The sequence below is a fragment of the Porphyromonas sp. COT-108 OH2963 genome (assembly GCF_000768895.1).
Taxonomy (GTDB): Bacteria; Bacteroidota; Bacteroidia; order Bacteroidales; family Porphyromonadaceae; genus Porphyromonas_A; species Porphyromonas_A canoris.
In genome coordinates, this window is the sequence record NZ_JRAP01000007.1 from 57,672 (window position 1) to 173,014 (window position 115,343).

At 42.8% G+C, this 115,343-nt stretch carries 96 protein-coding genes and 3 tRNA genes (2 of these 99 cut by a window edge); 42 read left to right on the forward strand and 57 right to left on the reverse strand.

The window, feature by feature from the left end:
* Window positions 1-296: the 5' portion of a diaminopimelate dehydrogenase gene (locus HQ39_RS03060; RefSeq protein ID WP_036788935.1), read on the reverse strand. It extends 607 nt beyond the left edge of the window; only the first 296 of its 903 coding nucleotides appear in the window; its start codon is at window positions 294-296; its stop codon lies off the left edge, out of view.
* A 3-nt stretch (window positions 297-299) separates the two neighbouring features.
* Window positions 300-893 (reverse strand): nitroreductase family protein, encoded by a 594-nt coding sequence (locus HQ39_RS03065; RefSeq protein ID WP_036863647.1) that lies wholly within the window; start codon window positions 891-893, stop codon window positions 300-302.
* 146 nt (window positions 894-1,039) lie between these two features.
* Between HQ39_RS03065 and HQ39_RS03070 the strand changes: the two genes are divergently transcribed.
* The 7 genes from HQ39_RS03070 (at window position 1,040) to rimM (ending at window position 8,982) form a co-directional block, all read left to right on the forward strand.
* Window positions 1,040-2,122, forward strand: a complete 1,083-nt coding sequence (locus HQ39_RS03070) for a hypothetical protein (protein WP_036863650.1) — start codon at window positions 1,040-1,042, stop codon at window positions 2,120-2,122.
* A gap of 269 nt (window positions 2,123-2,391) precedes the next feature.
* On the forward strand, window positions 2,392-3,915 hold the full coding sequence (gene lysS / locus HQ39_RS03075; protein ID WP_036788929.1) for a lysine--tRNA ligase: 1,524 nt from the start codon (window positions 2,392-2,394) through the stop codon (window positions 3,913-3,915).
* Between the two features lie 53 nt (window positions 3,916-3,968).
* The gene (locus HQ39_RS03080; protein WP_081964515.1) at window positions 3,969-5,030 is read left to right on the forward strand and encodes an NAD(P)H-dependent glycerol-3-phosphate dehydrogenase; all 1,062 of its coding nucleotides are present in this window, start codon (window positions 3,969-3,971) and stop codon (window positions 5,028-5,030) included.
* A 46-nt stretch (window positions 5,031-5,076) separates the two neighbouring features.
* Window positions 5,077-6,420: a glucose-6-phosphate isomerase gene (locus tag HQ39_RS03085; RefSeq protein WP_036863652.1), complete on the forward strand. Its 1,344-nt coding sequence runs from the start codon at window positions 5,077-5,079 to the stop codon at window positions 6,418-6,420.
* 6 nt (window positions 6,421-6,426) lie between these two features.
* Window positions 6,427-7,044 carry a DUF4290 domain-containing protein gene (locus HQ39_RS03090; protein WP_052079389.1) on the forward strand — a complete coding sequence of 206 codons (618 nt, stop codon included), beginning with the start codon at window positions 6,427-6,429 and terminating at the stop codon, window positions 7,042-7,044.
* 72 nt (window positions 7,045-7,116) lie between these two features.
* Window positions 7,117-8,421: a UDP-N-acetylglucosamine 1-carboxyvinyltransferase gene (gene murA, locus HQ39_RS03095; protein ID WP_036846229.1), complete on the forward strand. Its 1,305-nt coding sequence runs from the start codon at window positions 7,117-7,119 to the stop codon at window positions 8,419-8,421.
* A 6-nt stretch (window positions 8,422-8,427) separates the two neighbouring features.
* On the forward strand, window positions 8,428-8,982 hold the full coding sequence (rimM, locus tag HQ39_RS03100; RefSeq protein ID WP_036863655.1) for a ribosome maturation factor RimM: 555 nt from the start codon (window positions 8,428-8,430) through the stop codon (window positions 8,980-8,982).
* A 1,070-nt stretch (window positions 8,983-10,052) separates the two neighbouring features.
* Here the strand turns inward: rimM and HQ39_RS03105 are convergent.
* From HQ39_RS03105 to HQ39_RS03140, 8 genes are read right to left on the reverse strand one after another with little or no spacing between them, the layout of a single operon-like run.
* Entirely contained in the window at window positions 10,053-11,285 is a 1,233-nt protein-coding gene (locus tag HQ39_RS03105; protein WP_036863656.1) for a THUMP-like domain-containing protein, read from the reverse strand.
* A complete protein-coding gene (locus HQ39_RS03110; protein WP_052079390.1) occupies window positions 11,260-12,453 on the reverse strand; it encodes a DNA recombination protein RmuC in 1,194 nt (397 codons plus the stop codon). Before HQ39_RS03110 ends, HQ39_RS03105 begins: the two co-directional genes overlap by 26 nt.
* A 9-nt stretch (window positions 12,454-12,462) precedes the next feature.
* Window positions 12,463-13,221 (reverse strand): RsmE family RNA methyltransferase, encoded by a 759-nt coding sequence (locus tag HQ39_RS03115; RefSeq protein ID WP_052079391.1) that lies wholly within the window; start codon window positions 13,219-13,221, stop codon window positions 12,463-12,465.
* Window positions 13,222-13,236: 15 nt separating this feature from the next.
* Entirely contained in the window at window positions 13,237-14,073 is an 837-nt protein-coding gene (locus HQ39_RS03120; RefSeq protein WP_036846219.1) for a DUF151 domain-containing protein, read from the reverse strand.
* 7 nt (window positions 14,074-14,080) lie between these two features.
* Window positions 14,081-14,659, reverse strand: coding sequence for an FHA domain-containing protein (locus tag HQ39_RS03125; protein WP_052079392.1), 579 nt, complete (start codon window positions 14,657-14,659; stop codon window positions 14,081-14,083).
* A 39-nt stretch (window positions 14,660-14,698) separates the two neighbouring features.
* Window positions 14,699-15,193 carry a GAF domain-containing protein gene (locus HQ39_RS03130; RefSeq protein WP_052079393.1) on the reverse strand — a complete coding sequence of 165 codons (495 nt, stop codon included), beginning with the start codon at window positions 15,191-15,193 and terminating at the stop codon, window positions 14,699-14,701.
* Window positions 15,194-15,243: 50 nt separating this feature from the next.
* Window positions 15,244-17,043 carry a hypothetical protein gene (locus tag HQ39_RS03135; protein WP_036863657.1) on the reverse strand — a complete coding sequence of 600 codons (1,800 nt, stop codon included), beginning with the start codon at window positions 17,041-17,043 and terminating at the stop codon, window positions 15,244-15,246.
* Between the two features lie 23 nt (window positions 17,044-17,066).
* Complete coding sequence (locus tag HQ39_RS03140; RefSeq protein WP_036863659.1) at window positions 17,067-20,087, reverse strand: tetratricopeptide repeat protein; 3,021 nt, start codon at window positions 20,085-20,087, stop codon at window positions 17,067-17,069.
* A gap of 330 nt (window positions 20,088-20,417) precedes the next feature.
* Between HQ39_RS03140 and HQ39_RS03145 the strand changes: the two genes are divergently transcribed.
* Window positions 20,418-20,684, forward strand: coding sequence for an HU family DNA-binding protein (locus tag HQ39_RS03145; protein ID WP_036846209.1), 267 nt, complete (start codon window positions 20,418-20,420; stop codon window positions 20,682-20,684).
* A gap of 606 nt (window positions 20,685-21,290) precedes the next feature.
* On the opposite strand, the gene HQ39_RS03150 is transcribed toward HQ39_RS03145, so the two are convergent.
* Entirely contained in the window at window positions 21,291-25,322 is a 4,032-nt protein-coding gene (locus HQ39_RS03150) for a glycoside hydrolase family 2 TIM barrel-domain containing protein (protein WP_036863661.1), read from the reverse strand.
* A gap of 262 nt (window positions 25,323-25,584) precedes the next feature.
* Here HQ39_RS03150 and HQ39_RS03155 point away from each other — a divergent pair, with 262 nt between their 5' ends.
* The 5 genes from HQ39_RS03155 (at window position 25,585) to HQ39_RS03180 (ending at window position 32,815) form a co-directional block, all read left to right on the forward strand.
* Window positions 25,585-30,027, forward strand: a complete 4,443-nt coding sequence (locus HQ39_RS03155; protein ID WP_036863664.1) for a cobaltochelatase subunit CobN — start codon at window positions 25,585-25,587, stop codon at window positions 30,025-30,027.
* Between the two features lie 15 nt (window positions 30,028-30,042).
* Complete coding sequence (locus HQ39_RS03160; RefSeq protein ID WP_036863667.1) at window positions 30,043-30,753, forward strand: hypothetical protein; 711 nt, start codon at window positions 30,043-30,045, stop codon at window positions 30,751-30,753.
* Between the two features lie 28 nt (window positions 30,754-30,781).
* On the forward strand, window positions 30,782-31,375 hold the full coding sequence (locus HQ39_RS03165; RefSeq protein ID WP_036788908.1) for a MotA/TolQ/ExbB proton channel family protein: 594 nt from the start codon (window positions 30,782-30,784) through the stop codon (window positions 31,373-31,375).
* Window positions 31,372-31,710 carry a DUF2149 domain-containing protein gene (locus HQ39_RS03170; RefSeq protein WP_036846200.1) on the forward strand — a complete coding sequence of 113 codons (339 nt, stop codon included), beginning with the start codon at window positions 31,372-31,374 and terminating at the stop codon, window positions 31,708-31,710. The genes HQ39_RS03165 and HQ39_RS03170 overlap by 4 nt, the downstream gene beginning before the upstream one ends.
* A 430-nt stretch (window positions 31,711-32,140) precedes the next feature.
* Window positions 32,141-32,815, forward strand: coding sequence for a response regulator transcription factor (locus HQ39_RS03180; protein WP_036788902.1), 675 nt, complete (start codon window positions 32,141-32,143; stop codon window positions 32,813-32,815).
* Between the two features lie 21 nt (window positions 32,816-32,836).
* On the opposite strand, the gene HQ39_RS03185 is transcribed toward HQ39_RS03180, so the two are convergent.
* The 6 genes from HQ39_RS03185 to HQ39_RS03210 all read right to left on the reverse strand — a co-directional run bounded on the left by HQ39_RS03185 (window position 32,837) and on the right by HQ39_RS03210 (window position 42,892).
* Window positions 32,837-33,703 carry a hypothetical protein gene (locus tag HQ39_RS03185; RefSeq protein ID WP_036863674.1) on the reverse strand — a complete coding sequence of 289 codons (867 nt, stop codon included), beginning with the start codon at window positions 33,701-33,703 and terminating at the stop codon, window positions 32,837-32,839.
* On the reverse strand, window positions 33,700-35,196 hold the full coding sequence (locus HQ39_RS03190; RefSeq protein ID WP_036863866.1) for a lipopolysaccharide biosynthesis protein: 1,497 nt from the start codon (window positions 35,194-35,196) through the stop codon (window positions 33,700-33,702). The genes HQ39_RS03185 and HQ39_RS03190 overlap by 4 nt, the downstream gene beginning before the upstream one ends.
* A gap of 16 nt (window positions 35,197-35,212) precedes the next feature.
* Window positions 35,213-36,364, reverse strand: a complete 1,152-nt coding sequence (locus HQ39_RS09155) for a DNA/RNA non-specific endonuclease (protein WP_052079395.1) — start codon at window positions 36,362-36,364, stop codon at window positions 35,213-35,215.
* Between the two features lie 42 nt (window positions 36,365-36,406).
* The gene (locus HQ39_RS03200; RefSeq protein ID WP_036863678.1) at window positions 36,407-38,860 is read right to left on the reverse strand and encodes a TonB-dependent receptor; all 2,454 of its coding nucleotides are present in this window, start codon (window positions 38,858-38,860) and stop codon (window positions 36,407-36,409) included.
* A gap of 871 nt (window positions 38,861-39,731) precedes the next feature.
* Window positions 39,732-41,954 (reverse strand): beta-N-acetylglucosaminidase, encoded by a 2,223-nt coding sequence (locus HQ39_RS03205; RefSeq protein ID WP_036863681.1) that lies wholly within the window; start codon window positions 41,952-41,954, stop codon window positions 39,732-39,734.
* A complete protein-coding gene (locus HQ39_RS03210; RefSeq protein ID WP_036863684.1) occupies window positions 41,951-42,892 on the reverse strand; it encodes an NAD(P)H-dependent flavin oxidoreductase in 942 nt (313 codons plus the stop codon). Before HQ39_RS03210 ends, HQ39_RS03205 begins: the two co-directional genes overlap by 4 nt.
* Before the next feature lie 297 nt (window positions 42,893-43,189).
* On the opposite strand from HQ39_RS03210, the gene HQ39_RS03215 reads away from it, so the two are divergent.
* The 4 genes from HQ39_RS03215 (at window position 43,190) to HQ39_RS03230 (ending at window position 47,799) form a co-directional block, all read left to right on the forward strand.
* A complete protein-coding gene (locus HQ39_RS03215) occupies window positions 43,190-44,929 on the forward strand; it encodes an Omp28-related outer membrane protein (RefSeq protein WP_081965366.1) in 1,740 nt (579 codons plus the stop codon).
* A gap of 91 nt (window positions 44,930-45,020) precedes the next feature.
* Window positions 45,021-45,491, forward strand: coding sequence for a TlpA family protein disulfide reductase (locus HQ39_RS03220; RefSeq protein ID WP_052079396.1), 471 nt, complete (start codon window positions 45,021-45,023; stop codon window positions 45,489-45,491).
* 34 nt (window positions 45,492-45,525) lie between these two features.
* Window positions 45,526-47,115 carry a DUF6029 family protein gene (locus tag HQ39_RS03225; protein ID WP_036863686.1) on the forward strand — a complete coding sequence of 530 codons (1,590 nt, stop codon included), beginning with the start codon at window positions 45,526-45,528 and terminating at the stop codon, window positions 47,113-47,115.
* 429 nt (window positions 47,116-47,544) lie between these two features.
* A complete protein-coding gene (locus HQ39_RS03230; protein WP_036863688.1) occupies window positions 47,545-47,799 on the forward strand; it encodes a hypothetical protein in 255 nt (84 codons plus the stop codon).
* A 126-nt stretch (window positions 47,800-47,925) separates the two neighbouring features.
* On the opposite strand, the gene HQ39_RS03235 is transcribed toward HQ39_RS03230, so the two are convergent.
* The 5 genes from HQ39_RS03235 to HQ39_RS03255 all read right to left on the reverse strand — a co-directional run bounded on the left by HQ39_RS03235 (window position 47,926) and on the right by HQ39_RS03255 (window position 54,630).
* On the reverse strand, window positions 47,926-49,101 hold the full coding sequence (locus HQ39_RS03235) for an OmpA family protein (RefSeq protein WP_036863689.1): 1,176 nt from the start codon (window positions 49,099-49,101) through the stop codon (window positions 47,926-47,928).
* 40 nt (window positions 49,102-49,141) lie between these two features.
* Complete coding sequence (locus tag HQ39_RS09645; protein WP_052079397.1) at window positions 49,142-49,576, reverse strand: hypothetical protein; 435 nt, start codon at window positions 49,574-49,576, stop codon at window positions 49,142-49,144.
* A gap of 1,402 nt (window positions 49,577-50,978) precedes the next feature.
* Window positions 50,979-53,159, reverse strand: coding sequence for a TonB-dependent receptor (locus HQ39_RS03245; RefSeq protein WP_036863692.1), 2,181 nt, complete (start codon window positions 53,157-53,159; stop codon window positions 50,979-50,981).
* 125 nt (window positions 53,160-53,284) lie between these two features.
* Entirely contained in the window at window positions 53,285-53,938 is a 654-nt protein-coding gene (locus HQ39_RS09170) for an HmuY family protein (RefSeq protein ID WP_052079399.1), read from the reverse strand.
* A 194-nt stretch (window positions 53,939-54,132) separates the two neighbouring features.
* Window positions 54,133-54,630 (reverse strand): hypothetical protein, encoded by a 498-nt coding sequence (locus tag HQ39_RS03255; RefSeq protein ID WP_036863694.1) that lies wholly within the window; start codon window positions 54,628-54,630, stop codon window positions 54,133-54,135.
* Window positions 54,631-54,998: 368 nt separating this feature from the next.
* On the opposite strand from HQ39_RS03255, the gene HQ39_RS03265 reads away from it, so the two are divergent.
* The 7 genes from HQ39_RS03265 (at window position 54,999) to HQ39_RS03295 (ending at window position 61,671) form a co-directional block, all read left to right on the forward strand.
* Window positions 54,999-55,724: a succinate dehydrogenase gene (locus HQ39_RS03265; protein WP_036863698.1), complete on the forward strand. Its 726-nt coding sequence runs from the start codon at window positions 54,999-55,001 to the stop codon at window positions 55,722-55,724.
* 30 nt (window positions 55,725-55,754) lie between these two features.
* Window positions 55,755-57,701 (forward strand): fumarate reductase/succinate dehydrogenase flavoprotein subunit, encoded by a 1,947-nt coding sequence (locus HQ39_RS03270; RefSeq protein WP_036788875.1) that lies wholly within the window; start codon window positions 55,755-55,757, stop codon window positions 57,699-57,701.
* A 40-nt stretch (window positions 57,702-57,741) separates the two neighbouring features.
* Complete coding sequence (locus HQ39_RS03275) at window positions 57,742-58,497, forward strand: succinate dehydrogenase/fumarate reductase iron-sulfur subunit (RefSeq protein ID WP_036788873.1); 756 nt, start codon at window positions 57,742-57,744, stop codon at window positions 58,495-58,497.
* Between the two features lie 132 nt (window positions 58,498-58,629).
* Window positions 58,630-59,028 (forward strand): DUF1573 domain-containing protein, encoded by a 399-nt coding sequence (locus HQ39_RS03280; protein WP_036788871.1) that lies wholly within the window; start codon window positions 58,630-58,632, stop codon window positions 59,026-59,028.
* A 101-nt stretch (window positions 59,029-59,129) separates the two neighbouring features.
* Window positions 59,130-59,672 carry a DUF4199 domain-containing protein gene (locus tag HQ39_RS03285; RefSeq protein ID WP_036788869.1) on the forward strand — a complete coding sequence of 181 codons (543 nt, stop codon included), beginning with the start codon at window positions 59,130-59,132 and terminating at the stop codon, window positions 59,670-59,672.
* 19 nt (window positions 59,673-59,691) lie between these two features.
* Complete coding sequence (locus HQ39_RS03290; protein WP_036789086.1) at window positions 59,692-60,639, forward strand: glycosyltransferase family 2 protein; 948 nt, start codon at window positions 59,692-59,694, stop codon at window positions 60,637-60,639.
* A 15-nt stretch (window positions 60,640-60,654) separates the two neighbouring features.
* A complete protein-coding gene (locus tag HQ39_RS03295) occupies window positions 60,655-61,671 on the forward strand; it encodes an FAD:protein FMN transferase (protein ID WP_036863701.1) in 1,017 nt (338 codons plus the stop codon).
* 769 nt (window positions 61,672-62,440) lie between these two features.
* Here HQ39_RS03295 and HQ39_RS03300 read toward each other — a convergent pair.
* Together HQ39_RS03300 and HQ39_RS03305 are read right to left on the reverse strand one after the other, a co-directional pair.
* Complete coding sequence (locus HQ39_RS03300; RefSeq protein WP_152565495.1) at window positions 62,441-62,854, reverse strand: hypothetical protein; 414 nt, start codon at window positions 62,852-62,854, stop codon at window positions 62,441-62,443.
* A 115-nt stretch (window positions 62,855-62,969) separates the two neighbouring features.
* Window positions 62,970-64,112 carry a porin gene (locus tag HQ39_RS03305; RefSeq protein WP_036863708.1) on the reverse strand — a complete coding sequence of 381 codons (1,143 nt, stop codon included), beginning with the start codon at window positions 64,110-64,112 and terminating at the stop codon, window positions 62,970-62,972.
* Window positions 64,113-64,310: 198 nt separating this feature from the next.
* On the opposite strand from HQ39_RS03305, the gene HQ39_RS03310 reads away from it, so the two are divergent.
* Genes HQ39_RS03310 through HQ39_RS03350 form a run of 9 tightly spaced genes read left to right on the forward strand, consistent with a single transcriptional unit; the run spans window position 64,311 to window position 71,709 of the window.
* Window positions 64,311-65,192, forward strand: coding sequence for a cell division protein FtsX (locus tag HQ39_RS03310; RefSeq protein ID WP_036863711.1), 882 nt, complete (start codon window positions 64,311-64,313; stop codon window positions 65,190-65,192).
* A 54-nt stretch (window positions 65,193-65,246) separates the two neighbouring features.
* Window positions 65,247-65,486 (forward strand): DUF3098 domain-containing protein, encoded by a 240-nt coding sequence (locus HQ39_RS03315; protein WP_036789084.1) that lies wholly within the window; start codon window positions 65,247-65,249, stop codon window positions 65,484-65,486.
* The gene (uppP, locus tag HQ39_RS03320; RefSeq protein ID WP_036863713.1) at window positions 65,479-66,315 is read left to right on the forward strand and encodes an undecaprenyl-diphosphatase UppP; all 837 of its coding nucleotides are present in this window, start codon (window positions 65,479-65,481) and stop codon (window positions 66,313-66,315) included. The genes HQ39_RS03315 and uppP overlap by 8 nt, the downstream gene beginning before the upstream one ends.
* Window positions 66,316-66,319: 4 nt before the next feature.
* Window positions 66,320-67,039: a tRNA pseudouridine(55) synthase TruB gene (truB, locus tag HQ39_RS03325; RefSeq protein WP_036863716.1), complete on the forward strand. Its 720-nt coding sequence runs from the start codon at window positions 66,320-66,322 to the stop codon at window positions 67,037-67,039.
* The gene (queA, locus tag HQ39_RS03330; protein ID WP_036863718.1) at window positions 67,036-68,085 is read left to right on the forward strand and encodes a tRNA preQ1(34) S-adenosylmethionine ribosyltransferase-isomerase QueA; all 1,050 of its coding nucleotides are present in this window, start codon (window positions 67,036-67,038) and stop codon (window positions 68,083-68,085) included. Before truB ends, queA begins: the two co-directional genes overlap by 4 nt.
* A 16-nt stretch (window positions 68,086-68,101) precedes the next feature.
* A complete protein-coding gene (gene folK, locus HQ39_RS03335; protein ID WP_036863720.1) occupies window positions 68,102-68,596 on the forward strand; it encodes a 2-amino-4-hydroxy-6-hydroxymethyldihydropteridine diphosphokinase in 495 nt (164 codons plus the stop codon).
* An 11-nt stretch (window positions 68,597-68,607) separates the two neighbouring features.
* Window positions 68,608-69,039, forward strand: a complete 432-nt coding sequence (gene ruvX / locus HQ39_RS03340; protein WP_036863723.1) for a Holliday junction resolvase RuvX — start codon at window positions 68,608-68,610, stop codon at window positions 69,037-69,039.
* Window positions 69,040-69,077: 38 nt separating this feature from the next.
* Complete coding sequence (def, locus tag HQ39_RS03345; protein WP_036863724.1) at window positions 69,078-69,629, forward strand: peptide deformylase; 552 nt, start codon at window positions 69,078-69,080, stop codon at window positions 69,627-69,629.
* A gap of 40 nt (window positions 69,630-69,669) precedes the next feature.
* Window positions 69,670-71,709: a tetratricopeptide repeat protein gene (locus HQ39_RS03350; RefSeq protein ID WP_036863727.1), complete on the forward strand. Its 2,040-nt coding sequence runs from the start codon at window positions 69,670-69,672 to the stop codon at window positions 71,707-71,709.
* A gap of 163 nt (window positions 71,710-71,872) precedes the next feature.
* Here HQ39_RS03350 and HQ39_RS03355 read toward each other — a convergent pair whose 3' ends face one another.
* The 9 genes from HQ39_RS03355 to HQ39_RS03395 all read right to left on the reverse strand — a co-directional run bounded on the left by HQ39_RS03355 (window position 71,873) and on the right by HQ39_RS03395 (window position 80,808).
* Window positions 71,873-73,363, reverse strand: a complete 1,491-nt coding sequence (locus HQ39_RS03355) for a CCA tRNA nucleotidyltransferase (protein WP_081965368.1) — start codon at window positions 73,361-73,363, stop codon at window positions 71,873-71,875.
* Entirely contained in the window at window positions 73,335-74,585 is a 1,251-nt protein-coding gene (gene hflX / locus HQ39_RS03360; protein ID WP_036863730.1) for a GTPase HflX, read from the reverse strand. The genes HQ39_RS03355 and hflX overlap by 29 nt, the downstream gene beginning before the upstream one ends.
* 20 nt (window positions 74,586-74,605) lie before the next feature.
* Window positions 74,606-75,232, reverse strand: a complete 627-nt coding sequence (udk, locus tag HQ39_RS03365) for a uridine kinase (protein WP_369794002.1) — start codon at window positions 75,230-75,232, stop codon at window positions 74,606-74,608.
* 461 nt (window positions 75,233-75,693) lie between these two features.
* Window positions 75,694-75,776 (reverse strand) — tRNA-Tyr (locus tag HQ39_RS03370).
* A 72-nt stretch (window positions 75,777-75,848) separates the two neighbouring features.
* Window positions 75,849-76,331 (reverse strand): 6,7-dimethyl-8-ribityllumazine synthase, encoded by a 483-nt coding sequence (gene ribH, locus HQ39_RS03375; RefSeq protein WP_036863733.1) that lies wholly within the window; start codon window positions 76,329-76,331, stop codon window positions 75,849-75,851.
* A gap of 204 nt (window positions 76,332-76,535) precedes the next feature.
* Window positions 76,536-77,120, reverse strand: coding sequence for a superoxide dismutase (locus tag HQ39_RS03380; RefSeq protein WP_036863874.1), 585 nt, complete (start codon window positions 77,118-77,120; stop codon window positions 76,536-76,538).
* Window positions 77,121-77,446: 326 nt separating this feature from the next.
* Entirely contained in the window at window positions 77,447-79,924 is a 2,478-nt protein-coding gene (locus tag HQ39_RS03385; RefSeq protein WP_036863735.1) for a TonB-dependent receptor, read from the reverse strand.
* A gap of 175 nt (window positions 79,925-80,099) precedes the next feature.
* A tRNA-Met gene (locus tag HQ39_RS03390) sits at window positions 80,100-80,171 on the reverse strand.
* A gap of 52 nt (window positions 80,172-80,223) precedes the next feature.
* A complete protein-coding gene (locus tag HQ39_RS03395; protein WP_052079401.1) occupies window positions 80,224-80,808 on the reverse strand; it encodes an anthranilate synthase component II in 585 nt (194 codons plus the stop codon).
* A gap of 60 nt (window positions 80,809-80,868) precedes the next feature.
* On the opposite strand from HQ39_RS03395, the gene HQ39_RS03400 reads away from it, so the two are divergent.
* Entirely contained in the window at window positions 80,869-81,846 is a 978-nt protein-coding gene (locus tag HQ39_RS03400; protein WP_036863879.1) for an aminodeoxychorismate synthase component I, read from the forward strand.
* Window positions 81,839-82,465 carry an aminotransferase class IV gene (locus tag HQ39_RS03405; RefSeq protein ID WP_036788837.1) on the forward strand — a complete coding sequence of 209 codons (627 nt, stop codon included), beginning with the start codon at window positions 81,839-81,841 and terminating at the stop codon, window positions 82,463-82,465. Before HQ39_RS03400 ends, HQ39_RS03405 begins: the two co-directional genes overlap by 8 nt.
* Before the next feature lie 147 nt (window positions 82,466-82,612).
* Here HQ39_RS03405 and HQ39_RS03410 read toward each other — a convergent pair whose 3' ends face one another.
* The 4 genes from HQ39_RS03410 to HQ39_RS09385 all read right to left on the reverse strand — a co-directional run bounded on the left by HQ39_RS03410 (window position 82,613) and on the right by HQ39_RS09385 (window position 85,599).
* Window positions 82,613-83,158, reverse strand: coding sequence for a 2-oxoacid:acceptor oxidoreductase family protein (locus tag HQ39_RS03410; protein WP_036788835.1), 546 nt, complete (start codon window positions 83,156-83,158; stop codon window positions 82,613-82,615).
* Window positions 83,159-83,209: 51 nt separating this feature from the next.
* On the reverse strand, window positions 83,210-83,971 hold the full coding sequence (locus tag HQ39_RS03415) for a thiamine pyrophosphate-dependent enzyme (RefSeq protein ID WP_036788833.1): 762 nt from the start codon (window positions 83,969-83,971) through the stop codon (window positions 83,210-83,212).
* A gap of 237 nt (window positions 83,972-84,208) precedes the next feature.
* On the reverse strand, window positions 84,209-85,294 hold the full coding sequence (locus tag HQ39_RS03420) for a 3-methyl-2-oxobutanoate dehydrogenase subunit VorB (RefSeq protein ID WP_036863738.1): 1,086 nt from the start codon (window positions 85,292-85,294) through the stop codon (window positions 84,209-84,211).
* Window positions 85,295-85,365: 71 nt separating this feature from the next.
* Window positions 85,366-85,599 carry a 4Fe-4S binding protein gene (locus HQ39_RS09385; RefSeq protein WP_081964510.1) on the reverse strand — a complete coding sequence of 78 codons (234 nt, stop codon included), beginning with the start codon at window positions 85,597-85,599 and terminating at the stop codon, window positions 85,366-85,368.
* A gap of 376 nt (window positions 85,600-85,975) precedes the next feature.
* Here HQ39_RS09385 and HQ39_RS09390 point away from each other — a divergent pair, with 376 nt between their 5' ends.
* A complete protein-coding gene (locus HQ39_RS09390) occupies window positions 85,976-86,143 on the forward strand; it encodes a DUF362 domain-containing protein (RefSeq protein ID WP_081964509.1) in 168 nt (55 codons plus the stop codon).
* 274 nt (window positions 86,144-86,417) lie between these two features.
* Window positions 86,418-87,563 (forward strand): radical SAM family heme chaperone HemW, encoded by a 1,146-nt coding sequence (gene hemW, locus HQ39_RS03425; protein ID WP_036863741.1) that lies wholly within the window; start codon window positions 86,418-86,420, stop codon window positions 87,561-87,563.
* 86 nt (window positions 87,564-87,649) lie between these two features.
* On the opposite strand, the gene HQ39_RS03430 is transcribed toward hemW, so the two are convergent.
* The 10 genes from HQ39_RS03430 to HQ39_RS03475 all read right to left on the reverse strand — a co-directional run bounded on the left by HQ39_RS03430 (window position 87,650) and on the right by HQ39_RS03475 (window position 96,812).
* A tRNA-Leu gene (locus tag HQ39_RS03430) sits at window positions 87,650-87,733 on the reverse strand.
* Window positions 87,734-87,819: 86 nt separating this feature from the next.
* On the reverse strand, window positions 87,820-88,311 hold the full coding sequence (locus tag HQ39_RS03435; RefSeq protein ID WP_036863744.1) for a low molecular weight protein-tyrosine-phosphatase: 492 nt from the start codon (window positions 88,309-88,311) through the stop codon (window positions 87,820-87,822).
* Between the two features lie 17 nt (window positions 88,312-88,328).
* Window positions 88,329-90,572: a primosomal protein N' gene (gene priA / locus HQ39_RS03440; RefSeq protein ID WP_036863746.1), complete on the reverse strand. Its 2,244-nt coding sequence runs from the start codon at window positions 90,570-90,572 to the stop codon at window positions 88,329-88,331.
* 9 nt (window positions 90,573-90,581) lie between these two features.
* A complete protein-coding gene (locus HQ39_RS03445) occupies window positions 90,582-91,682 on the reverse strand; it encodes an LptF/LptG family permease (RefSeq protein WP_036846084.1) in 1,101 nt (366 codons plus the stop codon).
* 12 nt (window positions 91,683-91,694) lie between these two features.
* Window positions 91,695-92,825: a tRNA guanosine(34) transglycosylase Tgt gene (gene tgt, locus HQ39_RS03450; RefSeq protein ID WP_036863749.1), complete on the reverse strand. Its 1,131-nt coding sequence runs from the start codon at window positions 92,823-92,825 to the stop codon at window positions 91,695-91,697.
* 47 nt (window positions 92,826-92,872) lie between these two features.
* Complete coding sequence (locus tag HQ39_RS03455; RefSeq protein WP_036788820.1) at window positions 92,873-93,295, reverse strand: RNA-binding S4 domain-containing protein; 423 nt, start codon at window positions 93,293-93,295, stop codon at window positions 92,873-92,875.
* Window positions 93,259-93,876, reverse strand: coding sequence for an aminoacyl-tRNA hydrolase (gene pth / locus HQ39_RS03460; protein ID WP_052079402.1), 618 nt, complete (start codon window positions 93,874-93,876; stop codon window positions 93,259-93,261). The genes HQ39_RS03455 and pth overlap by 37 nt, the downstream gene beginning before the upstream one ends.
* A gap of 2 nt (window positions 93,877-93,878) precedes the next feature.
* Window positions 93,879-94,475, reverse strand: a complete 597-nt coding sequence (locus HQ39_RS03465) for a DUF3109 family protein (protein ID WP_036863751.1) — start codon at window positions 94,473-94,475, stop codon at window positions 93,879-93,881.
* A 119-nt stretch (window positions 94,476-94,594) separates the two neighbouring features.
* Window positions 94,595-95,170 carry a 50S ribosomal protein L25/general stress protein Ctc gene (locus HQ39_RS03470; protein ID WP_036863755.1) on the reverse strand — a complete coding sequence of 192 codons (576 nt, stop codon included), beginning with the start codon at window positions 95,168-95,170 and terminating at the stop codon, window positions 94,595-94,597.
* Between the two features lie 418 nt (window positions 95,171-95,588).
* On the reverse strand, window positions 95,589-96,812 hold the full coding sequence (locus HQ39_RS03475; RefSeq protein ID WP_081965369.1) for a CapA family protein: 1,224 nt from the start codon (window positions 96,810-96,812) through the stop codon (window positions 95,589-95,591).
* A gap of 275 nt (window positions 96,813-97,087) precedes the next feature.
* Here HQ39_RS03475 and mfd point away from each other — a divergent pair, with 275 nt between their 5' ends.
* Window positions 97,088-100,354 (forward strand): transcription-repair coupling factor, encoded by a 3,267-nt coding sequence (gene mfd, locus HQ39_RS03480; protein WP_235317637.1) that lies wholly within the window; start codon window positions 97,088-97,090, stop codon window positions 100,352-100,354.
* A gap of 276 nt (window positions 100,355-100,630) precedes the next feature.
* Here the strand turns inward: mfd and glmM are convergent, their stop codons facing one another.
* The 10 genes from glmM to HQ39_RS03530 all read right to left on the reverse strand — a co-directional run bounded on the left by glmM (window position 100,631) and on the right by HQ39_RS03530 (window position 111,255).
* Window positions 100,631-102,022 carry a phosphoglucosamine mutase gene (glmM, locus tag HQ39_RS03485; protein WP_036863758.1) on the reverse strand — a complete coding sequence of 464 codons (1,392 nt, stop codon included), beginning with the start codon at window positions 102,020-102,022 and terminating at the stop codon, window positions 100,631-100,633.
* A 64-nt stretch (window positions 102,023-102,086) separates the two neighbouring features.
* A complete protein-coding gene (locus HQ39_RS03490) occupies window positions 102,087-102,695 on the reverse strand; it encodes a DUF4827 family protein (protein ID WP_036863762.1) in 609 nt (202 codons plus the stop codon).
* A 67-nt stretch (window positions 102,696-102,762) separates the two neighbouring features.
* Window positions 102,763-103,785, reverse strand: coding sequence for a DHH family phosphoesterase (locus HQ39_RS03495; protein WP_036863763.1), 1,023 nt, complete (start codon window positions 103,783-103,785; stop codon window positions 102,763-102,765).
* The gene (locus HQ39_RS03500; RefSeq protein WP_052079404.1) at window positions 103,712-105,058 is read right to left on the reverse strand and encodes a DEAD/DEAH box helicase; all 1,347 of its coding nucleotides are present in this window, start codon (window positions 105,056-105,058) and stop codon (window positions 103,712-103,714) included. Before HQ39_RS03500 ends, HQ39_RS03495 begins: the two co-directional genes overlap by 74 nt.
* Window positions 105,059-105,073: 15 nt before the next feature.
* Window positions 105,074-105,919 (reverse strand): transporter substrate-binding domain-containing protein, encoded by an 846-nt coding sequence (locus tag HQ39_RS03505; RefSeq protein ID WP_036863764.1) that lies wholly within the window; start codon window positions 105,917-105,919, stop codon window positions 105,074-105,076.
* An 18-nt stretch (window positions 105,920-105,937) separates the two neighbouring features.
* Window positions 105,938-107,884, reverse strand: coding sequence for a putative porin (locus tag HQ39_RS03510; RefSeq protein WP_160216104.1), 1,947 nt, complete (start codon window positions 107,882-107,884; stop codon window positions 105,938-105,940).
* A gap of 117 nt (window positions 107,885-108,001) precedes the next feature.
* Window positions 108,002-108,778: a polyprenol monophosphomannose synthase gene (locus HQ39_RS03515; protein ID WP_036863892.1), complete on the reverse strand. Its 777-nt coding sequence runs from the start codon at window positions 108,776-108,778 to the stop codon at window positions 108,002-108,004.
* A gap of 365 nt (window positions 108,779-109,143) precedes the next feature.
* Window positions 109,144-109,860, reverse strand: a complete 717-nt coding sequence (locus HQ39_RS03520) for a ComF family protein (RefSeq protein WP_052079405.1) — start codon at window positions 109,858-109,860, stop codon at window positions 109,144-109,146.
* On the reverse strand, window positions 109,841-110,362 hold the full coding sequence (locus tag HQ39_RS03525) for a regulatory protein RecX (protein ID WP_052079406.1): 522 nt from the start codon (window positions 110,360-110,362) through the stop codon (window positions 109,841-109,843). Before HQ39_RS03525 ends, HQ39_RS03520 begins: the two co-directional genes overlap by 20 nt.
* The gene (locus tag HQ39_RS03530; protein ID WP_081965370.1) at window positions 110,359-111,255 is read right to left on the reverse strand and encodes a N5-glutamine methyltransferase family protein; all 897 of its coding nucleotides are present in this window, start codon (window positions 111,253-111,255) and stop codon (window positions 110,359-110,361) included. The genes HQ39_RS03525 and HQ39_RS03530 overlap by 4 nt, the downstream gene beginning before the upstream one ends.
* A 35-nt stretch (window positions 111,256-111,290) precedes the next feature.
* Between HQ39_RS03530 and ribD the strand changes: the two genes are divergently transcribed.
* The 4 genes from ribD to dxs all read left to right on the forward strand — a co-directional run.
* Window positions 111,291-112,352, forward strand: coding sequence for a bifunctional diaminohydroxyphosphoribosylaminopyrimidine deaminase/5-amino-6-(5-phosphoribosylamino)uracil reductase RibD (ribD, locus tag HQ39_RS03535; protein ID WP_036863769.1), 1,062 nt, complete (start codon window positions 111,291-111,293; stop codon window positions 112,350-112,352).
* Window positions 112,353-112,504: 152 nt separating this feature from the next.
* Entirely contained in the window at window positions 112,505-113,467 is a 963-nt protein-coding gene (locus HQ39_RS03540) for an NAD-dependent epimerase/dehydratase family protein (protein ID WP_036863773.1), read from the forward strand.
* Window positions 113,468-113,489: 22 nt separating this feature from the next.
* Window positions 113,490-115,061: a sialidase family protein gene (locus tag HQ39_RS03545; protein ID WP_052079409.1), complete on the forward strand. Its 1,572-nt coding sequence runs from the start codon at window positions 113,490-113,492 to the stop codon at window positions 115,059-115,061.
* A gap of 134 nt (window positions 115,062-115,195) precedes the next feature.
* Window positions 115,196-115,343: the start of a 1-deoxy-D-xylulose-5-phosphate synthase gene (gene dxs, locus HQ39_RS03550; protein ID WP_036863777.1), read on the forward strand. It continues 1,775 nt past the right edge of the window; only the first 148 of its 1,923 coding nucleotides appear in the window; it begins with the start codon at window positions 115,196-115,198; its stop codon lies off the right edge, out of view.

Sequence of the window (115,343 nt, forward strand, 5' to 3'; positions counted from 1 at the left end):
ACGATCTCCCCATGGATGTCAAAGCTGTCTACGGTAGATATACCCAGCTCCAATGCTTTTCTGGCAGCCTGTTCTACCAAGCGTGTGGGCGAAGCAAGCAGAGCGACATCTACGTTTGAAAGCTGCTCCAAAGAAGCAACGACACTATAAGAGCGTAGCTCTTCCGGGACATCATTCGGGTTGCGTCTTACCACCCCTCGCAGTTCACAATCCGGAGAAGCCTTTATAGCTTCCAACGCATAACGCCCGATATTGCCATAGCCTACTATTGCTACTCCAATCTTTTCGCTCTTCATCTTTCAATATTTCTTATCCGGTGCCTTGTATATCAGCTCCGAAAGCTTTCTTTTAGGCACTATGTGCCTTCTCTTTTCATCTCTGTAATATTTGATGCACTCGCCCGGCTCTATGTCTTTTATTATAACCTCCTCGATGGGTTTGCCTACCGCCACTACGGACATTAGCTTCAACCCTTCGGGCAAGCCCAGCATCTCGGTTATGGTGGCAGCATTGTAGCTCTGGAATATACAGCATCCATAACCGGCTTCGACGGCAGAGAGCGTTATGGCAGACAGCTGCAAACCATCATCCAACCGTACCGTAGAGGTTAGAGTGGTATCCAATAGCTGCGCGACATAAGCCGTAGGTCTCTCTCCCACTTCAGGTCCATCCCATTCCGGTAAGTAGCCTGCCCATTTCACTGTTGCGGTAAGCGCATTACAAAGCTCTGCATCGGTTACGATGATATACTTGATCGGCTGAAGATTTCTCCCCGATGCACAGAATCGAGCAGACTCAATCCATTTTGAAATCTCTGCTTCATCAATCTTCTCCGATTCGTCGAAACGTCTGTAAGATCTGTTTCGGCGGAATAGTTCTTTTAAGTCTTCCATGAGAACAAAGGTACAAAAAGGATATTCTTTTTTATACCTTATCCTTTTCTATAATCAATAAAAATGTAAATTTGTCACATGTGAGGAATCACACGAATCCGACACAAACATAGAACCACAATCTACCACTTAAACTATCAACATTTATGAAGCATCACAAAGATTTTTTTCTGACCCTGCTTTTCCTTTTATCTCCTGCCATTTGGGGAGGTTGTTCAGACAATGGCGAAGAGAAAACAGTAGATCCGAATTATGAAAAAACAGGATATTACGGGAATGTAAAATTCGTGAAAAGCACTTTATTTTACATCAACAGTGATTCTGTATGGATCTCTCAGTCGGATTATGAATTCAGTGAATTTGATCAAAAAGGACAGCTCATGGCTGAAGGGTTCAGGAGCAGTAATGATCTTCCAAGAGATGAATACAGCTACCAATATAATGAGAATGGCAAAAAAACAGGCTATACTCATCTTCTTGCAGGGGGGATCAAATATACAGGGACCTACAAGTATGATCCAAAGACGGGATTGCTGATGGAGGAGCTGTGCGTTGAACAGAAAATAAATGACGATTTCGATGCGGAAGGTGGTGACGAACCTACCTTTGAGGAGTCTGTCTATAAGAAAGAAACTTATCTCTATGACGATAAAAACAATCTTATAGAGAAGCATTGTCATGAGACTCCCGATAGTAATCCAAACTATCAAAAGTACGCTTACACTTATGATGAGCAAAATAGAGTGCTGGAAGAAATCACTTTTGTAAAAAAGAGCAAAACGGAACCGGACAGCAAAAAGAGCTACAAATATGACAGTAAAGGCAGAGTAATAGAGGAGATTGAAGAGCTATTTCTAAGTAAGTTGGACAGATCTCCGGAAAAGATCCGAGTCAGCAGAAAATTTGACAACAAAGGAAATCTTGTAGAAGAGGTCAAAGAAGAGAAAGGCAAGAAGCATATAACAACTTACACTTATACCTACAAGAAAGGCAAACTGATAGAAGAGACAACCGAAACAAGTGCAGGTGAGAAAACCGTTATCACCCACGAAGACAATGGCAATACTATTACCATAAACTACAAAGACAATAAGATGACAACGAAATCTGTTACAGAACATGATAAATATGGCAACCCACAGAAGACCATAACGTATCATGTCAACGAAACTACCGGACAGCTCGAAGCCCAATATATGCTCCTCTATGAGATTGTGTACCATGAGTAGTTCATGCAAACTCCATGAGAGTTTTTATTATTCTTGCCACCTTAATACCCTCATTTCGTTTTTAAGGTAAATAACACCGGTAAGGTTTGAGTATTATTGTCTATCTTTGTACTCAGAGTATGGAAAACATAGAGACGGACGGATACCTTAAAATGGTTATCTGCTTCGTTCTCTTGTTTGTTTCCGTATCGTATCTATTGGTTGACTCTTTCCTTTTGGATGATGATCCCAAAAACACAAGAGTAGAAATATAAAAACGTAACAGATATATGGAGATAAAAGACCTAAAAGAACAGGAAAGAATCCGGAGAGAAAGTCTTCAACAAATCATAGACTTGGGTATAGACCCCTATCCGGCAGAAGAATTCCCCGTAAATGCCTATGCTGAAGAGATAAAAAGTTCTTTCAAAGACGAGCCGGAAGATGCGCCTAAACGTATGGTATACGTGGCAGGACGCGTTATGGGACGTAGAATTATGGGGAAGGCAGCTTTCTGTGAACTTCAAGATTCTACAGGTCGAATCCAACTTTATATCACAAGAGACGACATCTGTCCGGGTGAAGACAAAGAGTTGTACAATACGCTATTCAAAAAGCTATTGGATATCGGAGACTTCATTGGGGTTTATGGCTATGTTTTTCGCACAAAAATGGGAGAAATATCCATTCATGTGCAAGAGTTGAAGCTGCTTTCCAAGAGCCTGCGTCCACTTCCTGTGGTGAAGACAAAAGACGATCAGGTATTCGATAGCTTCAGTGATCCGGAACAACGTTACCGTCAGCGTTATGTGGATCTTGTGGTTAATGCCGGCGTGAAAGAGATCTTTATCAAGCGGACAAAGATATTCAATGCTATGCGAGACTTCTTCAATGCTCGTGGTTGGCTGGAAGTAGATACTCCTGTACTCCAACCAATACCGGGAGGAGCCGCGGCAAGACCATTCATCACCCACCATAATACTCTCGATATTCCACTCTATCTTCGTATAGCAAACGAGCTGTATCTGAAAAGACTTATCGTTGGTGGCTTTGACGGAGTATATGAGTTCTCCCGTAATTTCCGTAATGAGGGTATGGACCGTACACACAACCCGGAATTTACAGCTATGGAGATCTATGTGGCTTACAAGGACTACAACTGGATGATGAACATGACCGAACAACTCCTTGAATATGTGGCAACAGAAGTGTTGGGTACAACTAAAACGACTATCGGATCTACTGAAATAGATTTCAAAGCTCCTTATAAAAGGATCTCCATGAGAGATGCCATATTAGAACATACGGGATTCGACATTTACAACAAAAATGAAGACGAAATCCGTCAGGCTTGTAAGGATATGCACATAGAGGTGGACAACACTATGGGCAAAGGGAAAATGATTGATGAAATCTTTGGCGAAAAGTGTGAAAAGCACTACATCCAACCAACTTTCATCACAGACTACCCGATAGAGATGTCTCCTCTTACTAAGAAGCACAGAAGTATTCCCGGCGTTACGGAACGATTTGAACTGATGGTCAATGGGAAAGAAATAGCGAATGCTTACAGTGAGTTGAACGATCCGATAGACCAGTTGGAAAGATTCGAAGATCAGCTCAAACTTTCTCAAAAAGGTGATGACGAGGCGATGTTTATAGACAAAGATTTTGTTCGTGCCTTGGAATATGGAATGCCTCCGACAAGTGGAATGGGAATAGGAATGGATCGTCTGGTAATGTTTCTCACCGGACAGGAGAGTATACAAGAGGTACTGTTCTTCCCACAAATGCGTCCGAGAAAGGACATCTAAACGACAATAGTAATGACTATATCCGAAAGGGTATCAAAATATAGAGATATTGTATGGCACAAGCCCTATCTGATGCAGATGATAGAGTAGCTAAGGCTACTAATCTTGAAGATTCTTCCTGGTCTCCCGGTCGTATAGGCTTGTTGGGTAGTGGAAGCTGGGCAACGGCTTTGGCTAAAATATTGCTCCAAAATGCAGATGAGATAAATTGGTATTTCAGATTTAAGGATACTGTAAAGCAGTTTATTCAAGGGGGGCATAACCCCGGTTATCTCTCGAGTGTCAATTTTGAAACTGATAGAATAAACTTCTATACGGATGTTGAGGAGTTGATAGAAAACTCCGACACAATTATCCTGATAACACCATCCCCCTACGTTCGAAATCTTTTGAGTAAAATCAAAAAAGCCAACACAAAAGGGAAGTTTTTTCTCAATGCCATCAAGGGCATTGTTCCGGAAGATAACGTGCTTATTTCGGACTATCTACATGACAATCTTAAGATTCCGGTAGATTACATTGGAGCAATAGGCGGACCTTGTCATGCCGAAGAGGTGGCAATGGATAGGCTTTCGTATCTAACCATAGCTTGTAGCGACAAACAGAAAGCTGAGCAACTAAAGAACTGTGTGGCGAGCAAAAATATTCGTTGCTCAATAAATACGGATGTTGTCGGCGTTGAGTATGCAAGCGTTTTGAAGAATGTCTATGCGATAGCTTCAGGAATATGTAGCGGCATGAAGTATGGGGACAATTTTCAAGCCGTATTGATTTCCAATGCTGTTAGAGAGATGAAGGACTTCGTTGATATGGTACAAAAAGAGGAGAGAGAGATAGCAGACTCTGTATATCTTGGAGACCTCTTGGTTACAGCCTATTCTCGTTTTAGTCGAAACAGAACATTCGGATCCATGATCGGGAAAGGTTACTCCGTCAAACAAGCCCAATTGGAGATGGAGATGGTGGCGGAGGGTTACTATGGAGCGAAGTGTGTGCATGAAGTGTCTAAACGTTTCAAAGCAAACCTACCTATAATGGAGGCTGTATATAAGATCCTTTACGAAAAAGTCTCTCCCAAGGAAGCTATTGCAGACCTTACCAAGCAATTTATTTAAGATTGACAAACAACTATTATACCGTATATATAATATATAACAAAAGATGAAGATTGAGATAGCAGGAGCATTGTATAGTGCAGATATAGAGAACAGATATAAAGAGCTGATTCCTTTGGCGCAGGCTGCCAACGAGTCTCTCGAAAATGAAACCGGAAAAGGGAATGACTTTCTGGGATGGCTTTCTCTACCCAAGGATATTTCGGAACAAGACCTAAACCATATACAATCTGTTGCAGATCTGCTTCGCAAAGACTGTGAGTTTGTTGTAACTATTGGTATCGGAGGCTCATATCTCGGAGCAAAAGCAGTTGTAGAAGCCCTTCAAGATAGTTTTGCCCCTTTTAAGACTAAGAAAGAAGCAACTCTTCTCTATGCCGGGAATCATATCTCGGAAGATTATTTATATGAACTTATAGAGCTTCTTAAAGGACATAAGTTTGGAATAATCAATATTTCCAAGAGTGGTACAACAACCGAACCAGCCATTGCTTTTCGTCTTCTGAAAGAGCTCCTTGAGGCACAAGAAGGAAAGGATTTTGCCACCAAGCACACTATTGCCATAACAGATAGCAGCAAGGGCGCTCTTCGTAAACTTGCAGATGAAGAGGGATATACAAGCTTTATTATTCCGGACAATGTTGGTGGCAGATTTTCTGTCTTAACTCCTTGTGGATTGCTACCAATAGCTGTTGCAGGATTTGATATTAAGGAGTTGGTACGCGGAGCTAAAGAGATGATGCTTCAGACATCTGCTCAAGTAACCGGGGAGGAAAACATATCCATTCAGTATGCTGCTGTCAGAAATGCTCTCTATCAGAGCGGAAAGAAAATAGAAATCCTTGCAAACTATCACCCTAAAATGCACTTTATTGGCGAGTGGTGGAAACAGCTTTTTGGGGAAAGCGAGGGCAAAGAGTTCAAAGGGATCTTCAATGCAGCTGTGGACTTGACCACCGATCTTCACTCCATGGGACAGTGGATACAGGAAGGTGAAAGAATAATCTTTGAGACCGTACTAAGTACAGCAACGCCTAAGTATGAGGTTAAAATCCCAACAGATAAAGAAAACCTCGATGGTCTTAACTACATTGCAGGAAAACGTGTAGATGAAGTAAATAAGAAAGCGGAAGAGGGAACGATCTTAGCTCATAAGGATGGCGGTGTTCCTGTCATAAGAATTGAGCTTCCGGCTTTGAATGAGTTCTCTTTAGGACAACTCTTTTATTTCTTTGAAAGAGCGGTTGGAATAAGCGGATATCTTCTTGGGGTTAATCCTTTTGATCAGCCCGGAGTGGAAGCGTATAAAAATAATATGTTTGCTCTGCTGAATAAGCCAGGCTATGAGGAAGCTTCCGTAGCCATTCAAAACAGACTTAACAAGAAATAAATAGAAATGAACAGACCTAATATCCCTTATAATACAGCTCTTAAAAAGTTAACTATCCCGGAATATGGAAGAGCCATTCAAGATATGCTGGATATCTGTATGGGCTTATCCAACAGGGTAGAAAGACTAAAATGTGCCGAGTACATTATCTCGCTCATGGCGAGAAAGAGCGGAGTGAAAACGGACGACATAGAGAATGTCAAAGTATTGTGGGATCACTTGTACGCAATGTCTGATTTCAAATTAGACATTGACTTTCCTGTGGATGTGCGGAGTGAAGAAGATGCTAAATTTAATCCGGATAAGATCCCTTATCATTATAATCTTCCAAGATACCGCCACTATGGACATGGGATAGAAAAGATGATACAGATATCCATGGCAACAGAAGATCCCGATCTTCGCAAGCAGAGAGAGTGTATCACAGCGATACAGATGAAAAAGGCATACGTCACTTGGAATAAAGGAGAGGTTCAAAATGAAAAGATCTTCAAGGATCTGCACGAGATGTCTGATGGCAAAATATACTTGGACGAGTTCGACTGCCTGCTTCCTGATGTAAGTCCCATGCCTGTTTCAGACAAACACAAACAGAAGAAAAAAAGCAAACAACAACGTAAGTAGCGTTTTTGAGTTGCGTTCAAAATATCCGAGAATTATGGTAATGGACCTTTAACCTTAAAATCTTAGAATTGTATGTCCTCGTTTATCATTGAAGGCGGAAACCGGCTCCGCGGAGAAATCATCCCTCAGGGTGCAAAAAATGAAGCATTGCAGATAATAGCTGCTACACTTCTTACGAAAGAAGAAGTCATCATAGAAAATATTCCGGACATCGTGGATGTCAAGAATCTGATAGCTCTTCTCATAGATCTTGGCGTAAATGTTCGGAAGCTCGGTACTGATACATATAGCTTCGTAGCGGAAGATATAAACTTGGAATTTGCTTACTCGAAAGAGTTTCTGGAAAAGACTTCAACCCTTCGCGGGTCTGTTCTTATATTGGGTCCGTTACTTGCCCGCTTCGGAAGAGCCGTTATAGCCAAACCCGGAGGAGATAAGATCGGAAGACGAAGATTGGACACACATTTTGAGGGATTTATCAAGCTCGGTGCGGATTTTGAGTTTAATCAAGAGAAAGATCTTTTCAGCATTCATGCGGAACGTCTTCGCGGAACATACATGCTTTTGGATGAAGCATCTGTAACAGGTACAGCCAATATTGTCATGGCTTCTGTCATGGCAGAAGGAACTACTACAATCTACAATGCGGCATGCGAACCCTATCTGCAGCAGCTATGCAAGATGCTTGTAAGAATGGGAGCAAAGATAGAGGGAATAGGAAGTAATCTTCTGACGATACATGGTGTGGACTCTCTTAGTGGTACTACTCACCGAATGCTTCCGGATATGATCGAGGTTGGCAGCTTTATCGGTATGGCAGCCATGACTCATTCGGAGATTACGATAAAGGATACAGCGATACGGGAGCTGGGGATTATTCCGAACCAATTCAGGCGACTGGGAATAAAGATAGAAGAGAAAGGCGACGATCTCTACATCCCGTCTCAAGAGATTTATGAGATAGAAAGCTTCATGGACGGCTCCATTATGACTATTGCAGATGCTCCATGGCCGGGACTCACTCCGGACCTTTTGAGTGTTTTTCTGGTTGTTGCCACACAGGCAAGAGGCAGTGTGCTCATCCATCAAAAGATGTTTGAGAGCCGTCTCTTCTTCGTGGACAAGCTCATAGACATGGGAGCGCAGATTATCCTGTGCGATCCGCACAGAGCCACAGTCATAGGGTTGGCAGAAAGCAACAAGCTACGTGCAACGAACATGGTATCTCCGGACATTCGTGCAGGTATTGCGATGCTCATCGCGGCGATGTCTGCAAACGGAGTGAGCAGGATAGACAATATCAACCAGATAGACAGAGGTTATCAGAATATCGAGGAAAGGCTCAACTCGATCGGAGCAAACATACAGCGGATATAGAAACCTATGCAAAGTCTTCTCCCCAAAAACTACAAGCAGATCGGTACTTGTGTTCAGACCCACGGGACACAGGGCGAGTTTTCTTTGCAGCTTCTCTCAGACAGCTTCGTAGATATAGAGCCCTCGTTTATCTTCGTTCAAAAAGATGGCTGCATGATCCCCTATCCGTTCGTTCAAAGCAGGGGCAATAAGGGGAAATACATCCTCTCCGTCGGTTTCGTATCCTCGATGGAGGAGGCAGAAAAGCTCGTCGGGCTCTCTTTTTACATAGACCGGGAAGAGTGGGAGCACCACTTGAACCGGACGGGAGAGGACGAAAAGCTCATGGAGGACGAGCTGGTCGGCTTCTCAGTCATCGACTCCGCTTCGGGCGATCACATCGGAGAGATAGCAGGCATAATGATGATTGCCGAAAATCCGCTCTTTGAAGTAAGATCTGCCACCGATACGGCTGAAAAAGAGAACATATTTTACATCCCGATCGTCGAGGAGTGGATCACAAACATAGATGTGAATACGAGGGAAATCACGATGACTCTTCCTGACGGACTCATATCATAATGATTTGATCTTTAAGAGATAACAATCCTCGGCATCCGATAAAGTTTTTTAAGGGAACGGTTTAAGGACTGACTTCTATATCAGGAAGTCGGTCCTCTTTTTGCCACTTTCTTTCCGATCCGGGGCTGCATAAGGGCAAGCAGAAATCAGCATTCCTCAAAAAGATAATTATCAATATTCCAAAACCTTTAACGCTTTCCCGAAAAGATTAGGTACTTTCTCCAAAAAAATTAGGTACTTTTCCCGAAAAGATTAGGTACTTTTCCCGAAAAGATTAGGTACTTTCCCAAAAAAGATTAGGTACTTTTTCCGAAAAGATTGGGTACTTTTCCCAGAAACCTTTAGCGCTTTCCTCCAAAACCTTTAGTGCTTTTCCCCGAAACCTTTAGTGCTTTTCCACAAAACCTTTAGTGCTTTTCCACAAAACCTTTAGTGCTTTTCCCTGAAACCTTTAGTACTTTTCCACAAAACCTTTAGTGCTTTTCCACAAAACCTTTAGTGCTTTTCTCCGAAACCTTTAGTGCTTTTCCATAAAACCTTTAGTGCTTTCCTCCGAAACCTTTAGTGCTTTTCCCCGAAACCTTTAGTGCTTTTCCCCGAAACCTTTAGTGCTTTTTTCCGAAACCTTTAGTGCTTTTTTCCGAAACCTTTAGTGCTTTTTTCCGAAACCTTTAGTGCTTTTCTCCAAAACCTTTAGTGCTTTTCTCTAAAACCTTTAGTGCTTTCCTCCGAAACCTTTAGTGCTTTTCCACAAAACCTTTAGTGCTTTTCTCCGAAACCTTTAGTGCTTTCCTCCGAAACCTTTAGTGCTTTCCAGAATGAGGTTAGTTTCCTTTCTAAAAATGGTAATTACTAATCCACGAAACGGTAATTACTAATCCACGAAACGGTAATTACTAATCCACGAAACGGTAATTATCAATCCATGAAATGGTAATTATCAATCCATGAAATGGTAATTATCAATCCATGAAATGGTAATTATCAATCCATGAAATGGTAATTATCAATCCATGAAATGGTAATTACTAATCCGTGAAACGGTAATTATGAAAGAGGAGAGAGGTGATTTATCGGCTCTCTTTGTTGGAGCCTTCTTTGATGACAATCTTTTGAGCTTCCAAGAGGCGGCGCTTGGAGTCGGAGTCTCTGAATGCAAAGAGATAACTGTGATCGCCCTCCCGGATCTTGAGCTTCTTGCGCAGCTCTTCGGCTTTCAGATCGAAATTTTTGGCGATCAATCCATAAGATTTTCCGGAAAAAGAGGCTATCGTTCGTTTGTTCCAAGAGTGCTCGCAGAGAATCTCGTACACTCTTCCGGGAAACGGCATCGGCTCTTTGGAGAAGTAGAGATGGGTGGAGGGTGCGATCTTGAACAGCCGATCCGCCCATGGAGTACCGCCCAGCCCGATCTTACTAAGGGCAGGATTCGGGATGTAGAGGTATCGGAACGAGTCCAAGTCTTGCAAGATCGGAAGGTCGGGATATCTCTTGTTGGGCTTAGTGGTGCTCTCCGAAATGCCGTGGGAAATGTGAGTGGCGGTGAGGAACGAATCTTCGGAGGCGGCTCTGTCGAAAAGCAGACAGACCTCTTTAAGCTCCCCATCCAAAGCCAAAGCATGAATGACGGAGGGCGCGGAAGAGAACAGCCGGTTCAGCAGTGATATGTCTGCTATCGGCGAGAGTTTTACCAACAAGTCCGCAGAAGGATGGTGGGAGCGAAGATGAGATTCTGTTTCGATGATGTCCGGCACACAGTTGCGCGGGTCCTGCTCTCTCCTACCGCTGCCATCAGGGCGTCTGTCGGGATCCGCATAAAGGAGTATCTTCTTCTGCTCTATGTCTATGCTCGGAAAGGTATTGCGAATGAAATCTTCCGCCGTTGCATTGTACACCTCCACCTTCTGTCCCAAAACTTCGGCATTGCGCCTGAAAGCATCCGCCCTCTCGGAAGAAGGTTCCACGTAGATAAGCTGTTTCGCTTTGGCAGAAAAGGCGATGGTGTCGGCTCCTAAGCCTCCGGTCAGATCAATGATAATGTCATAGGAAGATATCCATCTGCACTTCTCTGTCGCGGTGATATGGGATGAGGCTTGCTCGGCAATGGTCGGATCGGGGATATAAACGTCCCGGTTCTCGTACCAGAGAGGGAGCTTGTGTCGGATCTTCTGCTTGGAAAGGACTCCTGTTGAGATCTGCATCCGCTCTTCAGGAGTAAAGTCCTTCAGACGCATGCTCAGCTCATAAGCATTCTCGGACTTGTATTGTTCGATCAGATTAAGAATCTTCGCCGGCACTTCCATTGTCAAGATTTTGCATATTGGATGGAAGAGATTTACTCGGAGAAAGCCCAAGCGCACGCATTTTCTCTAATCGGTTCACGATATTTCCTCGCCCGGCGGTGAGCTGATTATATGCTTCTTCGTAAGTCTTCTGCAAGGATTCTATCTGCGAGCCTACCCGATTGAACTTCTCTGCATACGAAACAAATTTATCATAAAGCTTGTTCGCCTCCGCAACAATGTCTTGTATGTTATGGATCTGATACTCTTTCTTCCATAAATCCAGTAAAGAGCGAAGCATCGCGATGAGATTGAGAGGGCCCATAAGAACCACTTTTTTATTGTAAGCATCCATCCAAAGGTTCGGGTCCAACTGCAATGCAAGATTGAATGCACCTTCGTTCGGGAAGAACAAAACGACAAACTCCAACGATGTCGAGTGATAACGCGAGTAATCTTTAACACTCAACTCCCTGATATGACTCTTTACAGATGTCAGATGACGCTTCATTGCTTCTTTTCTTTCATCTTCCGACTCCGCAGAGAAGAAGTCATAATAGGCAGACAACGATACTTTAGAGTCTATTATGACATCGCGCTCCTGAGGATAATGAACGATGGCATCAGGGCGCATGGCTCTTGCTGTCTCTTCATTTCTTACTACGCCGGAGCCTTCCACTATCGTGTGTTGCAGATCATATTCTCTTCCGCGAATAAGACCGGAGTCTTCCAAGACGCGCTCCAAGATCATTTCTCCCCAGTCTCCCTGTACTTTGTTTTTACCTCGAAGTGCTTGAGTCAGATTATTGGCCTCCTTTGAGATGCTTTTATTCTGCTCCATGAGATTCTCTATAACACCTTTAAGTAGATGTCTCTCTTTTGCTTCGTTGATATAGACATTCTCCACTTGCTGTCTGAACTGCTGAATGTCTTTACTCAGAGGAGAAAGAATCTCCTGTACGGTAATTCTGTTCCCTTTTTCCAAAGATTGCGCCTTCTCATCCAATATCTCACGAGCTACGGAAGCAAAACCTTTTTCTACTTCCTGTTTCAAATCTGATTGTCGCTGCTTCTCCTGCTCACAAGTCTGCTTCAAAAATCTGTTTTCCGTCTTTAAGGCAGATAAAAAGTAAAGCAAAACAACAACCGCAATGGCGAAGAGAATAGTAAGAAAAATAAAGATATCCATAAGGTGGAATTATTGTTTTCTATCATTGATACATCTGAAAGACGCAAGAGCATAGAGAGCCGCTGTCTCTGTTCGTAAGCGATATGTACCCAAAGAAACAGGGATGTAACCATTATCCACTGCTTTCTTAACCTCAGTATCCGTAAAATCTCCTTCCGGACCTATCATTATTATACAATCACTACCGGCTGTCATGGTTGAAGCAAGATCTTTCTTAGGAAAAGTTTCGGCGCAGTAGGCTATAAATTTTTGCTCTATCCCCTTCCATTTCCGACACACTTCCTCAACGGAAAGACCAACACTCAATGAAGGCAGAAAAAGATGTCTGCTCTGCTTCATTGCCGATACCATTATCTTCTCAAGACGCTCTACGCTTACTTTTTCTCTTTCGGAGCGATCACAATGCAAAAGAATAATATCCGAAACACCCAGTTCGACAGCTTTCTCGATGAACCACTCCGTACGATCTCTGTTTTTAGTGGGAGCCATACAAACTACACACTTAGAAAATCCTCCTCTTTCGATTTCCTGAATCACAGAGTCGACCAAAACTATTGCTGCCTTCGGATCTGTCTCTGCAAGAGTGCAAGCATACATTTTGCCTTTACCGTCCAAAACATTGCACCGGTCTCCGGATTGCAATCGAAGCACCTTTACGGCATGAGCGGACTCTTCCAAAGAGAGCGCCGGAGAGAGTTCTACGTCAGGACAATAAAAAGAAGGCAACTCATTAAAAATCATCTTCGTAGCTCTTGTTCCCTTTTTCATCTCAGTTTAGCTTTACTAAGAAATATCATCAGAACATCCTTTCTGTTTAATAACATCATGAAGGATGGATGCCCATTCATACTTTTCTTCCTTCACCATAGTACCCAAGACCTCTTTTAGATCTTTCATATCAGCCTCAACCAACAAGTCTATCAAAGGGATCTGATCCGGAATAGTACTTTCTATCTTCTCTTGAAAGACTTCTAAAATATGCAGTCTCTCAAGCTGTTCATCAGAGATTTCCTTTCCTAAGACAGCGTAAGTCTCATTGAAGACACGTCTAATAGTATTCCCTTTCCCACTATTCTCTCCAAGAGCTATCAAAGAAGACTTTTGCTTGCTGTCTTCCAAATTCAATCTTATAATAATGTGATCTGAATTGAAAACAAGCTTATCCCTAAACTTATCCAACAGGTCTTTGTGCACGTATATGGGAGTTCGCTTTCTAATTCCGACAAGAACCGAATCCAATAGAGGAGCCTCAAAATAAGATGTATGAGCATTTCCCTCAGAATTATCTCCTTGTATTTTTATCCAACAGCTATTTCGCACTAAAAGTTCCTCTACTATGCGTATCTCTTCTACACGATAGTTGGTGTGGAGAAGAAGAGCATCCAATAACGTCACGGACTCTTCTTTAGGTAAAATAGATCCGATACGAAGACGCATCTTAACCAGAGGATGAACCAACGAAGGAATAAGTATTGGGAAGCCGGCTGTTCCTTTGACCTCCCTAAGAATCAAAACATTGGGAGAGTTTGGGTCTTTACCATTCCCCTCTCCCAAAGCAAACATCTCTACTCTGGAATATCTGTCCTCCACTTGAGGTCTTTGTTCTTCTCCCTCTATCATTCTATTTCTACTCTATATCAAAATCTGAAAGATCCCATTCCTCTTCATCTTCATTCTCGCCCAAAGATATAATAATGGAAGAAGCTCCTACACTCAGGACATCGCCATCTTTAAGCCTATACTTCTCCCCCTTTTGTAGAAGGGCATTATTGACAAATGTCCCTGTCCTGCTTTCGTTATCTTTGACATAATAGTAGGCTTTTTCTCCTCTACCCGTCTTTCCTAATACGAAGTGAAGACGATCCATGCTTGGATCTGAAGTATAAATTTGGAGATCTGCATTTGAATCTTTATTCTTTCTTCCCACCACTATCTCTCCCTTTTCGGGTAAAGCATATTTTTGTTCGTAAGCAAAAATATTCTCCACTATGGTAAAGTGTGGCATTGTGGTATCCAACTCTTCAGAAAGTACGATAGACGCTGCACGTTTAACTCTATCTGTTGGAAGATCCAACTTAGAACGATACACATAAAACGTTTTGTAGCAAGCATTACAAGTAATACTCATGCCACTTCCCTCTCGTTCTTCTTTATATTGCTCTTTAGTATGGATGCGTTCGCAAAACGGACAATGAACCTCTATCATATCACTACACGGAATACTTATTTATTCAATCTTATCTCTCTAAACTATGTCCAAAAATAGAGAAAGTAATCTTTCCAACCCTTTTCGATCATCATCGTTGAAAGTATCCAGCTCTGCACTATCTATATCCAATACACCAACGACCTCTCCCTTGTTATCAAACAGAGGAACTACTATTTCGCTTTTTGAAAGAGAACTGCAAGCGATATGACCGGGAAACTCATCGACATTCGGTACCACGATAGTAGTGGCGCGTTCCCATGCTGTTCCGCAAACACCCTTTCCTTTGCCTATCTTAGTGCAGGCCACCGGTCCTTGAAAAGGATAAAGGACAAGCTCCGTTCCCTCTTTATTTATCATGTAAAAACCTGTCCAGTGATACTCAAATGTATGGTGAAGAAGAGCAACAAAGTTGGACATATTCGTTATTAAAGGAAGAGAAGAGTCTAAAAGTCCTTTTGCATACTCATAAAGAGTTTCATAGACTTCCGCCTTATTTTCTTTCGTTGGTTTAACGTCCGGTATAGTGTGCATAAATAAGTCCTGTTCGTTTTTAATCGAGAGCCAAATCTCTCTATTATATATCAGAAATTTATATTAAAAGCCATCAAAGCAGTCAAACCTTTCCGGGGAGCTCCAATCCATCTTGCAGTAGAAGTATTAAGAAGATTATTTACCTCCAAACCCAGACTGTACTTATGGTTGAATGTATGGGTTATTCCAAGATCTATATTAAACGACATTGGAAGACTGACTTCTTCTCGAGTTGCAGAGGAGGGTTGCTTCGGAGAAAAGAAAGTAACTCCCATATCGGAAGAGTAAAGCGCTCTGAACAACCACTTGTCCTTGACATTGTAAGTAAAAATAGCTCCATGAGTAAATGCAGGAAGCCCCAAAATAGAATGCTCTTTCTCATCCGGCAGCATATAACGATTAAAGCTACCAAAAGCCTTAAGCATAAATCCATAAGGAGAATAGTAGCCTACAGCACCATTAAGGAATATATTTTTTATCCGATTTCGTCTGTTGGCTTCTACCATTTGCATATTCACGATATAGCCATCATCTTTGTATCCGTAGGAGAAAGTCCCATATTCTGTCATTGCATAATGGTCTGCAAATCCTCCCTCAACATCTACATGAAACCCATTTAGAGATCCATAGGTCGCACCTAAAAGCACTCTATATGCTGTGGAGTTCAACGCATTAGTCATTCCACTTGTAATATTCAGATACGGATTCTGCTCCAATTGCTCATACAGCGTAGGCAAAAGTGCTCCGCCATCAGCTTTCAGTCGAAGAGCCAACTTACGTTGATCTCCAAAAGAGTATCTTAGATCAACATCCGGAGCTATTGCCAAATTGGAAATTCCACTTTCGCGATTATAGATCTTCACTCCAACATTTATCCCATACTGTTCAGTATTGATGCCAACAAATGGAGAAGCAGAAAAGAGCAGCCTGTTCAGTCTAAAAGATTGTATGGTAGGTCCACCGGTATGATAATGCTGTACAAATCCTTTTGCTCCGGCACTCCAAATCTCGCGAAAGTGATAAGAGAGCATGGCTTGAGCGGAAACATTCAACTCCGCTGCTCGAATACTCTTATCTCCACCGGCCAAACTATGAATATCTGCTTTGTCAAGAAAAGAGGCAATGGCATTTCCGGAAATCGCCCACCCATCTTCATAAAGCATCTGTTTAGGTTGTAGCTCCAATGTCAATGCACCACCCCAAACATTATGAGAAGGCGGTGTCAGAGTTTTAGTCGGATCTATTGCTGTTCCATCCTCTTTTTTTAGTCCTGTCAGCCCATAAAGAGATCTCTTTTGATATAGAAATCGAGCAGAAATATCCGCAAACGTTCCTAATGCCGGCATACGCATACGAGCAAGAAGATCGGTAGAATGATCTCTTCTATCTGTTCTGTTATCAAATTCAGGATGATGTGCTCCATATCCGACCCCTTCATGTCTCAAATGAAGAGAAGATATTTTATTTTCTCCGGTTTTCTGTGCAACACCGACAGCGGCACTATACTCCAAAGGATACCCTCCCGCAAGCCTGAGATACCCTTTTTGAGGAAATTGATCCGGTTGATGCAGGTTTCTCAAAGGAGCCAACTCCTGACGCTGATACTTGGTTGCAGCACTAAAAGCATCTTTAATAAAAGAGACCGGAAGAGCTGCTTTTGTCGGCTTTAGAGGTAAAGGATTGAAGAACTCTTTTTTAACAACACTACCAACAGGAACATACTCTTTCTCAAGTACAACCTCTCGTTTCAGTGAGTCCTGTTTTACGGTCTGAGCATCCAGTACAGAAGGATACATAACTACTCCAATACCAAATATTGCAAATAGAATACCTTTATTATATCTTTTCATTTCACTACTCTTGAACTTGTTTATCACTTGAGAGAACTCAGTCTGGAGTCTACCTTAGAGAGAATATCATCTTTTCCGGTAGGCTTATAGTTGCTCTTTACACCTTTCAGATACTCCAGAGCCAAATTCTTATCCCCTTGCTTAACGGCTATATCCGAAAGCAAGATAAATGCTCTTGAAATCCAATAGGAGTCATTATACCCTTTTTCCAGATAAGCCTCGGCACTCTTTTTAGCCACAGCTATCCGTCCTAAACCATATTGAGCTTCAGCCTCTAATACTTGGCTGACAGAGAGAGTTTGCTTACTTGCGTCCAGCTTCATAGCTGCAGAAGTAAGGTTCAAGACCTCTTGATACTCTCCATTTTCAAGGATTTTCTTGGCAACATAATTCAGTATCGGAGCAGAAGCAGCATAAGCTTTGAACCTGCCCGACTCTATCTCCTTGGCCAATGAGCGTAGCATATCAACCTCCCCTCCCTTTTCTGCCACAGCCAAGGCAGCAAAAAGAGCAGACTCTACCCCTTGTTTATTTTGTGCAGATCTTCTTGCAAGCTGTACATAAGTAGAAATTGAAGCATCATAATTTCCGGACTGCTCATAGGTCTGAGCCAACATCTTCAAAACATCTCCTTGAATAGCCGTATTATTTCTCCTCTCCAAAGCGATCAGGATAGGAAGTGCTTCACTATATCTTCTCTCTTTATAAAGGATATAAGCTTGGTGATACTCCGCCTGATCTCTAAAAGATCCGTTGGGATATCTCTCCACATAGCGTCTCATTGCCTCCAAAGCCTCTTTCTGTTTACCTTGAGAAATAAGACGTTCTGCCGCCAAGAATGTTAAAGACTCTGTTTCATCGGAGTTTTTACTTCCTGTGGATTGATCCACCAGTTGTGCAAGTCTCGAATACTCATCTACTCTGTCCAAACGTACGGATATACTCTTGAGGTCTTGAAGAGCAGATTTGGCTTCTCCACTGTTAGGGTAACGCCTTATGACCTCTGCATATATATCCGCGGCTCTATTCAGATCGTTGTCATTAAAGAAAGAGAGAGCGAGTTGTACACCTGCTTTAGGAGCAAAATCACTATCGGGATAACCATTGAAAACTTTGGAGAACTCTGTTCTTGCGCCCGTATTATTTTCAATGAACGTCAATGCCCGCCCCTTCTCATAAAGAGCTTCTTGAATGTAGGGAGAGTTAGGATATTTGACAACCAAAGACTCCAACTCCGAAGCTTTCCCTTGATAGTTCTTTCGCAGCCCCATGATATGAGCACGCTTCAGTACAGCATAGTCTGCATCCTTACCACCTCTTGTCATTGCAGTTGTGTATGCAGAGAAAGCAGCATCATATTCTCTTTGCATCACCGCTATGTCTCCAAGCCTGTTGTAAGCATTTGTATGATCTGCTTCGGGTGTTGTGCCGGTAAGAGAGAGATAATTTCTAAAAGCCTCTTGTGCTTCTCCCCAACGCTCCAAGTTGAAGAAAGAGTAACCCAGATTGTAATACGCTATCGGATTAACAGCCTGCCCTTTCGGCACCATCTGTATATAGGTCTGAATGCTTCTGATGGCATCGTTGTAGTTACCCTCTCTGTGAAGCAACTCTCCTTTCCACAAATAAGCCTCTGCAACGCTCTCGGCATCGCCATTAGAGGTTATAATATCGTCGTACTCCTTTTTTGCGGCTATCACATTACCTGTACCAAGCAGTGTGTTAGCCTTACTCAAAGTGATCTTTTGTCTAAGCTTTACCAACTCCTTGGGTAACGGAGTGATCTTGTCTATCTCCTTTATGGCTCCAACATGATCGGATGTTCTACCATAAGCATCCACAAGATAAGAAACAGCCTTATCCCTGTACTCAGAGAGGGGGTGCTTGCTGACGAACTTTCCTAACGCCTCAGTTCCGACACCTATCTCTCCCGGATGTTCATTGTACAGAATCATGCCGGCATTATACTCTGCCGCTTGAACCAAAGGCAGATAAACCTCTATTTGAGAAGAGTTCACAAACGCATTATAAGCATCTTGAAGCTTTCCCGAAGAGAGTGCAGACAATCCCTTATAGTAGAGTGCCAACTGAGACATATAGTCATTCGTTCCGTCTGCCACCTTGCTAAAGTGCTGCATTGCCTCCGAATACAGCTCCAGCTTGTACTGCTCCTGCCCAAGGGTCAAAAGCTCCAAACGTCCCGGAGCATCTGTCATGGCAACATAAGAAGAGAGATACTCTAATGCTTTTCGGCTCAAAGAGAGCTGAGCAGCCGATAATCCTGCCACTCTATAAGCGGAAGCCACAGCCTCTCTATCTCCTGTTTTCTTCATGGTACGCTCTGCCAAAGGAAGAGCATCGCTATACTTACCCTGCTCCAAAAGCATTTCACCCTCATAAGCTCCGACGTAAAGCCCATAAAAAGAGTCATTCTCTATCGGTCTGAAGTACTTGAAAGCCGCAGGATAGTCTCTTTTTTGAAATGCTATATATCCGGCATAAAAAGAAGACTCTTTGGAATATTTCTTACTGTAAACGAGAGGAGCAAATATGTTCAAAGCCAAATCTTCTCTTCGATCTTTCATTAACGAGTATGCCAAATAGTAGGACATCCTTTCCGAAAGATCTTCCGGCAGGAAGTCTCTATCGAGAAGATCCAACCAATAGGCAGCACTTCTGTAATTCTCTTGAGAGAAATAGTACTCTCCCAAAGCGGCTTTAGCATAGAGCGTAGATGCCGATTGGGGATGTTTCTCTATGAAGTAAAGCAACATCTGTTCTGCCGAAGGAGCACCGCTCTTGGCAGAAGAAAGAGCTAAAATCAACTCTTTTTCCTGCTCCAGCATAGGCATATAGGAGTCTATCCAAGAGAAAGGTTTCTGCACTTTATAGGAGGCATAGAGCGTATTGTGTCTATGGTAGGCGTCCCAAGAGTCCCCCATCTTGGAAACGAAGTGCGGCATATCTATGGGGCGATGTTGAGCAACAACGCTTGTTACACCACCCAACAATAACAGCATCAGTCCGATAAAACGTTTCTTCATGTTTGATTGGTACTAAGAATACTAACAAGTTTTTGAACAATCCAAAGGTACTAAAAAAGTCGCTAACCCAGCCGAAGAGGTGCTTGTGATACAAAATAAGAAACGGAAGAAAAAGCCCTAAATTCAAGTTCTTCTTTCTTTTTTATAAAAATTTATACGTTTCATCGAAATCTTATTTCCCCTTCTTTAAAGTTACTTTCTCAACAATTGGAGCAGAAGAATGAAAAAAAACAGTCTAATATTTTGTTAATTAAAACATTTAGAGTACTTTTGGGATATAATCGATTCCGGATATATTATATTATGTCATACACCAAATAATTTTTCGAGATGAATAAAACTGAACTCATTGCGGCTATTGCTGAAAAAGCCGGTCTAACCAAGACTGATTCAAAAAAAGCTCTTGATGCTTTCCAAACAGTGGTGAAAAATGAAATGAAAGCTGGAAACAAAGTTGCGATCATTGGTTTCGGAACATTCTCTGTAACTAAAAGAGAAAAACGCACCGGCACTAACCCACGTACAAAAGAACGCATCACAATTCCTGCAAAGTCTACTGTACGTTTCAAACCGGGTAGTGAACTTGAACTTAAGTAACAGCTTGTTTTTCACTCCCAAACGTCAGAATTAGGATATCCACAGCTGTTGAGCTGTTAAGCTAATGGTAACACTTCTATTTACAAATAGAGGTGTTATTTTTTATTTTAACGGCATGGAGAAAAAGGATTTCTGACAACTCCTTTTTGTATAATATCCTGTCCGAATACATAATATCAGTTTGAGATTGTAGCCTTAACTTCTCCTGTAAACGCCTATAAAATCTTCTCCAAACAGATTCCTTTTTGTGTCTAAATCGGTTAAAACTTGAAAAGCAAGACCTGATTCCAAGAAATCAAAACCTGACTGTAATAAAGCAAGGTTTGCTTCCTACAAATCAAATCCCGGTTTCCGGACATCAAAGCTTGATTTATAAAACGATAAGGCTTCAAAGAAACTTATATATCGGATTAAACCGTTTTCCATAACTATTAAACAAAAGTTGTCCCAAGGGAAAAGTTCGATAAGGGGCATAGATTTCGGAGCATTGAAGCCATAACACCTTTTGGTCGGCTTATATAAAAAGAGTCCCGACTCGGTATAAAACCAAAGCCGGGACTCTCTATCAAACAATATGTCTTGTATCGGAACTAAAATCTTTCCGGTCTATTCCACAAATGTAATCTCTGCAGCCGAAGCAAAATCTGCTCCCGTGTGAGAGCTAAGAGCATTGAAACGAATGTATCGAGTGCGAACAGGAGACTTGAACATAACGGTCTTCATCTGCTTAGACTTGTCGAACTCTCCCGTGATAACAGGATCGCTCCATTTCTTTCCATCGTTACTGATCTGAACGGAATAAGCTTTGATGCGACCGTTATCCGAATCGTCCTGTCTTGGCAATAGCGTAAAGCCTTTGAGCTCTGTCTCTTTGCGGGCATCGAAAGAGATCCAATGAGGATAGCTTGCTACCGTTACAGAGTACATGCTATGCCATATCGTCTCTGTGTCTTGATCCAGCATATTTGTCGCGATACCCACTTCCGGCTCTTCACTTGAAACCTCTGCAACAGAAACCTTGACAACGTTTATCTTGTCAAAACTATTCATACTCTTCAACCATGGAGTCTGCTTGCTGTATGCGGTAACCACTCCTCCTTCTCTCATTTCAAATGGAGCATTGTACACCATTGGTGACTTTCTCTTGCTCGAACTAAGAGTATAGAGAATATCCGAACTATTTGCTCCATCCGCAGAAAGTGTTACCTCTCCGTCAGTAGAACGAACAATAGAAAGAGGTTTTACATCGGACAAAGAGACTTTGGACAGTTCTGTGGCATCTGTTCCGTTGAGAGGACGAATCAAAAGAGCATACGTGTGAGAGTCTGCTTTGATTCTATCATGATTGAGAGGAGGTCCTTGTCCACAGCTGAAGCCTCCAAGCCCCATCACCGCCTTGTCGAGGTGTATATGATTAGCACTGCTTTCTGGTAGCTCATACCAGTGCGGAGCTAAAGTCATCTCTAATGCGCTCCAAGGTAGAGCCGAAACAGACATTTTTTCGGAAGAGACAAAGAGCATTCCGACACCCTCTTTATCTGTCAGAGAAGCCCACTTAACCCCTTCCCTATTGCCCATGCTCTGAGGTTTTGGGAACGGAACAAACTGCTCTTCCACGCTGCTGCTGTACTTACCCATATAGGCTCCGGCTTTGCGGTCGGCATAGTTGTTGTGCTCTCCCAGACCATAATAGGTGTATTGAGACAAGCACTTAGGTGTCTGAATATAGTAGCCCAGTCTTGGCAGATCTGCCGTCGGTTTATTGGAAGATATATTGGCTTGGAGTTCTATCGACCCATCAGGGTATATCGTCCAAACAAGATTGGAGGTAAACTTGAACGGATTTCCACTCTTATTTTCATCCTTAACCTTTTCTATTTTATAGTGTCCGCTTGATCCTCCTGTTATCCAGAATGAGCCGTCTGCTTGAGATTCGACCATTGTGGAAACCTTTACAGTACCATCCTTGGCGATATGACTTCCAAAGTAAACAGCCTTATGCTTAAGGTCGTGAAGCCCATTCTCCACCCAAGAACGATAGACCCAAATGTCATTATCCGTAGGTGCACGGAAAGCATCCAATGTTATAGCAGTACCCTCTTTCAGCATCTGCTTGCCGGCGTATTCCAAAGAAGTGATAGAGCCGATACGCTTATCGAAGACAATGGTAAACTCATTTCCCTTTATGGTCATACTCTCCGGCGTCTGTTTTACTTGGGGTTTAACAGAGTGTTGAGTTGTTATAGCGCCTTTCACTTCTGCAGTTTGAAGAAGAAGTTGCTCTTCCATCTGAACAAAATCTTTCTTTGCCCATGGTTCGTCATTAGCCAAATGAAGTTGCACTTGGACATGGTAGTCGGCATATTTGTCAAGTTCAATCCCGGATACAGGTAGAGTTATGACAGCCTTTTTACGTGGCGCGATGACAGGTATATCGAGTCTGACAGACTTTTCACGCACACCATCTTTTATGATGGTATATGTAAGATATAGATCCGAAAGGTCTGTAAAATAGCGCTTGTTAAAGATCTCAATCTCTCCTTTGTCACGATCTTTCCATGTAATACCGGCATTCTGATACACCTTCTTCACTTCCCCAAATACAGGCTTGGGTGTATGGTCCGGGAAAAGAATACCATTCATACAGAACATACCGCTATTCGGCTTGTCTCCGAAATCTCCTCCGTAGGCAAAGAATCGGGTTCCACTCTGTGGATCGGTCTTGTAAAGAGCCTGATCTACCCAGTCCCAAATGGCTGCACCACAGAAGAAGTTTGTGCTCTCTATTGCCTCCCAATAGTCGGAGAGATTACCTCCGGCATTACCCATAGAGTGGGCATACTCTGAAATATGGAAAGGATACTTGATATTTTTATATGTTCCTTTCACCGCTTCTCTGGTCCAAGCAATGGAAGGATACTGATTGGAACCCATATCCACAATGGAATTGTTACGCTCATACTGTACCGGACGAGAAGGGTCAAAGCTGTTGAGAGCTTTGTAAGCGTGTACAAAGTTTTCGCCGGGACCGGCCTCGTTGCCCAAAGACCAAATCACCACAGAAGGAGAATTGACATGAGCAGCAGCCAACTCCATTACCCGTCCGACGTGAGCATCCTTAAACTCCGGAACGTGAGATAGCGACTCTTTACCATAATAATATTGGTGGCTCTCTATATTGGCTTCATCTTCAAGATAAATACCATAAAGGTCGCATAAGTAGTACCACTGGGGGAAGTTGGAATAGTGAGAACAGCGAACATGATTGATATTGCCACGCTTCATGAGCATTATCTCCTCTATCATCTGCTCTGTTGTGATGGTATTTCCACTCTCAGGATTGATCTCTTGACGGTTTACACCTTTCAACTTTACAGGCTTACCATTGATATAATAGTAGCGTCCGGCAAGACCAAACTCATCATCTTTTGCTTCTGTATCCTTTATCTCCACTTGACGGAAACCGACAAGGGTAGATACCGTCTCTATGATTCGTCCCTTTTTATCTTTAAGCTTAGCCACAAGAGTATAACAGTGTGGAGCTTCAGCACTCCAAAGATCAGGTTTTTTCAGATCCAAAGTAGTTTCTACAACCGTTCTGCTCTGCTTTTCAAGCCTGTTCAAGGAAGACAAAACAGGTTTGGAGAGTTCGACAGGAGAGTTGCTCTGGCTATAAAGCTTATTCTTGAACAGCTCATAAGAGATACTATACCCTTTCTTTACTCTCTTTGATGAAAGATTGCGAACTTCTGCTTTGATGCTCAAACGACCATCGCTATATCCGTTCATCAAAGAAGGAATAACAACCAAATCTCTTAGCTGAACATCTGGTTTGGATGTAAGATATACACTTCTGAAGATACCCGGAAGTCTCCACATATCCTGTGCTTCAAGGAAAGAGCCATCCGAGTTGCGATATACCTCTACCGCAACGCTATTCTCTCCTTTTACGAGATAAGAGGTAATATCAAAAGAGGCGGTATTTCTGGAGTTTTTGGAAAAACCGACATAGGTTCCGTTAATCCAGAGATAGAAGAAAGAGTTAACGCCATCGAAGTTCAGATAAACTCGTCTTCCGGTCCAATCAGCGGGGATATCGAATGTTCTGCGATATGAACCCACCTCATTTCTGTCCTTATAGGTAGTCCAGTCTTTAGGAGGCGTACGCATAACTCCACCTTTCCAGTCTCCAACAGCAACCTTATGCTGGAAAATTACAGGCTGATTGGCATAGATAGGTGTACCATACTTTAATGATCCATCTTTTTGGATTCCAACGACATTCCAACAAGAAGGAACTGTTATATCATCCCATTGGGATACATCGTAAGCCGGACGGAAAAACTCCACAGGGCGTTCATTAGGATTCCCGACCCAATGAAACTTCCACGTTCCATCGAGACTCTTCCAATAACTGCTATTTTGTGGTAAAACAGCTCGTGCTTCGTCCACGGATGCAAAAGAAAACATCCAAGCGTGTGGCTGTTCTTTATTCAGAGAAAGGCGTTCGGGGCTTTCCCACTCCTTCCCGGTAGGAGAAGAATGCACTCCGTACTCGTACCCTTGTAAGCTGTGAAGCTGTGCATAGGCATTCGCACCACACAGCAACAAAACAAGCGATAAAAAGATTTTTTTCATACTGATAACTACAATTTTGTCTTTTGTGGAGTTAATAAAACCCACACAAAGTGGGCTTTTTCCGAAAGACGAAGATAATCATTTTATATTTCTCGTACAAGCCACTAAAATTCAGTCTGTAACACAATATCAGAAGTAAATAATGGTCAGTAATCAGGAGGTATATTTATTCAACAAATCACTATATATAGGTATTGAGATTGATATGGAGAAAAGATACCTTTGCTCGTTCAAAAACTTTAATTCAACATTCTAAATTATTATGAAGCGTAGCTCTAAAAAATGGGGACTTTGGGCTCTTATATGCCTCTTAGTTGTGGTCTCTTTAGGAGTAGCTTGGTTCAAACTTGCTGCTCCAACAAAAATAGCTCTGTATAACTTCCCTCAATTTCAGGTTGCGGGAATAGCTTTGTCCAATCAAGATCCTATGATCAAGTTTGAAGCCGTTGATGCAGAAGAAGTTGATCGTCTCAGTAAGTTTGACTTCGTACTCGGCTTTGCTATGGGTCTTAAGATTTCAGAAGCAGAAAGAGCAACCATACAAAAATTGGCTGATAAGGGTACACCTATATATATGTCATCAGTCACAAATCCTCAAAATGATATTTGCAATCTCGATAGCATTCATATTAAAGCCATATCAGGGTATCTCGGAAGCGGAAATAAGCTAAACTACCAAAATATGGCTCGCTACATCCGGAAGGAGATAGACAAAAAAGTGCTATTTGTAAAAGAGCCTCAACCTGTGGTAGAGAATCAGTCTAACGTTTTCTTTACTTCCGTAGATGATAAGTTCTTTGCAAGTAAGGAAACCTATGAAAGCTATCTCAAATCACAAAACAAGTTCAATGAAAAAGCAGGAAGAATAGCAATTCTACCCGGTATTCATGATCCGTTCAGTGGAAATAGAGAGCACCTTAACAGCATTATTTCTTCTTTTGAAAATGCAGGATATATGGTTTATCCCATTGCTTGCGATATGGACAAGCGAGTAGCTTATCTTGACTCTATTCAACCGGATGCCGTAATATATTTCCCCCACGGACGTATAATGATGGGTAATGGAGAGGTAACGGTAGACTGGTTGAAAAAACGCAATATTCCGGTTTTTGCGCCTCTCTCAATAATGCAGCTGAGAGAGAAATGGGAGGCTGATCCAATGGGAATGTTTGGAGGATTTATGGGGCAAAGCCTCGTAATGCCGGAACTGGATGGTGCTATCTACCCCTATTCTCTTATCGCTCAGGAAAAAGATCCAAGCGGTCTCTACCTATTCAAAGCCATGCCCGAACGTCTAAAGACTTTTACCGAAATCGTATCCAATGTTATCTCTCTTAAACAAAAGAACAATGCGGATAAAAAGGTTGCCATCTACTTCTTCAAAGGTCCGGGACAAGCCTCTCTTGCAGCTCAAGGGCTTGAAACTATTCCGGCTATCTATAATCTCCTTAAAAGGATGAAAGCAGAAGGCTATAACGTAGAAAACCTCCCGAAAAGCGTAAAAGAGTTTGAAAAGATCATCATGAAGCAGGGAGCAATACTAAGTACTTATGCGGAGGGAGCTTTTGATACTTTCATGAAAGAAGGAAACCCTGCTCTTGTAAGCAAGGCAGACTACGAAAATTGGGTGGCAAAAAGTCTTACTCCGGAGAGATATGCCGATGTTATCTCCACTTATGGAGAAGCTCCCGGTTCATACATGAGTACAATGAAAGATGGTGTCCCACACATTGCCGTATCCAGAATAGAGTTTGGGAATATAGCTCTTCTACCTCAACCCATGGCAGGTTTAGGAGATGATGAGTTTGCAATAGTTCACGGAGCAAAAATGGCTCCTCCTCATACCTATATAGCTTCCTATCTATGGACACAGCATGAGTTTAAAGCGGATTTGATGATGCACTTCGGAACTCATGGAAGTTTGGAATTTACTCCTCAAAAACAAGTTGCTTTGAGTCACCAAGACTGGCCGGATAGACTTGTGGGCTCTGTGCCACACTACTACTATTATACGATAGGAAATATTGGAGAAAGCATGATGGCAAAGAGAAGATCTTACGCTACTACAATATCTTATTTAACTCCAGCTTTCATGGAGAGCCAGACGCGCGGACTCTTTTCTAAGTTGCAAAACAGGATCAGAGACTACTACAAAGCAGATCCTGAAAAGCAGGAACAGGCTTCTATTGCAGTAAAGAAGATTGCCATGGAAATGGGAATTCACAGAGATCTTCGCCTTGATAGTATAGCAACAAAGCCTTATACAGAAGAAGAGATAGAACGGATAGACAACTTCGCCGAAGAAATTGCCAATGAAAAAATGAATGGTATGCTCTATACCACGGGGGTTCCTTATGAGTCTGAAAAGATCTCATCGACAGTGCTTGCAATGAGTGCCGATCCTATCGCTTACAGTGTTGCAAACCTTGATAGAATGAGTGGAAGAGTAACAGAAAAAGAACTCAATAATAGACCATTGTTCACACAGCGCTACTTGGAACCGGCTAAAACTCTTGTTCGTCAAATCTTAGCGGGCAAGATGGTGGATAATACACTTGTTGCATCCGTAGCAAAGATAAATGTTGCTGAAATTGAACAATCAAAACAGATATTGAAGCCCGCAAGACCTATGATGATGGGAGGAGGGGGAAACTCTTCCGGCAGTATGGGCAGACCTAAGAGCAGTACTTCAGGAGAGCATGCTCACTCAAAAATGGCAAAAGGAGGACATCCTCATGCAGCAAATGCTGAGAAACCGGCAGAGCATCCACACTCAAAAATGGCAAAAGGTGAGCATCCTCACGCAGCAAATGCTGAGAAACCGGCAGAGCATCCACATGCAAAAATGGCAAAGGGAGAGCATCCTCACGCAGCAAATGCTGAAAAACCGGCAGAACATCGGCACTCAAAAATGGCAAAAGGAGGACATCCTCATGCAGCAAATGCTGAGAAACCGGCAGAGCATCCGCACTCAGCTATGGGAATGAAAGCAGAAGCTCCTACAAAAGAGGCAAGAGATCGTGCTCGTGCAATACTTGAAATAGAGCGCACAATAACCAATATTCAACGATATAGAAGTGCCCTATTGGAGAGTCCCGAAGCAGAACTAAGCGGTATCATCAATGCTTTCAACGGAGGCTATATTGCTCCATCTTCCGGTGGGGATGCTGTGGCGAACCCTAACGCTGTTCCTACCGGACGCAACCTCTACTCTATCAATGCAGAGAATACACCTTCGGAAGTTGCATGGGATCGTGCCGTTGCTTTGGTGAGCTCTACGCTGGAACAATACAAAAAGCAACACGGAGAATATCCAAGAAAAGTCAGTTACACTTTCTGGAGCAGTGAGTTTATAGAAAGCGAAGGTACAACCATTGGTCAAGCTCTTTATATGCTTGGGGTGGAACCTATAAGGGATACATTTGGAAGAGTTTCGGATCTTCGTCTTATCCCTGCAAAAGATCTCGGACGTCCTCGTATAGACATTGTTGTTCAAACATCCGGGCAGTTCCGCGATCTGGCTGCTTCTCGTCTGATGCTACTCAGCAGAGCTGTGGAAATGGCAGCAAATGCAGAAGATGAAGGCGAATATGAAAACCAGGTAAAGAGCTCCACAGTGGAAATAGAGAGACAGCTGGTTGAAAATGGTCTTTCTCCCAAAGCCGCTCGTGAACTTTCCACAAAGAGAGTGTTCGGTGGAATCAATGGCATGTATGGAACCAATATACAAGGTATGATTACAAGCAGCGACAAGTGGGAGTCCGAGAAAGAGATTGCCGATGTCTATATCAACAACATGGGAGCAATATACAGCGACAGCAAGGAGTGGGGAGCATTCCAAGCCGGACTTCTTCGCAGTGTTCTGCACAACACGGACGTCATCGTACAACCTCGTCAAAGCAACACATGGGGAGCATTGAGCCTTGACCACGTGTATGAATTCATGGGAGGTATGAACCTTGCCATCCGTAACGTTACGGGTAAAGATCCTGACGCATTCTTTGCCGATTACAGAAATCGTAACCGTACCCGAATGCAGGATCTTAAAGAGGCCATCGGAGTGGAAGCCAGAACCACTGTGCTCAATCCGGTTTACGTCAAAGAGATCATGAAAAGCGGCTCTTCTGCTGCCGGGGGACTTGTCGAAATCTTCACAAACACATTCGGCTGGAACGTTGCAAAGCCCAACGTGATAGACAAAGAGCTCTGGGACGAACTATATAATATGTATATAGCCGATACTCAAAACTTGGGAACAAGAGAGTTTTTCCGCACCTCCAATCCTGCAGCCCTGCAAGAGATATCAGCCATTATGCTTGAGACACACCGCAAAGGTATGTGGGCGGCAAGCGAAGAGCAGATCAAGACTCTCGTGGAGGTTCACAAAGAGATGGTAACAGAGTTTGGTTCTTCCGGCTTCGGCTTCTCTGCCGGCAACAAGAAGCTCCAAGACTTCATTTCACAAAAGCTTCCGGAGCAAGATGCCGCAGCCTACAGGAAGAGCTTGAACACCATGCTGCAGTCTTCTTCCGATACCAAAGTGGAAGCGAAAGACGGCATCCGCTTGCAGAAAGAGAGCTCGGAAGTGATGGAGTCTGACAACGACAGCAGCATGAAGACCGGCATCATCATCGCTGCGGCTGTAGTCGTTCTATTCATTATCCTTATCTTTGTGCTTCGGAAAAGAAGAACAAAAACAGCTTAACAGCAGGAGAAAGAGATGGACATTCTCATTCAGATCCTCATACTATTCATATTCATCAACACACTTGTCAAGCTTTCCTTTTGGAAGCTTTGGCAAGTGGTGTTGTTTACGCTCGTTTACGGGCTATTTCTGCTCATCGCCTCGCCGTATGCCACTCAGAGCTCCAAGGTAGAGTTTCAGGCACTCATGCAGAACAGCGCGATACTTGCGGACATTTCCGTCCTCATCACGATAGAGTCCGCACTCTGTCTCGCCTTTGTTTTCACGGCGTTTCATCAGAAATACCATGACAACAAGAAAGTCTGGGTAAAGCTCCTCTACTGGTACCCTACCCTGATGCTCTTCCCTGCCCTCTACTACCTTTTGGCGCAGACGTTTTACGCCTTTCCGGGCGTCTCCTTCGACGGTATCACTTACGGCATGATGGCTGCGGTGGTCGTGGGTCTGTCCCTGTTCAGCTACCTGCTCAGGGCGTTCTTGCCGGAGAAGAGCATCCGTCTTGAGGTGCAGCTTCTGTCCGCGCTTTTCGTCTGTGTGCTGGGGCTCATCACCACAGGAAGTTCGCAAGTGGTGTATGCCGCGCCGGAAGTGATCACAGGCTCCTCCGTCACTATCGTGTACGCACTGATGGTGATTGTGGCGGTGATCATTCTAGGCATAGGGGTGCACAAATGGAAATGGATCATCAAAGACCGCGCTCGCCGCAAACGAGAGCAACACTCTTAACATCCGCATCATATCATCACAACTCATAATGGAAACAATCTCAAAACTACTTTTTTTCGTAGCCAACAGTCTGCTCATCCCGGACATCATCATGCTTCTCATTCTTTTCGGACGCTCCCTGCTTCTGTTGGGCAGCTTCTACAACCAGTTCATGATCAAGAGGGCAAACGACAAGGCACTGAACCAAAAGATAAAGGCTGCCACAAGAGAGACCATCGAAGAGATCAAGGAGAGCCTTCCGCGCAAGGACAACTCGCTTTTCGTGCAGTATCTCCGCGACCTGCTCACCCATCCGGCAAACGAAGCCTACTCGGACTTCCTCATCTCCGGTTTCGAGAACGAAGCACAGAAAGACCTTGCCATCTCGAAGATCCTCGCAAAGATGGGTCCCATACTCGGACTCATCGGGACGCTCATCGCCATGAGCCCGGCGCTCGTAGGGCTTTCCACCGGCGACGTATCGGGCATGGCATACAACATGCAGGTAGTCTTTGCCACCACCGTCGTGGGGTTGGTCATCAGCATCGTGGGTCTCCTCACCCAGCAGATCAAGAGCCGCTGGTACGCCAAAGAGGTCAATCAGCTTGAATACATCTCCAGAATACTCACAGACAACCGATGAAAAGCAGAAGACGCATACCTCTGTTTGATAAAGAGGACGATTCCGATCCGCTAAGCGTCGTAGTCAATCTCTTCGACGTTGCGATGGTCTTTGCCGTGGCACTCATGGTGGCGATGGTGATGCACATGAACATGACCGAAGTCTTCACCCAAGAGGAGTTTACCGTAGTGAAGAATCCCGGCAAAGAAGACATGGAGATCATCACCAAGAAAGGCAACAAAATAGAGCGATACACCCCATCCAACGAGCAGACCGATGCTTCCGGCTCCAAAGGACGCCGCGTGGGAGTGGCTTACGAGCTCGAAAACGGAGAAGTGATCTACGTGCCGGAGTAGCAAATCCGCACCACTCCTCCACCGACATATCCGGTCCGAGTCTTGGCTGTCATTTATGAAAAATCATAAGTGGCGGCCAAGACTTTTTTTGCACCTCCGCCTCCGACAAAGATGGAGACGGAATTCCGTATATGCAGAAATATTTTTCCGTATATGCAGAAATATTTTTCCGTATATGCAGAAATATTTTTCCGTATGTATAAGGATTCTACGCTCTGCGGAAAGGGGGAAAAACTTTGGTGCATCCGCCCGAAATCGGCTTCCCCGAAACGGAACGGCAGGGCATCTGCTTTTGGCATCTTCCGGCGGAGTTGTTCGGATGCTATTTCGTCTCTCAAATTCGCTGTTCTCAAAGAAATTCCCTAAATTTCGGCTCGGATATTTAACCGCTTTACCTAAAAACACAACAACTAAGCCACATAGAGATACAATGAAAATACTTATCGTGGAAGATGAACCCCAACTTCAAGAACTTATCGCAGAGACTCTCACGAAAGAAAGATACATCGTGGAAATAGCAAAAACACTCTCTGAAGCAAGGGAGAAGATAGGTCTCTACTCTTATGACGGGGTACTCCTCGACCTTATGCTGCCGGACGGTAGCGGGCTTACCCTGCTGGAGGAGATGAAACAGGCAAAAAGACAGGAACGTATCATCATAATCTCCGCACGGGATGCCGTCGAAGATAAAGTCAAGGGGCTGGAGCTCGGAGCCGATGACTACCTTTCCAAACCTTTTCATCTGATAGAATTGTCTGCCAGACTCCGCAGCGTCATCCGCAGAAATCAGAGCGGAGATCTCTCCATCTCCCTTGGGAACGTGGAGATTTTCCCGGATAAATTCTCCGTAACCGTGTCCGATAACCGGCTTGAACTCAACAGAAAAGAGTACGACATCCTGCTCTACTTTGCCAACAGAGTGGATCGCCTCGTACGAAAAGAGCTTCTCGCAGAAGCTGTCTGGGGGGATAATATAGATCAGGTGGACAACTTCGACTTTATCTACACACAGATAAAAAACTTGCGAAAGAAGCTGCAAGATTCGAACGCAAACATAAAGATAAAGTCCGTCTACGGCATCGGTTACAAAATGGTCATGGAGTAGCCGACATGAAAGGAGGTCTGCCTACAAGTAAATGGAGATCTGCTCCAAAGGCTTCTCCCCTATAAGCGTAGCGGCAGTGCAGTAGGGATTGTCTTTTCCCCCAAGTATATACTTGGTCTTGGACAGAGCCAAAATCTCCGCCATGGCTTGTATCACTCCCTCTACCGTATCCGGGTCTTTCTGCAGCTTGGGCGTGAAGACTCTCGACCCGAAGATTGTCGCGATCCTGTCCCGATCCTCATAATTGTCCGCCGACAGGAAAAACTTCACGGACGGATCTGTCTCTATCAGCTTCTGCATACGTCTTATATAAAGGTCTATGGGATCTTGCCGCCACGAGTACTGCTCGTCTCCTCTCAGGATGTGAACGCCTATGACGTTCTCCGTCCACCCCGAACAGATCGAACGCACCGCACTGACTACCTCAACCGAAGGCATGAGATTGTCGAACATTCGGGGCGTTATGTAGAATGCTCTGTTCAGTGCCAGCCAGATGTCGATATTTTTTCCGGAAGAAAGGGTCGTAACAATCTCTTTTCTCAGCTCCTCGTTTGACGCATAGTGGTCGGAGTTGATGCAGTGATCGTACGCCCATAACGCGTGAAGCTTGGAAAGAAAAAAGTTGCGACCATTGGGGATGTCTCTGAAGATGTGGTCTTTGATCGTAGCATTCCTCACGGATACATATTTCTCATCAAAGCTGATATCGGGATGAAACAGACGTTCAAACTCCGAACACAGCTCCGGTGTCTTAAACCAAACAATCTCCACCGGCTTCTCTATGCTGGAAAAGTAGGAAATGGCAGAGCTTACTGCCAAAAGTCTGTTCGCAATGTTCCCAAACGGTATCAGGGTAACAACTCCTTGTTCTTCGGTTTCTTGTGTCATACTCTTTTCCTAAAGTTTTTATAGAGATTCGATATGTACTGAGACAGCTCCGGCAGTATTTTCAGTCGAAGCACCATTGCAACGGGTACGGCAACAAAAATAAAGCTTTTGATGATGGCATCAAACCAGATATTCCCTCCGATCACCTCCATCTGCCATAACGAATGCGACACGAGCAGAACGCCTATTATGACAAACAGGAGAGCAAATCTGCCACTGAAAGGAGATACGCCGAGCTTTATCTTTATAATAAACTGAGATATCGTGTAGCTGATAAAACAGGTGATGAGCGTGGCTATGGATGCTCCCGTCATCCCTAAAAGAGGGATAAAGTAGTTATTTGTCAGGATGGTAAGTATCGTGAGCAGGAATGTGATAAGTATGGTATAGTAGTAGTAGCGAGAGTATCTGATGACGGAGTTGCCGAAGTTAAATGTTATCTCCACAAGCTTCGACAAACCGAGATAAAAGACAACCCACTTGCCTTGGGAATATATTTGCGAGTTGGGTATTACAGTAAAGATAAAGTCTATGTTCACCCAAATAAGCAGAAATATAAATCCTCCCACAAAAAGCTGATACAACGCAACCTTTTTGTAGAGAGCTTGCAGCTTAAGGGTGTCCTTATTCTTCAATGCCTCCGAAGCTATCGGAGCAGTTATGGCAAGAAGCGAACGAGAGGGAATCTCTATTATAGCCACGATGAAGAAAGCTATCGTATATATCCCGGCATAGTTTAGTCCCATCTTTGCGGATACCATAAATATGTCCAAGCGGCTGACGATGCTTCCTCCCAGTGCAGACAATACCACCAAAAGCGTGTAGTTTAGAAAATCTCTCTTCTGCTCTTTGGGAAACTCGATCCTCTCCTTTAAGGCATAAGGCGATAGTCTTGAAACATATCCGAACTGCAATAGTGCCACCAATCCGTAGCTTCCTACGAAAATCCAGATGAAAGCGTCAAGAGTTAAATTGAATGTGGCATACCCGACATAAACACCTATCAACAACAAGCGTTGGGTTACCTCTTTATGAAAGCGAGGTACTACAATCTTCTGTTTGATGGACGAATAAACCTCCAACAGATTCTGATACAGCAGAAAAAGCATCAACGGCAGTACCATATAATAGTACTGCACGAATAGAGAGGAGTTCTTGGAAAAATATGAAGATATGGGAACTTCCAGTAAAATGTAAAGGAGCCCGAAGAGTACCACCCCCAGTAGCGGAAAGAGCAACATAAGAGACAAGAAACCCCTTTCCTGCCCGTCTTCTCGCTTAAAATAGGGATAGTATCTTATGGAAGACGTGTGTACTCCGAGTATCGCAAATGTGCTCAACAGCAGTGCTGCCTCAAACAGTACACGGGTAAGACCTATCTCTTCTGCCGTGAGATAGGTTACCGTGATGAAGAAGGTCGTAAGAAAGCCTATAAAAGCTCCCAGATAAGTTACGACCGTACCTCTTAAGCTCTGTTTGAGTATGACTCCCATCAGAAAGGAAATCTGCCTATATACCTTGCCAGAAAGCAATATCTATCTTGCTCTCTACATCCTTCTCTTTCTCATCAGGCAAGACATGGAAGAAGTTGTATCCGGTACGCTGTTCCAACTCTTTTATCGTTATGGTATAGAGACCGAGTTTATTGGAAGTCGGAATATCCTTATGTTCTATTATAAAACCTATGGAGTAGTGCTTCCCATCCTTAACCTTCAAAAGAGCCATGAAGTAGTACTTCGGAATAGGAACGGAGAGAGCACTGTTGTTCTTAGGGCTTATGTGTCCCAAGATATCTCCATTATATATTGTTCCACCCTTTACAACATAGAGCGTATCGCAAGAGTTTCTATCCCGTCCCCACTGCAAAACCCTTTCCTCAAGCTTTTGCCAGATACCTTGATTAAAGGAACTCTTCTGCGGACTGATGTTGGAGTAGTAGAACGTCTGCATATTGGCTTCTCTCGAGAAGCTCCTATCGCTCGATGCCACAAGGTGTCCCCTGTCTGTTCCGGAAGGGAATGTTCCACCGATACATACATTATCGGGCAGATTCGGATCGCAGCTCCACGCATCTGTTCTGCCTACTTTCTTTTGAGAGGTTATGGCATCGAATCTGAAAGCCACCCATCTGTTATGCTTCTCTTTAAGGTCGTACTCTTGGGAGTAGTTCACTATTGTTGTGCCTCCCAAAGAGACTTTGTAGTCTATAAACTTATGGTTCTTATCATTGGAAAGCAGAGGTATCTCCATCCTCTTATCGGGTGGAGTGATAGGATTATCGGGGAGCGGTGATGGCTTCTGACGGAATGTTACCGTAATGGTAGTAGTGGGGAAAAATACAGTCAATTCGCCTGTACGCTCCTCAAAAGAGGGATTAGGCTGTACAAAAAGAGTGATCGCCTTGTCTCCTTGTCCCTCAAGATTCTGGTCGGTTTCCACCCATGCTCCTGTTCCTTTCTGCCACTCAATTTTCCACTTTTTGCTACTCTCGATCCGCAGGATGAGCTGTGCCCCCTGCTCGGAAAGCGGTTGTTCCGTTACGTTTTCTATATACGCCTTATCTTCTTTGGGCTTTTCCTGATTGATCTGCTGCCCTTTACATCCCGCAAGAAGAGAGAGCAGAGAGAAAACCAATACGAGAGTTATTGATGTCTTTTTCATAGCATTCGACTGTCTTTTTATAATAATCCAAACTATCTGTTACTACCAACGCCAAGAGGCATTGAGAAAATAGGTCATGCCATACATATACATATAGCGTTTTTCTACCGGTGTCAGAAGAGAGGCATCTCCTCCTTTCGGTTTGTTCCATCTGTTCTGCATCTGATCCCATCCCTGTACCTTAATATCTGTATTATTGAGCACGTTGGATGCACTCACATTAAGAGAGAGTGTGTATCGCTTTGCCACTTTCCAAGATCCTCCTACTCTGGCATCGAGTGTGAAGTGTCGTCCCAACTCTTCTTGACGAGTATATTCGGATCGAAATCCTGATGCCTTTTGCAGTCTCTCCGTATGAAGGGTTGGATTGATCTTGACATAAGCCCTTCCGGCATAGTTCGCAGTAACTTCCGCATACCATTGGTAAGGAGAGTTATAAGAGAGAGTTACCGATGCCATCTCCATCGGTGCTCCGGCTATCTTCGTCCCATTCCACTTCACGACCTCACCGTCTGTCCCTTGGTTCGAGTTATTGGAATAATGCGAGAGCATTGCACTGCCGATATGGCTGTTATCCGAAACGGCTCCAACCAAGATAGCCCTCACTGTAGGAGAGATCTTGAGTTCCACTCCTGCTTCTACCCCGATGTACTGCTCTGCCACACCCGATAAGAGATAGTGATCCATGGTGTTTCGGGTATCATTATAGAAAGAGATTCTATCGCGTTTATCCCAAATACGAGTCATATACCCTGTCAGTCGTGCCTTTACAAATGCGTTCCGGAGAAGATAAGATAACTCTCCGGAGAAACTCTTTTCGGCATTCAGTCCGGGAGTAAGTCGGTTGCTATTTTCGGGAAGAAGAAAAGCTATATCCGCATAAGGCGCATTACGAGAAGTATAGAGATGTGCGGAGAGATAGTGTCTTCCATTGATCTTGTACTGCGCTCCCCCTTTCACCTTATAGGTAAAGTAATTGATGGCAGCCGACTTGCCCTTACTTTCCGAAGCGTGCGCTCCATTTTTCATAAAGCCTTCTCTAATAAGGTAATCACCACCTATCTCTGCTCCTATGAAGCTCTCCCATCTTCGGGAAGAGTGGCGAAGCTGTCCCCAAAGAGAGCTTTTCACATGACGTGTGGCGTAGAAGTAACCGAACTTATCTCCTTTTCGGACAACATTGTAGGGGTTATCCAAATCGCTAAAAGCATCTTTCCCGGTCAGATGGCTATCCACATCGTACCAGTAATCACCACTCAACAGATCCAGCACCCGGTTATAATATCTGCTGCTATTGCCTGAGACTGAAATACCACCATCCAATCTCACGGTATTGGACAGAGACGTATTCAGAAGAGAGGTGAAGACAAGTTCTCTTTGTCTCCTGTTTTTCCCGGCTACAATGTACTCCGATCTGTTTCCGACAGCAACGGGATTTCCGTTATCATCGGTCGGAGTATCACCTGAAGGATTAAGATTGCGATGCCGCATCTTGTCAAAATTTATGAACATATCGTGCTGCCCCGGTGCCGTAGAAGTAAATGGAGGGAACAGACGATAGTAGTCGGGGTAAGGATTGTCTCCTCTCCACTTCAACTCCGAAACGGAACTCCCCCCATCTCGATACCAAAGAGTTGTAGATAGGGTAGACATTGGAGAGATTTTCCAATCGTGAGTAAGCGTTGCCACCGGCTCGAATCTTTTAAGCACATGAGCATTTCGGAGCTTACCTCCATCCCTACCCACACCTCTATTGTAATAGTGACTGCCAAAAGCATCATAAGCCATACCCGAAGTTTCGGAGGTAAGACCTCGCTCCACAGGAGCGGCAAAAGCAGTAAGCGAAAGAGTATGCCGTGGATTCAGCTGCTTGGAAAGAGCAAGCAAAAAACTCTCTCCGAGATAGTGAGTACCTGCAACATAGCCTTCCTTACCGGCTCTTACACTTGCCGTAAGAGCCAATGACCATCCATTTTTAAGCTTTCCGGTGGAATAGTGTCCGATAATACGATGATTGTACAGCTCATTACTAAAAGAGTATCCGATGTGTCTCGATTTTTTCAAAGAGAATGCTTTCGCGGTAACGTGTTTGCTTCCACCTATGCCACCCATAGTATCATGGGCAGGAGATAATCCCCATGCCGTCCGCTCGTTTCCTGTAGCATCATTCAGCCCGGTCCATAGATACCATGGTTGCATACCGTCTTGAGTATCATTTATCACTACTCCATTGAACAGGAGAGAATGGTTTGCATCGCCATACTGTCTGGGCTGAAAAGAGAAAGCCCTCATGATACGCGAAGATCCAAGAACAAAAGAGTCGGAAGAAGCAGAGAGTAGAGATGGAATCTCCATCATGGAAAGCGGACTATTGAAGCCAAATACGCTTCTCTCTTTCGGTGTCTCTTCTCTGTTTTCAACCTCTTGTGCCTCCAGCGGTTGCAGGCAAGAAAACAGAGCGAAAAAAGCAATAATATGTTTTGTATATCTGTTCATCTTAAGATTCGGAGGTCATCAGACCTTTATCATGATACAAAGAACGCTATTTTGGCATAGATATGCAAGACAAAATCATGCGGTATCCGATTGGAATGAGAGAGCCGTTTTTATATATTCCATACCGAAAAATGCTCACTTTTTTCTCGCTCTCTATTTTGATCGGAGAAGGTGTTTTCAGAGCACGACCGAACTGTTAAATCCGCCCCGTTTTATTAACACAATTTCCGATACCTATTTACTCAAAATGATAAAGCAATATATTTTGTCGGCTTAAAGTATTTAACGAAACCGGTAAACGTATTTACCGATTTCATTTAATACGTTTACCGGATTCAATTAACGTGTTTAGAATTTTTAGCTATAGTGTTGGTAATTAGTGTTTTGAGGCTTTCTTCCCCCTTTTTTGCTGTTTTTTGGCACAAAATCACATTAAAATTTATTTACAAGCAGGAGTATTAAAATTCACACCTATTAACGCGAAAAAGCCCCATCAAACGGACTGAAGAAAAAATTTTTCCGAATTTGAGATTTTTCATATCAGACTGAAAACATGATATTTACAAATTCATCTTCTCTCTTGAGTTCAAAAATCGGATTTTGGGACGACCTTTCCGAGGGAATTTTCAGGCATCTGTTTTTATATAAAAGTTCCCGTCTTGTACCCTAAAAATAGAGGGTCGAACGGGTGGATATTATGCTCAAAATACTCTACCCTGTTTCCTTTACAATTCAGCCATTCAAAAGCCTCATGTTTGCCACCTGACCGACTAAAAACAATAAAGGGATCACGTGTGTGATCCCTTTATCTGTACATCGTCATAAAGATCCCTTGCAGACCTTTATGACTTCTTCAAAACAATTCTAAGTGTCAGTTTTTGGGAGTAAAAAAGAACTGTTCAAGACGAATATCCACCGGCTTAGTGCTATTATTGCGAATAAATATAATCTTAGCCTTTATCACATCTCCCCTCTTTGCCTCAAAAAGCTTTTTGTTTCGTGCATTCTGTTGCAGTTCTACGGGCTTGACTGTGTCGACAGACTCTCCGGCAAGAAGGGTCAAACCTTCGGGCCAATCTTCCATACCGATATTGAGACGAAGCTCTGTAATGGTATAGAGATTATCCAGCAATATTCCCACATAATCACCGGTAGCCATAGTGGTGTATTCCAACTTCTTTACGATGAAAAGATTGCGCTTGCTATACGTAAGTGGCTGATGCTCAAAAGCCGGATTGTTGGTGTATATCTTATGAGGCAGATACTGCTGATCCGATTTCAGATCCGTACCGTACTGCTTGTTGTATTGGCTTACAAGAGTAGCAAAGAGCTTTGTTGCCGCAGGAAGCATTACTTTCTCCGCACTTTTTACTCCGGGTTGATGAGGATGAAGATCGGCTCCGGTATCTATCTTATACATCTCTTGTTGAAGAGTACGAATACGGTAGTAATGCTTCATAAAGGCAGTTCTATCTCCTTTTATTGCAGCATCTTGAAGAGCTATCACCTCTTGTCCGAGAGAGCCTACATGGATAAACATCGGAAGCCATAGACCAATCTCTTTCAGAAGTTGAGGATTGTCTGTGGAGTGTAGTAGTATATCGCCACTCTCTTCCATCTGTTCATACTCCGATCTGATCGCTTCTCTTTCTTCCGGTGTAGCAGTACCGGTCAGCCATTTTTGCATGATCGGAGCGATGTGTGAAGACTCTTCCCTGCGATAGCGATGCCCGTTTTCACCCAAGTCGCTATTGTGTTTGCCAACCACTTCCAATGCTTTGTAAGATTGTGGCATAACCTTTCTTAAGGAGGATAACCATGAAGTTTTTGGATCAAAACTCTTCATATTCCAGAGATAATCCCCTACGGAATAAACCGCTATCTTGGATGCCTCTGCGTGCTCCATAGGATTGGAGACAAATCCGCTTACCTTATCGGCAATCTCTTTACTGTTACCATACACGGGACCCAATAAGATATGGTCTCTGACATAATCGGTTACAGGGTAGTTCCACCAAATGTATGCCTTTCTGCCTATCTGCTCATTGATCCACTCCATGGTAGGGACATCAATATCGGCAACCACGGTATTGCCGGTCCACATAATGCGTATGGAGGGGTGGAGATTCTGACCTAAGGTCTTAAGGTATCCGCCTTTCACATTCGCCCATCCCTTGTTATACTCCGTAGGACAGATGATCAGTGGTGCCACATCTCCCTTTTTGGCAACAAAATTGGTATGTAGGAAGTTGAGCAGTTCTGCTTGTTTCTCTGCCTTTGTTCCCTCTCCCGAAATATCATCGAAAAAGACAGCATAAGCCCGAACACCTTTTTGGTACATCGCATCAAACTTGGAGAGAAGATTTTGACGATCCTCCTCGTTCCATTTGATGTCTTTCCCCGGGTGGATAGCCCAAACGAACTGAACCTTATTCCGATTTGCCACCTCGACCAAACGACGTATCTTTTCTGCCTCATCCGCAGGATAAGGAGCTCGCCAATGTGGTGAAGAGTGATAAGGATCATCCTTAGGTCCATATATATAGATGTTCATCTTGGACTCTCCTATTGCTTCTATCATACTCATTCGAGCTTCAAAGCTCCAGGGAGTACCATAAAAGCCTTCCACTACTCCGCGATCTTCAACATCGGGAGCATCTTTTATCTCCACCGGATATACCTCTTCCCTGCTCAGGATGTCCAATAGCGTCGAGACGCCATAGAATGTACCGGTTTCGTCAGCTCCTACAACCCACGCTCCTTGCTTGTCCACTTTGAGATAGTATGCGCCCGACTTGTTCGGAACACTCTTTGCGTATCGAGAGACAGCTCTATCCCCCACTTCTCCAATAGTAATGGTGAATGCCTTGCTCTTGATCTGACGCTGAAGGGTAAACTCTAACAATTTGCCATACGCACTTTTATCTGCCCACTTTTCTCCTTTAGCCACCGGATTGTATTGGGATAAAGCTATCGGAGTATCTCCCCAAACAATCGAATGAGGTACGGGAGACGGATTGTGTTTCTGCGCCCAAGCCAAAGAGGAAGAGCCCAACAACAAGGAACAAAAGAGTAAAACAGTCCTTAAACTCATGATTGAAACTTTTGTATAGTGGTGAAGTATTCTTGCTTGATCTTATCAAAGAGGGTCGCTACCGGGACAATCTCATTCAGCTGATAAGCCACTTGCCCTATTTCCAACTCTCCGGCAGAGAGGTCTCCCTCAAAAATGCCTTTCTTGCTACGCCCTCTGCCCAACAGTGTTGCCAGCTCTTCTTTTGTGGCACCTCGATCTTCGTAACTTATAACCTCTTGGGCAAAATCATTCAGAATCATACGTGTGGGAGACAGCTTCTTTAGCAACAGCATTGTTTCACCTTCGGATAGAGAAACAGACTTCTTCTTGAAGTTGTCATGAGCGGAACTCTCTTCGGTCAAAGCAAATGCACTTCCGATCTGAACGCCATCCGCTCCCAAACAGAAAGCTGCTGCCATGGCTCTTCCGCTACCTATACCTCCGGCGGCAATCAGGGGTATTTCTATCGCATCCGCAACCGAAGGGATAAGACACATCGTTGTGGTCTCCTCTCTTCCATTGTGTCCTCCTGCTTCAAAGCCCTCTGCCACTACGGCATCAACCCCTGCATCCTGACTCTTAAGAGCAAACTTGACACTGCTTACAACGTGTGCCACTTTGATTCCTTCCGATTGCAGTGTTTTGGTCCAGGTTTTAGGATTTCCGGCAGAAGTGAATACTACAGGAACATGCTCATCCATTATAATCTTCATAACCTCTTCCATATCCGGGTACATAAGAGGCACATTAACACCAAAAGGCAGATCTGTTGCTTTCTTAGCTTTTTGGATATGTTCACGAAGCACTTCCGGATACATGGAACCTGCTCCCATCAATCCCAATCCGCCTGCATTCGACACTGCGGTAGCCAGTTTATATCCGCTACACCAAACCATTCCTCCCGATATTATAGGAAAATCTATTCCAAACAACCGGGTTATTCTATTATTCTTCATCTCTGTATGTTTTATAAGTTTCGTAATAAGAAAGGGTAAAGATAACTATTTTGAGCAAGACTTCTTTGGGAAATATGTAAGAGAAGGTAAAGATCAAAATATGAATCTGAAGATGATTCAGAATAATTATGGTATAGTTGTTATTTATTCAGGTTTATTATTACATTTGCAATCGGAGCGTTTAGCAAGAATCTGATACAAAACGATGGGAAAGATCTATGTAAACCAATAATATTAACCCCTTGCTATCATTAGAGAAAACTCCAATGATGTTTTTTTTACGTACTAAATACAACTATGAAACGATTACTTTTTTGCTTAGCAGCTTTAATGCTTTTATCAGTTGGCTGTTCTAAGAACCAGAACAATGAGGTCAAGAAATTAACCTTGACGCTTTCTGCCGACAAGGCAACTTTTGTAGCGGATAACACCGATGTTGTTACTTTTAAGGTAATAGACCAAGACAACAAAGATGTATCTTCTAACGTAACCATTAAGGTTAATAACAACGCCATAAATGGCAACACATTCAAAACAGACAAGGCAGGCACTTATAAGGTTGTTGCTTCTTTGGATAAAACTGTTTCCAATGAAATAACCATCACAGCTCAGAAGTCCGATGAACTTGAAAAGGAAAAGACTCTTGTTTTAACTTCGGATAAGGCTTCTATTCTGGCTGACGGAAAGGATAAAATCACTTTTACTGTCAAAAAGAAAGATGGAACAGACATAACTTCCGATCCAAAAACCAAAATTAGAGTGGATGGTGTAGGAATAACCGGCAACACCTATATCTGCGCAAGTGCAAAAGAATACAAAGCTATTGCTTATTATGAAGAAGAAGAGTCTAATGAGCTGGTATTCCAAGCCAATCTCGCTCAAGCCATTAAGCTGGAAGCAGATGTTATTAAAGTCAATCTTGATGATTCTCCCAAAATCACATTTAAAGTTTCGGATAAGGATGGAAAAGACATCACAAAAGATTCTGAGATATTCTATGAAGAAAAGACCTTGGAAGGCAATGTATTCGCTCCTACATCTGCCGGCGACTTTACATTCAAAGCAAGATATCAAGGTAATATCTCTAACATTGTCAAGATTACAGTAGTAGCTCCTATATCCAATTTCTTCATAAAGCTCGATAAGGAAAGATTTACCGCCGATGGTGAAGATATTGCTTCTTTCATGTGTTTTGATGCAGACCAAAATGATAAGGATATTACAGAACTTGTAACATTTGAAGTAGATGGGAAAGATATAGAAAGCAACTATATCACTTCAAGACAGAAAAAGACATTTTTGGTAAAAGCAAAACTTAAAGGTAGAACTTCCCAGCCTGTATCCATTACAGCAGTTGATGAATTTGAACCAACAAGCAGATTATACGTAGAAGACTTTACCGGTCTTTGGTGTCCATATTGTCCAAGATATCTGTTTATGATGGAAGATGCGACAAAAGAGTCTAAAATTGTAGGCTTGGCTCTACACATAGATGATAAATGGAACTCACCGGAGTGTAAAAAGATTGCTAATAAGCTAAAAGTTCCAGGCTATCCTTCTATCGTGCTTTACAGAGATAAATTCTATAAACAAGGCGGTGATGTACAAACGCTTCTCACCCATAGAAAACCAACTACTGATGTCGGCATATCCATGAAAACCGATGTTGTTGGAGAAGAAGTCGTAGCAGATGTTAAGATCAAAGCAACAAAGGATATGAAAAAGATCAAGTGTGTTGCCATACTGTTTGAGAACAAGCTTGAAGGATGGCAAACAAATGGATTGGGTCAAAGTAATGGTCTTCCTAATCCTTTCAAATCCGAACATAGCCATGTCTATCGAACCAGCCACGGAGGTGCGACCTTCGGAAATCCTATCGAACTTACTGCCAACAAGACACTATCCCAAACTTTCAAATTCACAATGAAAGGCGATTGGAAAAAAGAGAATTGCGGTGTAGCCATATTGATCACAACCGAAGATGACAAAGTAATCAACGCCCAAAGAGCTAATGTGGGCTCAGGTTGTGGATTCTAAATATTATCATCATCCATTCTTTCCCTTCTTAGAGTGGAAAGGATGGATGATTTTTTTATCACATTTCTAAACTTTCTAAATCGTTATTGTAATGAAAAAACTTGCTATCGGGCTTATATTCCTATTCTGCTGTATATCGGCTCTGTCTGCTCAGAATGTAAAGATCGAAAAGCTAAATGGAGAGCATCAAAGCTTTTCCGAGGTCATCAAAGGTGGTAAACCTGTGATTGTTTCATTTTGGGCAACCTGGTGTAAACCTTGTATCAATGAAATGGAAGCCATGAAAGAGATTCGAGACAGATGGGAAGGAAAAGTAAGGGTTGTATCTATCTCCATAGATGACTCTCGCTCCAAATCCAAAGTACCCTCTTTCGTAAAAGCTCGGAATCTTCCTTTCGAATTCTATCTGGACAGCAATCAAGAGCTTTACAAGAGCTTGAACGCAACTTCCGTTCCTTTCATCTTCATCTATAACAACGGAAAGCAGGTTTACAAACACAACGGATACAATCCCGGAGACGAAGAATATCTTGTGGACAAGGCTTTGAAATATGTGAAGTAATATCGGAAATATCTTATCTGTAAAAGAGATTTATATGAAAAGAAGATTCAATGCCATTCTCTGTGCACTTGGAATCGTCGCCATTGCAACTCCCACAATATTGGCTCAAAATGAGAAAAAGGAGAAATATTGGGGCAGGCTCAATGGAGGAATAGAGTCCAATGCCGCGCTTTATAAGAAAGACGAGAATGATCCCGATGCTAAAAACTATGGCGATAACACCTATCTGAATCTCAGATACAACTATAAGAACTTCAATGCCGGACTGCAATACGAACTCTATCTTCCCCCTCTAAAAGGTTTTTCTCAAGAGCTCAAAGGACACGGTCTCACTCATTACTATCTTAATTATAGTGCAGAGAAGCTCAACGTAACCTTAGGAAGTTTCTACGAGCAGTTTGGTAGCGGACTCATCTTTCGTGCATACGAAGAGAGAGCATTGGGTATCAACAACTCTCTTAGAGGTCTCAACATCAAATATACCCCTTCAAATTGGCTGACTCTAAAGGCGATGGGCGGACAGCCGAGACGCTACATGGAGTATGCAGATGCTTTCATGTGGGGAGGAGATGCGGAGCTGTCTGCCATCAAACTCTTCAAGAAAGAGTCCGAATACGATGTAACACTGGGCGCTTCCTGGGTTTCTCGTCATAATACAAAAACAATAGAGGAATCCGAAGAGCTTGCTCGTGTGGATCTGTTCAGTACAAGGGCTGGGTTCTACTCTCCCAGCTTCAATCTTGGAATAGAATATACCGGCAAGGGAATGAGTCAAACCTTCTCTCCGGCAGAGGGATCTTATCCGGCAGAAGCAGGGGATGCGCTACTGATCAATGCAGACTATATCCGTCCCAACTTCGGTATATCCGGGGTGTTCAGGCGGATAGAGCACATGGACTTTAGGATAGACAACAAACTGGAACAGCTTTATATCCCGATAAACTATGTTCCGGCTCTGACCAAACAACACAAGTACACACTTCCCGGACTTCATCCGCATGTTACCGAACTTGGTGGAGAGATTGGCGGACAGGTAGACCTTTTCTGGAATATCTCCGGTACTGCATTAGGGAAATACCCATTGAAGATCGCCTTAAATGCCTCTCACTACAAATCTTTGGGAAATAACTTTAAGAAAACAATGCCTTTCTTTGGTCAGGATGGCTCGAATCTCTTCTCCGAAGTAGCTCTTGAGGTGGGAAAACAGATCAACAGATCGATAAAAACGACCATTGGACTTTATTATCAGAACAAGTTTTACATATCTGAAAACTACGACTCCTATATCGGTGTAATAGACTTCCTTTGGAGAGCCAATAGGAAGCTGTCTCTAAGAACAGAGCTACAATATATGTCTACCGAAATGGAAGAGAAGGGTTGGCTATTCGGTCTTCTTGAGGTGGGATTTGCCCCAAACTGGATGGTTTACGTAAGCGATATGTACAACCATGGCGGAGAGAAAAAAGAACACTATTATATGGCAGGTTGTTCTTTCACTTATAATGGTCTCCGACTCACAGCAAGCTACGGAAGATCAAGAGCCGGCACTCAGTGTGTAGGAGGTATATGTAGATTTGTTCCGGAATATACCGGGCTTATGGCAGGTCTATCCTATACATTCTGACAAGATATACGAACAGCATATTCCTAAAAGAGAGGCTATCACTTGTGTCCGGCACACAGTGGTAGCCTCTCTTCTTTACTCTCTTTTTAATGGGAAAGGGGGAAATACCCATAAACATCCATGAGGAGCATCACTTCAAGACAACACTTCCCCACTACTCCTACACTGTATCCTGCTTATTCTTCTGCGACATGGTTGCCGTTCAGTTCGTAAAAATATGCGATACAACTCTTGAATGAACCTATTCATTTGATTCTTTAGACCTATTAGAAAGTTACTCTTAATCCTTTAAGAACTACAACTCAGGGCTTGATTTCCGCAAATCGAAATTTGACCTGTACAAACCGCACCATGAGTCTTGCTCATAAAGCTTTGAAAAACAGTTCTTAATCCGTTTACTCTTAAATGTAAATATGGATAACCAAGTTTTTGAACACTATCATCAAACTTCTTACCGTGTCGGATGAAGATTTTCCGCACAATAATTTGAAGAGTAAGCGGCTTAGTCCTCCAATAAATGATCCGTTTCTCAAGATATTATCACTTCTCTTTGGTCTTGCCATGAGCTTGGGAGTAGAGAATAAACAGCCGGAAAGAGAGAGTTCAAATCATTTGAAGAAAATAAAATCCTGTATCCCATACAATCTTGACAGACAGATAGAAGAGTGCAAAATAAGCAGATAAAAAAGAGAGGGTAGCGGTCATAACCGATACCCTCTCTTAAAATGATTCTAACAGAACTGTTTCTCCGCTTCGGACAGAACAGATATAAGATTGCTCTACTATTGGTTGCGGAGTTTTATGTCCGAATTAGTCAAGATTGTTCCAATACTCCATATTTTTGATAATCTCAATGGTTACCTTTCTGTCTCCCTCTCTTATGATATGAGACTTAGCAACCGGCATTGCAGCAATCTTCTTGCCTACGCCTCTACTCTTAAGCATATCAGCAGAAACACCACGTTCCAGCAGGCCTTCAACAACGGCTTGAGCTCTTTTACGAGATAGTACCTCGTTGTATCGCTCGCTACCTCTGCTGTCTGTATGCCCTGTGATGAGGAACTTATGCTGAGACATTCTCTTAAGAATAACAGCTGCATCATCAAGAATCTTTGCAGACTCCGGTGTTATGTCGTACTTATCAAATTCAAAATTGATATTGGCAAACAACATATAGAGAGGTTCGCTCTCTTTTTCCACGTACTTGATGATCTCTTTTTCTACCGGTTTTTCTACGATTTGTCGTACAATCTTTTCTCGGTAGATCACTTTAGGAGCCTCTTTGGTCTCCCCTATTCTGAACATTACTCTGGCGAGAACGCGAGGGAAGTTGAGCTTGCTCTTAGTGAAAGAGGTAAGATAATCTGCTTGAAGTCCAAAGCCGATGCGGTCATTGAACCAGCTGTTGACACCCACTCCAAAAGATGCCAAGAAAGCATGCTTCTGATTATCTGCTTGGCTGTTAAACTCATCCGAGTGAGTCCATTTCAGATTATCCCCCTGAAAGTTGGGGAGCATTCCGCTTCTTGTCAAATAAAAATCTTTGAAGAGATAGTTTGCTCCTATTCTGAAGTAAGGTTCAACATACTTTTTATTGAAGAGAGGGGTTAGGCGAAACTGTGCGCCCAATCCTCCCATTCCATAAAACTTATATTGGTTCATCTTTTCCGAAGAAAAGCTGTTAGCCCAGCCGAGTGTCGCTTGGATGTCCGCATACAACCACGGATTGATCTCTCTTGCCAAATAGATATTCCCCCCGATCATCATGTTTCTGAGATCAAGATTGTAAACATCCCCTTTAGCAGAAGAGCGATAACTGTGAAAATTCATGCGACTGATGTTGAAAACATCAGCTCCCAATCCTATCTCCCAACTCTTTTTCGGATTCACTTTACCGGCAGACTCTTTCATACCGGACTCCTGAGCCGATACTCCAATGGAGAAAACGAGCAAAGAGGAAAGTAATATATATTTTAGTGATGACATAATCTTTGTTTTATAGTTAAATATCAACGGATGTCAGAAATTATGTTGGCATGAAAATGGTTACTCTGACAAGCAAGTTTGGAGAGTAAGCCTTACCTTCAGAGAGAGCCCAAACATTGACAATAAATGTATTTTCAAATGTATCTATGCTTATAGTAGCCTTTCCTTCTCCATCTGCAGGTTTCTGATAAACTTCGATATTCGATGTTGGTCCTCCCCCGCCATAATATCCTTCAAGACCAATTGCTTGATAATAAATAGTCGCATTAGGATCCGATTGAACTTCTATCAGAGTAGGCTGAGATGGATGACCAGGATATTCGGGGTCATCATGAGGTGGCTCCGGTTCTTCCGGTGGAGCCACTACTCCTATCATAGGGTCTCCCGGAATCACACTAAGTATGGATAGCTTTGTTACCTTAACTTCGCCGGGGCCTCCCTTCTCTCCTTTCATATAGAGCATAAAGTGAGCCATGGACTTGTTATTCTTATCCCAAACATTTCCGTCCTTGTCAAAAATAGTTCCCTTTTCGACTTCTTCTACCCAAATTTCATAAGCAGATTTTCCTTTTCCCGATTCACCCTTTTCACCTACTGCAGAAACACCGGTGTTGATACCGTTAATGTACCAATAACCATCTATTATTTCGACTTTGTCTCCAGGAGCTCCTGACGATCCATCATTACCTTTATCGCCCTTGTCTCCGGAATTACCTTTATCTCCTTTGTCTCCTTTCTGACCTTGGTTACCTTTATCGCCTTTGTCGCCCTTTTCACCTTGGTCGCCTTTATCGCCCTTTTCACCTTGGTCACCTTTGTCGCCCTTTTCACCTTGGTCACCTTTGTCGCCCTTTTCACCTTGGTCGCCTTTATCGCCCTTTTCACCTTGGTCGCCTTTATCGCCCTTTTCACCTTGGTCGCCTNGCCCTTTTCACCTTGGTCGCCTTTATCGCCCTTTTCACCTTGGTCGCCTTTATCGCCCTTTTCACCTTGGTCGCCTTTATCGCCCTTTTCACCTTGGTCGCCTTTGTCGCCCTTTTTACCATCCTTTCCTCTGGCAGGGATACCGGTATCTTTATCTCCTATTTGCCAATTTCCTTTAGAATTGATAAAAGGAGTATCCCCCTTATCTCCTTTGGCACCTGTAAGGAAAAGATAAAAATCTCTCTTGGTATTCTTTTCCGGATTCCATTTCTCTCCGGGTTTGTGAGGATTATCCACCGAACCATCTCTGATCCAGTCTTGCCAAATAGAAAAAGCATCCTTACCGGAGTCTCCCTTTGCACCCTTAAGATACTTGAAATAGTTCGCAAGGTCTGTACCATTTTCCCATTGGATCGTCTTGTTTTGTACAGCTTCGACCCAAACTTCATACGCACTCAATCCCCTCGGTCCCGGAGGAGACAAAATCTCGATGCGATCACATGAAGCCATGCTGACAAGCACTGCTATCAGCACAATGTACTTATAAATCGTCTTCATATCTAAATAAATAAAAAAGCGTCGAAAACATAAAAAAGAGATTTCGACATACAGTTTGTTTAATAAATATAATTTTAAATGGTTGATTAACCAAATCGACGCAAAATTAACAAAAAAAAACGATGACACAAAACAATAATTAAGCAAAAGAATATAGAAACAGAATAAGTCAATTAGCTTCCTAATATGAAAAAGTATGCAAAACAACTATTATTTATATATAAATACGACTGAAATAAAAAACTCAATTGCAGTCAAACGACTATCAATCAGAGAGCTAATTTGAAATAAAATCTAAAAATAGAATGGGTAGCAAGGAGCATTATATAAAGAAAAAGACCTGAGCAGAGTGCTCAGGTCTTTCAAATCAAATGTTATATATAATGCAGTGCTTATTAGAAGTTATATGCCAATCTTGTAAAGAATACACGACCCGGCGAAAAAGAAGCATTTTGGAAGTTAATGCTTCGGGGCTTGTAAGCAATAATATTATCTACTCCTAAGGTTATGCTATAACGTTGTAGGAAAGTTTCTGTAACAACTAAGCGTGTAGTCGGGAATCCTTCGTATTTAATAGGCACCATTTTCGGAGCTTTAGTTACCGGATCTTGTTCCTCTATATTGGTATCTATACCGGAATAATATTGTCCCATCAAGTTTACACTTAAACTGTGATGAGCCCAAGCCTTATACCACTTAATACTTCCAAGTATATTGTGTGGACGAGTGAGAGAAGTCTTGTAAGCTTTACCATCCATGGTAACATACTGGGGATCGTGAGTGTAGAGATAGTTCAAAGAGAAAGTAAGCCCATTTACCGGTCTCCATGTCAGCTGAGCATCGGCAACGGTCATACTGCTTGTGTCATCGATATTGACATAGTACTGGTCATTATTGCTCTTTGCTCTCAACACGATTCTGTCCTTAAACCTTGTGTGTGTTACTCCACTATTTATACTCAATGTATGTTTATGATTCCACTCCAAGTTAACCAACATCTGTCTTGCTGTTTCCGGTTTGAGATTCGGGTTTCCCAAAATATAAAAACGTCCTAAATGACTCCAATTGAAATAGAGTTCCATTGCCGTTGGAGACTTAAATGCCTCATAATAGCCGAGACGCATCTTGACATTATTATAAGATAAAGAAGCAGAAATCTTTGGACTCAGATGAGTACCATAGGCAGAGTGAATGTCTGAACGCAGACCATATAGAAGTTGGAAATGCTTTGATGGGCTCCATAAATGCTGCCCGTAAAGAACGAAATATCCAAGCTTTTTGGTCTCCTTGTTTTCAGCAATCTGATAAGAGTTTATAAGCTCGCTGTTTGCTTCTGCACCGATGTTCAAATCTCCTATCTTCTTATCTGAAAAAGCATACATTGCTTTCGCCATGTGCTTGATATTCTTATACAAGAAGAGTTTATTATCTGTCTCTTTCTTAGGATAGAAACGGTGTCTTAATGAAAAGTCTGTGTTATAAGATCCTTGAATGGAATGCTTTTCTGAAAGTCCCAAATTGAAGCTTACCATATTATTCAGATAATCATACTTATCGTTATAATATTCATTCAGCTCTTGCTTTCTTGTATTACCTGAAAGATTCCATTTTATGGCTACATTATCCAGAGGCTTCCACTTTAGTCTGTTAGCAGCACGATAGATTGTATTCTTGAAGAGATCCAGAGACTCGTCTTCTTTTTGAGTAGAAAGCTTATACCCTCCCTCTACTCCTGTGGAGAAGGATGTAAGGTTGGAGAGTCTTTTCTGACGAAAACCAACTCCAATATGACCATTGTGCTGCTTGATAGTAGAAGAGCCAACAGAAGCATTGAAAGAGAATGGTTTTCTGTTCTCTTTGGTAATAAGATTGATAACTCCTGCAATAGCATTAGAGCCATACAAAGCACTACCGGCACCCTTAACAACCTCTACTCTCTCTATCATATCCGGAGAGAGCCTGGAGAGATCCACAGATCCGCTTCGCATACCAGCCATCTCCTCTCCATCTATAAGGATTGCGGTATATTTGGAATCCAATCCCTGAATCTTCATTCTGGTAACCCCTCCGTGATCGCTTAGCTCTATTCCGGGTATCGTGTACAAGAATAGCTCATTCATTGTAGTGGGAACAATTTTCTCTATCTGCGAACGCCCTATGATGTGCGTAGGAACCGGGAGCTGTTCCAAATGGCGTTGAGTACGAGTGGCTGTAACAATCACGTGGTCGTCCAACTGATATGTGTGAGACTTCATGTAGATTTTGAGATTCGTCAGATCCTTAAGCAAAGTAAGTGAGAGTCTTTCCGGCTCATACCCTTTGCAAGTAAAGATGACGCCTTTCACATCCGATTTTTTCAGATCGGAAAGATCAAATGCAAATTCTCCCTTATCGTTGGTCAAAACTTCTCTCGCTATCTTTCCTCCTTTTTTCTTAAGGATGACACGTACATTGTTCAAAGGCTTTTCAACCTCTCGGTCCAATACCACACCTTTTACCTCTACTTGTGCTTGTACAGCAACAATGCAAAAAGTGGATAGTATAACCAATAGTGCTATTTTTAGTCTGCTTATCATTGCTTTTTATTTCTTTTCTCTTTCTCAAGAGGGAAAAACAAAGAGCCATTCTTAGCTCCAAATGATGCTGAGAGTGGCTCTTTTTCTATTATTAAAGTAGTATTTGGATTTTAGATACTACATAATCACAGTTTGACATACTTAAAGCTAATATGTCCTCCCTTTCCTTCTTCGGAAAGAACTCCTGTAAACTGCAACTTGTAATATGTCTTACCATCTGCTGCAAGAAAAACAAAGATCTTTTTGTTTACGACATACATCTTGGTTGGATCTCCTCCCATTTCTTTCATATTCACAGTGAAAGATCCGATCGTATTCTTCAAGAAGTTATCATTGTCCGTAAGGCAGAATCCTTTCTCCAAAAGATAAGGAGCCGCTTGATTGCCCATATTGACCCCAACAGGAATAAGAATCTCTTTATTTTCGATCATCTTAGCAGGTTCCGGATAAACCTTTGCATCAAAATCAGTTGCATCAAGCATCTGAGCTTTTGCTTTTCCTAAGAAATTCTTGTCGTTGACTCTTATCTGCTGTCTATGGAAAGCCACATCCCAGTCCTTGCTTTTCGTGGGATCTTCAACCTTTACGACCTTGCCGGTTTCAAAAGAAAAATAAGCCCATTCCGTATAGGAGTTAGCTCTAATATAAGAAGCTGTTTTAACCTCATTCTTTTGAGGAACATCCGGCTTATTCTGATCCTTTTTACAGCTTGTAAAGAAAACTCCTAAACATACTGCTGTAAGCAGCATAAATGTCTTTGTCAAAGTAATTTTTTTCATTGTTTTGTATGTGATTTGATTGTACTAAAGCTACCATTATCCATGTAGTTTTCGGTTGCAAAGATAGAAGTCAGCAAAAACGGCAACAATCACAATTTATAGGTAAAATGCCATACAAATCAATCAAATTTGACAATAATTAGGGAGCAATCAGAAGGCCTACTTTCCCTCAAATAAACATGACACGTTCTAAGCTAAGATGCAATCACAATAAGAGACAACAAATACAGATTTATACCATAGGTTGCATACACAAGAAGCTCCAACAATGGATTTTTTGCCTCGGCATTATGATGATACATGACATCATACTCAAAGTTTCTGGTTCTCCATTTAAATTTCGGCTTCATAAGAAACAGCGGATTTTTTTGACTATCCGTTATCTCAAAATTCTTGCCGAATATATTTTTACTCTTGACTGTATAGGTTTCTTCAGTATCTCCATCTGTCAAACGGATAATGATATTCCATTTCCAATTGAATCGAATATCTCCTTTACACACTCCATTTTTTAGTATATCATACCTACTATGCCATATATTATGAGGACGAATTTCTATTCGTTCTCCGTTGAATTCGAAACCTGCAACACTTGAGAAGTGGCTTTTATAGATTACTTGCACCACTCTTCTATTTTCTATTTCCACAGCAAAGTCGCCCCTCGATGCTGTTGATTTTACAACTGTATTCATCCGTCCTGAAGGATTTATTTATCTAATTTGAAGATACAAATATAGGTGTTTGAGTCAAAAAACACCTATCCATGACAAGAAAGCAAAATAAACCATGATATTATAGCAGTCAGGATAAATATCAAAAGTAAAAAACATGTATCTTGTAAGCAGAAAAAATTCCCCCTTAATGGGTATATCCATCAAAGCAAAAAGAGGGAAAGTAGAAAAATATGGCTTTTCATATACACACATATAGTGATTAAAGAAAAAAGCACATAATTTCGTGCTAAAGTATCGGAAAGACAAAATAAATAGTTTAACTTTGCCGGCAAACAGAATAATAAACATATAAACAGTTTTAAACCCACTAAACACTTATCATTTCTATGTGGTTATTTAATTCATCTATTGGGAAGAAGGTCTTAATGAGTTTGACCGGATTCTTTCTTATTGTATTTCTATTAGTTCATGCGACTATAAATGTTGTCGCAATCTTTTCTGAAAGTGGTTACAATGCAGCTTGCGACTTTATGGGAACAAATCCTATAGTTCAGTTCATGGTACCGGTTTTGGCATTAGGATTTATTCTTCACATTGCCTATGCTTTTGTGCTTACAATCCAAAATCGTAGAGCAAGAGGAACAGACAGGTATGCTTCTTCCAGTAAGACCGGAATAGATTGGTCTTCCAAGAACATGCTCGTTCTCGGTGTTATTGTTTTGGGTGTATTGGGATGGCACCTAACTCACTTCTGGTCTAAGATGCAACTCTTGGAGTGGACAGGTCAAGCTCCTGAAAAAGGCTTTACTCTCGTAGCCCAAACATTTTCCAATCCTATCGTGGTAGTATGCTACCTTGTGTGGTTGTTAGCCATTTGGTTCCACCTTTCTCATGGCGCTTGGAGTGCTTTCCAAACTCTCGGGCTCAACAACAAGATTTGGTTTAAGAGACTAAGAGTTATAGGTATCATCTACGCAACGATTGTATGTTTGATGTTTGCAGCAGTAGCTGTATCATTCTATCTTAACTCTCTTGGTCTGTGTGACAATATCGGTCACATTTGGACACTTGGTTCACATGCGGCGGAGCACACAATGGTTCCGGCTCTTTAATGTTTAATCCTGATTAGAATATCACAACTTATGTCACATATATTAGAAGCTAAAATTCCACAAGGGCCTTTGGCTGAAAAGTGGACCAACTATAAGAGCCACCAAAAGCTGGTAAACCCGGCGAATAAGCGTAGATTGGATGTTATCGTTGTAGGAACAGGTCTTGCAGGAGCTTCAGCAGCTGCATCTCTTGCAGAAATGGGATTCAATGTTTATAACTTCTGTATTCAGGACTCTCCGCGTAGAGCACACTCCATTGCAGCGCAAGGTGGTATCAATGCGGCTAAGAACTACCAAAATGATGGAGACTCTGTATATCGTCTCTTCTATGACACCATCAAGGGTGGCGACTACCGTGCAAGAGAAGCAAATGTTTATCGTTTGGCAGAAGTATCCAACTCTATTATAGACCAATGTGTTGCTCAAGGTGTTCCATTTGCACGTGAATACGGTGGCCTCCTTGATAACCGGTCATTTGGTGGGGCGCAAGTATCACGGACATTCTATGCTCGTGGACAGACTGGTCAGCAGCTGTTGCTTGGAGCATACTCTGCTCTCTCTCGCATGGTCGGCTTGGGTAAAGTTAAGCTCTTTACTCGCTACGAAATGTTGGATGTTGTTATTATAGAAGGTAGAGCTCGTGGTATCATTGCTCGTAATCTTGTAACAGGTAAGATTGAGAAATTTGCGGCTCATGCCGTAGTAATTGGTACAGGAGGATATGGTAACGCATTCTTCCTTTCTACCAATGCGATGGCAAGTAACGGATCGGCCGCTTGGCAGTGTTATAAGAAAGGAGCATTCTTCGGAAATCCTTGTATGGCTCAGATTCACCCTACTTGTATTCCTGTTCATGGAGATTTCCAAAGTAAGCTGACCTTGATGTCTGAATCTCTTCGTAATGATGGACGTATCTGGGTACCAAAGAAAATAGAGGATGCGAAAGCGATACGTGAAGGTAAGCTCAAACCAACACAAATAAAAGAAGAAGATCGAGACTACTACTTGGAACGCAGATACCCTGCATTCGGTAACCTTGTTCCTCGTGACGTTGCTTCTCGTGCAGCGAAAGAACGTTGTGATGCAGGCTTTGGCGTAGGGACTACCGGACTTGCCGTTTATCTTGACTTTGCTGATGCGATCAATAGAATGGGCAAGAATGTCGTAGAGCAAAAGTATGGTAACCTCTTCCAGATGTATGAAAAGATCGTGGATGACAACCCATACGAGACGCCTATGATGATCTTCCCGGCAATTCACTATACCATGGGAGGTCTCTGGGTGGATTATGAGTTGATGACAACCGTACCGGGACTGTTTGCAATCGGGGAAGCGAACTTCTCAGACCACGGAGCCAATCGTCTTGGAGCTTCTGCTCTTATGCAAGGTTTGGCGGACGGTTACTTCGTTCTTCCTTATACTATACAGAACTATCTTTCGGATCAAATACAAGTTCCTCGCTTCTCTACAGATCTTCCAGAGTTTGCAGAAGCAGAACGCCAGATTAAGGAGCGTATCAATAAGTTGATGAACATCAAGGGTAAACGTTCTGTAGACAATCTACACAAGGAACTTGGACACATCATGTGGGAATATGTAGGCATGGGACGTGAAGCAGAAGGACTTAAAACAGCCATCACCAAGCTAAAAGAGCTGAAGAAAGAGTTCTGGTCCAACGTACGCATACCTGGAGAAGCCGAAGATTTCAATGTTGAGCTTGAAAAAGCTCTAAGACTTGCCGACTTTATAGAGATAGGCGAGCTTATGGCACATGATGCTTTGGATCGTGAGGAGTCTTGTGGTGGGCACTTCCGTTTGGAACACCAGACAGAAGAAGGAGAGGCTCTCCGCCATGACGATCAGTTCTCTTACGTTTCTTGTTGGGAATATAAAGGAGAAAATGCAGATCCTGTAATGCACAAAGAGGTTCTGGATTACGAGTTCATTGTACGTCAACAACGTAATTACAAGAGCTAACCCACGGCATTATTCTAACCCTTTTAACTATTTATGAACAATGGATAAGAACATCAATATAAAAGTAAAAGTTTGGAGACAGAAGAATGCCAAGACCAAAGGGTATTTCGAAACTGTCGAACTTAAAAATATCTCCCAAGGAAGTTCATTCTTGGAGATGTTGGATATACTCAACGAAAAGCTTATCAGCGAAGGACAAACCCCGGTAGCTTTTGATCATGACTGCCGCGAAGGTATCTGCGGTATGTGTTCTCTATATATCAATGGTCATCCACATGGACCCGATTCTGAGATTACCACTTGCCAGCTTCACATGCGTAAGTTTGAAGAAGGAGACACTATCACCATTGAGCCTTGGCGCTCTGCAGGTTTCCCGGTCATTAGAGACCTTACTGTGGATCGTACTGCATTTGATAAGATTATGCAAGCTGGAGGTTTCGTATCGGTCAATACAGGAGGTATTCCTGATGCCAACTGCATTCCTATCCCTAAGAAGAATGCCGACTTGGCTATGGACGCTGCTTCTTGCATCGGTTGCGGTGCTTGCGTTGCTGCGTGTAAGAATGGTTCTGCCATGCTGTTTGTCTCTGCCAAGGTAAGCCAGTTTGCGCTCCTGCCTCAAGGTAAGGTGGAAGCCAACAGACGTGCAAAAGCGATGGTAGCAAAAATGGATGAACTTGGATTTGGTAATTGTACCAATACTCGTGCATGCGAAATGGAGTGTCCGAAGAACGTATCCATCAGCAATATTGCTCGTCTTAACAGAGAGTTTATCAAGGCAAAGTTTAAGGACTGATACCATATACATATATACGAGAAAGCACGATCCCTCAAGGTCGTGCTTTTTTGTATATAGTAGAATTATTCATATCTTTGCCCGTGTTGAGAGTGATAAAACTTATTGTATCACAAAAAAACAATTAGGATTATGAACAAAAATCTTTTCTATTTAATCATAGCTGTCTTGACACTGTTTGTAGGCTCTCAGACCGTATCTGCACAAGAGACTAAAAGAGCCATCATAGAAGCTCCGTCGCCTACTCACGACTTTGGTAAGATCAAAGAGAAAGATGGCAACGTCAAGCACGATTTTGTCATTATCAATAAGGGAACGGCTCCTTTGGTCATAACCAAGGTGATGTCCTCTTGCGGATGCACTACTCCCAAGTATAGTCAGGAGCCGATAGCTCCGGGCAAGAGCAGTGTCATTACGGTTGTTTATGACCCTACCAATCGTGTCTATCCGTTCGTAAAGACAGTCTCTGTTTATAGTAATGGTAAAGACGGTGCTCCTCTTATACTTACAATAAAAGGGGTGGTAGAATAGAATCAGAAGGATAGAGGAACCTCTCTGTCCGTAAGTGTAATAACAAACGGCATACACTCTAATATACGCAGTTATCTTAGGTGTATGCTTTTCTCATTTATATGCAACAGACTTCACCGACACAGCCCTCTCCCCGTCCTATTCAGTTTGCGCTCAAACAAGGGTTGATCTTAGGGCTTTACATGATTTTGAATCTCTCGTGGGTTCTTCTCAACCGGAACATTATCTCCGTGGTTTTCATGGTACTGATGTTTCTCTTTTACCCTGTGCTTATTTACCTGTTGGTTTGCAAGTATAGGGACACAGAGCTTCAGGGCAGTATCAGCTTCTCGCGTGCAGCTCGTTATACCATTCTGCTTGTCTTCTTTGCCACCATTATATATGCGGGGGGGCAGATGGTTATCTATCGCATCTTATTCCAGGACGACACGTTCATACGCTCATTGGAGGCGGCATACGACTCATTCGGTCAGCTTGCGGAGCAGACAAAGTCCGGGCAGGACAGGGAACGCATAGAGGCACTGCTCGAAAGCATCCGGAGCATAACGCCGTTCCGTCTGATGCTGGCGATGTGCAACTGGTCTCTCTTCTTCGGTCTCATATTCAGTGTCGTGGTAGGCTTGCTTGCCAGGAAGAACAAATAATATGGTCATGCAACAGAACATAGACATCTCCATTGTCATTCCTCTTTACAACGAGGAGGAGTCTCTGCCGGAGCTTTACTCCTGGATTGTTGAAGTGATGCAACGAGAAGGGCTCACCTACGAAATCATTTTCATAGACGATGGCAGCAAGGACGGATCGTGGGAGTGCATCAAGAACCTGCGCCGGAAGTCGGACTGTGTCAGGGGCATCAGGTTCACCACGAACTACGGCAAGTCCCCGGCTCTTCACCATGGCTTCGAGCTTGCGCAGGGCAGGGTTGTCATCACGATGGACGCCGATCTTCAAGACTCTCCCGATGAGATTCCGGAGCTTTACAGGATGATCACGCAAGAGGGCTACGATCTCGTTTCGGGCTGGAAGAAGAAACGCTACGATCCGCTCACCAAGACGATGCCGACCAAGCTCTTCAACGCCACGGTGAGAGCGGTATCGGGGATAAAGCTGCACGACTTCAACTGCGGCCTCAAGGCATACAAAAACGAAGTGGTAAAGAGCCTTGAAGTCTACAACGACATGCACCGTTTCCTCCCCTACATGGCAAAGCAGGCGGGGTTCGGCAAGATAGGAGAAAAGGTTGTCGTGCATCGGGCCAGGAAGTATGGCAGTACGAAGTTTGGGCTCAATCGCTTCGTCAACGGCTACCTGGATCTGATGGTTCTTTGGTTCATCGGCCGTTTCGGCAAGAAGCCCATGCACTTCTTCGGGTTGCTTGGCAGCCTGATGTTCTTCATCAGCTTCATTGCGCTCTGCGTGGTGGGGGCGGACAAGCTCATCGCCATTCTGAACCACACCTCTGCGCCCTTGGTTACCTCCCGTCCCTACTTTTACCTTGCGCTTACGGGGATTATCCTTGGCGTTCAGCTCTTCCTCACCGGATTTTTGGGCGAACTTCTGTGCCGCACCTCCCCCGGACGCAACCATCACAACATACGAGAAACCCTCTAACCACCCCACACTCTCATGAGACGCACCCTGCTTCTTCTTCGGCTCCTTGCCATGGCGTTCTTGCCGCTGCTCATCTCTTGCGGCAAGCGGAAAGCGCCCTACATCACCATGAACGGCACGGCATTCCACACCACCTACCGCATCATCTACCGGAGCGAGGAAGATCTGATGGAAGAGATACAGGCCACCATGAAATCTTTCGGGGAAAGCCTGAACAACTTCGACTCTCTCAGCCTCATTTCCAGGGTCAATCGGAACGAAACCCATCTCGCAGACAGCCTTCTTGCGCGCGTCATCCTCACAGCCCAAGCCGTATCCCGAGCCACGGGCGGAGTGTACGACATCACCGGCTCGCCCTACTTTGAGGCATGGGGATTCGGCACCAAAGGAAAAATACGACACGCCCCGACTCCCGAGCAGCTCGACAGCCTCCGACAATACGTCGGCTACGACAAGATCTCCATTCGGGAGGACTCCATTGTCCACAAAGCAGATCCGCGCGTCACCGTCCACGCCGTCTCCCTCTCCAAGGGCTACCTTTCCGACCTCATCGGGCACACGCTCGAACGCCACGGTGTCTCGGACTACATGGTCGAGTTCGGAGGCGAGCTGGTCTGCCGCGGACAAAATGCACAAGGCAGCTGCTGGCGAGTAGGCATCAACCGCCCCGTCGAAGACTCCACGAGCACCATACAGGAGATCCGGTACATCCTCTCCATTTGCGACAGAGGCGCACTCGCCACCTCCGGCGACTATCGCAACTTCACCTTCGTGGACGGCAAAAAAGTAGCCCACACCATAGACGCCGGCACCGGAATGCCGGCCAACCAAAACATCCTGAGCGCCACCGTCAAAGCCCCCACCTGCATAGAAGCAGATGCTTGGGCGACAGCCTTCATGGGCTTGGGTCTTCAAAGAGCCATCGAAGTGCTCCGAGACCAACCCCGGCTCGAAGTCCTCTTCATCTACGTGGACGAAGAAAACAAAATCTCCACCTACACAAAAGGACTCTCCCCCGTAGAAGCCCCATAACCTCCGGGACGAAAAGGAAAATCTGATCCGCAGGCAACGAAATTTCTGTACGTACACAAATATTTTTTTGTACGTACAGAAATTTTTTTCGTACGTACAGAAATTTTTTTTCGTGCGCACAGAAATTTTTTTTCGTGCGCACGTAAATTTTTTTTCGTGCGCACAGAATTTTTTTTTCATGCGCACAGAAATTTTTTTTCGTGCGCACGTAAATTTTTTTTCGTGCGCACAGAAATTTTTTTTCGTGCGCACAGAATTTTTTTTTCGTGCGCACAGAATTTTTTTTTCGTGCGCACAGAAATTTTTTTTCGTGCGCACAGAAATTTTTTTTCGTACGTACAGAAATTTTTTTTCGTGCGCACAGAAATTTTTTTTCGTGCGCACAGAAATTTTTTTTCGTGCGCACAGAAATTTTTTTTCGTGCGCACAGAATTTTTTTTCGTGCGCACAGAAATTTTTTTTCGTGCGCACGTAAATTTTTTTCCTTACCTATAAAAATGCCCTTTCTTTCGGACAAAAATTCTCTTTCTTTCGGACAAAAATTTCTTTTTATACGTATAAAAATTATTTTTTGTTCTGACGAAAAAATTTTTCTGTTCGGATGAAAACTTATTTTCTACAGCATAAAAATAAACTCTAAAACGCACAAAAACTTCTTTTCATAAGCATGAAAATATTTTTTTATGCCTATGTAAATATATTTTTTATGCTAAAGAAAATACTTTTTGTACCCACAAAAATTTTCTTTCATGCCTACACAATTTTTTTTCTATGCCCATGAAAATTTTTTTCTATGCCCATGAAAAATTTTTTCTATGCCCATGAAAATTTTTTTTCTTGGCCACGAAAATTTTTTTTCTTGGCCACGAAAATTTTTTTTCTTGGCCACAAAACTTTTTTTTCTTGGCCACAAAAATTTTTTTTCTTGGCCACAAAAATTTTTTTTCTTGGCCACAAAACTTTTTTTTCTTGGCCACAAAACTTTTTTTTCTTGGCCACAAAAATTTTTTTTCTTGGCCACAAAACTTTTTTTTCTTGGCCACAAAAATTTTTTTTCTTGGCCACGAAAATTTAGTACCTTCCGCAAGGAGGTGTCATGCTTCCCGCAGACAGCCAAACGGCAGTGTATTAAAGCGGATCTCGGAGTGGGCGACTTTTTAAGGTCAAAAAGCAGGAAAAACATCCCTGAACGGCTTGTTGCGGCACAGGAACGGGTGGGGAGAAAACGAAAAGTTCCCGGCGCCAACGGATGCGGCACCGGGAACTTTTTGTTCCGGAAAGGAGTCGGAATCAGAGCGTTAGAACATCGGCAACTGATAGACGAACCCGACGGAAACCCTGTGTCTGAAAGGATCGGACTTCGCCTCGAACTTCCGCTCGGAGGTTCTGCCGACATAGGTGGCAAAGAAACGGAGATTGTTGTCCCGGTTCGGGTAAAACTCCACGCCGCCGAGGATGCCCATGGAAATGCGCCAGTCGCCCGCCTCGCGATTGTCCTTGATCTCGCCCTGACCTTCGTACATACCTTTTGCGAAGATGTTCCAGCGGTCGGTCAGGCGGTAGTGCAGCTTGAGGATGTAGGAGAGGTTGTGCTCGTTCTCTCTGATGGGAACGAAGCGTTTTCTGTTGAGCCCCTCGAAGGAGTACATCAGGTCGAAATACCCTCCGAAGTTGCCCACGGAAAACTCGTGCCCAAGCGCCACGACGTAGGCGTTATGTCTTTCTGTCTGAGGCGAGTAGGAGACGCTGTAACGGGTCTTGAAGTGTCGGCCGAAGGCTCCGTTCCAGTTCAGAGAGTAGATGAACGGGAACATAGCTTCCTCCACTCCCATGGCACGGGCCTGCGGATAGTTGCTCTCGAACGAATGGATGCGCGAGTTCACCGCCTGGAGCTGAAACTGATGGTTCGGTGTGAGGCTGTACGCCACTTTCGCCCCCGTGAGAAAGGCAGGAAGGTATTCCAACATATCGGCATACTCGTAGACCTCTATCGGGTTCAGGTCGTACTCTATCCCTCCGTATGCCACGGCTTGTCTTCCCAGGAAGAGGGACCATCTGTCCGATAGTGCCAGACCGATCCCGGCGACGTCGACCGAAGCCGAAAGGTTGTCTATGGTATTGGTGCCGTCGTTGTGGCGGTTGAGTCTCTGTCTCCAGTGGTAAGAGAGCCACGGATTGATCTGTCCTTTGGCTTCTATCCGCAGCTGGCGTACCTCGAAAGCGGCTTTCGGAATTTCCTCCCCCGCCTGTGTCCTGCTCAGGGCTGCCTGTGTGTTGAGGAACAGCTTGAACTTGTCCTGCCTCGACTTTACCAGATGAATCTGCTCAGCCAGCGACTCCTCCGATGCTGCCAAGACTCTCTCCTGCTGCGCATGAGCCGTGCCGCAGAAAAGAGACGCAACCAAAAGAAGGGCTGAGGTGGCTGTCATAATTGTTTTCATAGAATGTGTATTAAGAGTTGTTTAGTTATTTTCAGCGGAAACAAAGGTAAGAAATTAAAGGAGATTCCATCTCATCCGACACTTTTTCTTCTCTATTCATCTGCGAGAGCCGAAGCCATCCGTTGTGTAGGCAGAGAGAATTTTATACCTTTGTATGCCGGTGAATGAGAGCATAATAATCTTATCATAGCTTTAGAGATGAGGGACAAACAACAGAAACACAAATCCGGATTCATACACGCACGGATCATAAGTATTATAAGCATATCTCTTGTACTCTTCCTACTCGGAATCATATCCATGTTCGTCCTCGTGGGCTATGGCCTCAAGGATCACGTCCGGGAGAGCGTCTCGTTTACGATAGAGCTGAAGTCCGATGCCTCCGAAAGTGAGGCTGCCCGGATGATAAAAGACCTGGAGAGCAAGGCTTATGTGAAAGAGGTGGCTTACATATCCAAGGAGGATGCGCTGAAAGAGCTGACCGAAGAGCTGGGAGAGTCGCCCGAAGAGTTTTTGGGCTGGAACCCCCTCAACGCGTTTCTGGAGGTGAAAGTGAAAGGAGACTATGTTGCCAACGCGGATAGCCTCGCCGTGGTCGAAGCCGGCATCCGGAGCTATGCCCCTATGGAAAGATTGAGCTACAAAAAAGATCTGCTCGAGAAGGTCAACAGCAACATCAAGACAGCAAGCTACATTGTCTTCGGCTTTGCAATAGTGCTGCTTGCCATCTCGTTCTTTCTGATAAGCAATACGCTTCGCCTGGTGATATACTCGCGCCGATTCAGTATATATACAATGAAGTTGGTGGGTGCCACTCCCGGCTTTATCCGAAGGCCTTTCATCAGATACAACATCGTAAGTGCGCTCATAGCCTCCTCAATAGCTGTAGCCGGGCTTGGCTGGCTCTGGTTTTATGCCACCAAACAGTTCCCGGTACTCTCCTCCATCCTCTCCGCTACCAATGGCGCAATAGTTATCGGTACGGTCTTTGGATTTGGTCTTATTATCGCTCTTATCTCATCTTTCTTTGCAGTCAATAAATACCTCCGTATGGACGTAAACAGGCTGTACAAGATATAAGAGCAGATTTCCACATACATATTTTCTTTTTTGCTTTATAATGAGTTCATGAATATGGATCAGAAAAAATATCGCCCCTTTCTATACGGAAAGACAAACCTCATCATCCTTGTCGTATCTCTTCTATTAGTGGTTTTAGGATACATCCTTATGGCAGGAGGAGACTCTCCCGATGGCGTGTCTTTCAATCCGGAAGTGTTCAGCACGACACGTATACGCATAGCTCCCATGCTCTGTACAGTAGGATACATAGGCATACTTGCCGCTATTCTATACAAGGGAAAGCATGAGTAGAATAGAGGCTTTCATTCTTGCGATCATAGAAGGAATCACAGAGTTTCTTCCCGTTTCCAGCACCGGGCACATGGTAGTGGCTCAAGGGCTGATGGGAATGGAAAGCACTGCTTATGTCCGTGCTTTTACAGTCATGATACAGCTGGGAGCAATACTCTCCGTAGTGGTGCTCTATCGGGAAAGATTCTTTCAGATATCTCCGGCCAATAAAGCCCGAACATCTTCTGCATGGCTTGCATCGGTCGGGCACTTCTACCTCAAGTTATTGGTAGGCATCATTCCCGCAGCAGTGCTGGGATTTCTATTCAACGACTGGGTGGATAAGATGCTGGGCAGTATAATGGTAGTCATTGCCAACCTCTTTATCGGAGGTGTTGCAATGCTGTTCATAGACAGAATCTCTTTCCGAAAAAGCGGAGAAGAAGTGTCGTACAAGCAAGCCTTCCTGGTTGGTCTGTGGCAGTGCATAGCTATCTTTCTTCCGGGCATCTCACGTTCGATGGCAACGATAGTAGGCGGACTTTTCTCAGGTCTCACTAAAAAAAGTGCGGCAGAGTTTAGCTTCTTTCTTGCCGTCCCGACCATGTTTGGTGCTACCCTGCTCCAAGCCTACAAGCTACACAAAGAGTTCGGGATGCAGGTGTTTGTAGATAATGCCGATACACTTATCATAGGCAATGTGGTCAGCTTCATAGTTGCGATGCTGGCGATCAAGTTTTTTGTCAGCTACATCAGCAGAAAAGGCTTTGCGGCATTCGGAGTCTATCGGATTCTATTTGCCTCCGTTGTGGGAGTGTTGGTATATTTGGGAATCACTTTCATGATTTGACAGGATGCAGGAAAGCGTTATAGAATATTTTAAAGCAGGTAGAATCTTAGCCATAGATAAGCCTTTGAAATGGACCTCCTTTGATGTTGTGAACAAATGCCGTTGGATGTTGTGCAAAACACTTGGCATAAAAAAACTCAAAGTAGGTCATGCCGGGACTTTAGACCCTTTGGCTTCGGGTGTGGTAGTCCTCTGCATAGGAAAGAGCACAAAAGATATAGAGAAGATCCAGCTTCAAAAGAAAGTCTATCGGGCTACCATAAAATTTGGAGAGACGACCCCTAGCTTCGACTTAGAATCCGAAGTGGATAATACCTACCCGTGGGAGCATATCTCTCGAAAGTCAATAGAGGATGTATTACCCCGGTTCATAGGATCCATCAAGCAGATACCTCCCATATTCAGTGCCTGTAAAATAGAAGGGAAAAGAGCCTACGAACTGGCAAGAAAAGGGAAAGAGGTAGAGCTTGAGCCAAAGCAAATCGAAATCTACGACATATCTGTTCTTGGATTTAATCCTCCCTACCTGAGTCTGGAGATCAGCTGTGGAAAAGGGACATACATACGCTCTCTGGCAAGGGATTTGGGCACAGCATTGGATAGTGGAGCGCATCTGACCGAATTGGCACGCCTATCCGTAGGAGAATATACGCTTGACAATGCGATAAAAATAGAAGAGTTTAGTAACTACATTGAGAATACAATAAAAAATATACAGCAATGAAATTATCCCAGTTTGTAATCAATATTCCGAATGAATTTATTGCACAATATCCGGCTCGCTTCAGGGACGAGTCTCGATTGATGGTAGTGCATAAGGATAGCGGAGAGATAGAGCACAAAACGTTCAAGGATCTTATCGAGTACTTCGGCAAGAATGATGTTTTTGTCATGAACAATACGAAAGTTTTCCCGGCTCGTCTCATTGGCAGTAAGGATAAAACAAAGGCTCTGATCAAAGTTTTTCTTCTGAGAGAACTGAAAGAAGAGTTGCTCTTATGGGATGTACAGGTAGATCCTGCCCGAAAGATAAGGATAGGAAATAAACTTTACTTCGGGGAGAATGAAGATCTTGTAGCCGAAGTGATAGACAATACTACCTCAAGAGGACGTACATTGCGCTTCCTTTTTGACGGGACACACGATGAATTTAAGGAAATCCTGTTTAGCTTGGGTAAAACTCCACTACCGGAATACATAGACAGAGAACCGGAAGAAGATGATGAGGAGAGATACCAAACGATAGTAGCAACAGAAGAAGGAGCTGTCGTGGCTCCTGCTGCAGGACTTCACTTTAGTAGAGAGCTTATGAAGCGCTTGGAAATTCAAGATTGCCACTTTGCATACCTTACTCTTCACAGCGGTTTGTGTGCTTATGAAGATATAGATGTGGACGATCTCACCAAATATAAAATGGGGTCGGAGCAAATGTCTGTTACTTCTTCATGTACCTCTGTCGTAAATAAATGCAAAGAAAAAGGAGGTAGAGTCATTTCCGTAGGTACAAGCACACTGAAAGCTTTGGAAACTTGTGTCAGCACGGATGGCTTTATAAAGGAGTTTGAAGGCTGGACCAGCAGATTTATCTTCCCTCCTTACGACTTCAACATGGCTGATGCTCTTATCACAAACTTCCATATGTCCCAATCTTCATTGCTTATGATGACTGCGGCTTTCGGTGGATACGATACCATCATGAATGCCTACAAGGTTGCCATAGAGGAGAAATATAAGTTTGGTGCTTATGGCGACGCCATGCTCATATTGTAATTAAGACCCGAACAAGATGCTCTGTCCTTTGTCTCCTTATAGATCTTGTTATTTGGCTCTCGGCTCCAATATTGGGGAGCGAGAGACTAATCTTAAAGAGGCTATTGCTCTCATTGGTGAGCGCATTGGAGAAGTCAAGCAGATTTCTTCTTTTATAGAGACGCAACCGATGGGATTCTCTTCCGAACACCTCTTTCTCAATGCAGCCATAGAAGTGCTTACCCCATTATCTCCTGAAGAGATACTGAAAAAGGCAAAAGAGATAGAGAAGGAGATGGGACGCAAAGAAAAATCGGGTCAGACCTATGAAGACAGACCCATTGATATAGATATTATCCTTGTAGGAAAGACCAATATCAAGAGTCCTCTGCTTTCTATTCCGCATCCTGCCTTTAGAGAACGAGATTTTGTACTCATTCCTTTAGTAGAAATAGCTCCTGATGTCGTAGATCCGATTACGGGAAAAACTATAGAGGAACTATGGAACAGATTTCGTGCACTTAACGCTTAACATCACGTCTAATGGGAAGATGGCTTGCTCTTGATATCGGAAAGAAGAGAACCGGAATAGCCGTGACGGATATTCTGAAGCTCATCCCCAATGGATTGGGATATGTGGAGACCAATCAACTTCTCCCCTTTCTCCAGAATTACACAAGCAAAGAGAGTGTCGAGAAGATTATCATAGGTTATCCGAAACAGGCGGATGGATCGGACTCTGAGAGTATGAGATATATACAACCGCTTGTAGGGAAAATAAAAAAAGCTTTCCCGTCTATCCCTATAGACTGGGCAGATGAACGTTATACCACGACCATTGCTCAAAGAAGTATGATAGAGGGAGGTATAAAGAAGATGAAACGGAGAGAGAAAGGTCTTGCAGACGAGATTGCTGCCGTGATCATACTGCGAGATTACATGGAAGCCAACCTATCTCCGACAATACACAATTAAAAGATAGACTATATAGCTTAAATACAGATAGAAACACAATGATATTACCTATTTACCTCTACGGAACAGATGTACTACGCCGGGAGACGGCTCCCATAGAAGAGATAAACGATAGCATAAAGAAGTTGATCGATGATATGTTTGAAACAATGTATCATGCAGATGGAATAGGTCTTGCTGCCCCACAAATAGGAAAAAGCTTAAAGCTTCTTGTCATAGATGCAGACCCTTTAGGGGAAGATTATCCCGAATGCAAAAGTTTCAAGAGAGTCATTATCAATCCCGAAATATTGGAAAGCAACGAAACTACAGTCTCTCTACCTGAAGGATGCCTCAGTATTCCGGGTATTTCCGAGAATGTTGTACGCCCTACTCAAGTCAAAATTCGCTATCGCGATGAGAATTTTGAAGAAAAAACGGAAACATTGAACGATTTTGCTGCACGTGTTTTCCAACACGAACATGATCATATCACCCAGACACTCTTTACTGACAGAGTATCTCCTCTTAGAAAACAACTGATTAAAAATAAGCTTCTGAAGATATCCAAAGGTATTGTAAACTGCCACTATCGTACCGTGAACAAGTAGAACCAAATCTCCATAAGAGGTTGAATAGATAGAATATACCATGAAGAAAAAAGTCGGAATAGCCTTGCTACTCTGTATTGTAGCAACACTCTTTGCTCAAGCTCAAGTTGATACGAACAAAGCCTTATCTGTTGGTCGTAATGCTCTTCACTTCAAAGACTATCTTCTATCTATTCGCTACTTCTCTTCCGCCATATCCGCATCCCCTGAGAAAGCGGAGCCATACTTCTTTCGTGCACTCGCCAAACACTCTTTGGGAGACTATATCGGAGCAGAGATCGATTGCGACTCCTGTCTTCTTCGCAACCAGTTCATGTACAATGCCTATTTTTTGCGTGGTATCTCAAGACACGCTTTAGGTAAAGATTCTCTCGCTGCTCTGGATTATGAAAAAGTATTGTACAACAATCCCGATCATCAAGGTGCGTTACACAATTCGGCTTTGATTCATCTCACCAATAAGGAGTACGACGCTTTGGATAAAGATATTGCAAGACTTGAGCGGTTTTATCCCCAATATCTTCCTACTTACTTCATTCACAGTGGCTCGATGCTTGAAAGACAAGACACAACAACGGCAATCTCACTGTTGGAAAAGGTAAAATCTCTTGATGCTTTATCCTCCGAACCTTACAGGCTTTTATCCTCTATCTATTACAGCAAAAATAAGATCCCGGAAGCATTGAAAGAGCTGAACGGAGGTCTTGCCTTGAACAATAAAGACAAGAGGCTATACACACTTAGAGGAATTATCAACTACAAGATTCACAATATCCGAGAAGCACTCGAAGACTACACACAAGCCATATCCATAGACTCCGATGATCGTACGGCTCGATTCAATAGAGCTCAGCTCCGAATGAGGGTTGGCGATATGAATGCCGCTATTGAAGATTATGACGTTGTACTGGCTATCGAGCCTAAAGATCAGATTGCACGATTCAATAGAGGGCTTTTGAGAAAAGAGTTGGGAATATACAAAGGAGCCGTAAGCGACTTTGATGCGATTCTTAAAAGCTATCCCACATTCCTTCCTGCTCTTATGGCAAGAGCAGAGACACACAAATCTACGGGCAATGAGTCGGGATACAAGAAAGATATACGTGAGATTACAAGACTACAACAGCTTGCAGCAACCAATCGGGCTGCTCTCCCCTCTTCCCCTGCTCAAGATGAGGACGCTACTCGAAGCGAACAGGATCAGAATATAGAGAAGTTCAGAATGCTCATCCACAACTCTTCTTCTACAGATTTTACCAGTCTGTACAATGAAAACAATCGTGGAGAGCTTCAAGACAGAGAGGTTTCGTTGGATGCCGAACCGCTTCTCCGACTCTCTTTCTATGAGTTTTTACAAACAGATGCCATTCCTATCAGGATTAGAGACAAGGCAGTAGAACGAGCTCTTAGCAATCTCAATCCGGATATTACTCCTCAGATTGTGCTTTATACCCCGTCTCTTTCTCAAAGTATGATTGCAGAGCACTTGCAAAGAATAGACTCTCTTCAAAAGCAGAGCACACTCACAGCCAGAGATGCACTTGTTTTGGCGATAGACTTAGAGACGACCAAAGACTTTGACTCTGCAAATACCATCTACAACACTCGTTATAACGATACCAAAGATCCGCTCTGGCTGCTCTTGAGATCTACCGGGAACTACCTCTCGTACAGATCGGAGCAGACATCAGATCAGGCAACCAAACAGGAGAATAAAACCAAAGATTTTCTTGGAAAGAGTAGTTACAACAAGCTCGATGCCGCTCTAAAGACAGGGCAACACTCTCCACATCTTCAACAAGCGTTCAATGATTCCAAACAGCTCTTGACATTGTGGCAGGAAAGCCTTGTAGCCATGTATAACCATGGCACACTATTGTATCATGTAGGGCAATATCAGGAAGCGGTAAAAGTATTGACTCAGGTTTGTCGCAAAGATCCTACATTTGCCGCAGCCTTTTTCAATCTGGCATTGGCTCAATACGCGAGTGGAGACATCCTTTCCGGATCACAAAATATGAGTTTGGCCGGTTCAAAAGGTATCTCCAGAGCGTATGCTATTCTCAAACGAATGCAGTAGAAAATAGAAGATATTTTTGTCTTCTCCATATATGGCATAAAAAGAAATCGTACCGCTCGACTTCCGGAGACAGCTCCGAACGGTCGGACGATACGCTTGTGCCAGTCAAAAATAATCTTTTAAGTCAAGGCTGTGCCGAAGTCAAGCTCAGGCACAGCCTCTTTTATTTAATCTCAACTGGAGAGAGCCCCATTTTCTTTGCTATATCAAGCATATAGGCATAAGCCTCATCGTATTCATTCTGTATCTTTCCATCAAGAATAGCCTCCTTGATTGCCTCTTTGATCACACCCACTTCTTTCGAGGGAGAAAGATTATAGAGTTGCATTATCATCTCTCCTGTGATAGGGGACTTGAAATTCCGAATCCGATCTTTCTCTTCAACCTCCACCAGCTTCTGCCTTACAATGGCAAAGTTTCGGAGATACTTCTCCACCTTTTTGGGGTTCTTGCTGGAGATATCGGCTTCGCAGAGCGTCATGAGATCGTCTATGTGATCTCCTGCATCAAACAACAATCGTCTTATAGCAGAATCCGTAACTCCCTCATCCGCAAGCTGCGAAGGTCTCATATGAAGAAATACAAGTTTCTGAACATACTTCATTTTATCGTTCAGGGGGAGTTTTATTCGCTTGAATATCTTCGGAATCATTCTCGCACCCTCTATATTATGGTTGTGAAAGCTCCATCCGAAACCTTTCTCATAACGCTTTGTTTTCGGTTTGGCTATATCATGGAACAGCCCAGCCAATCTCAGGTAAAGGTCAGACGTAACATTCGCAATGTTATCCAACACAATAAGGGAGTGGCTGAAGTTTTCCTTATGCCCCACCCCGTCTATTGTCTCCGCTCCTTTCAGCAAAACAAGTTCGGGAAGATAGTAAGAGAGCAGCCCCGTGTCCATCATCAGCTCCAGCCCCAAAGAGGGACGAGGAGAGAGAATAATCTTCTTGAACTCATCCGAAATCCGTTCCATAGAGATAATCTCTATACGTTCATGCTTGCGAACAATGGACTCCAACACTTCCGGAACCACTACAAAGTCGAGTTGCGTAGCAAAGCGGATAGCTCTCATCATCCTGAGAGGATCATCTTCAAATGTTGCATCCGGATTTTGGGGTGTTCTGATGAGTCTGTTCTCTACATCCTTCAAGCCATCGAACGGATCTATAAACGCTCCGAAACTCTCCTTGTTCAGAGATATAGCCATTGCATTTATGGTAAGATCGCGACGGATAAGATCATCTTCCAGCGTTCCATCTTCCACTATCGGCTTACGGCTATCGCTTCGGTAGCTCTCCTTCCGTGCTCCGACAAACTCTACCTCATACCCTTTATATTTAATCTGTGCCGTCCCAAAATTCTTGAAAACCGAGAGCGAACACTTCTTACCAAAATTCTTCTTGAGTGCCTGAGCCAGTTCGATGCCGTTCCCGACACAGACAATATCTATATCCTTGGAAGGGCGATGCATAACAATGTCTCTGACGAAACCTCCAATAATGTAAGTTTCCAGCCCTAACTCATCGGTACATCGGGCTATTGCCTCAAAGATACCATCACTCAATGCTGCCTCTATATCCGCTTTCAACGATTCGGGTATAGAGCGAAAAGAGAGATCCGGTCTATTTAGTTCCGTTGCTGTCAAACTCATCTGTCAGATCTGTATATTCATCAAACAAGAAGTCGTTGTAGGGATATCTGAGCGTATGCAGCTCTTTGACTCTGTCATAAATCCGACTTCTAAACTCCTCCAATCCTTCTCCACTCTTAGCCGATATAAACAATACATCCGCTCCGAGATTTTTCAACCATGTCTGCTTGATATCTTCAAGACAGATATTCTCTTTGGTCTCCGGAGTAAGATCATCTTCATCTTTCTGAACAAAGGAGAAAGCATCTATCTTATTAAAGACCATAATTGTAGGCTTACGTTCCTCCTTCAAAATTTCGGAAAGAGTAGACTCTACCACAGCTATATGATCCTCAAAAGATGGATGAGAAACATCCACAACGTGCAGGATAAGATCTGCTTCCCGAACTTCATCGAGAGTGGATTTGAAAGACTCTATGAGCTGAGTAGGAAGTTTACGAATAAATCCGACCGTATCCGAAAGAAGAAATGGAAGGTTACGAATGATCACCTTTCTAACGGTGGTATCCAAAGTGGCAAAGAGCTTATTTTCAGCAAAAACATCGCTTTTGCTCACCACATTCATTATTGTGGATTTCCCGACATTGGTATATCCCACGAGAGCAACCCTGATAAGTTGAGCACGATTCTTTCTCTGTACGCTCATCTGCCTGTCTATGGTCTGCAGATCTCGTTTCAGCTTTGCTATTTTATCCAATATGATACGCCTGTCTGTCTCAAGCTGAGTTTCTCCGGGCCCGCGCATTCCGACACCTCCACGCTGACGCTCCAAGTGTGTCCAGAGACCGGTAAGGCGTGGCAACATATAGTTGTACTGCGCCAACTCTACTTGAGTCTTGGCGTGTGCTGTTCGAGCACGAGCGGCAAAGATGTCCAATATCAGACTTGTACGGTCCAAGATCTTGACCTTTAGCTCTTTTTCGATGTTTCGCATCTGCTTCGGACCGAGTTCGTCATCGAATATTACCACTCCGATCTCTCCCTCTTGTGCCTCTATGTACATCTTGATCTCCTCCAGCTTTCCCTTTCCCACGAAAGTTGCCGGCTGCGGATGATCCAACCGTTGAGTAAACCTCATGACGGGTTCTACTCCGGCCGTCTGTGCCAAAAAAGCCAGTTCGTCCAAATATTCGGTTATTTCACTCTCTGTCTGTTCAGGCAGAATTAAACCAACAAGGACAGCCTTCTCGGATTCTGTGTCGGTTATGATAAAGTCTTTCATCTATTGGATCTACTTTTCTCCTATAAAAGAGTTTTTATGTTCTCTATTAAAAATGTAAGCGCAACGGAGTTGAAGCCTCCCTCCGGAATGATAAGATGCGCGTATCTCTTCGATGGCTCCACAAACTCATCGTGCATCGGCTTTACAGTGGAGAAATATTGGGTCAAAACCGAATCCATATCTCTCCCCCTCTCTTGCACATCACGAACAAGCCTTCTTCCCAAACGCACATCAGCGTCTGTATCGACAAAAATTTTGATATCCATTAAGTCCCGAAGCTGTTTATTCTCCAAAATCAAAATGCCATCCAGTATGATCACTCTTGCCGGCTTTACCAAGACGGTTTCGGACATTCTGTTGTGCTCTTTAAACGAATAGACCGGACGACGCACAGGAATACCGCTTTTAAGCAGGCGGATATGCTGTATAAGCATGTCTGTATCGAAAGAGGAGGGATGATCATAGTTTTGCTTTACGCGCTCTTCCATGGTAAGATCATCATTGGCTTTATAGTAATAGTCATGGCTGATTATCACCACCGACTCATCACTAAAGGCTTCAAGAAGTCTGTTCACAAGAGTGGACTTTCCCGAAGCCGAACCTCCTGCCACTCCTATTACGGTTGTATTGTTATGTTTATCCATCATACAGCTACTTTCGTGACTTTTATCTTATCCGACAAAGGTAAAAAAAAAGAAAAGCGTACACAATTCAAACCATTTGCCAGCCGCCCCGGTTAGTTTTATCTACGGTAGAAAACTTATTCTTAACCTGTTTACAAGAAATATTAAAGCCGGATAAATAATCGTGTAATGCCTGATAACTCTGCAATTCAAGACTTGATTTCTACCTCTCATGCTTTGATTCTTATGTTTCAAGCCTTGATTTGCACAAATCGAGCCTCGATTTACACCTCTGAATACGATAAACAATATCTGTGAACAGGTATAAGATCTTTTCTAAACCCGTCTACAAAAAGAAAGAAGTCTTCTTAAAGAAAAAAGAGTCATTACAGACAAACAAAAAAGGCTAAAGATAACTATCTCATGGAGCAGCTCTTCAACCTTCAGTTTGTTGCTTTACAACAACTCTATCTTACGTAGAGAAGTGGGCAGTGATGGATTCGAACCACCGAAGACGAACGTCAGCTGAGTTACAGTCAGCCCCATTTGGCCACTCTGGAAACTGCCCAATGTACAAATAGTAGAGGCATTATGCTTCGTCTCCCCTATTTGCCCCGCAAAGGTAGAATATTTCTCCGATTTAGCCAAACAGCTTTGCCATTTGTATGGCTGTTATTCCGGCTTCCACACCCTTGTTTCCATGCTTTCCTCCGGCTCTTTCTTCTGCCTGTTCCATATTGTCCGTTGTAAGGACACCAAATATTACCGGGATAGAAGAGTGCATATTCAGAGACGCCAATCCGTTTGCCACAGCATCGGATATAAATGTAAAGTGAGGCGTTTCCCCTTGAATGACACAGCCTATGGCTATGACAGCATCATACTTCTCCATTCGTACAAGAGAAGCAGAAGAGTGAACAAGTTCAAATGTACCCGGCACATAGAAGACATCTATGTCTTGACTCTCCACTCCATGCTCCTTTAGAGCAGATATTGCCCCATCAAGAAGTGCATAGGTAATATTGGAATTCCATCTTGCGACAGTGATAGCGATCTTTAAGCCTCCCGCAAAAGGGACTGATTTGGGGTCATAAGAAGAAAGATTCTGATTCTTTGTTGCCATAAATGTTTTAGTTTGTGAGCTGCCATTCCACCTCAATTATTCGTTGAAAAGAGTCTCATCTTATGTTCAAAGCATTTTATGAGATCCGGAGGTAAAGAATAAGCAAAATAGAAGCCTGCATTCCTCTTTCTGTGTAAGAAATGCAGGCCTTTATCGGTTTATAATTCTACGTTGTTTGTAAAATACTCTTCTGTCTGTCGGGGCTTATCTTGCAATGTAGCGTTCGTTTACCACATTCCAGTCGATAATGCTCCAAACGGCGTCTATATGGTCTGCTCTCTTGTTTTCATAATCCAAGTAGTAAGCATGTTCCCAAACATCAATTCCCATAAGAGGAATCAGGTTGTCCACCACAGGGTTGCTACCGTTCTTATCTTGAGTAATAACAAGCTTACCATCCTTATCGCAAGCAAGCCATGCCCAGCCTGAACCGAAAAGAGTAGTTGCTTTTGTCTTAAACTCTGCCTTGAATGCGTCAAAAGATCCCCATGTAGCATCTATCGCAGCACCCAATTCTCCCTTAGGGTTTTCACCTCCATTAGGAGAAAACTGTGTGAAATAGAGGTTGTGATTCAAGATCTGTCCTGCATTGTTGAAGATACCACCATCGGAAGACTTCACGATCTCGATAAGCTCTTTACCTTCCAATCCGGAGCCCGGAAGCAGCTTGTTAAGATTGTCTACATAGGCTTGAAGGTGCTTGCCATGGTGTAGTTCTACTGTGCGCTTGCTTATTGCAGGAGCCAATGCATCTGTTGCATAAGGCAGTTTCAAAAGTTCAAATACCATACTATCTTGTGTTTTTGTGTTAATAATTTCAGAGTCGGCAGCTGCCGTGATCTCTGTGTTGTTTTTGGTTTCTCCTGTTTCTTCTTCGACCGCTTTCTGTGAACAGCTAAAAAGAGATGTTCCAAGCAGAAAGAATGCACAAGAGAACGTAAAAATCCTTCTCATTTGGCTTAATGTTTTATATAGAACTCGTGCCTTCGATTTTCCGTATGCAAATATAATAAAAAAAACGATGCGAGCCTTATTTATAAACAATTGAGCCATAAAACAATCTCTCAGCCACCTCCTCACAAAGAGAGAAATAATGGCTGAGAGATCGGATCAGATTACAAGCTCAACTTTATACCGGCAAAGATGCTTCTTGGTGATTTAGGACCATAAACATAAGCCGAAGCACGGTTTGGACCTTCATCGAAGTCTTTTTGGTAAGCATTCAAAAGATTGTTGATACCGAAGTTTACTTCCATATCCGTAGATCCGAATGCAAACTTATACGCTACTTTCGTGTTCAAAGCAAAGAACGGAGAGGTAAAGACAATCTTATTTTCTCCATCATTGGTGATATAAACACCTTCCTTGTCTCCGTGTTCGTGAGGAACATACATAGAGCCGGTGAAGTCTCCGGTAAGGTTAAATGAAAATCTGTCTGTCGGTGTCAAACTCCACACAAAGTATCCGTATTGATTCGGAGTTCTCATAAACTCTTTCTTCTTATCCACATCTTCTATTGCACGTTGCGGACGATCGAACAAGCTGCGCTGAACAGTATAACCCAACTGAAGTGATGTCAGCTTTTTGTAAGCTAATCTCATTTCAAAGTTGGCACCATAAACAGAAGCATTTACCTTGTGCCCGTCTTCATCGACATTCTGTACATAGGTATAATCCTCTTTTTCTACGGCAACAAACTTATTGAAAATTCTGGTGTAGAACCCTTCCAACATCAAATTGAGAGAGATATTGTCCGAAAGTGTTGTATAGTAATCCACAGAACCGGTAAAGCTATTAGAGCGCTCTTCTCTGAGGTCCGGAGACAATATACGAGGCTTTCCTTCTCCATTGGCAAAAGCTACGTGCAACTCTTCTTCAAAGTATGCAGGGGCACGGAAACCTTCTGCGTAAGAAAGACGAATATTGATATCTTCCGTAGGATTATAGCGTAGTGTGGCACGAGGAGTAAGAATATCAAGAGTGCTCAGTCCTAACTTCGCATGCTTCTCATCCGTTGATAATCCTACGTGATCGTAACGCAAGCCCAAAAGGAAACCGAGCTTGTCATTCTTCCACTCGTTTTGAGCAAAAAGACTGGAAGTGCGAGTGTGCTGTCCTATTGCCAATGGTCTGTTTCCACTGCTGTCATTAAGTCTGTTGTATGTATATTCTCCTCCAACAGTCAATGCTGAAGGCATGAAAAGAAGCTTTTGAAAATTGTGTACATATTGCAATCCCATTTGGGCTGTAAGGTCTTTAGTCAATCCATAAGCTCCTAATCCTTTTGCTGCATCTTCGGGAGAAATAGGATTGGATCCTACCAAGTTGTCCGGAGTAACAGGGCCTCCACCATAATAGCTACGGCGAAGTGTGTGGCTTACCGCTCCAAAAGCAGTGATAAAACCTGCTCCATCCGCAACATATTGATCCAAACGAAGAATACCTGTATGAATATTGTGCTTCAAGCTTTCAGCAATATTTGCTTCATGTTCCGGCTTTTCCAAGTTGTTACCACCGCGTCTGTCTTCTTGTGTATAGAAATAGTCAAGAGAAAGTTTTCCCTGATGCCAAGGATTCAAAAATGCAGAAGTACCGACGGTAACACTTTTCAACTTTGGAAGTTCGGAATATCCATCTTGGCCATCCTTTGTTCCCAAGTCCTTGTCCGCCTTTACCAAGCTTCCGGGACGTACAACATCTATACCCTCTCTCTCTTTCATACGACCATATACGGAAATACCGCTTTGGAGATCCGGAGAGACAACGGATGAGAAAAAGTTTGCATTGTGCATAGGCTTAGTCCAATTGTCTTGATACAGCTCTGTGTTGTAAGAGACAGTAGTCATATTCCTACTTGGTGCCTTCGTAATAATATTTATTGTACCGCCGATGGCGCTGGATCCAAAAATGGCAGAACCACCACCACGCACTACTTCCACTCTATCGATCATCTCTGTTGGGAACATTTCCAAGCCATAAACTCCTGCCAGTGAGCTAAAAATACTTCTGGAGTTGATAACTACTTGTGAATATGGTCCGTCCAATCCGTTGATTCTAACTTGATTAAAACCGCAGTTTTGACAGTTGTCTTCAACTCTTACACCGGGATTAAACTTCAATGCTTGATCCAAGTTGACAGAAGCGGTTGCCTCAAAAAGCTTAGCGTCTGTTACATTTACTAATACAGGAGCCTGCCTGCGCTTTGTTTCTGTCCTGTTGGCAGAGACCACGACTTCGTCTATATTAAATACAGAAGGTTCAAGAGCCAATATAATTTCGCTCTTCTTCGTTACATCATAGTCAAACTCTTGAGTCTTATAACCCATTAGGACTATACGAAGTTTACCTTGAGGGCGATGAAGCTCCTCCATTACGAATGTTCCATCCTTCTTCGCAGATGCACCATCGCTTGATCCCACTACTCTAACAACAACGTATGGCAATGGTTTTTGTGTGGATGCATCTATAACTTTCCCCGAAAGCTTATAATGCTTGTGGGGAGCCTGCTCTACCACCGAAGTAGTAGAAACATTTGCCTGAGCCACGGGCAATGAAACGAGTAAGGCTCCAAGTAAAAATGAAATTTTCTTCATGAGTTCTTTCTCTATTATAAATGTTTATTGTTTGATGTCAGTAAGTTTCGCAAATTTCAATGTTTTGTTCAATATGGGCAATACCTTTTTTTAGTGAATTTATAGCCTTAAAACATAGTAACATTATAACAAAGAAAAGACCCAATCCATAACTTGGACCAGGTCTTCTACTTAGTTGCGGAGGCAGGATTCGAACCTACGACCTTTGGGTTATGAGCCCAACGAGCTGCCACTGCTCCACTCCGCGATTTCGTTTTGCGTTGCAAAGGTAGAAAGAAATTCTCAAACTACCAAATCTTCTAACTCTGCAACCATGCTTCAACCATTTTTCTTCCTTGCGGAGTCATAATAGATTCAGGATGAAATTGTACTCCCCATATTTTAAACTTTGCATGAGATAAAACTGCTATATTCCCCTCATCATCAAGAGCATCCACGGAAAAATATTTTGGCAAACTTTCTTTGGCGGCAACCCATGAATGGTATCTACCAACCCCAATAGGGAGATCCAAATGAGCCAAAAGAAGAGAATCTTTATTGAGTATCTGTAATATCCCGGTATGCCCATGCTTTGGAGAGGTAAGACATTCAAGTTTACCGCCTAAAGCCAAGACCATAGCTTGCAATCCGAGACAGACACCCAATATAGAATGAGTTGGAGCAAAGGTTCGTATCACTTCTAAAAGTCTATCATACTCTTGAGGTAATCCCGGACCAGGAGAAAGCAAAATGTGGGTATGAGTGGAAAACAAGTGCCATGAGGAAGAGAGATCTTCTTCATTTACTATTGTGTAGTCGCATATTCCGGACTCTCTCACAATCTGTACTAAGTTGTACACAAATGAGTCATGATGATTGATAATAAGAACTCTAATTTGCTTCATAGCTATTTTTGCCCCAAAAATACACTATATTTGCATACCAAGCAAGGTATAGAGAGCATGATGACAGAGATATCTTACAATTCTCTTATAGAAGAGATGAACAGATTGGGAGCCACGAATACTCCCTTTATTTTTGCTGTTAATTTTGAGAAATCTGCAGGTTTGATCCTACCTCATCCTAATAAACAAACGGATGTTCTATACTCTATTCAGAAGTACTCTAACTATCCTAACGCTTTTGAAAAATGTCCTTTGACTCTAAAAGCAATCCCGGAGTCGTTAGAAAGTTATACCAAACGCTTTAATAGAGTGATGGAAGGATTGATGAGAGGAGATACATTTCTTACTAATTTGACCGTAAGAACACCCATATCTTTACCTCATTCTCTGAAGGAGGTCTTTGTATATTCCAAGGCAAAATACAAGATGTATGTTCCTGACAAGTGGGTATGCTTCTCTCCGGAAACATTTATTTCAATAGATGAACATGGAAAAATCTCTGCTCATCCGATGAAGGGGACGATAGATGCGACTATTCCCAATGCCAAGGAGGTGATTTTATCTGACTATAAAGAGACTGCAGAGCATCATACAATTGTCGATCTTATCCGGAATGACTTAAATATGGTTGCATATAATGTAAAAGTAGAACACTTTAGATACATAGATAAGATAATATCTCCTCAAGGAGAGCTATTACAAGTAAGTTCAACCATAACCGGGACTTTATCTCCAAACTGGAAAGAGAGCATTGGAGATATTATAGACACTCTTCTTCCTGCCGGTTCCATATCGGGAGCTCCTAAAGAGGCTACTCTGCAAATCATACGTGAGGCAGAACAGCAAACAAGAGGATATTATACCGGAATTATGGGAATGTTTAACGGAGAAACGATGGATACAGGAGTAATAATCCGTTATATAGAGAAAGAGGGAGGGAGTCTCTTCTTCAGGAGTGGAGGAGGTATTACAATTAACTCTGTTGTAGAAAACGAATATCGCGAAATTATTCAAAAAATCTATATCCCCCATGTTTAACGGATCTGCCCCACTTTTTATTGAAACATTATCCATTCGTGGTGGAGTAGTGAATAACTTAGAGTTCCATCAAGAAAGAATGTACGCAACAGGGGTAGCTCATCACTTCTCTCCCCCATCATGGGAGGAAATAAAAGAAAGATTAGATACAGATGTGGTTTTGTCTGATCCTACCTCTCTATATAAGTGTACTATAACGTATAGAGAAACGATTAAGCAGATATCTCTATCAAAATATAGCACAAGAAAAATAGAAAGACTTATACCTGTTTATGTAAAAGATCTATCTTGGTACAACTTCAAATATGCCAATAGAGAATCCTTTGAAAATCTAAAAGAAGGATTACAGCCAAACGATGAAATCATCATTGTTACACCTGATGGATTTATATCTGACACGAGCTATACCAATATTGTAATAGAGAAGTCCGGTATTTATAAAACTCCGTCAACTCCTCTACTTAAAGGGACTCAAAGAGCATCCCTACTAAAAAAAGGAGTAATACAAGAGGCTAAAATTACTCTGGAAGATATATATATACCTTGTACTATCCACTTAATCAATGCCCTAATGCCATTAGGCACTCTCTCTTTACGGAATACTTCTATTACACAATAGAAGAGATTTATTACTCTGTCTCATAACCTCAAATGGTACTTAAAGTAAGTCTGTAACGGAATCAAAAAAATGCGAGAAAAGAGGTTTCAAGCTCCTTTCTCGCATCATTTTTTTTTACGAGAAGATCCTCTATGGATCTTTATTACCTTAGTTTATCTTCTTGATAATTTCCATTCCCTTCTTAATGGCCTCCTCATTCATCGGAATAAGTTTGTGGTGTCTTTCAGGAAGAGATTTCTTAAGTCCCAAGGTGATGTGTTGCAAATCCACAATAGGAGCAACTTTCAAAAGACCTCCAAGAATAATCATATTGAAAACCTTATCATTCGCCATCTCTACGGAAGCCTTAACTCCTTCTACAAGATAAATATTGATATCATCTCTTTTAGGAGGTACGGGGATAGAGTTATCATCATAAATCAAGATACCTCCCGGCTTTACCGAATTCAAAAACTTATCCAATGAAGGTTGATTCAACACTACTACAATATCATAGGAGTTAAGAATAGGAGAGCTTACCTTATCATCACTCACTATAACGGTAACATTGGCTGTACCACCACGTTGTTCCGGACCATAAGCAGGCATCCAAGAAACCTCTTTTCCTCCCATAAGTCCAGAGTAAGCCAATATTTTACCCATTGATAGTACACCCTGTCCGCCAAAGCCGGCTATTAGTATTTCACAAGTCATGGTTCGTATTCTTTTAGTATAGTTAAGTACTCTGTTTTTCCTCTACCAATTTTACTCATTCTTAAGGTCTCCGAGAGGATACATTGGGAACATATTCTCTTCCATCCATTCATTGGATTTTGCAGGAGAAAGTTTCCAACCAGAGTTACAAGTAGATACCACCTCTACGATAGAAGTTCCTTTGCCATCGAGAGAGTTTTGGAACGCTTTCTTTATGGCAGCTTTTGTCTTACGCACATTAGCCGGTTTATGAACAGCCTGACGTGTTACATAGCAAGTACCATCAAGCTGAGCAAGAAGATTTCCTATCTTAAGCGGATAACCATTCATTTCAACAGTACGCCCTTGCGGAGAGGTAGCTGTTTTCATTCCGGGAAGTGTGGTAGGTGCCATCTGCCCTCCGGTCATACCATAAATACCATTATTGATAAATATTATGGCAATATTCTCGCCTCTGTTCGCAGCATGAATAGTTTCAGCTGTACCGATAGCTGCCAAGTCCCCATCCCCTTGATATGTAAACACAAGTTTTTCCGGCATAAGTCTCTTTATCGCCGTTGCCAAGGCAGGAGCTCTACCATGAGCGGCCTCTTGCCAGTCAATATCAATATAGCGATAGGCAAACACAGCACATCCAACCGGTGCTATACCGATTGTTTTATCTGCGTAGCCCATTTCCTCTAAAACTTCAGCTACAAGTTTGTGTACCACTCCATGACTACAACCGGGGCAATAGTGCATAGTGGTATCATTGAGAAGTGTCGGTTTTTTATAGACCAAGTTCTCAGGCTTGATTATATCTTGAATATTCATTGTGGTATATATTTCAGATGAAGTTACGAATAATATATTGGAAAATCCTGACAAAGACAGCTGTAAAACCGGTGGTGAAAAAGAAGAGTCTTTGTTCCGGTACTGCAAAGTACAAAACTAAAGTAGCCAAAACCAAAATATAAAATACTATTGTAAGTATGCTATACAACTTCTTCATTCCAATACTTATCAAAGCTTCCTTTGTGACGAATTCAAATTCTCCAACCTTCTTAATATTTATGCCTTTGGAAAGCGTTCCTTAAGAGCTTCAAAGATTTCAACAGGAGAGAATATCATTCCTCCCTGACGACCGGTATGGTAAACAGGAACCTTACCATTAACGGCAAGTCTTACATCCTCTACCATCTGACCAGCATTCAACTCTGCAGATAAAAATCCCTTACAACGATCCGCCAATTCTGAAATAATCTTTGAAGGGAAAGGCCACAAAGTTATAGGTCTTACCAAACCAACTTTATATCCATTTTCACGTGCAATTTCAAGAGCCTTTCCTGCTATACGACTAGCTGATCCAAACGCTACTATAATATAGTCAGCATCTTCACATTGAGTAAGTTCGTAACGCACTTCATTCTTCTCTATCGCTTCATACTTAGCTTGAAGGCGATGATTATTCTCCTCCATCACTTTAGGATCAAGCTCCAAAGAGGTAATAATATTAGGCTTATTGCGTGTATTACCCACAGTAGCCCATGGATATTTTTCACGAATTTCCTCTTCTGTCATACGCTCACGTTGCGGAGGAAGAACAACCTTCTCCATCATCTGACCGATAACGCCATCAGATAGAATGATAGCAGGATTACGATATTTGAATGCAAGATCAAACCCAAGAGCCACAAAATCAGCCATTTCTTGCACAGAATTCGGAGCAAGCGTTATGAGTCTGTAATCCCCATGTCCACCACCTTTGACTGTTTGAAAGTAGTCGGCTTGACTGGGCTGAATAGTACCAAGACCAGGACCTCCACGCATTACATTCAAAAGAAGACATGGGAGCTCAGCTCCTGCAATGTACGAAATACCTTCTTGCTTCAAACTCATACCAGGGCTTGAAGAAGATGTCATTACTCGCTTACCACAACCAGCTCCTCCATAGACCATATTAATAGCAGCAACTTCACTTTCTGCTTGAAGTACCACCATACCGGTAGTTTCCCATGGAGCATCATCCATGAGAGTTTCCATTACCTCACTCTGAGGTGTAATAGGGTATCCAAAATACCCATCGCAACCATACCTTACAGCTGCCTTGGCAATGGCTTCATTGCCTTTCATCAATTGAATATCTTGTTGAGACATATCTTTTTCGTTTCTTTTTGTTCTATAGATACAGCAAAAAGTATTCTATTTCCGAATATTTTTGCCACAAATCATCCTTCCACTTTCATTCTGTAAACGGTAATACACCCGTCTGGACATACTAAACCACAATTAGAACATCCGATGCAATTATCCGGATTTTCCATATAAGCATAGTGATATCCCTTGCTATTCACCTCATGAGGTTGTAGAGAAAGTGTTGATGTTGGACAAGAAACTACACAAAGATTGCAACCCTTACACCTTTGCTCATTCACCACCACGGCGCCTTTGATTTTTGCCATATCAAGCGTGATTTAAGATTTAAATTTATTGTTGTTTATGTAATAGTAATTCGATCTCTCTTTATTATATCTTGAAATCCATTCAAAGGTAGGAATTTTAGTTGATATTTTTCTCCATTTCTTGTTTTTAACACTAAATTTGCAGATAGTTATCTACACCTATTGCTCTAAAAAAAGCCTAACCATCACATTGTCAAATATTTTAAGCAGATCACACACAATAGCATTAAATAGGTATTATACAAATGACAAAGACAAGCAAATCCACTGCAAGAATTAATTACAAATACCTATATTTGGGTATATCAAATATCTTTCATACATTTGCAGCATAAACAAAAAACAACCGGTATTACTATTACAAAAACATTTAGTTATGGCTTATTTGATTAATGGAAATTGTATTGCTTGCGGTACTTGTATGGCAGAGTGTCCTACCGACTCTATCTCCGAAGGCGATATCTACGTAATTGATCCTGATACTTGCGTAGATTGTGGTGCTTGTGCAGCCGTTTGCCCTACAGAAAGTATCGAACAACAATAATAGCCCATAGAGATATTGGGCTTAGATGAGTGTTGATATATACCCGCTTTTCTTGCAGAAAAGCGGGTATATTGTTTTTATGGCTTTGGAGACTAAAGGCTATAAAACGTTACACAAAGAGAGAAGACAGACTCATTTAATAAAGCCTAAAAATATAAATTCCCTACTCTGTCGGAGCAATCTTTGTTTCTTTTCTCAGAAATAACGTATCTTCATTGTTCAGATTTTCTTCTTACCAAAGTTTCCAACAAAAAAAACAGACAAAAATGCAATCATGGCAGGTATTTACATACATGTTCCGTTTTGTAGTAAGAAATGTTCCTACTGTGACTTCTATTCTGTAGTCAGTAAGAGCTACATAACTCAATATATTCATTCTCTCCTATTCGAGATAAAAGGTAGGGCGAGAGAGTATAATGAGCTATTGGGTTCCCAAGATAAAATAGAAACCATATACATAGGAGGAGGGACTCCTTCTCTCCTTTCTAATGCTTATATTGCCACTATAATAGAAACTCTACGCAAACATTTCAAGGTCTCATCTGAAGCAGAGATCACGATGGAAGTAAATCCGGAATCGGTAAGTAAGAAAAATCTTCCAGAGTACCGAAATATTGGTATCAATAGAGTAAGTATGGGAGTACAGAGTTTTAATGACCAACTATTAAAATCCATTTCCCGAAGCCACACCTCTATTGAGGCCATCCATGCGATTGACATCATAAAAGGATCAGGAATAGAAAATCTATCTATTGACCTTATTTATGGTCTTCCCGATCAAACATTAAAAATATGGATAAAAGATTTGGATACACTTTTCAGTCTTGATATACCACATTTGTCTGCTTATCATCTGATTTATGAAGAAGGAACTCCCATGTGGTATTTTAGAAAAAGAGGAAAAGTTCAAGAGACTCCGGAAGAAACAAGTATTGAAATGGCCAAATACCTATACATTTCCACAGAGTTTCACGGACTAATTCCTTATGAAATCTCTGCTTTTGCAAAAAAAGGATTTGAAAGCAAGCACAATAGTGCGTATTGGTTAGGAAAACCTTATTTAGCCTTTGGTCCATCAGCACATGGTTATATTCACCCTTATCGTTGGTCCGTATCCCCCTCCATTGTAAAATACATTCAAAATCCTCTATCTGAAGATATACGACACACAGAGATTATCTCTCATGAGGAGTCTATGGAAGAGTATATATTAACTCGAATGCGAACTCTTCAACATGGAATATCTCTTGACTATATCTATAAGGAGTATGGAAAAACTTCTTATGATAGAGTTAAGCACGTAATAGATAAAAAGATTTCTTGTGGTCTTATCCGAGAACTCCCCAATAATCATTATGCTCTCACATACGATGGAATACTACTTATGGATGCTATAATATTAGAAATGGTTTCGGAGTAAGTATTCTGGTAAGATCGTTCATTTACAAAAGAATCCTCAAAAGAAATATAGCCGTAGACCTTCTTATCTACGGCTATATTTTGCTGTACCCAGACCCGGGGTCGAACCGGGATGGAAGTGAATCCACTGGTGTTTGAGACCAGCGCGTCTACCGATTCCGCCATCTGGGCATCTTTGTCTTATTGCGTTGCAAAGTTAGTATTATTATTGAAAACTGCAATAGATATACACTAAAAACAATAACAATTCTGCTGTTTTATTCATTCTCAATCTCTTTAAGAAGATTACGAATGGCATCTTCAAGTATATCTATCACATGATCAAACCCGTCTGCTCCTCCATAGTATGGATCCGGGACATGATCAAAAGCTCTATCCGAACTACAAAAATCTGTTAGCATCTTTATCTTCTTGCTCTCCTCTTCAGTGCAAGCCAAAGAAAGTAAGTAATCTCTGTTGGAATGATCCATAGCCAAAATCAAGTCAAACTTTTCAAAATCCGAATACCTTACTTTTCTTGATATGGAATCGACGTTATACCCTCTTTTATTTCCATGAAATATCATTCTGGGATCTGCCTTTTCTCCCTCATGATATCCGGCAGTTCCGGCAGAATCTATCACATACTCATAACGTGTACTTCTCGACTCCAAAAACTTCTTAGTCACGGCTTCCGCAGCAGCAGAACGACAGATATTACCAAGACAGACAAATAAAATACACTTTTTCGGTTTATTGTTTTGTTTCATATTATTTTATCATAAGACTACCATACAGGGTCCACATCGTAAAAGACTCTCAAGTTCGACGAAGGTCTATTAAGAGCATACACGCTATTCTGTATCCGTACCATCATCTGTTTGACGTCCTGTATGGGAAATTGTACCGGCACCTTTACCCATATTCTAAACCCTATGGAAGCATTTACTTTTTTTACCGGGAATGGAGCAGGGCCCAAAGTAGTGCAATCTGATAAGTTAGATACCAGCATGGATATCATCTCACGAGTATATGCCAATGCTTCCTTCCGATCCTTACTTTCCACAGATATAGAAATCATTCGAGAAAAAGGCGGATACAACAGAGAATATCTCTCTTTCAAAGCCACAGCGGTAAAGCTTTCATGATCTGATCTTAGGACATTATCTATAACCGGATGATGTGGATTGAAAGTTTGAATTACAACTCTCTTCAAATGCTTTGGAGTATATCTCCATTCGTACATACACTGAAAGACTCTTTCTTCTGCCCGAAAGTCTGGTCTTGCAAACAAAATATCAAGATTGGTTACAGCAATACAATCGGCTCCATGAAGTAGAGCAAATGAAGGACGACCCTTTGGAGAAAGAATGATGTCTGCGTCTTCCCATCCGAAATTAGATTTAGAGTCCTCCACTCTAACAGGAACATTAGGATATAATTCTCTTACTTCATCTGCTAAACGCTCTATGCCTGTTCCTTCCTCTTTTAAGCTTTTTCCCTCACATTCTGCACATTTCTCCAGCTTTGGCTTGTGATATCCGCAAATAGCACAAACAAGTTCTCCTCCCTCCTTGTATATTTTAAGAGGAATCTTACAATCCGGGCAACTTTCCACATGACCACATCGAATACAACTTACACCCTTGGCATATCCGTATCTGTGGTGCAGAATAAGTACTTTTCCCGACTCTGACAAAGTCTTCTGTATAGCACTTTGCAGTTCAAAAGACAGAAGCCTGCCACTCACACGATTCTTATCAAAAGCCTCACGTAGATCTACAAGATCTACGCTACAATCCCTATTCTTTGAGGGATTCACATAATCGAAAGGGATCAGTCTGTATGTTCCCCTCTTTGCTTGTATGTAGCTTTCTAAAGATGGTGTTCTCGAACAAAGTAAAACATCTACTTCTTTTCCCATAAGGCGAGCCATCATAAGAGCAGTATGAACTGCAGAGTATCGTGGATTAGGTTCTATCTGCTTGTAAAAACTATCCTCTTCTCCCAGCACAATAATTCCTTTAAGAGAGGCAATAGGAAGAAGTACAACAGAACGAATGCCGACAAAAATATAACCTCCACTTCCCGATAGAGACTTATTCCAAACGGACTCCTTCTGCATTCCACTACTATTGGCATCATAGAGTTCTACTTTTTCCGGGAATAGTATCCGAAGGTATGGAAGAGCTTCGGATAGTAGTTCGGTAGAGGGATATAAAAGCAATATATTTCCCCCTGCTTCTATCTTCCCCTCTATCCAGTGAATAGGCAAGCTTGTGTATGGAGTGGAATAGTCAAACTCCCCATGTATCAACTGAATTTGGATATTCTGTGCGGATTGTTCCAAACATCTTCTCCATGCCTGTTGTGATTGTTTCAGCTCCTCTTCAGGAATAACAAGAGTATAAGAAGATACAGACGAGGCATCTACGATTCTTAGGAAGCCTGACTCAATTAGACTTTTAACAATTGCCGGAGAAGTATTGTACTTCTCAGCTATATAGCTACGAGTGAAATAACGGATATTTTTTTCTTCTCTGACAGCTGCAGCTACTCGAATCATCTGCTTACGTTTGGAATACCTCTGAAGAAATAGCTTCCACTCTTCTTCGGTATCAGAGAGCAATGCTCCCTTTGGAGAGGCTAAAAAAGGTTCTGAAACAGCAACTAATGTTCTGGTTCTATAGGTACGATTATCCAACTCCGACACATTCTCTTCCAATGAAGAGGGAAGACAAGCTCTCCAAACCTCTCCCATTGTACACATATAGTAAAGAGAAATCCATTCCCACAACTTTACTATGGATTGAGGTATCTTAGGAAGGGGGAAAACATCCGAGACATTCTTGTAGAAGATTCCCTCATGAGGAGGAAGCTCTCTTTTTTGTACAACAAGCCCGGTGTACAATATTTTTCCTACATAAACACGTACTATGGAGCCAATACCGATTCCCAATGTTTTCTCTTCCACCTTGTATGTGTATGGGGTAGGAACAAGTAGCGGGACTATGACATCTACATAATACATCTGTTGCAATTAACGAGGAGCTCTCGTATAAAGAAAAAATGCAACGGGAATAAATATAATATTAGGCAACCAAGCTCCCAAGGCAGGGGGTATAGCTCCCGAAGCAGAGTAGGTACTGAAAAATGTAAAGAGCAATATATATGTAAAGGTAAGGGCTAAACCTATTGCAATATTCAGTCCCATTCCTCCTTTAACCTTTCGAAGAGACAGTGTAGCTCCCATGATGGTCAATATAAATGCAGCCAAAATAGAAGCAAATCTCCGATGATACTCTATCTGAAATCTTTGAATACTTCCTAAGCCTCTATCTCTCTGTCTGTCTATATACCTTCCTAATGTTGCTGTGGTAAGTTGTTCGCTATCTTCATCGGACATCACCAGATCTGCGGGCGTTATTGGGATTATCGTGTCTTTGGCTGTACCTGTCGAGACCTTTTCGTAAAGCCCTTCAAAATCTCGTATCATATAGTCTGTAAGAGTCCAATGATAAAGAGAGTCATACGTAACCATCTGTGCAGTTAATCTCGACACCAATGTTTTTCCCTCGAATTTTTCCAAAGAGAAAAAGCCTCCGGAATTGTTGATAACATCAAAAGAAGAGAAAAATGCCAAGACTCCGGGAGCAACCTCTGCCTGCAGATTAGAGCCACGTACATTCTTTTTATCATCAATATATCTGTTCTGAAACTCTATTCTTACCACATTCAGCTTGGGCACGATATAGCTACTGAGCAAAAAAGTAGCAAATGCCAATACCGTTGCAGATATCATATAGGGTTTCATGATACGCTTTAAGCTCATCCCCGAAGACTGCATGGCTATGATCTCAGAGTTATTAGCCAGCTTGGAAGTAAAGAAGATAACGCTAAGGAAGATAAACAACGGAGCAAGCAGATTGGCATAGTATGGAATAAAAGCCATGTAATAGTTGAATACAATCTCACGCAAAGTGAGTTCCGGATTGGAAAACTCGGAGATCTTCTCCTGAATATCTATCACCACGATTATAGCCATGATGAGGGATATAATAAACAGAAACGTTCCGAGAAACTGCTTTATTATATATCTATCTAAGCGTGTCAATCCTATTTTACTCCAAAACTTTGCCATCGTGTATCTTCTTTATAGACGTCTCATAAGCACCGGAATCATCCTATCTTTCCATGCCTTAAATGTCCCTGCCAGGATCTGTTTTCTGGCTTCTCTTACCAAATCCAGATAGAAAGCCAGATTATGCACGGAAGCAATCTGGAAGCCTAACAACTCTTTGCTGTGAATAAGATGCCTCACATACGCCTTGGAGTACCTCTGATCCACATGAGAAGAGCCATTCGGATCGAGTGGAGAGAAATCGTCAGCCCACTTTTGGTTTCTCATGTTCATGGTTCCCTCCCACGTAAAGAGCATTCCGTTTCTACCATTTCTGGTAGGCATGATGCAGTCAAACATATCTACCCCTCTCTCTATTGCTTCCAATATATTTTCGGGAGTACCCACCCCCATCAGGTAGCGAGGCTTATCCTGAGGCAGCTCTTCATTTACTATCTCAATCATGTCGTACATAACCTCCGCAGGTTCCCCCACGGCAAGACCTCCGATAGCATTTCCATCTGCCCCATAGTCTGCCACTCTTTTGGCGGCATCCCGTCTAAGATCAGCGTAGGTACAGCCCTGCACAATAGGGAAAAGGCTCTGATTATAGCCATAATGCGGTTCTGTCTCGTTGAATCTCTTAAAACAGCGTTCAAGCCAACGCTCTGTCAGCCCAAGAGACTTCTTTGCATAAGCATAATCAGAAGTTCCGGGAGGACACTCATCAAAGGCCATGATAATATCTGCACCTATTAGTCTCTCTATGTCCATCACCTTTTCCGGAGTGAAAAGATGCTTTGAGCCATCCAGGTGAGAGCGAAACTCCACTCCCTCTTCCATAATCTTTCTTATCTCTGTAAGGGAAAAGACCTGAAAGCCGCCACTATCTGTAAGAATGGGTCCATCCCATGTTCCAAACTTGTGTAGCCCTCCGGCTTTGTAGAGGATATCCGTACCGGGTCTCAAATAGAGATGGTATGTGTTTCCAAGTATTATTTCCGCCCCTATATCTTCACGCAGTTCGTGCATATAGACAGCCTTAACACTGCCCAACGTACCCACAGGCATGAATATAGGGGTGTGAATATCTCCATGATCCGTATGCAGAACACCTACTCTGGCATTGCTGTTCGGATCTTTATATTGCAATTCATATTTCATTACCACAAAGGTATTACTTCTGTCTTTAATATCAAGAAGAGACAGGGCTAATCCTCATCCCACCAGTCGGAGAGATCCCCTACTCCCTTGAAGCGATCCAGCTCTCTTCTTTCCTTTTTAGTGGGTCGTCCCAACCCTCTTGAGCGATCCACAAAACCGGAAAGCTTATTCAGCTCCAATATTTCATACTCGCTTTCCGGTGTCAGATTCTCAAGATATTGGTCTACAAGCTTGGCTCCGACACGGCTATTCAGTAACGCTTTCACTCTGAAAGTGTAGGTTATCGGAGGCTTGCGTACCTTTATTATATCCCCCACCCTCACTATTGCAGAGGGCTTGGCGGGCTGATCTCTTAGCTCCACTCTATTCTTTTTGCACTCTTCTGCAGCAATAGAGCGTGTTTTATACACCCGAGTAGCCCAAAGCCACTTGTCTATTCTTCCGTCGCCGGAGTGTTCTTTGTCTGACATTCCTGCTTCACTGCTTTAGTGTTTACGTTATTCATTGCCCGCTCTATACCCATTAGGGCAAAAAGTTTTATCCCCTCACAGGCACGTTCTCCTATTTCGAGCAGAGCCTTTTCCTCTTCGGGAGTAAATTTATCAAGCACATAATCCACCTGCTCGCCTTTATGAAAATTATTGCCGATACCCACTCTCAGGCGAGCATACTTTTGAGATCCCAATATCTGGGCTATATGCTTCAGGCCATTATGACCTCCATCACTTCCCGATGGCTTCATTCTCAATGTTCCGAGCGGCAGAGAGAGATCGTCTGTAACGATAAGAAGATTTTCTACCGGGATATTCTCTTTCGTCATCCAGTATCTCACGGCATTTCCGCTCAGGTTCATGTAAGTAGATGGCTTTAGCAGAATGAGGATTTTATTCTTCACTCTAACCTGTGCCACTGCCCCATATCTATCATCCGAAAAGTCTGCGGCGAAGTCCGGAACCAACCCATTGACAACTCTAAAGCCGACATTGTGGCGAGTTCCCATATATTCCGCTCCGACATTTCCGAGTCCTACAACAAGGTATTTATTACTCATGCTTATCTATGTGTTTCCTTATGAGAAGTATTCAACATCTCACCTGCTATCTCTTCCAACTTATCGTACCACTCTTTTCCGAATCTTCTTATCAGCGGTTCTTTTAGAAACTGATAGACTCTCATATTTAGCTTTTTACCTTTCACCAATGCCGGCTTGCAGATTTCCCACTCGTGGTAGTTTACGGCGGTAAAAGAAGAGTATTCGGTCAGCCTTACGGGGTAGAGATGACAAGAAACAGGTTTATAGAACGATCGTTGCTTGTTTTCGGTGTAAGCCTTTTCAAAAGCGCAGCAACACCATCCGTTTTCTTCCGAGAGGGAAAAGACACAATCTCTACCACCTATGATGGAGGTAACGAGATCTCCATCGCTATCTCTGTAAGCAGGTCCGTTCTGTTCGAGATAGTTCAGATGTTTTTCCGGAAGATATTCCCGAACCACATCATAGCACTCTGCAATCTTTGGGAGTTCGTTCTCCTCCAAAGGAGCACCACTTTCTCCCTCTATGCAGCAAGCTCCTTTGCAAGCCTCCAGATCGCAGCAGAAATATGTTTCTATGACATCCCTGCTTACTATGGCTCCGTCTATCTCTATCACTGTATCTTTAATGTATTACAAATCGACCTCTTTCTTTAGAAACAAATATCTGCCTACAAGCTTTGAGACTTACAGGCAGATATTTCTATATGCTGAGCTACGCACAGCGGCAATAAAGATTACTTACCGGCTTTTGCGGCAGCACCTCTTGCAGCACGAGTAAGCTTAACTGCAGCTACAACGTTGTTCTTAGAGTTCATCAACTCAAGATTGTCAAAAGATAGCTGACCAATCTGCAATGTCTTGCCCAAGCCCAAGTTTGTTACATCAATAGAAAGGAATTCAGGAATGTTTTTGTAAAGTCCCTTCACACGGATTTTTCTCATCTCAAGGCTCAACTTACCACCGGCCTTAACACCTTCTGCGTGGCCTGTAAGCTTAACAGGAACATCTATCACAATAGGCTTAGCTTCTTCTATTTGAAGGAAGTCGATGTGAAGGATACGGTCTGTCACAGGGTGAAACTGTATATCCTTCAAGATACATGTAGTAGCCTTACCATCAATATTCATGTTTACCACGAAAATATCAGGAGAGTAGATGAGTTTACGTACTGCATCGTCAGTTACCACGATAGACTGATTAAAGTTTGCTCCGTATATTACAGCAGGAATGTTGTCTCCCTTACGGAGTTCCTTTGATGCCTTCTTTCCAAGGTCTTGACGTGCCGATGCACTTAGGTCAAATGTTTTCATTTCGTAAATTTAATTGTTGTGTTACTCAAAATTAGCGTTTCGCTAATTCCCCATCACACGTAGGGCTTTCGCAAAATCTGTGCAAAGATAATGCTTTTCCGTGAGAATGAAAAACATCATACGCCAGAACTTTCGGCTCGAACGAGATCTTAGAAACGTCTATATACCAGCATGGTACATCTTCTCAGGGATCATTTTTATTCTTAACACGATCATAAATACCTTTGAATACGTTTAGAAATGGCTCTGAAGCTTGATAATATTAGAAATCAAGACCTGAATCGGAGAAATCGAGACTTGAAAACCGGACATCAAACCGTGAGTTCCAAAAACCGAGACTTGATTTACCATACCGAACAGATTAAAAGAGAAATATAAACCTGTTTATTACAATATTCTAACAGGTTAAAAGAGAGTTCTAAAAGAGCTTTAGAAATCTCGCAATTCTTTCCCACTCTGCTCTATCTTCTCCCGAAAATGTCTCCCGGTAGCGTTGTACACTATCCACAGGTACTATAAGGTATCTGTTGGGACGACCGGTTCTTCTGGCAACAAACGTATAATGCTCTTTCCACTCCTCTATGGATATACGGTTTTGTCTGTCTATGCCGATCTGCATACTCAACATTTTTCCAAGCCGAGTGTATGGTTGATATTGGTTGCTTATGAAGTTTCCAAGAGAGTAAACCACCGGGACAGATTTTCCACCCGATGAAAGCAAAGTATCCGACGGCTGTACCACATGCGGATGCATTCCCACAATGGCATCTACACCGTTATCTGCAAGCCATTGAGCCTCTTTTTTCTGATCTCCACTTGGAGTGAGGCTATACTCTATACCCCAATGCATGGAGGCTATGATAAAGTCTGCTCCTAATGCTTTTACTTTTTCGAGATCGTTCTTAATGGCGATGGTATCTATCAAGTTTACTCTGACAGGCTCAAAGAATGGAATACCGTTAGTCCCGTAAGTGTATGCCAAGAAGGCAATCTTCACTCCCAATGTATCTATGACAAGAGGATTTCTCATACGATAATCCTCTTCCGAACGGAAAGAGCCCGTACTACGTATTCCCACACCATCCAATATATCAAGCGTTCTGATCACTCCTTTATTACCCCTATCGCACGTATGATTATTAGCAGTAGTAAGGATATCCACACCGACATCCCTAAGATCCGAAGCCAAAATATCGGGACTGCTGAATGTAGGATAGCCGGTATAAGGCTCTCCTCCAAAGGTTGTTTCAAGATTTCCAATGACCAAGTCAGCACCCTTGAAATAGGAAGACACCGCATCGAATACAGGCTTAAAGTCATGCTTTTTCTGTTTCCCATCCCAAGCTGCGTCTACTTGAGGTTTATGGCTCATTATGTCTCCGAGAAAGAGGAAACGAAGCCGGCGATATTCGGGAATAGAATCTTGTTCTTTTTTTTCTGCAGAATGTTCCCTGCCCTTTGCTGTTCCACCACAAGAAAGAAGAAGAAAAAAAAGAAACACGATCCCTACAACCGGATTGATTTTTTTGAAAACGTTTTTTGTCATTGGAAGAATAAGCGGTTTTATCAAATGATATATTTTCTCTTTATATGGGGTTGTTATTTCGGATATAGCCTGTTCGGTGCTGTTGAGAATGCCCATTTGGTAGCAAAGATAAGTGAGTTAGAGTGAAGCACAAGCATATCAGATTGTTTATTTCTACACTTTTCTCACAATTCTCTCTTCGGTTAAATTGAACAAAAGAGAGATTAAACGAGGTCATTTTGGTAACTTTGCCCCTCATACAGAACAGAAATCGTATCGTGAAAGAGCATTTGAGCATACAAAATTTGTGCAGGAAGATTTGTGAGTCGTCCCCGACCAAGAGATTAAAAGAGACCCTTTCCGACCGAAGCAATTCGGTAAAAAAAATCTCCTTGGAAGGTATCTGTGGTTCATTCCCTGCTGTTTTGACAGCAGACCTGATGCAGCAAACAAATAGAAGCATCCTCCACATAGCACAAGATAAAGAGAGTGCCGGATATTTCTACAATGATATAGTCTCCATCTTGGGAGCAGAAGAGGCGGAGCAAAAAGCATTCTTCTTCCCCTCCAGATACAACCGAGGCATCAAGTATGGCAGTGTGGACAGTGCCAATGAAGTGCTAAGAACACAAGCGATAGAAGCTCTTTCGCACGAGACATCCCCTAAAATCATTGTCTCTTATCCGGATGCCGTGGCAGAAAAGATACCGGACACTGCCGGTGCAGACAGCCATCTCCGAATGGAAGTAAGCGTAGGCGATACCATCGACAGGGCTCATCTGCGGACAGTACTCTGGAATATGGGAATGAACGAAACGGACTACGTCTACTCTCCGGGGGAGTTTGCCGTTCGCGGAAGCCTGATAGACATCTTCTCTTTTGCCTACGAATACCCGGTGCGGATAGACTTCTTTGACGACGAAATAGATAGCATCCGTACATTCGACTGCGTGGATCAATGCTCCATAGAGAAGATAGAGAAAGCCGTTATCACTCCCCCTATCAGCAATGAGACGATAACACACGGAGAGGCAATACTGAATCTCCTGCCGGAAGACACAATCATATTCATAGAAAACAGTGTACAGCTGCACAATGCACTACAAGAGTTGTATGAGAGTAAGCCTGTACATCCGGAAAGCAACAGCATAAAGACAGAAAAAGAGCTTCAAGAACTTCTCATCTCTCCGGGACAATTTGAACATCTTTTAGGGGAAAAGAAAACCATTCTTTCGGGTTTCATCCCTGCGGAAGAACGGTATTTATGGGAGAGTATCTCCTTTAAGCAAAACCCCGAACCACTGTACCATAAACAGTTTGACAGGCTTATAGAGGAGGTTGAGAAATATCAAAAGGAGAATGGTTACACGGTCTACATCATGAGTGGACAGGAAAGCCAGCTTCAAAGACTAACGCATATCTTTCAAGAGAAAGGTGCTTCCACCCATTTTTCATCCGTTACACCCACTCTGCATGCCGGATTTATAGATCACGAGACACGCATTGTTCTCCTGACGGATCACTCCATTTTTGAGAGATTTCACAGATACAAAACCAAAGCCGACCGCATCAAGCAAAACGTGGCAACCTTATCCATAAAAGATATTCAGGGGTTCAGCTTCGGAGATTATGTCGTACATATCAATCACGGCATAGGACAGTTTGCCGGACTTCTCACCATGGAGCAGAACGGAAAAAGGCAAGAGTACGTCCGTGTAAACTACAAAGGCGGAGACAGCATCTATGTAAGCATACACTCTCTGCACCATCTTTCCAAATACAAATCCAAAGAGAGCGATACTCCTCCGACTTTGAGCAAACTCGGATCCGGTGCTTGGGAAAAGCTGAAAGAGACAACAAAGAAAAAGGTTAAAGACATTGCCCGGGATCTCATCAAGCTCTACGCTTCCCGCATGGAGCAGAAGGGATTTGCTTTTTCGCCGGATACCTACCTGCAAGAAGAGTTGGAAAGCTCTTTCATGTACGAAGACACACCGGATCAGGAGAAGACAACTGCCGAGGTGAAGCACGACATGGAACAACCCATACCTATGGATCGTCTTGTCTGTGGAGATGTAGGCTTCGGAAAGACCGAGATAGCCATACGTGCTGCATTCAAAGCGGCTACGGACAATAAGCAGGTAGCTGTTTTGGTACCAACGACCGTACTGGCGTATCAACACTATAGGACGTTTAAGAAAAGGCTGAAAAACTTTCCCGTGAATATTGCATACCTCTCCAGAGCAAAGTCGGCAAAAGAGCAGAGAGACATACTAACCGGACTGAAAGAAGGCAAGATAGACATCATCATAGGTACTCATAAGCTGGTAGGGAAAGAGGTTATCTTCAAGGATCTTGGGCTTCTCATCATAGACGAAGAGCAGAAGTTTGGTGTCTCCGTAAAGGAAAAGCTGAGACAGTTGAAAGCCAATGTGGATACACTGACCCTGACAGCCACACCCATTCCGCGCACTTTGCAGTTTTCTCTAATGGGAGCAAGAGACCTGTCTAATATTCTAACTCCCCCACCCAACAGGCATCCGATCTATACGGAACTATCTACATACAATGGAGAGAATATTGCCGAAGCCATCAACTTTGAGCTTGCAAGAGGAGGACAAATCTTTTTTGTTCACAACAGAATACACAATCTGAACGATATTGCATCGGACATTGTGCGTGCAGTACCCGATATCAGAATAGGTATCGCACACGGACAGATGGCTCCGAAAGAGGTAGAAAAAATCCTTCTGGACTTTGTGGATCATCGCTATGATCTCCTTTTGGCAACTTCGATAGTGGAGAATGGTATAGATGTACCCAATGCCAACACCATCATTATCAATGATGCGCACAGATACGGACTGAGTGATCTGCATCAGCTTAGAGGGAGAGTCGGGAGAAGTGATAAGAAAGCTTTCTGCCATCTGATGGTGCCACCCAAAGAGTATCTCACTCCCGATGCAGTCCGGAGACTGGAAGCGATAACCTCCTATACAGACTTGGGCAGTGGCATTCATATAGCCATGCAAGACCTTGACATACGTGGAGCCGGGAATATGCTTGGGGCAGAACAGAGCGGTTTCATTGCAGATATAGGCTACGAAACGTACAAGAAGATCTTGGAAGAGGCTGTCGGCGAAATCAGAAACGAGGAGCTTGGAGAGGTGAAAGCCTATTCCTCATCGAGCAACAAAGAGTATGTGAAAGAGACCATCATAGAAACAGACTTTGATGCTTACTTCCCGGACGGCTATGTACCCGGCGACCAGGAAAAGCTTGCCCTCTACCGAAAGCTGGAAGACCTTACCGACCATAACTCTCTCCGTATCTATACGGAAAAATTGCTGGACAGATTTGGCAAGCTTCCACCGGAAGCGGAGAACCTGTTGGAGCTTATCTTGATCAAATGGAAGGGTAAGGCACTCGGTTTGGAGAAGATTGTACTAAAAGGCAACAGAATGAATATGCAGTTTGTCTCCGATGAAAAAAGCCCGTTCTACCGGTCTGAGACTTTCTCTGCAATCTTATCGAGTCCGATTCTTATCAAACGAAAGATGCAGTTCAAGCAGCTTGGCAACAAAAGATTACTGATAGTTCCGACAATCGAAAGCATTAAAGAAGCTTCTTCTGTGTTGAACCAATTACTTTCTCAATAGCTATACAAAATGATCTTATAACGTTAAAAAGATGCTCTGAACCGATTCAGGAAAAAAGATCACGGCTTGATTGGTAAAATTCAAGCTTTGAACTGCGTAAATCAAGGCATGATTTTTCCAAGACAAGACATGATTTCACAAAATCAAGCCTTGATTTCGATCTCCGAACAGGTTTAGCCGTTTTTATTAACGTGAATACAAAAAGAGATTGGAATGTTCAAACGAATTTACATTCCAATCTCTTCTATTTTTCAGTGCCGTATATCTTGCAGCCTGTTAAGCGTCTCCTTTCAGGAATAGAGCTTTTACCTCTTCTGCTATTGCTTCTGCCTCTTTCATGGTAGGAGCTTCGGAGTAGATCCGGACAATAGGCTCGGTATTGCTCTTTCGGATTTGCACCCAAGTGGTTTCAAAGTCCAACTTCAGCCCATCCGTAGTGGTAGGAGTGGCTTGAGGATAATGGCTCCGAATCTTGGATATCATTGCCGAAAAGTCTGTGCAGTCATCAATCTGCACTTTAGTCTTGAACATACAATACTGTGGAAGTATTTCCCTCATCTGTGTAGGCTTTAGCATCCGTTTTGCAAGTGCTGTCAGGAAGAGAGCGATACCCACCATTGCATCTCTTCCGTAGTGCAATGCAGGGAAGATTACTCCCCCATTTCCTTCTCCGCCAATAAGAGCACCGACCTCTTTCATCTTTGCCACGACATTTACTTCACCCACATTTGCAGGATAGTATTGCCCTCCTCTTGCAAGAGTAACATCTCTAAGACCACGAGAAGAAGAGAGATTGGAGACCGTGGTATGCTGTCCCGGAGTGATGTCCAACAGATAGTCCGCAACGGCTATTAGTGTATTCTCCTCACCAAACATGGAGCCATCTTCGCATATAACCGCAAGTCTGTCCGCATCCGGATCTACTGCAAAGCCAACGTGTGCCTGCTCCTCCACAACGACAGAAGAGATGTCTGTAAGATTGTGAGGCAGTGGTTCCGGATCGTGAGCAAACTCTCCATTGGGTGTACCATGAATCAAAAGAATATCTCTTACGCCCAATGCTTCCAAAAGGCTTGGAACAATAACAGCTCCGACAGAGTTTACACAGTCTACCGCAACCTTCAGCCTTGCACGACTGATGGCATCGACATCAACCTGAGGCAGAGCCACGACATCGTCTATATGCTTTTGGGTGTAGTCTTTTCGATAAATCCTGCCTATCTCATCTACCGGAGAGAAGTTCAGAACATCGCTTTCTGCCAAAGCGATGAGTGCCTTTCCCTCTTTGTCGCTAAGGAACTCCCCTTTTTCGTTGAGTAACTTTAAGGCATTCCAATGTTTGGGATTGTGGCTTGCGGTGATAATGATGCCTCCATCTGCTTGCTCGTAAATCACTGCCATTTCTGTGGTAGGAGTGGATGCGAGATCTATATCGACAACATTGAATCCCATGGCTACAAGAGTTCCTGTAACAATGTTCTTGACCATAGGTCCGGATATACGGGCATCTCTCCCAACCACTATCTTGTTGCTGTGAACAGTGGAAGACTCTCTTATGAGAGAGGCATAAGCTGCCGTAAACTTAGCGATATTCACAGGGTTCAATCCTTCTTCAACGGATCCTCCTATCGTTCCCCGAATACCTGAAATAGACTTTATTAAACTCATATACTCTAACGAATGTATCTTTTGTGGATATATAAATATGCAAAAACCTGCATGATGCAGGCTTTTACTTCTTAAACTTAAACTCTACAAGTTCATAAAACACGGGCTCTCCGTTTTGCTGAATCTCCGCAACACCGGGTCCGTACTTGAATGATACTATCATCTGTACTTTTCCTCCGTCTCCGACATATGGGAGTACAAAGTTCATCGCAGGAGCCAGATAGCTGTTGTATGGTGAGTGAGATATAGTAGAGGAGACAAGAATTTCTCTTCCCTCTTTTACATATACAAAATTGCAGGGATACGTACCGGATTTGGTAGGACTGATATTATCGTAAATACTCTTTTCCTCTTGAGCAAAACGTTCCATTTTGAATCGGGTAAGCACAATGGTCTTTCCAGATACAAGCTTCTTTTTCATATCTCCACGGCTTACAATGCGGAGATAAATACCATCTTTCACTTCAAAAAACTCATTCTCCGGAGAGGCTTGCCCCTCTGCCGGTTCGGAAGTAATCTTGAAGTTGTTCTTTGAAATAAAGTCTGCTATCTGTCTTTTTTCTCTCTTGATGATGTCTACATAGGAAAGCCTGTTCTTATCACAAGAGATAAAAAGAGAAGCAAAGAAAATCGTTGCAAGAGATAGTATGAAGTATGTCTTCTTGTTTGCCATGATATATCGTAATGGTCTGCTTAAATAATCTGTCTGTTTACTATTCCTTTCAAAGGTAGTAAAAATATTACGGATGCATCTTTTCCAACGCTTTGAGAACCTCTTGATAAGCCTCTTCTAAAGTTCCGTAGAACTCAGCACCCGAAGCATTTCTGTGCCCTCCACCTGAAAAATAGGATGAAGCAAAGAGATTGCACGCAAAAGGATCTTTGGATCGGAAAGAAAGTTTGATAAAGTTGGACTGCTCGTACAAATAGATGGAGAACTGGATTTCTTTCGCTTCAAGAGGAACATTGACCAACCCGTCCGTGTCTCCTATCTTGTAGTTAAATCTGTTCTTCTCTGCTTTTGAAAGTGTGATTATGGCTGTCTTTTTCTCCGGCAAAACCGTAAGATTGTTGGAGACAGCGTAGGCATTAAGCCTTACTTTATCTATGGAATAGCCTCTGTTTACACGAGCCGACACATCGTCTTTATCCAATCCGAGCTCTATCATTTCGGATAAAACGGTATAGATATGCGGATCATTGGAGTTGTAAGAAAAGCCTCCCGTGTCGGTCATCATACCTACATAGAAACAGGTTATGGCATCCAGCGTAAAAAGTTCCTTATATCCGCAGAGAGATAAAATGGTGTAAGTCAAAAGAGAGGTAGAGGAAACCATCGGATAGGAAAAGACCAGATCCGAAAAATCGGTGGGATCCAAATGATGGTCGATAAGAATCTTATATGCCTTTGAACGGCAAAGGCTATCTGACATTTCGGCTGTGCGGTACGGATCGTTGAAGTCAAGAGAGAATATAATATCCGCTTCTTCCAATATGCGAGAAGCTTTTTCCGGTGTCTCTTTAGCAATGGTATGTATCTCCAAATCTGCAAGGAAGCTGAAACTTTCGGGGTATCTGGAAGGGAAAACAATATCTGCCTCTATCCCTTTGCTTTTCAAAATATGGTACAGCCCCAATGAAGAGCCTACGGCATCACCATCCGGTGAAACATGAGTAATGATAGCAACCTTATCCGTTCTCTTTATTCCTTCTATCTTTTCTCTTAGGTGATCTATTTTTGTTGTGTCCAGTTCTTTTATCATCGTTTCTTTTGTGGGTGTTACGCCCTTGTTGTGTTCTGTTTGTTTGCTTTCTGTACGTTTTTCGTCTCGCTTTGGAGCGCTCCGTGAAAGGGGCATATACGGGGGCTTCACCTAAATCAGGTGTCAAAGGGATCTTTTTTACCTCGTATTCAAGAAAGCGTTCTATCTTGTAAAATTCGTTTTGCTCATCCTGTCCGACAAGAGTAATGGCAATGCCATAGTCGTTATCTCCTCTTGCTGTACGTCCAATCCGGTGTACGTAATCTTCCGGATCTCTCGGCACATCAAGGTTAATGACCATCTCTATCTGGTCTACATCTATTCCCCTAGCCACAATATCCGTAGCGACCAAAAGATCTATCTTACCGTTCTTAAAGTCTCTCATCACCTCTTCTCGTTTTGACTGATCGAGGTCGGAGTGCATTTCGCACAGTTTTATATGCTTTCGGGAAAGGGTTGTAGAGAGTTGGCGCACCTTTTCCTTGGAAGAAGCAAATATGATACTCCTTTTAGGAGTGTGTTCCTTAAAGAGCTGGAGAATGATTGGAAGCTTTTGAGGCTCGTAGCAGATATAGGCTCTCTGATCTATGGATGTCGGAGGTTTTGATATGGCAATATTTATCTGTTTCGGATTCTTCATAATATTTGCCGCAAGCTTACGTATATTCGCAGGCATTGTTGCCGAAAACATTATGATCTGACAGCTTTTGGGCAACTGCTCAAATATCTGCATAATATCATCGTAGAAGCCCATATCCAACATTCTGTCCGCTTCATCCAAAATGAAGAAACTCAGTTGAGAGAGATCCACAGCCTCGAAATTGAGATGCGATAATAACCTTCCGGGAGTAGCGACAACAATATCTACACCCATGGCGAGACCTCTTCGCTGTTGTTCCCACTCGCTTCCGCCGGTTCCTCCATATACTGCCGTTGCGGAAACATCAACAAAGTAAGCAAAGCCCTGTATCTGATTATCTATCTGCTGAGCCAGCTCTCGTGTAGGAGCCATAATCACTGCATTGACCTTGTTGTTAGGGAAATCTCCATCAGCAAGCATGCTCAAAAGAGGAAGAACATAGGCTGCTGTCTTTCCTGTTCCCGTTTGAGCGCAGGCAATAAGGTCATCCCCGTCCAAGATAACAGGGATCGCCAGCTTTTGTATCGGTGATGGTTCTTTGAAGTTCATAGCCTCCAAACCATCCATCACATTCGGATTAAGATCAAACTGATCAAATGTATTTTCTATACTATTTTCTATATCGTTCTCCATTATCAAGTTCAGAGATTAAAGTGTAGGTAGCATGCCGTAACGTTGAACAACTTCCGTCAACGTTCCTTTTGTATAAGCCAAAGAGATAACAGAGTCGAGATTTGCCTTCAACTTCTCCTGTCCTGTGTTCAAAACCCAAGTATGTTTAAGCAAAAAGCTGACATCTGTATCAATAGCCAAGTTGGGGAGTTTCTCGGCATAGGATCCGGCAATATTTTTCTCACAAATAACATAAGCGAGAACTCCTTCCGAAACCGACCGAATCAGTTTTTCCTGACTCTCTTCTGTCTGACGGATTTGAAGATCAGGAATACTCTCTTGAGAGAGGTGACTTATTAACACCTCCATTGCAGGGAAGCCACTTGGTACGCTGATCTCTTTCCCTCTCAAGCTATCCAATGTAAAAGGAGAAATGTTATCGCCATCCGGGATATGTCGCATAAGGACATAGGAGGAGGAGTAGACAGGACGAGTATAAATGAAATCCTCACTACTATCAAGCATTGTCAGGTAAGAAGTGGCAAGTATATCCAAACGGTTACTCTTGAGATCCTCCAAAGACTCTGCATGAGATGTATATGGAACTATCTTGTAATCCTTATCCATCTTAGGCAAAAGCTTGATAAGCTCAACTTGTAAACCGGAAAGAGAGTCTCCCTTTATGGATATATCCTGTGGAGAGAGAACGACTCCGATACGAATATTTTCATCATCAGCACCGGTTTTCTTCTCCGATAACAGAGTAAACAACTTATATCCACCAAAACCAAAAAGCAGAACAAGAGCAACACCTAAAAGAATAGGCAAACGCAAATGAGCATTTCGCCCTCCTTTGTTTACTTGAATATATCTGTTGGACATGGCTTCTAAGATTTTGTGTTAGTTTCTAAAGTCCACAATCACTCCCAGTCTCAACATAGGAGGATAGGTCGGATAGTGTGGAAGAGAGAAGTATTTCGGATCAAGGAATAACGCTCCCACATTGTAATAGGTCAAGAAAAAGCGTGCTCTTTTAAGGTGTGCACTTACATAAGCATTCATGTGTACTGCATCTCCTCCCCCTATCGTTATATCGTTTTGAGGCACCAAAAGCTGAGTGGATGGTTCGTAGTACGGAGCCTTGTAGGCTGTATGCCAATAAGCATCTACTCCCAGTTGCAGAGTCAATACCTTTGCCAAAATGGTCTGAACGTACAGATTGCTATACGCCATTAGAGACGGATATTGGTATATCTTGTCATTGCTCAGATACTGATACTCTACCATATTGTCCCAATGGAAAGGTCCAAGCTTCAAGTTCTGTTCAAGCTCCACGCCTATTGCCCTAAAATTGTCATTCAACTGGGCAGGTACTCCTTCCGAACCGACATAGATCGGATTTTGGATTGTCTCAATATTTGCTTTAATCCTGGTAGAAGTAAAAGGAATAGAAAGTTCCCCTCCCAATCGAAGTCTTTGTACCGGATTAAAGCTGTTTTCCCAGCGATTGAAAGTACTGCTGAATCTTCTTAATATAAGAGGTGTACGTTCGTTTCTTAGTTCACCAAAAAGTCGTACAACGTGCCTTTTATTTGCAATAGACATGGCATACTGTGCCTCTGCATCCACAGATAAATTTCCGGCATAAGCACCGACAGTGCCTAAATCTCCGCTCAGATAGTAAGTAAACCTTTTCCCTTTGGTGGAAGAGAGTCTTGCACCGACATAAGTAGTAGACTCATCCGTTTTATAGGGAGTTATTTGAGGATTTTGCTCTCCTTCCGGAATAATCGGAGGAAGACTATATCTATCCTGTTGATACCTTATGTAACCTGCCAATCCCATCTTTGCCCACTTATGGAAACCCTCTTCCAAAGCGATACCGATAGTTCCACCATAGGATTCTCCTATGTGCTCTTCATCCGGATAAAAGCGATCATCATCTTTTTTTGGGAAATACTGCTTCTTGTAGATCTCTGCAATGTTAGGCATTTGAGAGACAAAACGGCGTCTGTGTCTGTTGTAAGTGAAATCATTGAAGATGGTTGTTACCGGAACAAATTCCCTTTTAAGAGAGTCTGTTTCCGTAGGAGCCTTTCTTGTAATACCCAAACTGTATCTGTGATGAAAGCGTGCTTCCGAGAAAATATTCCTATTCCAGGTACGTTGCAGCTTTACCGGAATATCTTTTGGAAGGAATGAACGGCGCCCCGAAGTAAACTCTTTCGGATTGGTAATGTACTTATCCTCCGTTATACCTCCGCTTTCAAAGTGTACTATATTAGTGTTTCCAACAGAAGCATAGGCTTTATACCTGTCGCCCTCGTAGTTGGCAAATATCCGATAAGTGATGTTTTTACTCTTGGACGATGCGTACTGTCCGTTGGCATAGTCGTAGTCGAACAACCCTCCAAGATTAAGTTCTTTACCGAGATTCATACTAAAGAGAGTATGAAAGTTACTCTCCTCCGAACTACTGCCGCCCGACTTTGCATAACTGGAAGATGTATAAGGAACTTTGGTATCGAACCACTTCTGCTCTATCCCCGAACGCAACAGATAAAAATAGGGATTGTAGAACGGAAAGAGAAGTGTGGTGGAATTGGGAGAAAAGTAAGATTTTGAGAAATACGGCGATGCATATGTCCCGCCGGCATATCCGGAAGCAATGGTACGCCCTTCCACGATGGCTCTTCTATACCATCCTATCTTTAGAGTATCGAGAGGAGCCACTCTTTTGTCCCCTAAATGTGAAGAGAGGTAGTAGGCAAAGAGATTGCCATGGCGGTCCCTATCACTGTCCTCATTCAGGTCTACCTCATCATGTGCATGCTCTCTCTCGTCCATCTTCTCCTTATGCTGCGCATGAAGAAATAGAGAAGATAAAAAAAACAGAACCGTATAAAAGAGAATATATCTCGTATGACTTATCGTCCGGAAAAAGTATTTTGTCTGCATAAAGAGCTATCTGTTAGAAGATGCAAGCCTCTTTTTCTTCTGCGGATACTTCCGTGTCATAGCCCAGTAGCGAAGTTTAAGTACACCGAAGAACGCTTCTCCAAAGATGGAAGTATTCATCTTTGAGGTACCCAAGACCCTATTGACAAAAATGATAGGTACTTCTCGGATATCGAAGCCACACAGCTTGGCGGTATATTTCATTTCTATCTGGAAAGCGTATCCTTTGAAATGAATCTTATCGAGTTCCATTGTCTCCAACACTTCTCGCCTGTAACCGACGAATCCGGCAGTGGTATCATTGACCTTCAATCCGGTAATCATCCTCACATACACAGAAGCAAAATAGGACATCAATACTCGTCCAAGAGGCCAGTTTACAACATTCACTCCATTGCAGTAACGGGATCCGACAGCCACGTCGGCACCTTCATAAGCACACGCACGATAGAGTTTAAGGAGATCAAGAGGGTTATGACTAAAGTCGGCATCCATCTCAAAGATGTAATGATAACCCGATTTCAATGCCCAATCGAACCCTGCCAAATAGGCGGTTCCAAGCCCCTGTTTCCCCGGACGTTCAAGAAGAAAGAGTCTGCCTTCAAACTCTCCCTGTATCCGTTTAACGGCACCGGCTGTTCCGTCGGGAGAGTTATCATCCACGACAAGAACATGAAAATCTCCTTCAAGACCCATTACAGCCCGAATGATGTTCTCAATATTCTCTATTTCATTGTACGTTGGAATGATGACCAACTTACTCTCCGCAGTTTGCAAATCCATTAGAGTGATGTTTCTTTTGTATGCAAATATAGCATATTCCATTCAATCCCACTCTCTTCTTGGCACGAAGAATCTTCTCATTTAACGTTATAACAAAAGAATCTAAACCTATAAAGAAAAACGTCTAAAGCTTAGAAAATCTTCAAACCAAGCTTTGATTTCTACAAATCAAAGTCCGGTTTGTACAAAACAAGCCTTGACATCTGAAAACCAAGCCTTTATTCGGGGTTTTTAACCTGTTCAAGGAAAGATCTGAATGTAATAAATGAAACTTTTATATCCGTTCAAAAAGAGAAAAAACAAACAAGTTTGAACAGCGACCTTGCGTTAGATGGGAGGTAGAAAACAGATAAAGGAAATCGGTCTCAAATATCCACGGATAGAGTGTAAAAGGATATGCTCTCTACTCCACTCTCTTCAAAAAGAGCCTTGGCAGCATGTACGAGAGTAGCTCCCGTAGTAAGGACATCATCTACAAGAAGTACACGCCTTCCTCGCAGTCGCTCATCTTCCGACTTACAGTAAAACAAATTTTCCATAGCCTGCCATCGCTTCTCTTTGGAACGAGCTGTTTGTGTACCGCCACCGTCATCCCGACGCAGCAAGACCTCGTCTATAAGTTCTATTCCGAATACTTTGGCAAGCCCTTCTGCGATGAAACGAGTCTGATTGTACCCTCTTCTCTTTTTCTTGGAATTAGATACAGGCACAGGCACGACACAAGAGACATCTCGAAAATAGCCATCTCGTCTCAATCTTTTTCCAAATGCCTCAGCCAAACTTCGGAACAGGGAAGGCTCGTCTCCGTATTTGCCTCTCAAGATGATCTCTTTCTCTGCCGTATTGTCTCTATACAGCATCGAATAGAACATCTCTCCCAAGGGCAGTATTCCGGCTACCCGCTCCTCTACTTCGTAGAAAGCTTTGTGCCTTACCGTACCGTGTATTTTGTCCAAACACTCATTACACAGTGCTCCACTCTCGGTCGCAACATCCAACCTATCGCCGCAGCAAACACAAAAAACAGGAAATATCGTATCCAATACCCCTGTTATGCTGCTCCTAATACTCCTCTTCATCATCCGAAAGATCCAGTTTTTCCAATGCTTTACTCACGGTATCGGATGGATATCCTTTGGCATACAGCCATCTGTAAAGCTTATTCCGAAGTTCGTAGGAAGATTTTGCCGATGAGATGCGCCCTCTCTGCTGTTGCAGAAGAGCGACTGCTGTTTCGAGCCATTCATTCGGAAAGATTTCCCTCAAAGCGTTATCTATGGTGATTTTATCAATGCCCTTACTTTTAAGTTCCGCAGCAATCCGAATAGGTCCCCACTTGTTAAACCTGTGTTTATCGGAAACAAAGGCAACAGCGTATCTCTCTTCATCTATGTACTTCTCGGTACAGAGTTTTTCTATAATCGAAGAAAGCTGCTCTTCTGCTATACCCGGACTCCATGCTTGTATCTTGTCTCTTAGTTGAGATGTACATTTTTCGCTCAATAAAGAGTACTTTGCCGCCCTGAGAAGAAGGGCATCATACTCTTCGGAAGAAAGCCTGATCTCCTCTTTTTCTCTCCTCATCTGCGCAGGCTTTTTAGTTTTATCAGGCAAAACCTGTCTCGTCCGAACATATCCTCTAATACCTCAACCTCTCCTCTTTCTCCACACAGTTTGTGGGCAAGAACAGCTACATCGCTGGTCAAATCCGTCTCTGTTTCAAATGCAAAAAATCCGTCCTCTTCCAGCTTCGGCATATAAGATTCGAGAATAGCCCTGTAAAAGCAGAGAGGATCGCTGTCCGGCACAAAAAGTGCAAGGTGTGGTTCAAAGCCGATAACATTATACTCCATCTCCTTTTCCTTGCTCCGTGGGATATAAGGCGGATTGCTTACGATTCCGTATATCTTTCCCTCGGTATCATGTGCTCCGGAAAGAAGATCATGAGAGACTACCCGATACCTCTGCGTATCGGTATATCCGTTTGCCGCAAGATTTTCTTGTGTAAAAGAGACAGCCTCCAGAGAGAAGTCCACCGCATCCACAAAAGAAGGGAAAGTAAGAGCAGCCAAAGCCACAGCTATGCAGCCCGAACCGGAACAGAGATCGGCATATTGCTTATCCGGCAAAAGCCATCCTCTTGAGTGCAAAAGCGAAACAAGCTCTTCCGTTTCAGGTCTCGGGATAAGTACTCCGGGACCAACCTTTATATTATATCCAAAGAACTCGACAGAGCCAAAAATGTATTGCAAAGGCTCTCCTTGCCGGAGTCTCTCCACAATATCACGAGCTTTTTGTTCTATGCTCTCTTGGTCTATTGTGCTATCTTTGTCCAAAACAATGGAGGGGTACGGCTTTCCTACCAAATACTCCAATATTTGCCGGGCAACGCTCTTTGCACCCTCTTCACTCCGATACACGGGGAGAAGTTGGGATGTTATGTATCGCACAAAATGCTGTGGGAAAAGAGTATTCATCGTGATGCAAATGTAAGAAAAAAGGATAGGAGAAGATGAATTTGACTTCTGACAAACAAAGTATGTATATGCTACGGGCTGTGGAGATTGCAGAACGAGCAGAGTGGAACAGTGTAAAGGATAACCCCAAAGTGGGGGCTGTGCTTGTGCACAACGGTACCATTATAGGAGAAGGGTATCACCAATATTCAGGGGAAGCTCATGCGGAAGTGATCTGCCTCCGTAGTGTGTCGGAGAAAAACAGAGCCTTGATACCGGAATCCACGTTATACGTGACGCTGGAGCCTTGCTGCCATCATGGGAAAACACCGCCATGCTCCCGGCTTATTATAGACTCAGGGATACGCCACGTGGTTATAGGAGTAGAAGATCCTTTCCCAAAAGTTCAGGGAGGAGGCATCGAGCAGCTCAGATCTCACGGCATCCGTGTGGATATAGATGTGGAAAAAGAGGCTTGTATCCGCTTGGCTCTTCCTTTTTTTGTGAGACAACTCAAGAAAAGACCTTATATAGCACTCAAATGGGCGGAGAGCAGTGACAGATTTATAGATAATCGGACTCCGGATACTCCTATCCAGCTATCTCCTTGTAAGATATCCACTTCTTTCACTTCTATGTTGGTACATAAAATGAGAGCTGAATTTGAAGCAATTCTCATAGGAAAAGAGACCTTTCTGAAAGACTCCCCACGGCTGGATCTCAGACTTTGGCACGGGAAAGAACCTCATAAGCTGGTTTGGAGTAGCGATGCAAATCTATTCGATAATCGCTCCGAACACTTTTCATCTAAACGGGATATGTGGTCTCTGTTCTCTGCAGATACTGATTCTCTCCCGAAACAGATAGAAGCTCTTTACGCTCAAGAAGGCATTCGGAGCATCTTGGTAGAAGGAGGGCAAAGAGTGTTGGAGGCATTTCTCCAGGCAGATATTTGGGATGAAATCAGGATAGAGACCTCCAATGTAAAGCTGAGGAAAGGAGTCTCTGCACCACAAATTTCTCATCTCAACAAAGAGGAAAAAGAGCAGACAATCTTAGAAAAAATTGAAGAGATAGATGGACACAAAGTCACACATATGATCCGTCTCCCTTTGTAAAATTATTCTTTGTATCTTTGTCCGGCGTTCCGCTCCCCCCTATTTTGGATATCAACGAGACCGCTCTATGTCTAAAGTAAAGAGAGGGTACAGCAGTAAGTAAAAACATACGAATCGACACAAACTTATTTATCCAAAATTTACATGCTTTTATGAAGAATGTTCTTATTATTGGGTCTACAGGGCAGATAGGTTCTGAACTAACCATGCATCTGCGAAAACATTATCCTCAAGGAAATATCGTCGCAGGATACATTCCATCTGCTGCTCCGAAAGGAGAATTATTGGAAAGCGGACCGGCAGAAATCGTAGACATCACTAATGCACAACAGATTGCAGATGTTGTAGAAAAATACAAGATCGACACAATCTATAACCTTGCAGCTCTACTCTCTGCAGTAGCAGAATCTAAACCACAACTGGCTTGGCATATCGGCTTAGGCGGTCTATTCAACACTCTTGAAGTTGCAAGAGAAAAAGGGTGTGCGGTATTTACACCAAGCTCCATAGGAGCATTCGGTCCCGGAACTCCTAAAGACAACACTCCTCAAGATACCATACAAAGACCTCGTACCATGTACGGTGTTACGAAAGTATCCGGAGAACTCTTGAGCGATTATTACTTCCACCGTTTTGGTGTAGATACTCGCTCTACTCGTTTTCCGGGTCTTATATCTAACGTGGCTCCTCCGGGAGGAGGTACTACAGACTATGCTGTGGATATCTATTACAGTGCAATAAATGAGCGTAAATATACTTGTCCTCTTAAACCGGGTACATTTATGGATATGATGTATATGCCCGATGCTCTCGAAGGTATGGTTCAACTCATGGAAGCAGACCCATCCAAGCTGGTACATAGAAACTCTTTTAACATCGCCTCTATGAGCTTTGATCCTGAAGGATTGGCTTCTGCAATCAAAAAGCAGATGCCTGACTTCACAATGGATTACAATATAGACACTCTTCGTCAAGGTATCGCAGATTCTTGGCCAAACTCTCTCGATGACTCTTGTGCAAGAGAAGAGTGGGGATGGAATCCGAAATTTAATCTCGATGCCATGACCAAGGATATGCTTGAAGTGCTATCCAAGAGATTCAATAAGCCTATTTAACTTATACCTCAACACCATCTACATGAAGAAAAAATTGATTTTATTGGCAGGTCTTTGCCTGTTTGGATTGCAAACAAACCTAAGTGGTCAAACTCCGGATACATTATATGTCCACTATTCCAATCACGGCACAGCCATCGGGAAAGAGATGCAAACTCTCTGCAAACTGTATATAAAACCAGCAGAGAAGTTGCCTAAAAATATAGCTCTCTCCCTCTCTTTCTTAGACCTGTCCGATACTCCCCTATCCCAAATAGTGGCTTATAGCTCTTCTGTAGACAGGATAAGAGATATAGTAGATTACAAAACTCCGACTCCGATAAAGGCTATGAACAAGCCTTTTACCGGAGGCGGGGGAATATCTTTTAAGTTTAGATTTAAGGATAAATACATAGCCAATAATGTCATCTATCTTACAGCCAAAGTAAATCCGAATGCTCCGGAAGGCTCTTTGGTAAAATCCGAAATACGATCTGCCCTGCTTAACGGAAAGCAGATGGTGATAAAGAGCGTAAACGAAAGTGAGAGAAGAGTCTTCAAAACATACACTACACTTTGGGCTCCGGGAGACTATAATTCAAAAAATTACCGCATTCCGGCAATCATCACCACAAAAAAAGGTACCATCATAGCTATTGCAGATAAGCGAAAAGCAAACATAGTGGATCTTCCGGAAGATATAGACATTGTTGTTAAACGCAGTACAGACAACGGCAATACCTGGAGCAAACCGATCCTTGTTGCTGAAGGTCAAGGGCGTTTCAAGGGATATGGAGATGCTGCAATCGTTGAGACCAAAAGCGGAAAGCTACTGATGATATATGTAGGAGGTACCGGACTATGGCAAAGTCGCTCTAATGATCCGAACAGGACTTATATCTCTGAAAGTACAGATGATGGTCTTACATGGTCTGCTCCGAGAGATATTACCTCACAACTATTCGGAGAAGAAAATAGCAACGATATGCGCAAGCATTGGTGGGCTTCTTTCTGTGCATCGGGCAATGGATGCGTTACTCAAAATGGGAGAATACTATTTGCTGCAGCCGTAAGAGAAGGTGAAATGGGCTCTCTTAATAACTATGCTTACTACTCCGATGATGAAGGCTTAACATGGAAAGTATCCGGACCTGCCATGATGGGAGGAGATGAAAGTAAGATTATAGAGCTGAAAGACGGGCGACTTCTGATGAGTATAAGGAATAAATTCAGAGGTAACAGATACTATAACATCTCCCGCGATGGAGGTCAGACATGGGGCACTCCGGCTAAATGGTCTGAAATAATAGAGCCTGCTTGTAATGGTGCCATCATGAGATATAAGCATGAGTCGAGACCAAACGTAGAGTTTCTTCTACACTCCATACCTTTTGATAAAGGTGCGCGCAAAAATGGGACAATATTTATTTCCAACGATGAGGCAAAAACATGGAAGTGGAATAAGACTATTTTTAAAGGTTCAACGGCGTACACAGATCTTGCCATCTTACCCAATGGAGACATAGGATATTTTACGGAAGAGGATGAACCAATTAGTCTTGTTTTTGTTAGGATATCTCCCGAATGGCTTTTTGAGGATGCTATGAAGCAGTAGTTCTCTATCGTTTTTGTTCGATACAATATAATTTAGCATCATCTACATCTTCTTTGTGCTGTAGATGATGCTAATAGTTTCATGGGTTTTGCTAACTTTGTTTAGCATGGACTAAATAAGGTCTTTGATGATATATGATGAACTACCCTCTTTTGGACAATATAAACACTCCCGGAGATATTAAGCATCTGAAGGAAGAAGAACTCCCTCTACTTTGTGAAGAAATTCGTCTCTTCCTTATAGACACACTAAGCAGAAATCCCGGACACCTTGGAGCAGGAC

Excerpts from the sequence above, each read along its gene's own strand:
- HQ39_RS09385 (WP_081964510.1), bottom strand. The coding sequence starts at position 85,599 with ATGGCAAAAATCAAAGGCGCCGTGGTGGTGAATGAGCAAAGGTGTAAG.
- HQ39_RS09170 (WP_052079399.1), bottom strand. The coding sequence starts at position 53,938 with ATGAAAAAAATTACTTTGACAAAGACATTTATGCTGCTTACAGCAGTA.
- HQ39_RS03510 (WP_160216104.1), bottom strand. The coding sequence starts at position 107,884 with ATGGACGAGAGAGAGCATGCACATGATGAGGTAGACCTGAATGAGGAC.
- uppP (WP_036863713.1), top strand. The coding sequence starts at position 65,479 with ATGAGTAGAATAGAGGCTTTCATTCTTGCGATCATAGAAGGAATCACA.
- HQ39_RS03190 (WP_036863866.1), bottom strand. The coding sequence starts at position 35,196 with ATGGGAGTCATACTCAAACAGAGCTTAAGAGGTACGGTCGTAACTTAT.
- HQ39_RS03545 (WP_052079409.1), top strand. The coding sequence starts at position 113,490 with ATGAAGAAAAAATTGATTTTATTGGCAGGTCTTTGCCTGTTTGGATTG.
- folK (WP_036863720.1), top strand. The coding sequence starts at position 68,102 with ATGCTCTGTCCTTTGTCTCCTTATAGATCTTGTTATTTGGCTCTCGGC.
- HQ39_RS03500 (WP_052079404.1), bottom strand. The coding sequence starts at position 105,058 with ATGGAGAACGATATAGAAAATAGTATAGAAAATACATTTGATCAGTTT.
- HQ39_RS03165 (WP_036788908.1), top strand. The coding sequence starts at position 30,782 with ATGGAAACAATCTCAAAACTACTTTTTTTCGTAGCCAACAGTCTGCTC.
- queA (WP_036863718.1), top strand. The coding sequence starts at position 67,036 with ATGAAATTATCCCAGTTTGTAATCAATATTCCGAATGAATTTATTGCA.
- HQ39_RS03270 (WP_036788875.1), top strand. The coding sequence starts at position 55,755 with ATGTCACATATATTAGAAGCTAAAATTCCACAAGGGCCTTTGGCTGAA.
- HQ39_RS09645 (WP_052079397.1), bottom strand. The coding sequence starts at position 49,576 with ATGGCTCACTTTATGCTCTATATGAAAGGAGAGAAGGGAGGCCCCGGC.
- HQ39_RS03475 (WP_081965369.1), bottom strand. The coding sequence starts at position 96,812 with ATGGGCATTCTCAACAGCACCGAACAGGCTATATCCGAAATAACAACC.
- hflX (WP_036863730.1), bottom strand. The coding sequence starts at position 74,585 with ATGAAAGACTTTATCATAACCGACACAGAATCCGAGAAGGCTGTCCTT.
- HQ39_RS03200 (WP_036863678.1), bottom strand. The coding sequence starts at position 38,860 with ATGAACAGATATACAAAACATATTATTGCTTTTTTCGCTCTGTTTTCT.
- HQ39_RS03135 (WP_036863657.1), bottom strand. The coding sequence starts at position 17,043 with ATGAAAAGATATAATAAAGGTATTCTATTTGCAATATTTGGTATTGGA.
- HQ39_RS03495 (WP_036863763.1), bottom strand. The coding sequence starts at position 103,785 with ATGATAAAAGAACTGGACACAACAAAAATAGATCACCTAAGAGAAAAG.
- HQ39_RS03150 (WP_036863661.1), bottom strand. The coding sequence starts at position 25,322 with ATGAAAAAAATCTTTTTATCGCTTGTTTTGTTGCTGTGTGGTGCGAAT.
- HQ39_RS03115 (WP_052079391.1), bottom strand. The coding sequence starts at position 13,221 with ATGAAAAAGGGAACAAGAGCTACGAAGATGATTTTTAATGAGTTGCCT.
- HQ39_RS03245 (WP_036863692.1), bottom strand. The coding sequence starts at position 53,159 with ATGATAAGCAGACTAAAAATAGCACTATTGGTTATACTATCCACTTTT.
- HQ39_RS03120 (WP_036846219.1), bottom strand. The coding sequence starts at position 14,073 with ATGATAGAGGGAGAAGAACAAAGACCTCAAGTGGAGGACAGATATTCC.
- HQ39_RS03280 (WP_036788871.1), top strand. The coding sequence starts at position 58,630 with ATGAACAAAAATCTTTTCTATTTAATCATAGCTGTCTTGACACTGTTT.
- HQ39_RS03415 (WP_036788833.1), bottom strand. The coding sequence starts at position 83,971 with ATGAATATTCAAGATATAATCAAGCCTGAGAACTTGGTCTATAAAAAA.
- murA (WP_036846229.1), top strand. The coding sequence starts at position 7,117 with ATGTCCTCGTTTATCATTGAAGGCGGAAACCGGCTCCGCGGAGAAATC.
- HQ39_RS03130 (WP_052079393.1), bottom strand. The coding sequence starts at position 15,193 with ATGCACACTATACCGGACGTTAAACCAACGAAAGAAAATAAGGCGGAA.
- udk (WP_369794002.1), bottom strand. The coding sequence starts at position 75,232 with ATGATGGATAAACATAACAATACAACCGTAATAGGAGTGGCAGGAGGT.
- HQ39_RS03185 (WP_036863674.1), bottom strand. The coding sequence starts at position 33,703 with ATGACACAAGAAACCGAAGAACAAGGAGTTGTTACCCTGATACCGTTT.
- HQ39_RS03205 (WP_036863681.1), bottom strand. The coding sequence starts at position 41,954 with ATGAGTTTAAGGACTGTTTTACTCTTTTGTTCCTTGTTGTTGGGCTCT.
- truB (WP_036863716.1), top strand. The coding sequence starts at position 66,320 with ATGCAGGAAAGCGTTATAGAATATTTTAAAGCAGGTAGAATCTTAGCC.
- hemW (WP_036863741.1), top strand. The coding sequence starts at position 86,418 with ATGGCAGGTATTTACATACATGTTCCGTTTTGTAGTAAGAAATGTTCC.
- HQ39_RS09155 (WP_052079395.1), bottom strand. The coding sequence starts at position 36,364 with ATGAAAAAGACATCAATAACTCTCGTATTGGTTTTCTCTCTGCTCTCT.
- HQ39_RS03395 (WP_052079401.1), bottom strand. The coding sequence starts at position 80,808 with ATGAAGCAAATTAGAGTTCTTATTATCAATCATCATGACTCATTTGTG.
- HQ39_RS03105 (WP_036863656.1), bottom strand. The coding sequence starts at position 11,285 with ATGGAAGTGCCGGCGAAGATTCTTAATCTGATCGAACAATACAAGTCC.
- HQ39_RS03420 (WP_036863738.1), bottom strand. The coding sequence starts at position 85,294 with ATGTCTCAACAAGATATTCAATTGATGAAAGGCAATGAAGCCATTGCC.
- HQ39_RS03405 (WP_036788837.1), top strand. The coding sequence starts at position 81,839 with ATGTTTAACGGATCTGCCCCACTTTTTATTGAAACATTATCCATTCGT.
- ruvX (WP_036863723.1), top strand. The coding sequence starts at position 68,608 with ATGGGAAGATGGCTTGCTCTTGATATCGGAAAGAAGAGAACCGGAATA.
- HQ39_RS03530 (WP_081965370.1), bottom strand. The coding sequence starts at position 111,255 with ATGAATACTCTTTTCCCACAGCATTTTGTGCGATACATAACATCCCAA.
- HQ39_RS03155 (WP_036863664.1), top strand. The coding sequence starts at position 25,585 with ATGAAGCGTAGCTCTAAAAAATGGGGACTTTGGGCTCTTATATGCCTC.
- rimM (WP_036863655.1), top strand. The coding sequence starts at position 8,428 with ATGCAAAGTCTTCTCCCCAAAAACTACAAGCAGATCGGTACTTGTGTT.
- HQ39_RS03220 (WP_052079396.1), top strand. The coding sequence starts at position 45,021 with ATGAAAAAACTTGCTATCGGGCTTATATTCCTATTCTGCTGTATATCG.
- HQ39_RS03110 (WP_052079390.1), bottom strand. The coding sequence starts at position 12,453 with ATGGATATCTTTATTTTTCTTACTATTCTCTTCGCCATTGCGGTTGTT.
- HQ39_RS03525 (WP_052079406.1), bottom strand. The coding sequence starts at position 110,362 with ATGAGGAGAGAAAAAGAGGAGATCAGGCTTTCTTCCGAAGAGTATGAT.
- HQ39_RS03180 (WP_036788902.1), top strand. The coding sequence starts at position 32,141 with ATGAAAATACTTATCGTGGAAGATGAACCCCAACTTCAAGAACTTATC.
- HQ39_RS03305 (WP_036863708.1), bottom strand. The coding sequence starts at position 64,112 with ATGAAAACAATTATGACAGCCACCTCAGCCCTTCTTTTGGTTGCGTCT.
- tgt (WP_036863749.1), bottom strand. The coding sequence starts at position 92,825 with ATGAAATATGAATTGCAATATAAAGATCCGAACAGCAATGCCAGAGTA.
- HQ39_RS03070 (WP_036863650.1), top strand. The coding sequence starts at position 1,040 with ATGAAGCATCACAAAGATTTTTTTCTGACCCTGCTTTTCCTTTTATCT.
- HQ39_RS03170 (WP_036846200.1), top strand. The coding sequence starts at position 31,372 with ATGAAAAGCAGAAGACGCATACCTCTGTTTGATAAAGAGGACGATTCC.
- lysS (WP_036788929.1), top strand. The coding sequence starts at position 2,392 with ATGGAGATAAAAGACCTAAAAGAACAGGAAAGAATCCGGAGAGAAAGT.
- HQ39_RS03255 (WP_036863694.1), bottom strand. The coding sequence starts at position 54,630 with ATGAATACAGTTGTAAAATCAACAGCATCGAGGGGCGACTTTGCTGTG.
- def (WP_036863724.1), top strand. The coding sequence starts at position 69,078 with ATGATATTACCTATTTACCTCTACGGAACAGATGTACTACGCCGGGAG.
- HQ39_RS03350 (WP_036863727.1), top strand. The coding sequence starts at position 69,670 with ATGAAGAAAAAAGTCGGAATAGCCTTGCTACTCTGTATTGTAGCAACA.
- HQ39_RS03235 (WP_036863689.1), bottom strand. The coding sequence starts at position 49,101 with ATGTCATCACTAAAATATATATTACTTTCCTCTTTGCTCGTTTTCTCC.
- HQ39_RS03275 (WP_036788873.1), top strand. The coding sequence starts at position 57,742 with ATGGATAAGAACATCAATATAAAAGTAAAAGTTTGGAGACAGAAGAAT.
- HQ39_RS09390 (WP_081964509.1), top strand. The coding sequence starts at position 85,976 with ATGGCTTATTTGATTAATGGAAATTGTATTGCTTGCGGTACTTGTATG.
- HQ39_RS03065 (WP_036863647.1), bottom strand. The coding sequence starts at position 893 with ATGGAAGACTTAAAAGAACTATTCCGCCGAAACAGATCTTACAGACGT.
- HQ39_RS03210 (WP_036863684.1), bottom strand. The coding sequence starts at position 42,892 with ATGAAGAATAATAGAATAACCCGGTTGTTTGGAATAGATTTTCCTATA.
- HQ39_RS03455 (WP_036788820.1), bottom strand. The coding sequence starts at position 93,295 with ATGTCAGACAAAGAACACTCCGGCGACGGAAGAATAGACAAGTGGCTT.
- ribD (WP_036863769.1), top strand. The coding sequence starts at position 111,291 with ATGAATTTGACTTCTGACAAACAAAGTATGTATATGCTACGGGCTGTG.
- HQ39_RS03285 (WP_036788869.1), top strand. The coding sequence starts at position 59,130 with ATGCAACAGACTTCACCGACACAGCCCTCTCCCCGTCCTATTCAGTTT.
- HQ39_RS03380 (WP_036863874.1), bottom strand. The coding sequence starts at position 77,120 with ATGGTATTTGAACTTTTGAAACTGCCTTATGCAACAGATGCATTGGCT.
- HQ39_RS03470 (WP_036863755.1), bottom strand. The coding sequence starts at position 95,170 with ATGAAAACATTTGACCTAAGTGCATCGGCACGTCAAGACCTTGGAAAG.
- HQ39_RS03125 (WP_052079392.1), bottom strand. The coding sequence starts at position 14,659 with ATGATAGAGGTTCATTGTCCGTTTTGCGAACGCATCCATACTAAAGAG.
- HQ39_RS03435 (WP_036863744.1), bottom strand. The coding sequence starts at position 88,311 with ATGAAACAAAACAATAAACCGAAAAAGTGTATTTTATTTGTCTGTCTT.
- HQ39_RS03225 (WP_036863686.1), top strand. The coding sequence starts at position 45,526 with ATGAAAAGAAGATTCAATGCCATTCTCTGTGCACTTGGAATCGTCGCC.
- priA (WP_036863746.1), bottom strand. The coding sequence starts at position 90,572 with ATGTATTATGTAGATGTCATAGTCCCGCTACTTGTTCCTACCCCATAC.
- HQ39_RS03410 (WP_036788835.1), bottom strand. The coding sequence starts at position 83,158 with ATGACTTGTGAAATACTAATAGCCGGCTTTGGCGGACAGGGTGTACTA.
- HQ39_RS03090 (WP_052079389.1), top strand. The coding sequence starts at position 6,427 with ATGAACAGACCTAATATCCCTTATAATACAGCTCTTAAAAAGTTAACT.
- HQ39_RS03385 (WP_036863735.1), bottom strand. The coding sequence starts at position 79,924 with ATGAAGAAAATTTCATTTTTACTTGGAGCCTTACTCGTTTCATTGCCC.
- HQ39_RS03265 (WP_036863698.1), top strand. The coding sequence starts at position 54,999 with ATGTGGTTATTTAATTCATCTATTGGGAAGAAGGTCTTAATGAGTTTG.
- HQ39_RS03085 (WP_036863652.1), top strand. The coding sequence starts at position 5,077 with ATGAAGATTGAGATAGCAGGAGCATTGTATAGTGCAGATATAGAGAAC.
- HQ39_RS03400 (WP_036863879.1), top strand. The coding sequence starts at position 80,869 with ATGACAGAGATATCTTACAATTCTCTTATAGAAGAGATGAACAGATTG.
- HQ39_RS03355 (WP_081965368.1), bottom strand. The coding sequence starts at position 73,363 with ATGAGTTTGACAGCAACGGAACTAAATAGACCGGATCTCTCTTTTCGC.
- HQ39_RS03140 (WP_036863659.1), bottom strand. The coding sequence starts at position 20,087 with ATGAAGAAACGTTTTATCGGACTGATGCTGTTATTGTTGGGTGGTGTA.
- HQ39_RS03295 (WP_036863701.1), top strand. The coding sequence starts at position 60,655 with ATGAGACGCACCCTGCTTCTTCTTCGGCTCCTTGCCATGGCGTTCTTG.
- HQ39_RS03215 (WP_081965366.1), top strand. The coding sequence starts at position 43,190 with ATGAAACGATTACTTTTTTGCTTAGCAGCTTTAATGCTTTTATCAGTT.
- HQ39_RS03520 (WP_052079405.1), bottom strand. The coding sequence starts at position 109,860 with ATGATGAAGAGGAGTATTAGGAGCAGCATAACAGGGGTATTGGATACG.
- HQ39_RS03490 (WP_036863762.1), bottom strand. The coding sequence starts at position 102,695 with ATGGCAAACAAGAAGACATACTTCATACTATCTCTTGCAACGATTTTC.
- HQ39_RS03310 (WP_036863711.1), top strand. The coding sequence starts at position 64,311 with ATGAGGGACAAACAACAGAAACACAAATCCGGATTCATACACGCACGG.
- pth (WP_052079402.1), bottom strand. The coding sequence starts at position 93,876 with ATGAGTAATAAATACCTTGTTGTAGGACTCGGAAATGTCGGAGCGGAA.
- HQ39_RS03300 (WP_152565495.1), bottom strand. The coding sequence starts at position 62,854 with ATGTTTTTCCTGCTTTTTGACCTTAAAAAGTCGCCCACTCCGAGATCC.
- glmM (WP_036863758.1), bottom strand. The coding sequence starts at position 102,022 with ATGAGTTTAATAAAGTCTATTTCAGGTATTCGGGGAACGATAGGAGGA.
- HQ39_RS03160 (WP_036863667.1), top strand. The coding sequence starts at position 30,043 with ATGGACATTCTCATTCAGATCCTCATACTATTCATATTCATCAACACA.
- ribH (WP_036863733.1), bottom strand. The coding sequence starts at position 76,331 with ATGGCAACAAAGAATCAGAATCTTTCTTCTTATGACCCCAAATCAGTC.
- HQ39_RS03445 (WP_036846084.1), bottom strand. The coding sequence starts at position 91,682 with ATGGCAAAGTTTTGGAGTAAAATAGGATTGACACGCTTAGATAGATAT.
- HQ39_RS03080 (WP_081964515.1), top strand. The coding sequence starts at position 3,969 with ATGGCACAAGCCCTATCTGATGCAGATGATAGAGTAGCTAAGGCTACT.
- HQ39_RS03515 (WP_036863892.1), bottom strand. The coding sequence starts at position 108,778 with ATGGATTTGCAAACTGCGGAGAGTAAGTTGGTCATCATTCCAACGTAC.
- HQ39_RS03540 (WP_036863773.1), top strand. The coding sequence starts at position 112,505 with ATGAAGAATGTTCTTATTATTGGGTCTACAGGGCAGATAGGTTCTGAA.
- HQ39_RS03505 (WP_036863764.1), bottom strand. The coding sequence starts at position 105,919 with ATGTCCAACAGATATATTCAAGTAAACAAAGGAGGGCGAAATGCTCAT.
- HQ39_RS03315 (WP_036789084.1), top strand. The coding sequence starts at position 65,247 with ATGGATCAGAAAAAATATCGCCCCTTTCTATACGGAAAGACAAACCTC.
- HQ39_RS03145 (WP_036846209.1), top strand. The coding sequence starts at position 20,418 with ATGAATAAAACTGAACTCATTGCGGCTATTGCTGAAAAAGCCGGTCTA.